We start from the raw sequence: 115,343 nt of genomic DNA on the forward strand, positions 1-115,343 counted from the left end.
ACCATGAGAGGTCCAAAATGAAGATTTTTACTTAAAACAGTTTTATTATTTTTTGCAGTAAAGACTAATTCTAAAGATGCCAGCCATTTTTTGGGTGGCGCTGTCATTGATTGTCTGGAAAGAACGGTATTTTGCATATTCATTTTAAGAGTATAAATCTTTATCCAAAAAGAGTGTAGCCATTAATTTATTTCGGCACATTTTGGCACTATGGCACAAATAAACATTTTATGGCATGGTGAAATTGTCCCTTATAAAGAGTAATACAAACAGGTGTCTTGTAAAAAGAAATAGTTTTTTTGGCTTAAAATTTGACAAAAGCTCTAAAATTGATAAATTAGGCTATTAATTACCACTTTTCTAGTTTTATTTATTGATATTTAAGAGTTTTATATATGTTTAATACAAAAAATCTATTCGTTCTATGCATTGCCACTGTTTTAGCTACCGCTTTAAGCCTCAGTTTAGTTAGCGTTTTACCGCTCTCACAAATCACCTTTCTCTTGTTGAATGGCTTTTTTGCCATCGTCATTATGCTCTTACTACAAAGTATAAAAATGACCGCTATCAGCCAGTTTTTTGCTGCCCGCAAAACCAAGAAAGCCGCAACTCCGAAAGCCCCTAAGCAAAGTACTGATCCAAACCGTGAAAGCGGTACGGTGAAATGGTTTGACAGCAATAAAGGTTATGGCTTCATTACCCGCTCCATGGGCGAGGACATCTTTGTCCATTTCCGCTCCATCAAAGGCAATGGCTATCGTTCTCTTTATGAAGGTCAGGCCGTAGAATTTCTCGTTACCGAAGGTAGCAAAGGCCCTCAGGCGGAAGATATACAAATCGTTAGCTAGTTCCCCTTCTGCTTTTTACAAATTCTTTATAATGGAACGAGTAAAAGGCTCGGGTGGGCACTATTGCCACCCGCAGTATAACTAACGATAGGAAACTGCTATGAAATACTATATATTTGCCGCTTTTTTAATGTTTAACTCCACTCATTTGTTAGCCTCTGACGATAGTGCCGTAGCGCCAGAAAAAAGCACTTGGAATGAAGTCGGTGAAGATGTTAAAAGCACATCGGGCAAGGCTTGGAGTGCCACAAAAGAAACCTCAGGTGAAGTCTGGGAAGCGACCAAAGAAGGCTCTAGCGAAGCTTGGGATGCCACTAAAAAAGGTTCGTCAAAAGCCTGGAAAGCCACCAAAGAGGGTTCGAGTGAAGCTTGGGATGCCACTAAACACGGCTCTAAAGAAGCATGGCATGCAACCAAAGAAGGCTCAAGTGATGCTTGGGATGCCACCAAGAAGTATTCCAATGAAACCTGGGATAAAGCCAAGCATGCTGTTTCTGATTAATATAGAAGGGGTCGGAGCCAAACTTTCAGCGTGGGCATAAAAAACGTGCCTACCCTACATCCTAAGATAAACTGAAATCTTGTTAATCGTTTAGTTTAATCCCCCACCTTATTTTTCAATACTGATAAAAAATAAGCAGCTTGGTTCATAGAATTTGCTAAAAAGTTCAGCTGAATTATATAAAAACACCTCTTTTTATTAATAATTGCACAAAATGTCATTTTATTTGCACAAATAGTCAAGAATATATTCTTAATTGGCTTATACTAAACCCATAAATAAGAAGAAAAAAAATAATAATAACAAAAAAAAGCACACAACTTTAGGGGGCGTAATTTAAGTCGCAATTCACTTGACCTGAGCATTTTGAGATTTTTTCACTATGTGCGATTTGTTTACCCCTAACTATATTCCTTATCTAATATGCCACGAACTTATAATTTTATAAGCAAGGGCATATTATTTCCCTTGTTAACTCCCAACAACTGTTAACTTCCAACAGTACTTCAACCTTTTCTTAGGCGCTAGCTTTTCTTGAATTGTCCCGGTGAAATCCCTGTCCAACGTTTAAAGGCTCTGGAAAAAGAACTCACTTCTGAAAAACCTAATAAGAAAGCAATCTCGCTTAAACATAAATGTTGTTCATTAAGATAATCTCGTGCCAAGGTTGAACGAATTTCATCCAATATACTTTTAAAACGCACATTTTCATCTGCCAGTTTGAGCTGCAATTTACGCTTACTCATATTGAGCAAGCCCGCTATATCTTCTTCAGTAATTTTACCGCAAGAGAGTTGCTCAATAATGACACTTTTGACCTGCGAAACAATATTGTCTGTTTCCAATTGACTCAATGTTTTGATAATCGATTGATCCATCATTTCGGCAAAAATAGGGTTGGCACTGGGCAAGTTTTTTCTAATGTCTTTCAGACCAAATGAAATACTATCCATAGAAGCCGCAAATTCAGGCTCACAATTAAACACATCTCGATATTTTTCTAATTTATCGGGTGCGGGATGGACAAAGGAAACTGACTGTACTTCCAGAGTATTACCAAAATTCATGCGACTCATGCAGAGCAAAGTACTGAGAATAGATTCTGAACGTGCCTGAAAGGCCGGGTTTTGCTTGGAATATCGAATAGACACCTTATAAAGGCTTTCACTCATGTCAATATCCACTTCATAGGCATTGGTGACGATGTGTTGAAAACGACTAAGACGATGAAAGGCACGTTCTAAGGTCGCACTGGCTAACCAGGCATAGCCTAAGGCACCCATTTGTGACGGGTGCCAGGTGTCTCGGCCAGAACTAAGTCCTAAGCAAGGTTCTTTGATAATATTCTGCGCGTGATGCCATAGGGCAATTTCAATATAGGCATGACAGCGCTTAGAGCTGTCCTGAAGATCAGCTTCATACAAGCCAAAATTTTCAAAAATCGGACTCGGATCGACATTAAATTTTTCCATTACATGCCACACCGCGTTTAGGGTGGGCACATAAAAGTGATCAAGCTCTGACAAATTATCGCCTCAAGAAAATATTAACTTGGTCACAGTATAGAGGTATTTTTGTATTTTTTTAAGCAGTTTCTTCACTTAGCCTATCATTTTAGCGCCGCATTTAAGTTCTGTTTTCCATGCAAACTGACACATTTCATATTTATGTCATAATACCTACGGTGTATCTAAAATATTCTGGGCAATTCCGTCACTCTAAGCTCTCAGTAATTCTTTTATGACATATTGTCACATAGCTGTCATATTCATCCTATAAGATGCTCCTAATATTAAATTATAGGTGAAAAAAAATGATAGTTAAAAAATCAGCGCTGTCCCTATTAGCTACAACCGCTATTATGGTCAGTTCAATCAATATGGTTCAAGCTCGTGATCAAATACGCATCGTTGGTTCTTCAACTGTGTATCCTTTTTCCAGTTCAGTTGCAGAAGAATTTGGAGCAACTAGCAAAAATCCTACCCCAGTCGTTGAATCAACAGGTTCTGGCGGCGGTATGAAGTTGTTTTGTAAGGGCAATGGCCTAAACACACCCGACATTACCAATGCTTCACGTCGTATGAAAAGCAAAGAATTTAACATGTGTGAAAAAAATGGCGTGACTGATATTACCGAAGCAGTCATCGGTTTTGATGGCATCGCTATCGCACAAAACAAAAACAATAAAAGCTTAGAACTATCTAAAAAGCACCTGCTATTAGCCGTGGCTGAAGAAGTTCCTTCTAAAGATGGTAAGAGCCTGGTTAAAAACCCCTATAAGCGTTGGAATCAAATTGATTCAAACCTACCTGATAGAGAAATCATTATCTATGGTCCACCAACCAGTTCAGGTACTCGTGATGCTTTTGAAGACATGATCATGAAAGGTCAAACTAAGAAGATGGATGTTTATACTTCTTTGTATAAGAAAGACAAAAAGAAAAACAAAGGCTATAAAAAATACCATAAAGTCAGACAAGATGGCGTTTATGTTCCATCTGGTGAAAATGATAACCTTATTGTGCAAAAGCTCAGCAAAAATCCAGCAGCGATTGGCATCTTTGGCTATAGCTTCCTGATTGAGAACGATGATAAAGTGTCTGCCGCAAAAATCAATGGCATCGTACCCACACCTGAGACAATTTCGAGTGGCAAGTACCCCATTTCACGTTCATTATTCTTCTACACCAAGAACTCACATAGAAAAGACGTACCAGCAATGGATCAATATGTCGCTATGTTCATGAAAGAAGACATGATTGGACCTGAAGGCATCTTAAGTGAAATTGGCTTAATTCCATTACCTGATGATAGCCGCACTAAAATCAGAGCCAGTGTTGCTAAATATACTAAATTAACTTTGGATGATTTAAGCAAAAAATAAACCTTAGATGTTGCTATGGGTTGTTTGGCAAAGTATACCTTCTTAGGTGTACTTTGCCCGTTCTAAATGAGTAAAATTCAGTCATATTTCTATGTTGTTATTTCTACTCTCCGGGGTATCTATTGAAAGCTTTTGAATCAAAAAAAATACATAATGAGATTAAAGAACGCATCATCAAGTTCCTGTTAATCGCAGCTGCCACTGTCTCCATTTTAACGACCTTTGGCGTATTATTTTCTATTCTCTTTGAAGCCATTGAATTTTTTCAAATGAAAAGTTTCTGGTATTTTATCAGTGGCACAGAATGGTCTCCTGGTGTTGCTGATAGTAAATTTGGTGCCTTACCTATTTTTGCCGGCACCTTCATGATCACCTTCATTGCCATGTTTGTTGCCCTACCCATTGGCTTAGGCAGTGCCATCTTTATGAGTGAATATGCCTCCCCTAAACTCCGTGGTCGCTTAAAACCACTCTTGGAAATACTGGCCGGCATACCGACCGTTGTTTATGGTTTTTTTGCCGCCATCACTGTAGCCCCCTTTATTGTTAATTTCTTTGCCCTGCTCGGTATCCACGCCTCATTTAATAGTGCTTTGGCCAGTGGTGTCGTGATGGGCATTATGATCATCCCCATTATTTCATCCTTAAGTGATGACGTTATTCGAGCCGTACCCGACTCACAACGTAAAGCCTCTTTAGCACTGGGTATGACCATGAGCGAAACCATTAAGGCGATTGTGATTCCATCCGCCTTACCCGGTATTATTTCTGCCACTCTCTTAGGCTTGTCTAAGGCGTTGGGCGAAACCATGATCGTGGTGATGGCTGCTGGCCTACGTCCCAACCTATCCTGGAATATGCTCGAAGATATGACCACTGTCACCGTACGTATTGTCGATGCACTGGTCGGTGATCATGAATTTAATTCACCCGACACTTTATCAGCCTTTGCTTTAGGTTTGATCCTGTTTGTCTTTACCTTAGTTTTAAATATTATTTCTGTCGCCCTGATCCGTAAGTTTAAAGAAAAATATAAAATTAATACCTTATAAAAATTAATTGAAAAATAGTCATAATGAATAAAAAAATTGCTACAAAAATCTTAGCAGAGAATCCCTTCCATGATCCCTCGCTAAAAAAACGTCATGCCAGTGCAACACGCTTCAAATGGTTTACCATTGCCTGCGTAGCATTTGCACTCAGTTTTCTGGTATTTTTTCTGGGTGATATGATCATCAAGGGACTACCGGCATTTCAACAAACCTATATGCAAATTGATGTGACTTACAATGAAAAATCACTGTTATCAACTCGTAAGGCCATCGATAAAAAATACCGTCGTATTGTCAGTCGTGCCTGGCTGAGAAACATTCCTCGCTCAGTTGAAGAAAATCCAGAGCTCATGAACACCACACAAAATACTTGGGTTTTGGTCAATCATCAGGTGGATCAATATCTCAAGGGACACCATTACAAAATTAAAGACAAAATCTTAAAAACTGTCGACGAAATGCACGCACAGGGGAAACTTCGACTACAGTTCAATGTCATCTTTTTCACCCATGGCGACTCTAAGATCCCAGAAAATTCTGGCCTCAAATCAGCTATATTTGGAAGCATACTCACTCTCTTAGTCACCATGGCCGTGGCCTTTCCTCTAGGCGTCATGACCGCAGTCTATCTGGAAGAATTTGCCGAAGATAATCGCTGGACACAAATGATTGAAATTAATATCAATAATCTTGCGGCGATTCCTTCTATTTTATTTGGTTTACTGGGCTTGGCCGTGTTCATTAACCTCTTTGGCCTGCCTCGTAGTACACCGATTGTCGGCGGTTTAACCTTAGCCCTCATGACATTGCCCATTATTATTGTTAGTTCCAGAGCGGCATTAAGAAGTGTCCCTGATAGTATTCGCCAAGCAGGTTATGGTCTGGGGCTGACCAAAATACAAGTGGTTCAGGATCATGTGCTACCTTTAGCATTCCCCGGCATTATGACCGGCTCGATTATTGGTTTGGCACAGGCAATGGGTGAAACAGCCCCCCTAATTATTATTGGCATGATTGCCTTTATTCCCGATAGCCCCAGTTCAATTTTAGAAGCTGCCACGGTCATGCCCGCACAAATCTTCACCTGGGCAGGCATGCCTGAACGTGCCTATATTGAACGTACGGCTGCAGGCATTATGGTGCTGCTAACGGTATTGATCACACTCAATACTATGGCAATTTATTTACGCAAAAAATTTGAAGTAAAATGGTAACAATATGGTAACTCACACAGCAGGTAGGGCAGAAATATGAGCAATGAACATTCTGCACCAGAAACACCGGACATAAAAATTAAAGTACGTGATTTGAATTTATATTATGGTGACAATCATGCATTGCATCATATTGATATGGATCTTTATAAAAATAAAATCACTGCCTTAATTGGCCCATCCGGTTGTGGCAAATCAACTTTTTTACGTTGCCTGAATCGCATGAACGAATTGATCAGCTCCGTTCGAGTCGAAGGCAAGGTCATTATTGATGGTAAAAACATCTATGATAAGGATGTTGATGAAGTCTCGGTACGCAAACGTGTCGGCATGGTTTTTCAACAGCCCAATCCATTCCCAAAATCCATTTATGACAATGTTGCTTATGCACCCATTAAGCATGGCTTCGTAAAAAAAGGCAAAGGCTGTCATGAGTTAGTTGAGAAATCATTAGTTCAAGCAGGCTTATGGAATGAAGTCAAAGATAAACTGAACACACCTGGCACATCACTCTCAGGTGGTCAGCAACAACGACTCTGTATAGCTAGAACCATCGCAGTGCAACCGGATGTTATTTTGATGGATGAGCCAACCTCCGCATTAGATCCTATTTCAACAGAAAAGATCGAAGCACTGATGCTAGAACTCAAAGAAAAATATGCCATTGTTATTGTGACTCACAATATGCAACAAGCAGGACGTGTTGCCGATTATACGGCATTTTTTCACTTAGGCGATTTAATAGAATATTCTGACACAGAAACTATTTTTATTAATCCAGGCAAAAAGAAAACCGAAGATTATATTACAGGCAGGTATGGATAATGCTACCCACAGAAAAAGAAAAACTACAAATCATCCTTGATGAAGTCCTAAAATTAGGACAATCAACACTGGATATCAATAAGCTTATTTTGGAAAAATTGGAACACTGTCAGCCCTGTCTGCTCACAGAAATTAATAAAATTTCCAAAAAAGAGCGTTACAAAAAAATTGATTTGATCGACAATCTGATTATTAAAGTATTTGCCTTATACACTCCAGAAGCACGTGACCTGAGAGAGTTGATTGCATTCTTAAAAATTACCAATGAGTTTGATCGCATTGCCAATAGTAGCAATTCATTTATTCATGATTTTCCCATCGCCCTAAGCGATGAACTTGACCGGGATCTTATTCTGGAATATGCCATCCCGCTACAAAAATCATCAGTGATCGCATTGGAATATGCACTGAAACTGTTAGCCCTTGATGATCTTGAATTGGTCGATGATTATTATTCAACCGTGTCACTTGAAGAAAGTAAAAATGATGATCTCTATAAGATCATTGAAAAAACCTTACTCAAAAAAATCAATAGTGACATGCATCTGACTAAGGACTATCAAGATGTGATGGCAGCTCTACGTCGTTTGGAAAAGGTCGCTGATCGCGCCCTGAGCATTGCCAATTTAATGCATTATGCCAAACTTGGTGGCGTTATCAGAAAAACTTAATAATAGTATACCATTAGATACAATATAAGATTAAAAACATAACTCGACCCCAAAACAACAAAAGATAAGACCGTTTAAAAAAGGATATCAAACATGCTAGCACAGTTTTTAGCGAAAGAAGAAAGCATCATTCGCAAAAATATTTTAAAAATGGGTCATAAAACCAACATTGCCATTGAAAAATCAATTCAATGTTATAAAACACTCAGCCTCACACTCGCTGAAGAAGTCATAAAAAACGATGCCGTCATCAATGAATTACAAGCTCAGTAATGTGGCTATACTTAACCGGACACACAACTTAAAATAACTAAAAGATAAAAAGTGTGACCTAAAATGAATGATCAAACAAAAAAACCGAATAAAAGCTATACATCAGAATTTAAAGAATCAGCTGTCAAATTAGCTAATGAGACGGATCAACCCGTTTCTCAGACTGCCAGGGAGCTAGGTGTTAATGTAAATACTCTACATACCTGGATCAGTAAATATTCCAAACCGGTGAAGACGGTAGCCAATAGAAGTGATGAACACATTTATGATGAAGTAAAACGTCTGAAAAAGAATTGGCAAAAGTGATTCAGGAGCGTGATTTATTAAAAGGCCACAGCGTACTTTGCAAGGGAAACTTTGTGAAGTACGCATGGATAACTGATCAGGCTAAAGATTACCCGGTAACGATTCTGTGCCGTTTTATGGATGTTTCCGTAGTTGCTATTATGATTGGGTTAGCTCTCCTAAAACGGATAGAGAGAAAGAAAATGAAGCGCTTACTGAGCAGCTAAAAAACTGTTTGAAGACAGTCGCAAGACTTATGGAACCCGTCGTCTTAAAAGAAAACTGGCTGAAAAAGGCGTTCATATAAGCCGCCGGAGAATTGGTCGATTAATGAAAAAGCCGGTTTGTTTTGTAAAACGAAGAGACGCTTTAAAGCGACGACTAATTCCAAGCATAATAAGCGTATATCTCCAAATTTACTGGAAAGAGAGTTTACTGTCTCTCAACCTGATCGCTACTATGTGGGTGATATTACCTATATTGCCACCAAGGAAGGCTGGTTATATTTAGCGGTTGTCATTGACTTATTCTCTAGGCAAATTGTTGGCTGGTCGATGGATGAGCGAATGAAAGCCAAGCTAGTCAATGATGCTTTACTGATGGCCATATGGAAGCGTAAACCAATGGATGGATTGCTTTGGCATACTGACCGAGGTAGCCAATATGCCTCTGATAGTCATAGAAAAATATTGTCGGATCATAACATAATTCAGTCTATGAGCCGCAAAGGAAATTGCTGGGACAATGCTGTATCAGAGAGCTTCTTTCATAGTTTGAAAACTGAATTGACGCACCATTGTCGATTCAAAACCAGAGTAGAAGCAAAGCAGGCAATATTTGAATATATTGAGGTATTTTATAATCGGGAGCGACTTCATTCGGCTAATGATTATTTGTCACCAGTCGATTATGAAATACAGCAGGAAATAGCTTAAATCGATTGATTGAAGAGGGTAAAGGCGACATAAATGCCGCCCATTACCGTTGACGGCCATCGGCTCCTCAGCCTGTGCCGTGAAGATATTGTAACAGGATCATTACCGTTGTGAAAATACCTTGGGTGAATGGAACGGCTCTATCGTTCCAGAGGGCAAAGCCCTTTCTCTTCATCTGTTTAAAGTTAACATGAGAAACTAAAATGATAGGAAATACAAAATGACAAAAATCACTTGAAACAGCCAAAAAATATTTAGAAAACTGTCCGGAAAAGTGTTGACACATCACAGGTAGAAGCCGACTGCATTCAAGTCATTGCCCGACAACAACCTGTCGCCCACGATCTGCGCGAACTATTATCCGACATGAATATCGCCAAAGAACTTGAGCGTATTGCCGATTATGCAGTGGCCATGCCAAAATTGTTCGCAAGTTGCCACAAAAGAACAAATTATGGAACCGGATATCATTGAAATGGCAAAAAATGCATTGCCATGCTCAATGAAGTATTGATTGATTATGCTGAGCAGGATGCCCAAAAGGCCAATAATGTTGCTCTATTAGATGACGAAATAGATGAACTAGAACACCGCCTCAATGATAAAATGTTTAAGCGTATGCAAAGCAACCCCGAAGATGCGATCACCTATACCTATCAATTGTGGATCATTCATCAATTAGAACGCATGGGTGATCGGGTCACTAATATTGCTGAATGCGTGATCTTTTAGCCACCGGCAAAGTGGTAAATTTTGATTAAATGACAGTCGATTAAATGACTATAGTATTAGCACACAAGCCCTAGGACTTCTTTAGTCTGTACCATCTTTTCAGGTGGGTGCTTTGCTTCACGGCAATACTTATACTGCATACCATCACTGGCAATATAAGGCCAAAAGTATTCGCTTCTAAGCAGGTTAATCGAGCCAGAATCCAATCGACTCGATCATTCGAAAACTCAACCATTTCACTACATTGTTCTAAACGGTATAAATTAGCTTTTTTGATATCACTCACAATCTCTCTTCATCTAACAATACTATATCCCTCACGGGGTTCATAGAACCACAGGTTAAATTCAAAGCCATTATGCTTCTTAACAATTATTATTTCTTGTCATTTTGTGCAAACTTATTGACTCAATGTGCAAATTTTCAAGAAAGAGAGTTTTAACCTTTACGACACGAAGAGCATTAGCACCTGAAGTAAGTTTGTACCTATTTCATATAGCAACAATTGATAGTATTGAACACCACTAAAGGCCATGCTAGTATTGACCTAAAGCTATTTGTATAACCTGTAATGTATGCAGCTGACGGAGAGCAACTGTTATTTCAAGTGTCACGGTATATAGCGTGAAATTATTACTGGATCAAATAAATTAGGGCAGTAAAATGAATACAATAAAAAAAAGATTGGCAGGCACTACCTGAACAAGCACAGCAGGGAGTTTATGATTTTTTCTGCATATAAAACAACGCTATAATTCTAAGTCTGATCAATCTGAAACAATAGCTTACAGAGATAAAAGTAGACTTCCATTGCCAGAAGTGAGACTATTATATATATAATTTAACAAACACATAATGGTCTCAAACAATGAAGCCATCTTATCCCAATCTGATCCGCAAGCTGCTCCAGTCGAAAAAAGTCATGTCGCTGAAGCAAATTCGTCATGAAATTCCAGACAGGCCACGAAGCAGTCTGTTTCGTGATTTAAAAAGTAGAATTACTGACCAGCTACTCACATGCCGGTCAGCATCATGCACTTAAATCAATGGTGAGGTTTAATCCCAATGGTTTGTGGTTTTATGAGAAAATATCTTTTTCAAAATATGGCACGCTTAAAATACACTGATTCAAATAACTTCAAATTCTCCGACAGGGATGACCCATAAAGAATTAAAAACATTATTACACATTCAGGTACAAAATCCTCTCACTCATTTGATTAAGACTCATTTGTTGCAACTGATGTGTCAACACTTTTCCGGACAGTTTTCTAAATATTTTTTGGCTGTTTCAAGTGATTTTGTCATTTTGTATTTCCTATCATTTTAGTTTCTCATGTTAACTTTAACAGATGAAAGAAAGGGCTTTGCCCTCTGGAACGATAGAGCCGTTCCATTCACCCAAGGTATTTTCACAACGGTAATGATCCTGTTACAATATCTTCACGGCACAGGCTGAGAGCCGATGGCCGTCAACGGTAATGGGCGCATTTATGTCGCCTTTTACCCTCTTCAATCAATCGATTTAAGCTATTTCCTGCTGTATTTCATAATCGACTGGTGACAAATAATCATTAGCCGAATGAAGTCGCTCCGATTATAAAATACCTCAATATATTCAAATATTGCCTGCTTTGATTTATCTGGTTTTGAATCGACAATGGTGCGTCAATTCAGTTTCAAACTATGAAAGAAGCTCTCTGATACAGCATTGTCCAGCATTCTTTGCGGCTCATAGACTGAATTATGTTATGATCCGACAATATTTTCTATGACTATCAGAGGCATATTGGCTACCTCGGTCAGTATGCCAAAGCAATCCATCCATTGGTTTACGCTTCCATATGGCCATCAGTAAAGCATCATTGACTAGCTTGGCTTTCATTCGCTCATCCATCGACCAGCCAACAATTTGCCTAGAGAATAAGTCAATGACAACGCTAAATATAACCAGCCTTCCTTGGTGGCAATATAGGTAATATCACCCACATAGTAGCGATCAGGTTGAGAGACAGTAAACTCTCTTTCCAGTAAATTTGGAGATATACGCTTATTATGCTTGGAATTAGTCGTCGCTTTAAAGCGTCTCTTCGTTTTACAAAACAAACCGGCTTTTTCATTAATCGACCATTCTCCGGCGGCTTATATGAACGCCTTTTTCAGCCAGTCTTTTAAGACGACGGGTTCCATAAGTCTTGCGACTGTCTTCAAACAGTTTTTTAGCTGCTCAGTAAGCGCTTCATTTTCTTTATCTCTATCCGTTTTGGAGAGCTAACCCAATCATAATAGCAACTACGGGAACATCCATAAAACGGCACAGAATCGTTACCGGGTAATCTTAGCCTGATCAGTTATCCATGCGTACTTCACAAAGTTTCCCTGCAAAGTACGCTGTGGCCTTTTAATAAATCACGCTCCTGAATCACTTTTGCCAACTTTTTCAGACGTTTTACTTCATCATAAAGTGTTCATCACTTCTATTGGCTACCGTCTTCACCGGTTTGGAATATTCTGATCCAGGTATGTGAGTATTTACATTAACACCTAGCTCCCTGGCAGTCTGAGAAACGGTTGATCCGTCTCATTAGCTAATTTGACAGCTGATTCTTTAAATTCTGATGTATAGCTTTATTCGGTTTTTGTTTGATCATTCATTTTAGGTCACACTTTATCTTTTAGTTATTTTAAGTGTGTGTCGGTTAAGTATACCCATTACAACGTCGATCATAGCGGATCAAGTTTTGTCTATCTGGTCATGATGACTCTGGCACAAGCACAATGGCAAAGATTGAACTCATGACAGCATTGAGTGTGACGTTGCCTCTGAAACCATTATTATCAGTATTTTTGAAATTATTCAAGGGCATGAGCACATCATTGATGAGGAGAATTGAGTTCAATTTAAAACAACGGGGTATCAATGTACAACAAAGTCAACTGGCTTATTGTTAACTTACTATGACATAAAAAACGGATCATGAAATTGTCAAATTGATCCGCTCCAGAATTGATCAATTATCAGACAGTCTAAGGACTTATTATCTCTTTCCTCATAGACCCACATTGTATTTTTATCCTGAAGCCGGTCAATGTGATTGTTGTGCAAACAAATTGCTTATTTATAAAACCAGCCAAAAATAGTCACCACTCTTAATGTGAGTGAGTTTGAGCCATCGAAACTCAAAAAATGTCCATTTTGCCAGACAATTGTTCGTTCAGAAGAGTTGCGTGCATTAACACCTCATGGAGGTCAGTTTGATTTGATGTGATTGAGTTTATCGGTACGGCATTATTTATACATTGTCGCAATGAATCACAAATTCAGTCTGAGTTAGCACTCAAAACGTGATAATTTCTGAGAATGAAATCCGTTTTTGGGTAAGCGATTTATTGTTTATCTCACGTTAGCACATCAAGCCAGTCATGTTGAATTAAAAGTTATCTGGATTTAAAGGGTGGCTATATTTTACATGGATGGCACCTGTGAAGGCGATAGCCCTCATTTGTTCAGCAATTCTCGCTGAGATGAACAATTGAGTTGTAGTGGTGCTTACAAGCAGAAATAAAAAACTTTTCGCAGTAACTTTAGCAAAATTAAAAATCAAATAAAAGCTTGCATTTTGAGAAACAAAGATCAAACTCTTGTTTTCAATTGGTTGAATGACTTCATGTTAAAAAATATTTCCCTTTTATATGCTTGGTACTGTGAATTTTGGCCTCTTTAAGTCAGCAAAAAAACATTTAAGTTTTTCTGCCCTGAAACAGGCCATCTCACTGCACTTTCATGCAATCAAAGATAGCCGAGTACAAGGAAAGTGTGATTACAGTCAACATGATGTGCTTATGAGTGCTTTGCCTGCATGTATTTTCAAGATCCCTCTTTAAGTGAATTTCAGAAACAGATGGAAGAGGAACAGAATCAAAATAATTTACGCACTCTTTTAATGTTGAAAAATTCCTAAAAATAGTCAACTAAGAGACATTTTGGATCTCATACCCTCTAAAACATTTGCACCTGCATTTAAAGATTTATTTGAACGACTCAGACGACATAAGCATCTTGAAGAGTATGCCATATTACCCAACACATTGCTTTGTGTTATTGATGGCACGCAATATTATTCCTCTAAGCAAATCCATTGTGACTGTTGTCTTCATAAAGAACATAGAACGGGTGAAATAACCTACAGTCATGTTGTTTTACAAGGTGCCATTATGCACCCCGATAAAAACAAGTGCTCCCTGTCATGCCTGAAGCAATACAAAATACGGATGGTACAAAAAACAGGATTGTGAAAGTAATGCAGCCAAACGTTTTATAGCCAATCTAAAAAAGCACATCCAAGACAAGGATTTATGATTTGTGGTGATGGTTTGATGTCACATCAACCTATGATAGAAGATATAATTGAAGAAATGATGCATTATTTATTGGTTGCCAAACCTGGTGATCACACATATTTATTTGAATGGCTTGAAGCATTTTCTGAACTCCCATCAATGGACTGGATTGACGAAAAAGGGCACCAACATCATTATCGATGGAAAAATAATGTCCCTTTACATGGCGAAAAAATGCCATTGAAGTTAACTTTTGAATATACCCTCACCAATACCGCAGGGAAAATTATCTACCGAAATAGCTGGGTCACCGACATAAAGATCAGTGAACATAATATTCAAACAATGACCCAGGCGGGTCGATGTCGTTGGAAAATAGAAAACGAATGTTTCAACACATTAAAGAACCAAGGCTATCACATTGAGCATAATTATGGTCATGGGAAGAAGCACCTGAGCTTTAATATGTATCTGTTAACCTTGCTGGCTTTTTATTTCCATCAAATTTTTGAATTAACCGATGGGGCTTATCAAGCTTGTCGTAAAAAGTTTGGCTCTAAAAAATTAACTTGATTACCCACAAAGCTCCGCCATATTTCGATAATTATACTATAATTATACTATAATTAAAGTATAGATTATGTGTGGAGTAGAATGATGTCAAAAATAAAATTCAGTTTCAAGAAGGTTATAGTTTATTTGAGCTTTTTAATGATTATGGCACTGACAAACAGTGCCGACAAGCCTTATTTAAATGGAAATTTCCTGATGGATTTGTTTGCCCAGAGTGTGGCAATAAGACTTATTGCACTCTAGAACATCGCCATCTTTATCAGTGCCACCATTGTCATCATCAGACATCAGCAACCTGTGGGACAATATTTGATAGTACCAAACTGCCTTTATCTAAGTGGTTTTTAGCGATTCATCTTATGACTCAATTGAAGACAGCGGTTTCAGCATTAGAATTAAAGAGACAGCTTAAGGTAAGCTACAATACAGCCTGGAGTATGAAACAAAAGATCATGCAGGTTATGAAAGAACGTGATGACAGTAAACCTTTATCAGGCATCATTCAAATTGATGATGCCTACTGGGGTGGTGAGCACAGAGGCGGCTCCAGAGGTCGTGGTTCAGAAAATAAAACACCGTTCGTTGCAGCCGTTTCTACTAATGAAGATGGACACCCGATTGCAATGAATTTAAATGTGCTTAAAGGGTTTAAATCCAGTGAAATAAAACGATGGGCACAAACTCATTTAACACCTGGAAGTACTGTTTACTCAGATGGGTTAAATTGTTTTCCTGCGGTTAAAGAAGCTGACTGTAAGCATGTTCCAATCGTCACGGGTGGTGGTGCGGCAAGTGTTGATAAAATTGAGTTTATCTGGGTTAACACTATGATAGGTAATATTAAAAACTCTATGAAGGGAAGCTATCATTCCATTAACTCAAAACATTTACCTCGGTATCTTGCTGAATTTTGTTATCGGTTTAATAGACGCTTTAACTTAAAAGACATGATGCCAAGGTTTTTATGCGTGGCGATGAAAACGCCACCTATGAATGGAAAGCTCCTAAAAATGGCGGAGCTTTATGGGTAATCAAGAAAATTAATGTGGGAAAAGTTCAGAGGGGTTATTACCTTTTTTGTGATGGACTCCTGGGAACATTTAATGGATTTTTTATTGTACAGAGACGATTATGAGGAGATGAGACCTGTAAAAATAAGAAAATAAACCTATTTTAGGGAAAATGCGTCGATTAAACGCAGCATCTCCCGTGCCTGCTATTTAGAAAGAAAGAACAAAAAAAATTTTAAAAAGCATCAGGCAAACAAAAAATGCTGTTTTCAGCTTAATTCATAAGAATAAGTTACTTCACCGAGTTTTGCTGTCATTTGTTCAGCTGTATTGATGGTTTGAGCAATATTGTGCTGGGTAACCGGAAGATGCCAACCGAAGACAGTCAATACATTATTCCACTGCTGCAGCATCTCAAGTCCGATTATGGCTCACCCATTGCCTGTGTTCATGATATGGGCAATGCTATTTTGAAATCGGTTAAACAGGTGTTTCCTGGTGTTGCTGACTTTATTTGTCATTTCCATTTTTTACGGGATTTGGGTAAAGACTTATTTGATTTTGAATATCGAACGATCCGCCGTTATACTCGCGCCTATAATATTCAGGCAAAGCTAAAAAAATGTTCAAAACAACTTAAACAGCTCATTGATAATGATCTGACTCTATCTGATAGTCTCAATGGGTATTTAAGTCATCAGACCATTCAATGCATTAACGATGATTTTGATCCCAGACTAACTGCTTATATTTTCATCTCATGGGTTTTAGAATATAACAGCGTAAGCAATGGGCTGGGGTTTCCATTTGATCGACCTCATCTGGAATTTTATCTGCGCTTAAAGGAAGCATATCCCTTATTAAAACAACTCAAACAAAAAGGGATTAAGACTATTCCTGTTGATGTAATGAGTCGGACGCTAACGGATCGAGCACTACAGAAACTGGTTCAACGAATTCAGGAAAAAATAATCATCTTTGATGAGTTGAGAGAGGCAATGAGAATTGCTTGTCCGGATAAAACTCAGGGACTCAATGATAATGGCGATGATGATATAAAAAACATCGAAAAACGAGTGAGTCAATTTCGTCATTCATCCAGAATAGTTAAACTGGCATCAAGTGATACCAGTTATCACAAGATGGTTAAACAAATTGACAAATATTGGAGTAAGTTATTTGCTGATCCTATTGAGATTGAAACACCTTCAGGTAAAATGATGATCCAACCACAAAGAACGAATAATCTGATGGAGCAATCCTTTCGTTTTTTAAAACGTGACCGACGCAAAAAAAGTGGCCAGCATTCTTTAACAAAAACATTGAAAGGAATGTTAGCGGATACGCCATTAGTCAGGAATTTATCCAATCTGGATTATCTCAGGATATTGTTGAAAGGCAAAGAGACGCTTGCAGAGCGATTTGCTGAAACAGATATTCTGCAGGTTCGCAAAGAAGAAAAAGAAAATGAGAGACGTTGGCGGAAATATCCAAAAAGAATGAGTAAATTATTTAAAATTCCTCATTTGCCACAGAAAATATTGAAAGTTGCTTGAAAATGGGACTATTATGGATAAATCCAACCGTCAATTGTTTTCATAGTCTTGTATATGTGAATATTCAGTTTGATCAAACATTTTAATACTGGGCATTTCAACATATGCTTTTTCTAGCAGGGTACAGTGGTGACTTTGAAATGTATTGAAAGTTTTATAAGAAAATGTCAAAAAAACGAAATTATGATTTTTTAGAGGCTAACAACTTTGGGTAATGAATTTTGTCGTTTTAAAGGAACTACACCCAAATCATTTAAAAAAGTCAAAAAAGTTCTTGACAGGATTTTAGAGGCAAAAAAATAAAATTTCTAAGTCTGGTTAAAATTGATCATTAAAGATCTCAAACAGATCAAATAAGTATTCGCAACGAAGTCAGAAAAATAAAAGCTGATTTTGAACTGCTGTGCTCAAAAGGAAAGCTCACCTCAGAAATTAAATTTTTAATGAATAGCATGTTTATGATCATGGAGCTCATGCTGTCCATCTTTCTGGAGAAACAAACCAGAAAAAACAATAATAATTCCAGTATTCCTTCATCCCAAACCGATAAGGATGATTCATCACTAAAGCATAACACTGGAAATAACGAAAGTAATAGTAAAGGCAAAAAAGAAAATGACCGTCCATTTAGTGGTTTGTGATGAGTATTGGCAAGAAGTGAATTCATTCGGAGAAATTGAGCAAAAGCATTCACGCCATGCCTGGCTTTCCAGTCGTGAGCTTAAAATGCATAATGTTCATGAACGCTGTAACCTGGGTGCTCGATACCGTTGGGGAATTGAGGCTAATTTTTTAGTCGAAAAACATCAGGGCTATCATTATGAGCATTGCTTCAGCCTGAATTTGAATGCCTTGAAGGGATATCATTTACTCATGCGCTTAGCTCATCTGTTTAATGTCCTGGCTTTGTTTACGGTGGCTTTAGTAAAAATGGTGAAACTGTTGGGAAAGCAAGGCCTGTTGCAATTGGTTCGTGCCACTTTATCAGCGCCCTGGTTTGCTGAAGGTGATATTAAAGCCCTGATTGCCCAGCCATTTCGACTTCGACTCATTTAACTTTAACTGGTTTTAATGCACAAATAAAATACACGGAGGTTGTAGGTATTCTCACACGCGGGAGAAAATAAAGACATGATTTACGTAGATGTTTAGGCTAATAGGCTGGAAGTTTAGTGCTTGTTCTTTAATAAATTGAGGAAAAAGTGTTTAAAAAAATAATTTGACTAGAAATTTACCGCTTTGAGTATTTCATGCTTCAGCACTGCTAATACACTACTTTGTTGGACGTACATTTATTTGTACTGTAGAATGTACATTAAATGACGGAGGTATATATGACTACTCATAGAATATTAGCTGAAGAGTTTGTTTCAGTCTCAGAAATGCGTAAGCATCCAGCAGATTATTTTACAGATCACCCCATTGCTGTAATGAATAAAAATCAAACTGCTGGTTATATGGTAGGAAAGGAATTGTTCGAGTCTATGGTTGATCTCATCAAGCAATTGCAGCCGCAGGAAACATTTACAGCCAAATTCCAACCATCTATCACTCAGCTAAAAGCGGCTACTAAAGGTTCTTCTGAGTTTCTGGCAACCGCAAAAGAAGAGGAATTAGGGGACTTTATTGAGTGAAAATCAGAGTCTTACACCATAAGTCGCTAGAATCACTCTTTTCCGAGCTGGAACTTGATTTAACGGCTCTGAAAGATGATTTTAAGGAATACAAAGAATCTGGAAATCCACCTAGTGTAACTTTGGGCGTGACGTACTTTATAATCATCCCAACACGTTACCCATTGTGCGTCAGGAAAAAATCTCACATATTCACCTGAAAGAGCCTGATGAACCATGGCATTTTCGTGTGCTTCAGTTTAACAGAACAAGTGACACTCATTTAGTTTATTGTCGAGGCTTTTATAATGAAAACTGTTATTTACTCATGGCATTACTATCTCCAGATGCACACAATCAAGCGCTAAACCGCACCATTATGTTTAACCTTGGCAAAATGGCTGAACAATTTAGAAACAAATATTAAAACACACTAATATTATTTTACTGGGTGGCGTTGGCTTAGGAAAAACGCATCTGGCCACCGCCTTAGGTCATCATGCCTGTCTCAATGGAAAACGGGTCTTGTTTACAAATACGGTGGATGCCATTAATTCACTCATTGTGGCACAGAAATCGGGTCGTTTGAAACTGGAAATGCGCAAATACATTAAACCTGAAATCCTCATTTTAGACGAACTGGGCTACTTACCCATTGATAAGAATGGAGCCGATATGCTGTTTCAAATCATCTCTGGTCGTTATGAAGTGGGCTCAACGGTGATCACCACCAATCGTGCCTTTAAGGACTGGCCAGAGATCTTTAACAATGACAGCACATTGACCTCAGCATTGCTGGATAGATTACTGCATCATGCTCAGACAGTGGTTATTGAAGGAAAAAGCTATCGTATGAAAGATCAGATTGAAAGTTAAAGGAAAGTCATTCAAATCCCAGATCATGACTTGATCTGGGAATCATTGAGGTGATCTGGCCGAAACAATTTCAAATGGCCAACTCTTTACAAATTCACAAGACCGCTGTCACTATGTTGAATCATTCTTATCTTTTCTTGACAAGAATGACAAGCTGGGGAAATCCCTGATTAATGTTCCAAAGGCATTTCAATTTCAGTTAATAAAAAGCGAATTTTTTAGAGGATTGGGGGGGTGTGCCCGGCCGGCGCTATAGCCTCGGTGAGTTTCATCGGGGCTTTTCGCTTTCTGATGTTGGAAAAACCTTCATACCCCGTCCTGTATACCCAACACCCACATGATCGCGACCAGTATCACAATATCTGTTGTCTATAAAAAACCAGAGATTTTTTATTCTCCCTTTAGTGTTTTCATCGACATTTCTTCTAGAAGAGACTTATTCTTTATTGGGAAATCTTTATAGTATTCGACCCGCTTCATTTCAGAATTTAGCTTTTCACCCTCTTTAAGTTCTTCAGTGATGATTTTATTAACCAGAGCTAATTCATAATTAGGGTCAAGTGCTAGTGCTTTATCAAAATACTGGATAGCCAAGGCTTTTTGTCCCATTTGAGAGTAACAAATTCCAATATTACCATGACAGGCAACATGGCCTGGTTCTTTTTTAATTAAGCTGGAAAATAAATCAATGGCTTCAGGATATGATTTTGCAGACATGAGATTAAATGCCTCATCAAAATCATGCAGGTTTTGGCAGTATTGCTCTAGGCTGGTATTTTCTCCTTTTTTTAACATCACTCTGGCATCATTAATTAACTTTTCAGCCTGCGTGTAACACTCCGTATCATAACAGGTCAGCTCATGCATTTTATCAATAGTTTCTACCATTTTATGTAATAGAGCACCTTTAAAATAAGCTATAGCTAAATTTAAATAAGATGGGGCAAACTTAGGATCATGCACAATGGATTTTTCTAAAGCAATAATGCCCTGCTTAGGATGACCCGATGTGACATAAAGCAGCCCATAGGCATAATAAACATACCCAACATCAGGGTGTGTCGATAAGATTTGATTTAATAGTTTTTCAGCTTCATGGTAATTTTTTTCTTGAATTAAATGTATTGCAAAAGCGATCCGTTCATCCAATTGATTTTGCTGTTTTTTTAAAAACTCTTTTTTCTTTATCTCTAATTCCCGCTTTTTTCTTTTAGCGGCTTTCAGTTGCAATTTTTTCTGTTTTTGTTGTTGGTTTTTTGCCATTGTGACCTATCTTGTATTCACACTTTCAGCGTGGGCACAAAAAGCGTGTCCACCCTACATTTATCTGCAAGTGATATATTGTAGAACAGAACAATACCGTTAATTATTATCCAGAACTCAGCTTAAGTACATATTATTAAATACTAAGACATTTTACAGCATGGGGTGCAATATGCACAATAATCATTGGCAAGAGAAAAAGTGTCTATGAGACCAGAATAACTGTATATGGTGCCCAGGAGAGGACTTGAACCTCCACGCCCCGAAGAGCACTAGCACCTGAAGCTAGCGTGTCTACCAATTTCACCACCTGGGCAATAGGTTGGCATGGCTGTGAGTAGCCACGGTTGGATTGGAACGGAAATTATACTGCGTTTTTATTTAAAATGCTTGTTTTTTCTCTCTTGAAATAATCTTTCATTCTCCTTTTCATTGATATAAGTCCTGATTTTTTTCATTTCAATGCTATAATTTATAACACACCAATATAACATAGCTCAATTTTCATTGGATACAGTGATGGCTTACTCTCAAGTCACCTGCTTTTACTTCATATCCGGCTTTTAAACTATGGTTTTCTCTAGTGAATAATTATAAGTGGCATTTAGCCATTATTACTTTTGTATTACTCAGTATTACATCAGTTTTCATCTTTTATGATGAGGATAAAAATTTCCTTACAGAACAGACTAGCTCTCAAATTGATGAGCTTTTACGCCTTAGTTTAAATGAGGACAACCCCTTTGAAGAAGATGCATCTTTCGATGCTCAGGCTGCAGAACAACTCCGCAAACACAAAATTATCACGCTGATTAAAACCCTTGAGACTCAGGCAGAAAAAGTAAGCCTGATGGCAGAATCACATTTGGACACTCGAAAGACTCTATTTTTAATGCTGATTTTATTAATATTTGTTTATTTAAGTTACGTACTTTTAAAAGTGCTGAATACTTCAAAACGCATTGAAGCCTCTAATATTCGCATTAAATCCGAAATTACAAAAATTCAGACCACCTTTTCTTCTATAGGTGATGCAGTGATCACCACTGATCGCAATGGCTTAATCGATTATATGAACCCATCGGCTAAGGAATTGACCAATTATTATCTCAAAGAAAAATGCAACACCCCTATTAATATCGTTTTTAAGATATTTAATGAGAATAATTATCTATTGCCTGATCCGAATGCTCAGGCCATTAAAGAAGAGCGGCTCATTAAAGGTAAGCAGAATATATTCTTGCAGCGTCGTGGTGGTAGCAGATTGCCCATCATCTATACTATTGCCCCTATTCATGACTCCGACAATACCACGATAGGCACGATTATTGTTTTTCATGATACCAGTGAAACACACAAGCTGACCAAGGCCTTATCGTGGCAGGCAACTCATGATGCGCTCACCAAACTGCCTAATCGCACTTTGCTTAAAGATAAGCTTGAATCTTCACTTGAAAAAGCCAGAGAAAATCAAACCTTACTGACGTTATTTTTTATAGATCTTGATGATTTTAAACCGGTAAATGATGAATATGGCCATGCTCAGGGTGATAAAGTGCTACAAATTATTTCCCAGCGTTTATTAACCGTGATCCGCAATGAGGATATGGTGGCACGACTCGGTGGTGATGAATTTGTCATCACCTTGCTTTCATTCAATGAGCCCAGTGAAATCACTAAGGCGCTTGAGCGTGTGATGTCAACAATTTCCCAGCCTATTCCTGTCGGTAGTGCCAATGTTATTCTCAGTGCCAGCATTGGCGTTAGCATTTTTCCCGATGATAACTCTGATGCAGACACTCTTTTACGTCATGCTGATCAGTCCATGTATATTGCCAAACAGAAAGGTCGTAATCAATATCATTTCTTTGATGTCGAATCCAATCAGGTTTCTACACAAAAAGAAAGCCAACGCCAACGACTTGAGCAAGCGTTAGATAATGATGAATTTTTTCTTGTCTATCAGCCCAAGGTTAATATGCGTACCGGTCATATTTATGGCTTTGAAGCACTGATTCGTTGGCAACATCCCGAAGAAGGTGTCATTTTACCCGTCAATTTCATTCCTCTCTGCGAAGAAAGTGATTTGATTGTGCGTATCGGTGACTGGGTATTTACCCAATCCCTCAATCAACTAAGCTTATGGTTAAAATCTGGATTTGATTTTCGTCTGGCGATCAATATAGCCCCTCGACAATTTGAACAAACTAATTTTATTCAAAAATTGGATGATTTACTCGCTCTATACCCTGACATTTCAGCGAGTCTGATTGAGCTTGAAGTGCTTGAATCCGCTGCTCTGCAAGATACTGGACGAGTCAGTGAAATTATTAAAGCGTGTCATCAACGCGATATTAGTATTGCATTAGATGATTTTGGCTCTGGTTATGCATCACTGTCCTACTTAAAGCAACTACCGGCTAACCAACTTAAAATTGATAAGTCCTTTGTACTGGATATGCTCACCGATGAAGGCGATCTGGCCATTGTTGAAGGCATTATCAGTCTGGCAGGCATTTTTAAGCGTCAGGTGATTGCCGAAGGTGTGGAAACACGTGAGCATGGGGTCATGTTATTACGCCTTGGCTGTGATATGGCTCAGGGGTATGGTATATCCAGGCCCATGACTCATGACAAGGTACTGGACTGGTCAAAAAACTGGAGCCCCGATCCTAATTGGTTATTATGGTCTGAAACCAGTTGGGATATTTCAGACTTTCCACTCTTAATTGCTCATAGTGATCACTTTACAGGTATCAATGAGGTAATTAAGTCAATTTATGCTTATCATGAGAAAGAGGATGAATTATTTGATTTAGTCGGTCATCATCACTGTCGCTTGGGTAAATGGTATTACGATATAGGCAAAGAAAAGTATCAGCATCTGAATTGCTTTCAAACCCTGGGAAAGCCACATAAAGAAGCGCATGAACTTGCCAAGCATTTATTGCAGTTGTGCCATAATGGCAAGCAAAATAAGGCCATTGAACAAATACCACAATTAATTACACTGCGTGATAAGGTGATTGATAAGCTGAATGATTTACAACAAGAAATTTTGGAGCAACATGATAAAAAAACGGGTGACTCAGACTATATGAGCTAGGGTGGGCATGGTTTTATCTGCCCACCCTACATTTAAGTCCTTATACTAAGGCTCTGGCCTTCATGTAAGCCTGTTCACTGACACGACTCCATTGTGCGACATTATTTTTAAATTCAGAAAATGAAGTATATATTTTCTTTGATAGCGCATCATGCTCACCGACTTTTGCTACTACGTCATTTGATAGCGCATGTAATTTCTTCACCACATCATCCGGATATTGGCGCATTTCCACTTTATGCTTAGTAATAAGTGTCTGTAAGGCCTGATTGTTTTTTGCCGTATAATCTGCCAGCATATCCTGATTGGCCACACGACAAGCGGCACGAACAATCACTTGCAAATCTTTAGGTAGCTTATTAAAAGCATCCTTATTGATCATCGCTTCCATGGTTGAACCGGGCTCATGCCAACCGGGGTGATAGTAAAATTTGGCTACTTTATACAAACCAAAGGCCATATCATTATACGGACCTACCCATTCTGTAGCATCAATCGCACCTGATTGCATGGAGGTATAAATTTCACCGCCGGGCAAGGTTACGGGTGTGCCTCCGGCTTGCTTCAGCACTTCACCACCCAGTCCGGGAATGCGCATTTTTAAGCCTTTTAGATCACTAAGGCTATTGATCTCTTTATTAAACCAACCACCCATTTGCACGCCGGTATTACCTGCAGCGTTAGGGATGAGATTGAATTTATCATAGAGTTCTTCCCATAACGCCATGCCGCCGCCATGATAGAGCCAGCCATTCATTTCCTGTGCGGTTAAACCAAAGGGAACGGAGGTAAAAAATTGCGTAGCAGGATGTTTGCCTTTCCAATAATAAGCGCCACTATGTCCCATTTCTGCTGTGCCACGGGAAACGGCATCAAACACTTCTAATGCCGGGACAATTTCATTGGCACCATAAACTTTTACCTTCATCCGGCCACCACTCATTTCATTGATGGTTTTAGCAAGAAAGTTTGCCCCTGTGCCAAGGCCGGGGAAGTTTTTTGGCCATGAGGTGACCATTTTCCACTTGATGGTTTTAGCCGCTGTGGCTGTCTGAATACCGCCCACCATGCCTGCAGTGGCAACAGAACCTGCACCCACGCCTTTTATAAAGTCACGTCTTTTCATTATTTGTCCTTGTTTGTCCTGTTTTTTTTCAATCGTTATACCCGTACTACTTATCACAAATCAAGTTTGGCCACATTTAACATCAACCAACGAGTACCATGGGTATCGAAACTCACTTGAACTCTGGCACGAGCTCCTGAGCCTTCAACGTCTACCACCATCCCTTCACCAAACTTTTTATGGCTCACGCTTTGGCCAATATAAACGCCATCTTCTTCGTCACTGGAAAATTTACTGGCATTATGATTAAACCTGCCAGCACCATAAGCACCTTGACGATTTTCCACCACTGCTCTCACTTGAGAAACAAGGGAAGCTGGAATTTCTGTTAAAAACTGTGAGGGACGAGCCAATTCACTGCGCCCATAAATGGTACGGCTTTCCGCATGACTCAGGTGTAATTGCTGGCGTGCACGGGTGATACCAACATAACAAAGGCGTCGTTCTTCTTCAAGCCTGCCACCGACATAATCTTGCAGGGCATTTTTATGCGGGAACAAGCCCTGCTCCAAGCCACTAAGGAACACCAGCTCAAATTCTAAGCCCTTGGCACTATGCAATGACATGAGTTGCACACAGTCCTGCCATTCATCAGCCTGACCTTCACCCGCTTCCAGTGCTGCATGGGCTAAAAATTCAGCCATAGGGCTTAAATTGTTCGTATCATCCTCTTCCTGCACTTCATCTCTTGCTTCCAACATGGCATCCAATAGGGGATCACCTTGTTCATCAAAGCGTTTGGCCGCGTTGACCAATTCATCTAAGTTTTCTACCCGCGCCTGAGAGCGTTCGGAGTTTTCTTTGCCATGATGTTCTTTGAGCATGGACGCTTCAACAATATGAGTCACTTGCTCAGTCAGGTTCAGACTATCCTGAGTGGCCTCACCGGCATCGATTTGAAGTTCTTCTATCAAGTCGATGAATTTCTGTACTGAAGTTGCAGCACGGGCAGTGAGGCCTTGGTTAGCAGCGAGTTCCACAGCCGTTTGCCAGAGATTTTGTTGCTTTTCTTTGGCAACCTGACGAATATTATCTACGGTGCGCTGGCCAATGCCCCGGGTCGGGGTGTTGATGATACGTTCGAATGCTGCATCATCCTCACGATTGGCGATCAGGCGCATATAGGCTAGGGCATCTTTAATTTCGGCGCGATCATAGAAGCGCAAACCACCATACACTCGATAGGGTACACCGCGTTTGACCAGTTCATATTCATGGGGCTGGGACTGCGCATTGGAGCGGTACAAAATCGCGATATCACTGCGTTTGCCGCCATTTTCTATCCATTTTTCAATTTGTCCACAAACATAAGCCGCTTCGTCAATTTCATTGAAGGCACGATAAATTTGTAATAATTCACCTTCACTGTCTTCGGTCCAAAGCTGCTTGCCCATACGATCACTATTGTTCGCAATCACAGCATTCGCTGCATCGAGGATATTGCCCGTCGAGCGGTAATTTTGTTCCAGACGCACGGTTTCGGTGCTACCGGATTTAAAGTCTTCACTGAACTCACGGATGTGTTCTATTTTGGCACCACGCCAGCCATAGATGGATTGATCATCATCACCCACTACCATGGTGGTCATTTGGGTTTCCGGAAGGTTATTACCACTGAGCACTTTTAACCAGGCATATTGAATGGTATTGGTGTCTTGAAACTCATCGACTAAGAGGTGGCTGAAACGTTGTTGATAATGTTTCAAGACATGGGGTTTATACAACCAAAGCTCATGGGCGCGGAGTAACAGTTCGGCAAAGTCCACCATGCCGGTGCGCTGACATAGCGCTTCATATTGTTGATAGACATCCAGCATGAATTCACGATTATGCAGTTCACGTTGATTGACTTGAGCTGCTCTGCGACCATCGTCCTTGCACTCATTGACAAACCATTGCGTTTCACGAGGTGGGTGTTTTTTATCATCAATACCCATCTCTTTCATGATACGTTTGATCAGACGCAGTTGATCATCACTATCAATGATCTGAAAGTTTTCTAATAAGTTAGCATCTTGCCAATGGGAGCGTAAGAGCCGATGCGCCAGACCATGAAATGTCCCTACCCACATATTTCTAACAGGTGTTTTTAGCAGGTTTTCGATACGAAAACGCATTTCACCCGCGGCCTTGTTAGTAAAGGTCACCGCCATAATACTATAGGGTGAGACATTTTCAACCTGCACTAACCAGGCAATGCGATGCACTAATACACGCGTTTTGCCACTGCCTGCCCCTGCCAAAACCAGGGTGTTTTGTGCTTCCGAACAAACTGCCGCGCGTTGGGCTTTGTTCAAAGGATCAATTATTTGGGAAATATCCATAACTTAGAAATACACGCCTTATCTTAAGGTTTAGGTTCAACGTTCATCATGATTATAGGGAGGTGTTTATTAATGTGCAATATTCAATGTGGATTTATTCGGGCATTGCATCCTGGCTAACAAGCACTTCAAGTGATTGTTTGGCTAGAATTTGGGCTATTGGCAGGGAAGTTTCGTTATTTTCCAAGCCTTCTTTTTCCAACCTTTCTATTTCCAACCACTGCCTCACTGCCTCTTTTTTACCACTGCCCGTCACGAGGATAAGCACTTGCTCACTCAATGCAATGGTTTTCAGGCTCAGGCTGACACGTTCTGAGGGCGGTTTTGGGGAGTTATAAACGGCATGGGTGAGTGCATTTTTGTCGTGCTGATGACCGGGGAATAAGCTAGCCGTATGACCATCTTCACCCATGCCTAATAAGACCATATCAAAGGGTAAAAAGTCTTTAATGGTTTCAGCATAATCACTTGCACCGTCTTTAGCGCCAAGTTCTGCTTTGATTGGGTGGTAATTTTCTCGAGGAAAATCAGGTGTATTTTCCAGCCAGTTTTGTTCGATCATTAGACTATTACGTTCTGGATCATTGTCGGGCAGACAACGTTCATCACCAATAAATAATTGCCATTTTGACCAGTCTAAATCATGCTCTGCAAGCAATTGATATACTTGTTTGGGTGATGTGCCTCCGGCGAGGACTAGCTTAAATACATCACGTTGAGCGATTGCTTTTTGTGCGCTGTGGATAATTTTATCCGTAGCTGTTTGCGCAACGGTTTCGTGATTGTCGAATACTTGCCAATGGGTTTTATGAGTCATAGTTTATTAGAGTTTTTGAGAGTTGATATCAGTTTATAAGGTTTCATGAGCGTTTTGATAAGCGAACATCGCTGGGCCATAGAGTGCAGTTTTGTCATTCATAATCACTTTAACAGGCATCGCTTTCATGAGGTGACTCATGCGACCTTTGTTACAAAAAGCTTGCATAAAGCGCCCTGATTGTAAGGCGCTTATAATTTTTGGAGCAATACCACCGCCCAGATAAACACCACCCTGAGCCATGATTTTGAGTGCCTGATTGCCTGCTTCAACGCCATAAAGCGTCACCAGCCAAGTCAATGCCTGTTGGCAGAGTTTATCTTTATTGCTCATGGCGGCATTTGAGATAGCCGCAGCAGCATCTACTTGCATTGCCTCAACGAGCCACTCAGGTGGACTAGCATTTGCTTCTGCACACAAAAATTCATATAAATTTACCAGTCCCATGCCGGAAACAATGCGTTCCCAACTGACATGGCCTTGATATTTCTTGCTGAGATAGCCTTGTAGACGAAATTCTAAATCATTGCTCGGACTAAAATCAGTATGGCCACCTTCAGTGGCAAAAGGCAGATGGTGTTCACCGTTCCAGAACATTCCCGCTTCACCCAAGCCCGTACCGGCGGCTATAATGGCGCAATTTCCACTCGCATCTGTCTGCCCTGCGTTGAGCGTGACAAAATCATTGGCCTTTAAGGAGGCAATTCCCCAGGCATTGGCTTCCAAATCATTTAATAAATGCACTGCTGACCAGGAAAATGTTGCCTGCAATTGCTTTGCCGAGACAATCCAGGGCAAATTGGTCACTTCACAACACTGCTTGATCACTGGACCGGCAACACCAAAACAGGTGTTATGAATATTTTCAGTTTCGGGATATTGTGCCAGAAAATGTGTCACAATATCCTCTAGCGAGGCGTAATCACAACTCACATAGCTTAATTCAAAGACTGAATGGATCGGAGAATTCGTGGCGGACACTTCAAAAATACCTAAGTTGGTTTTAGTGCCACCAATATCACCTGCCAGAACTTTCATCACGCCTGTATCTTCCTATCACTTTATTTTTAACTGCTGTCCACCCGCAAAACCGTAGGGTGGGCATGGCTTTATCTGCCCACGCTGGCTCAATACCGGATCACTTTCAGCGTGGGCACAAAAAGCGTGCCCACCCTACGGTCTGCATAACCCCCCATTCAATTTTTATTTTCTATTAAATCTCTAGCTTGCTCGGCACTTAATATTTTCCAGGGCAATGGTACGAGACCAGCCACCTGTTGTTGATAACGTTGGTAGACCTCGCCATGATAAGTACATAACTTTTTCTCTTCCAGCCATGAGCCTATAATAAAATAGGCTGTCACCAAAACATTAACCAATAATTGTACGGTGGAAAAGTCCCGGCTCCAGATGATCACCAAAGCAAAAAAATACCAGGGATGACGCACATAGCGATGTAAGGGAGATATCTGGAAACATTCCTGATCATGAACACTGGTATTACATTCTTTGAGCTGGCGCGTGCCCCAGAATTCCGACAAATCATAGAATTTGAGTGAATAGAAAAATCCCAGTATCGACAAGACAATCAAAGCACGACTGAGATACCATGCGATTCCCTGCCATTGCCATAATGGTTCACCTGGATAAACAAACATCACCAGTAACAAAGGCAGTAACAAGAGCATCGCTAGGGCATTAAAAGCTAAACGATAATAGGGCATCAGCTCAGGCCAGCGTTTTGCAAACCATTGTTTAAACGTTAAAGATGCCGCCAATGAGTGCAATACAAAATAGGCGACAAATGCCCCTATTACCAGCCAAAAACCTGTTTGTATCAGCAATTGCTTTCCTTAGAATTCAGTATTAGTTTAATTTTAGCTCAAAAGGATAGCGCTGTATTTGCTGCCCTTCTGAGACAACTAATACAGCTTTCACCGGTACGCCATGATAACTGACAACAATATTACCGCTTTTCTTATAGCGTTGACCAGCATTTATCTGCATTTGCCCTCGATAAATATCAGCCGTTGAAATACGTTGATTATTGGCATCTAATAAATAAATTTGCAATAAACGATCTTGATTAGAGCTGACTTCAAATTCAATCATGGCATTAGAAATACGAACAATCTTGGTACGTACGCCTTCATCTTCCCATTGTGCGCCAATATTCATATCGGTAAAACTGATACTATGCATTGATAAGGGCAAGTGTACAATCACTTCACCACGGATAGTTTTCAGTGGCACTTCTACATTCTTATAATCAAGATTAAAGGCCAGTTGACCATCCATATACGGCTTATCTTTATCCACGATAAACTGCCCATTCATGTAGAAACCTTTCGCTTTAAGGGGATAGAAATAAAAGTGCTTGCTCTGTGGTGCTTGCAATACTATTTCCAAGGCCGATAAATTATGCCGCAACTCATCAATGATTGGGGTTTTAATCAATAATACTCCCGTTGTCCCCCAATGCTGACTGGTTTTGACATTATGCAGCGCCAGATTAAAGGGGCCATCATGCCATTGTGCTTGTTTATCGTCTATCGCTAATGCTTTTTCTTTACTGACTTTTTGTTGCCAGCTCTTCAAGGTCGTCAGAGTGGGTCTTTCTTGCTCATATTGCCATTGATTGTCAGAAGGATACGGAGGAAACTTTTTTATCTCAAATGGATATTTAAGCGGGCTGAATTCGGTGGCATAAATTACTTCAATGAAAGCAATTTCACCTTGATATGTTTGAGAGACTGAATAGCCTGACATCAATAAATTACTCATCGATGAGCGACTCATGCGATGCAATACTTGCTTGTTCTTATTTAAAGCACGTACCGAGAGCACTCGTTTTTCATTGCCCAACACGGTATAAGACAGGGTATCGGATGCCGAAGGCTTGAATAAAATCTGACTATCTTGCACCATTACGTTTTTATTTTGGCGCGTTTTTTGAAATTCTATCCGCTGCGTCTGAGTGGCTAGATTGAGTTCAATTTCACCTCGAATGGATTTGACTTGAGAAAATGACACATCCGGCTTAAGTTTTACCTTATGTCTAACTTCCAGCTCATTATAATGTACCTGTTTATTGCCGACAAAGGCTGTTTTTGCTGTCCCAAAGAGAGAAAAATAAGTCTCGTTTTTAGCATCTGTTTCAGCAATTTTTGAATTGCTGTCATTGCAATGATTTTTTAATAAAACATTATTACCCTGCTGATCAGTTACTGCCAAAATTTTTATTTTTGCCTGCTGCTGCCCCAAGTTATCAATATTCTGTGCTTTGCCACGCAAATGAAAAATGATTTGCTCAGCATCACCCGATGACTCGAGCAATAATTCATCAACCGCGATAGCAAAAGGCCCATCTATCCATGCTGGAGTAAAAAACATATCCAGTGAATCATCAAAGGCTTTTAATTGTGAGGCCTGATAAGTTGCTTGAAATTTTACTGGAGTCAGTTCAATTTCTTCGGTTGTTTTATTCTTGCTTGCCGTATTGGTGCTGCTTAAATCATTAGAATTCAGGTCAAAGGTCGTGCTGAGAAATTTGGCAACTAATTCATTCATGCTCAACTGCATTGAGGTTTTTAAAGCATTGTCTAATTTGAGCTGCATTGATACCCAGCCATGCTTATCTTCTGGCAAACTGCTTTGCAGATGAATCTTGTTTAATAAATTTTGTAAATTCGTTAATCCAGCACTCATTGCCTGCATTTCATTTAGCTTAGTTTCCATTGCCAGGGATAATTTTTTCAGTTCATCCCCTTGTTTTGAGTGTATGGTCACGTCAAGCAAGCCCGCCGGTGGTAGCAATTGCATTGCAAGTCCCGCAAAGACACTTTCTACCTCTGTGTTTTTCTTGCTTGCCCCTTTCGTCATTAGCAGAGCAGTTTGCATTACTTTTGGCATTGCTTTTGGCATTACTTTTGACATAGTCGAATGACGAATAGAGGCTAAATTAATCGCTGGTTTAAACACAGCCAAACTCACCAACTTATCTTGTCGATAGGTTTTCCAACTGCTTAAATCAAGCACCGTTTTTGCAGTACTGGTTTTAGCCAGTAATTGTTGTAACTCGTCCAAATGCCCTGCTGAACTAATTAAAATTCGCTCTGGGGTGATGGATAATTCAAGAAAAGCAGCTGATTGACATGATTGGGCATCGAAGGTAGCGATTTTCAAATGAGTGAAATCTTTGTCCGGTACGTTTTTATCTAGCACGGCTTTCACCTGATAATTTTCTTGCAAGCTCTTTGTTGTTTCTGCCACTGAGAAATTGCCTAAAATGATCGTCTGGGAAACCCATTGACCCTTCTCAATATAGCCTGCACTCACCACCTGCGAAACAGATTGTTCAACATTCAAGCCTGCTTGCTTGATTTGTTGTGACCAGTGGCTTTGGCTCATTGCCTGACTGCTATTATCAGCTAGAAATAAATTTTTTCGTGCCACTGACCGCTCAACATTTATGTGAGCTAAATAAAGCAGTGGCTTTGCTGCCAATGCTTCTTCGATGGCCAGCACTTCATCTGGCACTTCAATATGGTATTGCGTCCAAAAGCTCCACATCAGGCTCAGAAATATACCCCACAACAGTATAGCAACGAGCAGTCGCTTACTTCGTTTTAGTTTTTTGATGATTTTTCTAGGCTTGAACTGCTTTTTTGCACTGCGGTGCTGATGGGTAATTTTTTTGGTCACATCTTTAAGTATGATCACTTCAAGTCCTGCCTGAGAAAATAAGTGCTGTAGTTTTTGTGCATGACTTTCATCATATGCTCGGCGAATAATCACCACTTTTCCAGAAAAGAATTTTTTTTCAATTTTTTCCGGCGCAAGTTTAGTCAATTGAACAATATTTTCAATGACCTGCTGTTTCTCAAAACCGGGTAATAAGTGGCCTTTAAAGACCACTTTAAATTCACCACGATCGCTAGATCGTTTTTTTCTCTTGCTGAGCTTATCCGTTGTCATGACTTTTGCTAACGTAATTAATTGAGATATCAATTATAGGTCTATTTTTTAGAATAAATTTGCACTACTTAGCGTTTTATACAAAAAGGTTGACAATGTAGAGCTATGTTAGACAATGTTAGAGTTAGACAATGCTATTTTTTCGGCCCTAATAATTCAATTTCATAGCCATCTGGATCTTTCACAAAGGCAATAATGGTCGTACCTGCATTCATCGGCCCGGCATCACGGATGATTTCCCCACCCTGCGCTCGAATTTCTTCTGTCGCCCTATAGACATCATCGACTTCAATGGCCAAATGACCAAAGCCATTGCCCATATCGTAGGACTCAGTATCCCAATTATGGGTGAGTTCAATGGCAGTATTTGATTTTTCATCACCATAACCCAAAAATGCCAGGGAAAAGCGTCCCTCGGGATACTCTTTCTGGCGCAAAAGCGTCATGCCTAAAATATTGCTATAAAAATCAATGGAACGCTGTAAATTGCCCACTCGAATCATCGTATGGAGTAATCGCATATTGGTCAGTCCTCTATTAGTTTTATCATTTAACTGTTCAGGGTAACTCCCGTATCCGATTAAATAGCTTGTCTTTTCAGGGACGCTCTAGCACATCCCTGTGACGCTTTATGAAAACAGCCTGTTTTCAAAACCCTGTAAAGACAAGCTATTCAACCGGATACTCTATTGGTAGGCTCAACACTCTGAATAGTTACATTATTTATTCACTAGCTTAGCCGATATTGATTGGCCTTTTCAACAAGCCGTGCAAATGATTATTCATTGACAAATAAGGTGAATAAAGTAATTATTCCCCGCTCAATTGGAATTTTATACAGTCTGGGGAATCATTTGACTAACAAGCATGACGGCAAAGGCAGTTCTGAACTCGACTTTAGTCATTGGGGTGGCCATCGTTATTTCCCTATCAGCCAGTTTTATAAACAACGCTTCGGAGAGAAAGTGTATAAGGTCTCGGTGAGCATTGCGGAAACCTGTCCGAATCGCCAGCCCAATACTCGGATGCCCTTATGTATTTTTTGTGATGAATGGGGTTCTGCAGCCTATCATCTGGAACGTGACAAGCCTCTGCAAGAGCAAATTATTATTAACCGCGAGAAAATTGCCAAACGCTATCGAGCCAAAAAGTTTTTGGTCTATTTTCAGTCCTATACCAATACGTTTGATCGAGTTTCTGAATTAGAGCAACGCTTTGAAGTTGCTCTAAGCGAAGAGAATATTGCGGGGATCGTGCTAGGCACTCGTCCTGATTGTCTGCCTGCCCGTATATTACCGCTATTACAAAAAACCCATGAAAGTCACTACGTCATGGTGGAACTAGGCCTGCAAAGCTTTTTTGACCATCATCTCACTTTTTTGCAACGTGGCCATGATGTTCAGCGGGGCTATGATGCCATTGCTAAATTACATGAGCATACCGGTGTCGATATTGGCATTCACCTGATTTTTGGTCTACCCGATGAAACGGATGAGGAAATCATTCAAACGGCACAAATTCTCAATAACTTGCCCATCTCTAATGTCAAATTGCACAATTTACACGTATTGAGCAAAACACCTCTAGCGGAGCAATATGAGCGCGGTGAGTTTCAGCCCATAGAATTAGATGAATATATCAATAAGGTGACACTTTTTTTACAACATCTATCACCGGATATCGCCGTGCAACGCTTAGCAGCTGTCGCCAGTCGCTGGGATGAGTTCATTGCCCCGCAATGGACCAAAGAGAAAATGCGCCCCACGCAAGCCATTGAAGATCAGTTGAAAATTCAGTCTATTTATCAAGGCAAGCTCAGTTAAGTGTTCACCTGCCCTTATCAGCTTGAATAATTACCAAATTATAATTGCAGTTAACATAAATTAAGCTAGACTTAATTTATTAACATTTACTTGCGACCAAAGTAAAATAATCCGTGCATAGCTCTCACTTTTAATGTTTACATAAAAATAACATCGCAAAAATAAAAAATAAAATGCAAAATAGCAAAGATTGTATGAATTTGTTAGGCAACGACTACCGACAACAAAGAACGAACGGAAACATCTGCACTCATTTAATGTTAATAAGCTATCAATATTAGTTTTTAAGCAGAAGGTTAATTCGTTTATGTGGTTTATGTCACACCGTCATTTTTTTTACACTCTCTTTCTTAGCGCACTGCTTTGCTCACTATTGTTCTCTCCTCTTTATGCCGAGAATCATAGCGAAAAAGTATTTTCTATCACTTCTGGTCGTGGTACTCCCTTTGTTACTGATCAGCATGATGGTTTTTTTGATCGCATTACCCAACAAATGTTTCAACGCATCGGTCTCAAAGCCAGCGTCAGTCTACTTCCTTCACAGCGCTCCTTACTCAACGCCAACAATGGCATTGATGATGGCAATATGGCAAGAATTAAGGGTATTGAAAAAAAATATACCAATTTAGTCATGGTGCCAGAAACTGTCATCAATTTTGACTTTGTTGCCTATAGTAAAGACCAGCAAATAAAGATCAGCACATGGAAAGACCTAGCGCCCTACAATATTGCCTTTATTAGGGGTTGGAAACTATTTGAAAAAAATGCTATCGATTATAAATCATTAGTCCGTGCCAGTGACTCATCCCAACTATTTAACTTGCTGAAAAATAACCGTATTGATGTCGCGCTCTATGATGCCTGGTGGTTTGAAAATAAAGCAAAAAACATCTATAGTGTTAAACCACCACTTGCCCGCTTTGAGCTCTACTTTTATTTAAACAAAAAACATCAAGCTCTAGTACCTAAACTGACTAAAGCACTGCAAGCAATGAAAAACGATGGCAGCTATCAAAAGATTTACGAACAAACCCTAAAGACACCTATTAATGAGTCTGTTGACCTGAATTCTGGAAAATAAATACCACATTACCTTAATGAAAAGTAATATAGCAAAAAAACTCATACTTTATACCATTTTATTTAGCTCTGCTATTACGCTGATAATAACAGCCGTACAGCTATACACTGAATTTCAATATGATGTGATGAGCATCAATGAAAAACTACAGCAAATAGAAAGCAGTTATGATGAAAGCATAACCCGCTCTGTGTGGAATTTAGACAAGGATCAATTGCAGGTAATTTTGGATGGCATCACTGAATTGCCTGACATTATTTATGCCAAAGTCAATACCGGAGATGACACCGAGATCGTTAGCAGTCGCCATGCATCCTCAGAAATCATCAAGTCCAAACTGGATTTGAATTATTTTTATAATAATAAAAACATTACTATTGGCTCTTTTACCGTTATCGCTTCCCTTGATGATGTTTATCATCGTCTGCTCAATCGCCTCTGGGTGATTTTATTTTCCAATGCTTTAAAAACATCCTTAGTGGCGGTATTTATTTTTTATCTGTTTTCCCATCTGGTCACCCGCCACTTGGGCAAAATTTCCCGCTTCTCTGAGCAACACAATGCACTGTCTGAGCAAAAAACCTTAACACTGGATAGAAATACCAGCCAACATGATGAGCTCGACACCGTTGTTGAAGCGATTAACGACATGCATTATCGCTTACACGAAAAAATTTCAGAAATAAATCGGCAAAAACAATACCTATCTCGCACCTTGAATAGTATTGGTGATGCCGTTATCACTACTGACAATAAAGGCCTGGTCACACGTTTAAATCCGGTAGCTGAGAAACTGACCGGCTGGTCTAATACAGACGCCCTGAATAAGCCCTTAAAGGCCATTTTTCCCATTATTGATGCCACCACGCGTGAAACGATCCCTAATCCCGTCGATACCGTATTAAATCGGGGTGAAACCGTTTATTTAAGCAACCATACCACCCTCATTGCTCAAAATGGTCAGGAGTATCAGATTGCCGATTCCGCCGCCCCCATCCGTGATGGTGATACTATTTTAGGCATGGTATTGGTATTCAACGACGTCACTGAAGAATATAAAATGCGTGAGGCGCTGCATGAGAGTGAACAGCGTTTACGTCAATTAGCAGAAAACCTCAATGAAGTATTCTGGCTGGGCTCACCCGACTGGAATGAAATCATTTATATCAGCCCTGCCTATGAAAAACTCTGGGGAATGAGTGCCGACAAACTGTATCAAAATCCACGCGTCTGGCTGGAGTCAATCCACCCTGACGATCAGGCTCAGATATTAGCTGAAATCCCCCAACAATCCGACAATATTCCTGCTTGCATTGAGTTTAGTGAGTATCGTATTATCAAACCCGATAACAGTATTTTATGGATTAAAGCAAGAGCCTATCCCGTTTATGACAGCGATGGCAAGGCGGTTCGTATTGCCGGTATTGCCGAGGATATTACCGCCAAAAAAGCAGCGGACGAAACGCTGCGCCGCACGCAAAAAATGAATGCCTTGGGCAAACTCACTGGTGGTATCGCACATGACTATAATAATATGCTCGGCGTGGTCTTGGGCTATGCTGATTTACTCAACGACATGCTCGAAGATCAGCCCAAATTGCAGGCTTATGTCAGTAAAATCACCCATGCGGGTCAACGCGGTGCGAAACTAACCAAAAAACTCCTCTCGTTCTCAAAAAGCAAGTCCACTGATATCAAAAAACTGGATATCAATACCCTCCTTAGAGATGAGCAGCACATGCTGGAAAAAACCCTGACCGCACGTATCAAATTAAGCCTTATACTCGAACAAAACTTGTGGCCTGTTTGTCTGGATGAAAGTGAATTAGAAGATGCTATTCTTAATATGGCCATCAATGCAATGCATGCCATTGATAAAAATGGCCAACTTGAAATAACAACCCTCAATGTACCTGCCAGCAGTATTGAAAAGCAAGGTTTGCTCTTAGCGATTGGCGATTATGTTCAAGTTAGCATCAGTGACAGTGGCTGTGGTATGAGTGAGAGCGTTAAAGAACAAATTTTTGACCCCTTCTACTCCACCAAGGGTGAACAAGGCACGGGACTGGGTCTAAGCCAGGTCTATGGTTTTGTCAGCCGCAGTGGTGGCACCATTGAAGTGCATTCAAAGTTAGAACTTGGCTCACAATTTAATTTATATTTCCCCCGCTATACCGGTGAAGACACAGCGCGTAATGCAGCAGAAAAATCCACCATCACAAGGCTTAAAAATGAGGTCATTATTCTGGTAGTCGATGATGAGCCTGATTTACTCAATTTGGCCTGTGAAATTCTCTCTAAGCATGGCTATCAGATCTATCGGGCAGAGCATGCAAAACAGGCTTTGAGCATCATGGCCACCACTCATATTGACATTTTATTTTCCGATATCATTATGCCTGATATGGATGGTTATACATTAGCTGCCGAGGTGAGTAAACGCTATCCTAATATAAAAATTCAACTCTCTAGTGGCTATTCTGGTGAAAAAAATACCGAACAGGTTGATAATCAACTTTCTCAACAGGTGCTACAAAAACCTTATACGGCACAAACACTGCTTAAGCGTATTCAGGACTTGCTAAATTAACATCTGCTGACTAGTATTAAATAAATAATATTAGGTATCGACATGAAAATAAGCACAACATTCTACATAGCGGGTTTTTGTGCTATTTTTTCCTTCTTAGCACCCTTGTATGCAAGCGAACACAATGGCGCACAAACACCTACCATCATGCTGAATGACACCAATAAAGAACCTTTTACTAACAACAATAAGGACGGTTTTTTTGACCTGATTTTAGCTGAAATTTTTCAGGCTGTCGGCTATCAACTCAAAACCGTGCATCTGCCCCCCGAACGTGGATTACTTAGTGCTAATGACGGCATAGTTGACGGTGAAGTAAATCGTATTATTAATCTGGAAAGCACTTATCCTAACCTAATACGTGTCCCTGAAAAAATACGTGATTCTGATTTTTGTGCCTTATCGCTCAACCCAACAATCATTAATACCCCTGAAGTACTCAACAAAAAAGTCGTTGGCCACATTAAGGGCTGGAAAATTTACGATAAAATGATGCGTGATTCAAAACAAGTGATTACTGTCAGCAGCCCTCAACAACTACTGAGACTATTAAAGTTACAGCGCATTGATGTGGCCTTATATACCTGCGTCGAAGGCCTTGCCTTAGCCAAACAACTTAATATCCAGCAGCTGAAAATACTCAAGCCGTCCTTTATACAAGTGGGGATGTATATTTATCTTAATAAACGCCACGTAGATTTAGTGCCAAAACTAAGCCAAGCATTGCACGCTATAAAAAAAAATGGTCGCTATGGTCAGCTCTATCAAGAAAAAATACGACCCTATTATGTTAACGAATAAATGAGACTATTATTCAACAACCATAAAATGAGCATCACCAGTTAAATGAAAAAAGTTATTCCTGCCCCCCTCACCAAGCGTTCGTCACTGGCGAAGCGACTCATTATTTACATGATATTGTTCAGTGCATCCATTACTTTACTGACCACTGCGGTGCAACTTTATGATGAGTATCAACGTGATATCAGCAGTATTGAAGCGCAATTCGAACAAGTTGAAAAAGTTCATCTGCGTTCTATCACCCAATCACTCTGGGCAACCAATGAACAAGAACTGCGCATTCAAATGGAAGGGCTAGTCAAACGCCCCAACGTGATTTATGCCTCGGTAAAAAACAAAGAACAAGTCATCGCTGAATCCGGCAATATTAATTCAGAAAATATTATCAAACGTCAATTCCCGATGAAACACCTATTTTTAGATGTTCAGCATAACATTGGCACTTTAACCATCGTATCAACCTTAGACAATATCTATGCAGAACTGATCCGAGAAGCCATTACTATTTTCATCAGTAATGCCCTGCGTACTTTATTGGTAGTTATCTTTGTGTATTTTATTTTTCATCATTTAATCAGCCGACATATCAGCCGTATTTCTCAACACTTTCAGCAACTTGCCTTAAATCAAAACTCCTTACTCGCCCTGGATAGAAAGCCACCTCAAAGCCCCGACGAACTTGATTTGCTCGTTGACTCAGTCAATAAAATGCAAGCCAGACTCAATACCACTTTGCAGGCTTTTACTGAAAGCAAAAAGAAATATCGCACCCTAACCACGGTGGCTCCAGTGGGGATTTTTTATACTGACACTCAGGGCAATTGTTTATTTGTTAATAAAAAGTGGTCAGAAATATCAGGTATGTCAGCCAAAGAAGCCAAGGGCCAGGGTTGGATCAAAGGCTTACATCCGGATGATAAGCAACGCATATTTTCCAGTTGGGATGCGTTTTCAAAAAATAATGCCAATTTTAAATTAGAATATCGATTCAAACATGGAGATAGCGTTCGCTGGGTTTTAGGTCAGGCCACTGCAGAAAAATCAAACGATGGAAAAATTTTGGGTTATGTCGGAACGATTACAGACATCACCGAAAAAGTTACTATGGAAGAAAGCCTGAGGCGTAGCCAAAAAATGGATGCCTTAGGCAAACTAACGGGTGGTATTGCACATGATTACAATAATATGCTGGGTGTTGTTTTAGGCTATACCGACCTACTCTATGATTCATTATCAGAGCATCCCAGATTACAAAATTATGTTGAAAAAATTAAACATGCCGGACAGCGCGGTGCTAAACTCACCAAAAAATTATTATTATTTTCCAGAAGACAATCTGCCGATGTTGAAACCATTAACATCAATGACTTGCTTCAGGAAGAAAAGCATATGCTGGAAAAAACCCTGACCTCGCGTATTCAATTACACTTTGAGCTTGAAGAAAATTTGTGGGGAGTACACTTAGATGTCAGCGAGCTAGAAGATGCCATTTTAAACATGTGCATTAATGCCATGCATGCTATCAATAAAAATGGTCAGCTGATCATTCGCACAAAAAATCGACAATTTAACGCTCAGGATGCCATAGAATTTGCTTTGCCCGTCGGAGATTATGTGCAACTCAATATTGAAGATACCGGCTGTGGTATGGATAAGCATTGCATGGAACAAATCTTTGATCCCTTTTATTCCACTAAGGGCGATAAAGGCACTGGCTTGGGCCTCAGCCAGGTTTATGGATTTATGAAACGCTGTAGTGGGGACATTAAAGTAAACTCTCAAATCCATCAGGGGACTCAATTCAGTTTGTTTTTCCCCCGTCATCATGGCCAGGATAATCAACATAAAGATATCACCACACCAGTAGTTGATTGGTCAGGCAATGAAAACATTCTGCTCGTTGATGATGAACCCGCTTTACTTGATTTGAATTGTGAAATTTTAAGCAAACAGGGTTATCATCCTTTTAGTGCGGAGAATGCCAGCCAGGCACTTGAAATTCTTAAAACTGAAGCAATCGTTGTGATGGTTTCAGATGTTGTTATGCCTAAAGTGGATGGCTATGAATTAGCCAATATCGCCCATGAGCATTATCCCGATTTAAAGATACAACTCGTCAGTGGTTACTCCAGTGACAAGTATGCGCTGGAAGGAAACAGTTCAGAGTTTAATAAGCAATTATCGCAGGAATTATTACAGAAACCTTATAGTGCTGATGCATTGTTGGAAAAAATACGCACTTTATTGGATGGCTAAGTTAGTATATTAAGCAAGAGCCATGATGCTTTGAAACATCATGGCCCTATACAAGCTTAGAAGTTATAACCGACTTTAAACGTCGTTAATAAGTTATCTAAATCTTCTTTCTTATCACTGCCCTTATAAAACTTTTCACTTTCTGTCCACTGGTAGCGTGAACCGAAGCTAGCATAGAGTTTTTCTTTTCTATATTCAAAGGCAAAACCAAACTGTCCTGCCAATAAATTAGGATCTCTGCCATTTTTCTTATCGGTCCAGATATAACCCAAGCCTGGTCCCATGCCCACTCTCATTTCATCAGAAAGGCTCCAGAAATAATGCGGATTGATTTCCAAAGTCGTCATTTCCAGACCATTATTGTCATAAAAATTCAAATCAATTTGTTGCAGAATGACATTTTTACCCGGTATGGTGAACACCGGGCAATTGAAGGCCAATTGAAAACCATAGGTTGCGCCACCGCCAGCCACACTGCTGGAAATATCCATATAGCCCGTAGTGACTGCGAAAGCAGCATTAGCTTCCCAAGTGTCATCAAGGAAAGCCGGTAGTAAAACCAGTTCGTCAGTTTCTGCTATAGCAACAGAAGAAAGCATCAATGCGCCCAAGCAGGCACAGAGCTTCTTTTTGTAATTATTTTTCATTAGGGTGATGTTCCTTTAATTAGCAATGTAAACGATCTTGTAACTATTCAGCCCGTAAACAATAAATTTTACACAGGTCTGTAGTGACTTATTTTTATTTAAGCATTATCTAATTTTCCCACACACATAACAACACACCAAAGGTTCAGGAATTTTTAAAAAGTATTAGACTAAAGTCTAATAATACTGCTTAGTGTCCATCAATTTGGATAACAATACGTAGGCCTCCTAATGCTGATGAATGTTCAAGCTTAATCGACCCAGCATAGAGTTTGACAATATCATTGACGATGGATAAGCCTAGGCCATGACCATCTACTGATTCATCAAGACGTGTACCTCGTTGCATTAAAGACGCTAATTGTGAATCATCAATTGGCTTACCATCATCTTCTACAATAATATTGATACTTTCAGCTTCAGTATGTCCATCTGAAGCGAGTTCACTGCTAAGCTGATCATTTTGAATATGACTGAGAATTTTAATATGAATCTCACTCTTGGCCCACTTACCGGCATTATCCAATAAGTTACCCAATAGCTCTAGCATATCTTCCCGGTCGCCAAAGGTCGTTATTTGATCATCAATATGATAATTGATCTTCAGCTCACGATAGGCATAAATTTGTTTGATCACGGCAATCAGTTCGGGAATTTCTGCCTTGGGATTAAAGCGCTGCGTGGAACTGCCCTTGCCCGCCATTCGTGCACGTTTAAGTTCACGATTAATTAATTGATTAATACGTTCTAATTGTTTTTTTGCGGCAGCCTGTTTATCGAGTACTGTTTTATCAAGCTCTGGGTGCTTAGAATCAGTCTCTTCTGATAGACGATCAAAATATTGAATCAATAAATTCAGTGGTGATTTAAGCGCATGAGATAAATTACCTAAGGCATTACGTGAACGTTGCAGGCGCTTTTCTAATAAGTTTAATAAGTGATTCACTTCTTGAACCAAGGGTAATACTTCAGAAGGTACATTGTCTGACAGAGTTAATAATTCGCCTTCTTCAAGACTTTTGATATCCGAACAAACGGATTCCAGACGTTTGAATGAGAGCCGTAAAATAATGCTTTGCAATAAGAGCAATAGCATTAAACCCAATAGCGACAGAATAAAAAAATAGCTTTTAAAACGTGTTTTTTGTTCATTAATAACCGTTAAGTCTTCGGCTAAGGCGATCACCAGATCTTTACCTTTTTTGTTAAAGCCCATATTAATTTGTAATAACTTTTGTTTGTCAGGGCCATCAGTCACTATTAAAATGCGTTCACCCGTGTTAACTTTAGGTATTCTGAGCGTTTGATCCCATAATGAACGAGACAAAATTGAGGGTGTATTTTTCATGCTGATAACAAAATAATGCCCAGAAAATGGTTGTTGATAAACCGGCGGCATTCTATTTTTCTGCAACGTTAAAGCCTCAGGCATAACGTCAATAGCAGCTAACAAGCTTTCAACATCATGTTCTAAACGTGAGCCCACAAACTCATGCACCATGTCATTCATGGATTTTTGACCCAAAAACCATAGTACGCTGAACAAGAGTAATAGACTCAGTGACAAGCCTATATGCAAGCGGTATTCAAGTGACTTCACGATAAGCTATCCATGAAAATATAGCCCTGACCTCTGCGTGTCACTATACGCTCTTTGCCCAGTTTGTCTCTCAGTCGTCTGATATAGACTTCAATGAGATTACTGTCCTTATCAAAGTCCTGTTCATAAACATGTTCAATTAAACGGGTTTTTGATAATACCTTGCCCGCATTAAGCATAAAATAACGCAACAACCTGAATTCAGTACCGGTTAATAACTCAACCTTGCCATCAATAATGAGTTGCTGGGTTTCCTCATCTAATTTCAAGCCCTGACACTCTAAAGCTTGGCCTGCTTTATCATGGGTGCGACGCAATAAGGCCTGAATACGCATCACCAGTTCTTCCACATGAAATGGCTTGCCTAAATAATCATCCGCTCCCGCTTTAAAACCATCAATACGCTCATGCCATGAATCTCGGGCGGTTAGAATAATGACTGGCAGGGTATTACCTTTTGTGCGCCAGTTGGTCAATACTTCCAGTCCTGAACGCTGTGGTAAGCCCAGATCTAAAATGACCAAATCATAGGACTCTTCATCCCCCATAAACTCAGCATCAACACCATTGTGCACCACATCAACAGCAAAGCCTTTGCTTATGAGTGCCTTATGCAATGTGTCGGTTAATTCAATATCATCTTCAACTAATAATAGTCGCATTGTTTAATGTTCTTCATCTGTGTCTATCACTTGTGATGTTAAAGCATCCACTTCAATCTCAACCACAACACCCTTCTCATTGATGTATTCTATTTCATAAATATAGCGATGGATATTATCATCTGAGCTTTTATCGTGAGTTTCACTTTTTAACTCAATTTCTAAAATACGACTAATATCATGACTCGCCAATTCTGCCAGAATTTTTTCCAATGACATTATTTTTCCGGCATCTTTAAGTGCTTTTAGTGTTTCAATTTCCTCATCACCATAGACTTGAGAGTGATCGGCGACACTATTTTGTGCAATAAACAGGCTGAAAATGACCACAATAACATTTAATTTTTTAATAAACATGATAAAAACACTCGAAATAGTCTGAAAATTGAAATAAGACTATCTGACTGAGATGAACTGAAGCTGAACACGGGGAATTAAGTTGAATATCACGGGTATAGCTATTGGGAGCAGAGGCAGGATGGCCTTGTTTCTAGCATGGCTGGTGCTATAGAAAATGATGATAGGTTTTTTATGTTTAACGATGCGACAATTTGTAGGTTGGTGCTAAGCGTAGCACCAACCTACGAAAAAGGCCTAAACAATATTTCTGCGATGAATCTTATTTATTCAATTGGGGATCTTTAAGAAATTCTGTTGCACCCCAATTTGCTTGTAGCACCAGACCGGTATCCACTAATTGATACAATGATACACCCGGCACTAATGAAGCAGACTCACTGGCATTAACACCACGACCCGCTACTTTCACCATCGCATCACCCGAAGCACTCACTTGCAGGCCAATGGTAGTAAATTGATTAAATACTGTTTCATTGTCAAAAATAACCACGCCATGAACAGATTTATAGCCCACACCAGGACCCGTTCCTGCTCTGATCGCATTCATATAAATAGGGGTTTTGGTTTTATTATCAAAAACAACACCCAGTCCTTTACCAGCAACATACATGATTAAATTCACTGACTGACCTTCAAAAACGCCATAACCATAGGCATTCTTAATTTCTTCTTTTGTATCTGGATGTTCCTTATATAAACGCTCTAAGGTTTCATCAGCCATTTTCAACAGCTCTTGACGTGTTTTCTCAAGATCTTCCGATGTCACCGTATCATAGCTATCGCGTTGCTCTGTAAGAAACTCTTCATTGGCAAACACCGTGCCTTGCATTGCGCTCAAAAGAAAAAAACAGCCGATCAGTTTTATCGTCATATTGCTCATGCAAATTCCTTATTCTCATTAAAAAAACAATTGTAGCATGACAAATAGTGAAATAATTGTTATTTTAGCTCAATATTTTAACTATTTGGTCTGAGGATCTAAATGAAGCTAGAACTTTTACCTGGAGCATGGACGCTTGAAGCATTCCGTCGTGGTGGGGTCGATATTGAAGAGCTCACTCGCTTATTACCCGATGATGTCCGGGAAATTCTTTATCATATCAACCGTATTAGCCCTGAACGAGTCGATATTCTACTGACAATGTGTGCCAAACTCAGTGGCAATAAAAATTTTGGCCTCACCATGAATGAGCGGATTGATGTCACTATGTACGGCTTATTTGGTTATTTACTACTCAATAGTAGTACTGTGCAGGATTTGTTTAATACCATTGAACATTATTATCCCATTTTGTATGCCGGTGGTGCCTCATTCAAGATAGTCAATTACAATAAGCAAGTACATATCAGCTTTATCACCAAGACTGATGCACAGGCATCGCATCGACACCTTACCGAATGGAGCCTGGGGTTTATACCATATTATCTACAAATAGCATTAGGTGAAATCGGGATACCACAAAGTGCTCATTTTACCCATAAAGAAGTCGTTGACAAAGAAAAACTCAGCAGTGTTTTTGGGCCAAAAATAAGCTTTGATCAAGACAGCAATCAATTATTTTATCCACGCAGTATACTCAAGCAACATCTGAGCAATGTCGATGCAGGCTTATTAAAAATACTCCGGGTTCAGGCCGACAAAGCCCTGAGAATATATATCAAAGATGATTCTTTGGCCGCTAAAATACGTCTATTATTGCTTGAAAATCTAGGCATTGGTGATGCCACAGCAGCCGGCATAGCCCATGAACTCAACTTAACCCTCAGCACTTTTAAGCGCAAACTTGGACAGGAGAAAATTGATTTTAAACAAATCAAGGCCAGTGTTAGAAATGATCTAGCAATAGAAATGCTCAGCCAAACAAGGGTTAGCATTAATGATATTGCCAGAAAAACAGGTTTTTCAGATCAGAGTTCGTTTACTCGGTTTTTTATCCGCTGCAATCACACCACACCGAAAAAATTCCGTCAGCAACACTAAAACGGCGCCTTTAAAGCGCGCCGTAAGAATCAGGGCTGATCAACCACGATATACACAATCTTATTAGACTGAAATGCAGGCCTATAATAAACCCCGCCACAAGAATGATAAGTAGCGCCAGTCGAGGTCAGCGTTTGACAACCACTAGGTAAAACTGCCACCGTTGTACCTATCGCAACTGCCGCTGCTGCAGGTGCAACAACAACTGGAGCAGGAGCAACGACCACAGGCGCTGCCACTACTGGCGCAGCAACGACCACAGGAGTAGCGACAACCGCTGCCGTTGCTACCGCAGTACGTCGTCGAGTACGACGTCTAACACCTGCAACACTCACTGGTGTCAATGGCCGACCGACAACCGCTTCGGCATCCTGGATGACTTTAAAATTGAACTGTGTTGCTTCATCAAAATCAGCGCTAAAAAATAACACCCCGATTGCCAGAAAGAAAAATGTTCTGGTTATGCTTCTCATAACTTTTTTGCTAGTAATGTTCATTGTTATTTTCCTTGCGCTTTATTGGCCAGTGCCGCGTAATAATAAGTCAATTTTCTCAGCCTTTTCAGGGACAATAAATTGGAATGTTTTGTCCGCTAAATCTGGCTTGGTATTCCAGTTCATGGTCAGAGAAAATTGTGGACTACCGGTTATCCAGCGAGAGCTAACAACATAACGCTTGGGCAAGGGTTTATCGCCCGTTTGAATCCATATCTGCCAATCAACTTCGGCATTGCGAAAAGCCAGATGATGACACTCAACACCATCAATCATACTTTTTCCCACATAAAAACCTGAAATCAGCCCCTTAGAAAGCCTTGTATAACTGTCTTTATAGAGCAAATCAGCACCGGGTGCCGTCAGGTCAAATTGGTTTATCGCCTGATCCAGTGCCGCAGTCAGATTATCAGCTGCTGCAACGCTGGCATAGTAGTTATGCGCCTTGCTATAAAGGGTAAATTGCTTGCCATCATAATAAAATTTTTGTTCTACTGCATCGCCCATACGGGTACTGAATAATTTATTAGGACGACTCACCGAGGTTTCATTATCATGATCCAACATGATTTTTTGACCTGAATCGAGCATGGATTCAATCGTTGAATGACTGCTAACGGTAAATTGCTGTAAACCAGCAATATAAGTACTCATATTTTTTAATAGGCTGTCGGCCTGTGCTTCGACTTCTTCTGCTGATTGCACCACAGAAGTGGTCAATAAACTGGCACAAAAAGATAAACTGACAACACCAGCATAGTGGCTTAGTTTTGTTCGCAGAGACATATAAATTCCTTGTTTATAGGCATTAGCACTAGGCCAATACTTACATCGGTTCAACTTACATTATAATTAACACACTGTTTTAAAAACGACGATCACGTCTGTCATCAACACGTTCTTCAGCACGTTCCATAGTGTCCTGACGCTTGTCCTGTCTATTATCGGAACGACAATCAGCACCATGACCGGTACAATCGCGGCGTTCTTCGCGGAATTCCTGTTTGTCATGTACGCGATCAGAAGTATTATCACGACGATCAACTCTTCTATCAACCCGATCCACGATGCCGACTGCGACTTTTACTTCATTGGCAGCATAATTTGTTTCATCCAGTAAACGATGCATAACTTCATTGTCATAAGCTAAAACGCTTTGACTCAATGTTGTAGCAACGCCGAGTAATAATGCACCGGTTAAAATTTTGTTCATCTGTATTCCTTATTTAGATCATTTTTCGTTAGTAGACAGAGTACTGTCTTTAATAAAGCCCGGAGGACCTTTTTTCCATGTATAGCCTTTTACAGCCATGTTATAACCATGCTGATAAAGCTTTGTCATATAAACCGGGTCAAAACCTTCGGTGGGTTTATCTGTAAAGTCAGAGGGTATATAGGCGAGGTTGAACTCATTGCCATCACGCTCACAGAGAGCATAAATCTGGTACAAATCACCGACACCCTGAGTTCTTATCAATGAGTCGATAGAACGCGAAGCAATAGGCATCAAGCTGGGTATAATGCCATTGTAGTCTGGATCAAGAAATGAATTTCTAATGATATACACCTCTGGCTTACCCTGCACTTTAAGTTTTCGGGTAATTTGCTGCCAATCAACGGCTGCAGGATAAACAAAAACTTGCGAGCCCGTGCCGCCATCGACGTGCATTTCATCATATTGTCTGCCATTCACTTCCACTGGGATCATAACCGGAGGAAAAGCAACCGGGATGGCAGCTGAGGCGCGTAACACTTCATGAATTAAATCAACTTTACCGGGGTAATCACTGCTGGCAATCGCTCCGATATTCCATATCACTGAGCGTGAGGCATCCAGATTAACCGTGCCTACAAATAAGCGTCGCCCGCGTAGATGCTCTTTGGCTATAGCTGCGATAACATCTTCACTGACATAGCGTTGAATGAGTTTTTTCAACGGTGCTGTATCAGCCAGGGAATCACTGAGCATGCCTGAAATTAAATTTCGATCAATCGCAATATCACTGGTTTTTGTTGTTGTATAGACTTTTTTTAGTTCATCATCGTAATCAGCCCCCAAGAATGCAAAAGGTGCTGTTAAAGCACCCGTACTCACTCCCGTCACCATGGTAAATTCAGGTCGTGTGCCTGTTGCCGCCCACCCTGCCAGTAATCCAGCACCAAAAGCGCCATTAGAACCACCACCAGAAATTGCCAGATAATTATGCGGCCTATTATAGACACCTGAAAAGAGCTTGTTCATATCCTCTTCAGTCATGGTATCAAATCGTTTTATAGAAAATTTAGGCCATTCATCTGCCCAGAAACGAGCATTGGGGATACCGGGAATGCTGGCCTTTGACATCAATTCAACTGGCAAAGGATTGCGCTGTGCGGTCGTCGAACATCCTGCGACAATGAGCAAAATAAGGCTCATAAAAAGTAATTGGAGTTTTTTATTCATTTGCTTCTCTAGGTGCGTCTCTGATGAGCTTCTATTTATTATGAAATGAGCGTGGATAGAAATATAGCATGAAAGGTTTAGGAAATATTGTTATTTTAGTTCATCCATTTATCTTTTTAATCCAAAATGAACGTTGCTTTGTTAATTTTGCCCGCTGAAGCATTAAATTCAGCTATTACAATAAGCCCAATATCTGTTGTTGAGAAAAATTCGCCTGACTTTGTAAGGCCGTTGCGGCATCACGCAATAACAAATCTCGATTGCGCTCACTGACTGTGCGAGCATAATCCGTATCAAGAATACGACTTTTTGCTGCTGACAGATTCTCATCCTTGTTCAATAAGTTACGGCCTATACTTTCAAAACGATTGATTGTTGCACCAAACTCGGCCCGTGACGTGTTGACATCGGTCAAAGATGAATCGAGTGAGGCCAGGGCATTTGCAGCCCCATTTTGAGTTGATAAATCCGCAGTAAAAAAGCCATTATCGGTAAAGCTGCTGTCTAAATTAACGGTACTGATGGTCACCTGATCGCCGGCATTGGCATCAACCTGAAAGCTCAGGTCAGCATTGGTATTGAGTAATTTCTGGCCATTAAATTCTGCCGAATTTGTAAGCCGTTTTACCTCATCCTGTACCATGGAAAATTCTGCTTGAAGCGCCGCTCGATCGGAATCATTGAGTATGCCATTACCACTTTGCACCGCGAGTTCTCGACCACGTTGTATTAAATCGCTGATTTGTGAGCTGGCACCATCGGCTGTTTGCGCCAAAGAAATGCCATCATTGACGTTGCGAAAGCCCTGATTAGTGCCTAAAATTTGTGCTGCAAAACGCTCAACAATCGCGAGGCCAGCGGCATTGTCCTTGGCACTATTAATTTGTTTACCGGAAGCGAGTCGAGCAAAAGAAGTGGCCAAATTATTATCATGCTTGCCAATCTGATTGCCAATAAATTTTGAATTGTTGATGCCAATAGCCATGCTAACCTCCACAAAAAATAGAATCCATACGTTATTATCGGCCATAAAAAGCAAAAAAACACTATTTTTGCCTATTTTTTAAGCAAACTTTGATGAAATAGGCATTTTTTATCACAAAAGCCCTGCTGTTTCCCGCGATTCAACTAACTGGTGTCCATCCATTTATTCTAAAATTATTTGTTAATTTTGACCGTAGGGTGGGCACGCTTTTTATGCCCACCCTACGGTTCTTTATATAAAAAAACCTATTTACGGATGGGCACTAACTACCTCATTCAACTAACAAGCTATGTTCAACTTACAACAATGGTTTTAATATTAACAAATTCATGAATACCGAACTCACCAATTTCACGACCATAGCCAGATTTTTTAATGCCGCCAAAGGGTAGGCGGGGATCACTTTTGACAAAACCATTCACCACACAGGTTCCGGTATCAATAACATCTCGGGCTAAACGACGGCCTTTTTCTACATCACGGGTAAAGATAGCACCACCTAAACCAAATTCTGTGTCATTGGCAATGGCAATGGCATCGGCTTCATCTTTGGCGCTGATAATCGTTGAGACGGGGCCAAACAGCTCTTCGCTATAAGCTAACATGCCTTTTTTGACCCCGGTTAATACTGTAGCGGGATACCAGGCACCGGGTTTATCGGGAATTTCACCGCCCAATTTCAATTGCGCACCCTGCTCCACACTGCGCATCACTTGTTGGTGTAATTCATCACGCAATTTAGGTTTGGCCATAGGGCCGAAATTAGTGCTGACATCCAAGGGATCGCCCAATTGATACGTTTGCATCAATTGAATCACCTTAGCTTCAAATTCTTCACGTATCGACTCAACCACAATAAAACGCTTTGCCGCCACACAAACCTGACCACCATTAAGCATTCTGGATGCAGCACAACTGGCAACCGCCAAATCAATGTCGGCATCTTCTAAAATAATATAGGGATCACTACCGCCCAATTCTAAAACGCTTTTTTTCAGATTGCGCCCCGCTTCAGATGCCACTTGCACTCCAGCACGTTCACTGCCCGTTAAAGTGACAGCACGTATTTTAGGATGGGCAATAATATCGGCTGAAGTGCGCGAACCCGTCAATAAGCTGCTAAAAACATTGTCCGGAAAACCGGCTTCTTTAAATACATCTTCAATTGCCACCGCACAGCCAAACACGTTGGAGGCGTGTTTGAGCACAATAGTATTACCCGCCATGATCGTTGGCGCAGCACCACGAATCACTTGCCAGAAGGGAAAATTCCACGGCATGATCATATAAATCACCCCCAGGGGCTTAAACGTCACAAAGCTTTCTGTGTTTTCTGTTTCAATCACCCGATCAGCCAGATATTCAGCACTATGTTGTGCATAATGCTCACATACCCAGGCACATTTTTCGATTTCAGCCTCACCCTGACTGACCGGCTTGCCCATTTCATTGGCCATAATGCGCGCATATTCACTTTTTCGCTCGCGGAGTATCGTGGCCATATTGGTAAAATAAACAGCCCGGGAAGCATAATCTTGGCTTTGCCATTGTACAAAAGCCTCATGATTGGCATCAATCACCGGATTTATTTTGTCCATGTCCCAGTCGGGAAATTCTTCAACGATGCTTTCATTGGCGGGATTAATTGATTTTATGGTGCGATTCATTGTCTTTCCATGCTCAGTTTTAGTGACTATTTTTTTAAAACCCTATACTATTTATAGCAACCTATAGTTTATTTATCCAGGATTACTTTATGTCCCTTACTCGTACCCAGCAACAATTTACCTTTTATGTTTTTTTTAGTCTGTTTCTCGGCATTTTTATCAGTGGTTGTTCGTCTGTGAGTTCTTTGGTCGGTGGCCGCCATAAACATGATTATGCACAGAATTTTGAAGCCATGCAGCGCTATAATTTTAAACCGCAAGTGGAGGCACTTAAAACAGATAATAAGTTTCTTTTTATTCAAGCATCCGGGGCGACACTGGCCATTGAAAATCGCATGGCAACTAAAAAGCTACGCAAAGAACGTAATATGGCTCCTGATTTTTGGGTGAATTATTATTTTACCGGTGAGCAGGGAATGAATGTCGGTGAGCTCAATCGTTTATTTAACTATAACCTTGGACTGGCCTGGGATGATAAGTATGGTACCGGCAAGGGCATTGCTAATAGCAACTATAGTTTTTCTAAGCGTACCTTGATTGTGGATATTGTTTCCAAAGACAATAACCGTTTAATTTGGCGCGGCTCAGCACCCACAGGCATTACCCCTGAGGATAGCGAAAGAAGTAGACGTAGGGCCTTAGAAAAAGCGGTCAAAGTCATTCTTTCTCCCTTTCCACCCAAAAATAACTTTGAATCTTTGAAGACCCCGGTTTTTGATGAGTAGAGGTACTTGCAAAAGAACTCCATCGCTCATGCATTAATGCTTAAGCGGTGAAGTACCTTCGATTCTGTTCACCCATTCATTGCTTGACATCTTTTTTGACATCAGAGTGCTTTGATTCAAATCTTGCAGCACGCATTTAAGCCAGTCCAAGGCATCAGGCTGGTTTTTAAATGATTGACTGTATTTAATACAATCTTCAATATAAGCCTGCCAAACATCGGTTAAATTAAACTGTAAGTAGTTTGATTCAATCACCGCAATTGCTATATCAGCATTTAATTGCGTCAATTTACAGTCCAATTCAGCCAGCTTTCGCACTTCAGTGGCCGTCACATCATATTCAAGACACCATGATTTATCAATAATATGATACTGTTGCGTGACCGACTGATGAGAACGATAAATTTCATCATGAATATTAATCATCTCCTGCCCCGTCACCCGATTTGATAAGCGTATTAATACCCCTCTTTTGCCATCAATATAATCCACTTCTATTGTCATTTGATTTGTCCCTAGCTAAACCTAAAGAAATGTTCGTTTACATCACTAGGAACTATTATCCCGATACGAGTAATTATTGCTTGTCATTTCTCGCCAATCGTTTGACATTTGGTGCCAAAATAACATAAATTTAGACTTCATTCATTAAACGAGTTTTGCTATGCACCTATCTTACTTTGCCCCGGCTCTTGAAGTGTTGTGGAAGCTTTTAAAAGCAAACCATGTTGATCCAGCTAAATTGTTCTCTCAATATGGCTTAAAATACCGGGATCTGCTTGATCCAGAAATCAGAGTATCATTAAAGCTTATTCCTCAGCTTTGGGATGATGCCTATGAACTCATCGACTCTCACAGCTTTGGGCTAGACGCGTATAAATACTGGCATCCCAGTTATATGGGGGCTTTGGGCTATGCCTGGTTGAGCAGTGAAACATTAAGAGAAGCTTTTAAGCGGATGCAACGCTTTATCAGCATCATCAGCGATAGCGGTGAAATTATAATTGAAGAAAATGCATCACATTTCAAAGTCAGCTTTAATTATCAACAACTGGGTTATAATCCCGCTCGCTCAGATAATGCAATGTCGATAGTCTTGCACATGTGCAGAATAAATTATCAGGACAGCTTGCACCCGAGCCTCGTCACTTTTAGCCACCCTGAGCCGGATGATATCGGTGACTATTATGCTTATTTTCAATCTAAACTTAGCTTTTCAGAAGTTTATGACAGTCTAACTTTTCCGCTTGAAGTCATTGATAGCCGACTGCCTGGGGCAAATAAACAACTCGCCCAATTGAATGATCAGGTCATGCGCCAATACCTTAAATCACTTGAAAGCAAAGTAAAAAAATCTCCTGCCAATAAGAAATTATTGAATGATGCCCTCATTGATAAAATCAACACCATTATTGTAAAAAAAATGCCCTCGGGTTTGGTAACAGGGCAGATTGTGGCCAAGGATATAGGCATGAGCTATCGCAGTTTACAAAGAAAGCTTGCCGAGTCGAATACAACATTTAAGGATCTATTTGAGCAAAGTCGCCATGAGTTGGCAGAAGAATACATATTGGATGATCATTTAAGTATGACTGAAATTACTTTTATGCTGGGCTTTTCTGAATTAAGTTCGTTTTCCCGCGCTTATAGACGCTGGACGGGCGTTAGTCCGCGCAGCGCTGAAATACACTATTAAAGCAATAAGAGAAAAGCTCAGGGTGAAAATTTAGCGTTTAAACGTAAACATTGACAGGTAATGTTGTAGGTCTGTCATTAGTAGGCGCATTTCCAGAACCTGCGCTTAGATTTTCATATAAGGCAACACCCAAGGCTCTTTTTTGCACTGTTTGTAAGCCATTATTCACTGCTGCTGCATCAAAGGTATAAACATTACTATTATCACTACTATAAGTATCGCTGTATATACTACTGGAGTCACTACTGGAATCACTGCCCGTTGTATAAGAAGGCGCATTTTCTGATGCTTTCGTATAAGTCTCAACGGCTTGCTTTTGTAGGCTTTGTGAATAGAGTGCCACGCCGGTTTCCCGGGCTGAATCTCTTATCTGTTGGTTAGAGGCTTGCAATTGCTCAACATCAACAGGCTTTCCTGTCTGTTTAGCATCTACCACCTGAGTCACGGTATTACGACGGGTAGCACCTTGTACTAGATTAAGGTAATCAGAACTTGTTCCGCTTATAGCATTCATTTCTTAGCACTCCCGTTTCTTGATAGCGTTTTAACTTAACCACTTGTATGCCTTGTACTATATCGTAAACAACAATTAATTACTTGTCTTTATGTGCCAAAATATTGACTGAACGCGCCATTTTATCAATAACACTACAAAACCGGTGACATTAAATAAAATAATCGGCTCACCAGTTTAAACCAAAGCGGGCGTTGTGAAAAATTCTCTATACTATCAAGATAGCAGTGTTTGAAGTCATATTCCAACATTTCAGCCACTTGTTGCGCAAATTTTCTATCTGCAATATAGGCTACTATTTCAAAATTCAAATGGATCGAGCGATTATCCAAATTAACTGTGCCCACTCCGGCCAATTCATTGTCCACTAAGATCACTTTTTGGTGGGTAAAGCCCTTGGTATAACGGAATATTTTAATGTCATAGCCCTGTAACTCACGATAATAGGCAAAGGAAGTGAGATAGATAAAATAATGATCGTATTTTTCCGGCAATATGATGCGCACATCGACGCCCCTCAGTGCAGCATTTTTTAGGGCATTAATTACCTCGGGATCGGGTACAAAATAAGGGGTTGTCAACCATAATCGTTCATTGGCCTGATTGATCAAAGCACATAAAAACACTTGATTACCCATAAAGCTCCGCCATTTTTAGGAGCTTTCCATTCATAGGTGGCGTTTTCATCGCCACGCATAAAAACCTTGGCATCATGTCTTTTTAAGTTAAAGCGTCTATTAAACCGATAACAAAATTCAGCAAGATACCGAGGTAAATGTTTTGAGTTAATGGAATGATAGCTTCCCTTCATAGAGTTTTTAATATTACCTATCATAGTGTTAACCCAGATAAACTCAATTTTATCAACACTTGCCGCACCACCACCCGTGACGATTGGAACATGCTTACAGTCAGCTTCTTTAACCGCAGGAAAACAATTTAACCCATCTGAGTAAACAGTACTTCCAGGTGTTAAATGAGTTTGTGCCCATCGTTTTATTTCACTGGATTTAAACCCTTTAAGCACATTTAAATTCATTGCAATCGGGTGTCCATCTTCATTAGTAGAAACGGCTGCAACGAACGGTGTTTTATTTTCTGAACCACGACCTCTGGAGCCGCCTCTGTGCTCACCACCCCAGTAGGCATCATCAATTTGAATGATGCCTGATAAAGGTTTACTGTCATCACGTTCTTTCATAACCTGCATGATCTTTTGTTTCATACTCCAGGCTGTATTGTAGCTTACCTTAAGCTGTCTCTTTAATTCTAATGCTGAAACCGCTGTCTTCAATTGAGTCATAAGATGAATCGCTAAAACCACTTAGATAAAGGCAGTTTGGTACTATCAAATATTGTCCCACAGGTTGCTGATGTCTGATGATGACAATGGTGGCACTGATAAAGATGGCGATGTTCTAGAGTGCAATAAGTCTTATTGCCACACTCTGGGCAAACAAATCCATCAGGAAATTTCCATTTAAATAAGGCTTGTCGGCACTGTTTGTCAGTGCCATAATCATTAAAAAGCTCAAATAAACTATAACCTTCTTGAAACTGAATTTTATTTTTTGACATCATTCTACTCCACACATAATCTATACTTTAATTATAGTATAATTATAGTATAATTATAGTATAATTATCGAAATATGGCGGAGCTTTGTGGGTAATCAAGTAAAAACAAGGAACACACGGGCAGACTATCCGCGGGACCAGTGTCAAGTACCATAATATTTTGTTCGCCGGGACACTTATCGGGAGCTTCTATTGTCCAATTTAATTCTGGCACAGTGCCTACGCTCCAGTACCAGTCTTTTACAAACACCCCTTGTGTTGCCTGAACTGAAGGCCCTTCAAGCATGACATGGGTGTCTCGCCAATAGCCCATCGCTAGATCTTCACCCAAGTATTCCAGCCCCAGATTCAAGCCCCCAACAAAGGCTTTTAGACCATCGACGATAAGAATTTTACGGTGATTTCGAAAATTAATATGTAAGTACTTACCAACCCCTTCACGTTGATTAAATGAGGAAACATGTGCCCCTGCGTCTCGCAATTCTTGTAGATATCGCCTCGAAAGGCTATACGAGCCTAGGTTGTCATATAAAAAATAAACCCGCACTCCCTGCTGCATTTTTTCGGTCAATAAGCGGCGAAAAGCTTCCCCGACATGATCATTTTTAATGATATAAAATTGTAATAAAACATAGTCCTGAGCCTCTGTAATGGACTTGAACATCGCTTTGTAGGTACTTTCACCATTGATCAGCAATTGTGCTCTATTATGCGATGTAAATGGTAGATGGTGTAAATTAGCCACTGTTCGCGTCACACTTTGCAAGTTTTCAATATCATGAGCATGATATTGCTCAAAGGCGATTCTAGCCGTTTCAATATCGTCTAAACTTGCCTGTCGAAAGCTATCCTTATAACCATGAAAGCGTTTATTGCCAAACACCCAATACAAGGGCAATATCAATATAGGGATTATAATTAAACTAATCGCCCAAGCGATGGCTGCCTGTGATGTACGGGTATTCAGTACTGCATGAAAAGCATAGTAAATAGCCACTATTTCTAGCAAAAAGTACAATATGCCAAATAAATAAAGCGATTCTGTTAGTAAACCTATGTCTGGCATTATCAACTTGTTCCTTTTGTTTCGTTGCTATTTCAATGTTCTTCAGGGCTTGCTTTCTTGCTATAATTGCTACGGTTCAACATAAGAAAGGGGTTTTTTCATTGACTGCCAAGCAAAATTCTCAGCAAATAACCGGTCTCATTTTAGCCGGTGGCCGTTCCAGCCGAATGGATGGCAATGATAAGGGGCTACTCAAGCTTGGCAATAGCACCATGATTGAGCATGTTCTTAAACGTCTTGAAACACAAGTATCAACGCTTTTAATCAGTGCCAATCGCCACCTTGAACGCTATCAGCAATTTAATTATCCGGTGCTGGTAGACGATTATGATGATTATCGTGGTCCTTTGGCTGGCATGGCAAGAGGCCTGGCTCATAGCAAGAGTGATTACTTACTTACTGTACCCTGCGATGGCCCCTTATTACCCTTGGATTTAGCACAAAGAATGTCGCAGTTTGCCTATCAACAACAAGCACCGGCGGTATTGGCCTTTGATGGTCAATACCGCCAGCCCACTTATAATCTGATCCATAAGGACTTACTAGCCGCACTGAGTCTATCACTGGAAAACAATGAACATAAATTGGGTAAATGGTTAATGGACAATGGCGCTATTACTGTGGATTTTTCCGATCAAGCGGCTGCCTTCCTCAACGTCAATACACCGGATGATTTAGAGTTGCTCAGTCAACAACTCCTTTTAGACTCGATAAGTTAATTGACTGCGATGTCGGAGTAAAATGTCATTTGACTCCCCCCTTATCCAAACAATTAATCCTCATCCAATACTTTCAACGCATTGCTGGCAATCATGTTAACTTTCTTATCCTTGCTGATAGCCAGAATTTGCTCAAAGGCTTCAATTGACTGCCCAATCAAGTCATCCATATAGGCCACCACAGCTACTGCTTCCTGCATTCCTTCTACCAATTGTTTAATTTCAACCGGCAAGCTCGGATCATTGAGTAATTCATCCGTGGCTTTTTCAAGATCAGTGTCACCCAGGCTGAGGCCATCTTCAGCCATTGCCTCTAATGCCATGCCTTCAGAAGATAAATCATAGCTAGCATCATAAAGCGGACTAGTGCTTTGTATCCGTTGCAATTCTTTATCTAAACCACCTTTGGCATTAAACACTTCATTCTCAAAAAAATCCTCAAGTATTTCATTGATGTCATCAATATCAAAATACTCTGGAGAAATTTCACCACCCAACCATTCCAATAAATCTTCCCGGTCTTCACTATTCTCAGTGTCAGCCAATTGTTCGAGAAGGTTTTGATAACCCCAGGGACCACCGCAATTTTCGGGTGGGCAGGCACGTTTACCCTTGATACAAACCACTGGCAATTGATTTTTTTGGTGCGGTAGAATTTTTTCTAAAATAATTTTGTGTTCCCAGCCATCACCAAAATCATATTCATAACGCATCCAGTCTTTTTCATTTTTCAGCACTTCATTGAGCAAGACCAAGGATTCGTCCATATTGTGATCATCACTCAGCCCCGATAACTCTATCTCTCCATAAATACCGTCATCTCTATCAATAAATTGATGCATGTGCTCATCATCCCAGCCCATACTAATTTGAATCGAATCGTGCAAAGCCGCCAGTGAAATGCGACTATCAACAATCAAACGTCGCCAAATAGGGGGTTTAATATGAGTCATCATCACTTTAATCTGATAATTTTGACGCAGATGTACTATATTGTTCTCTGATCCCATTCCATTTGTTCTCAATCATTAAAAACACCATTTTAACACTGAATAAGCCTCATCAAAAAGTCTATTCTATATCAAGACAATTATTTTACATTTCGGGTAGAATAATGGCTTCTTTTTACTCAATTGGCATTTAAGAACTCATTATGATTGTGACCGATATTTTTGACAAAGGCGGCATTATTGTCTGGATTTTAGCTGGCTATTCCTTCATTGCTCTCACTATCTTGTTTGAACGCAGCCTGCGTTTTTTATTAATGGGACGACCGGGGAACAATACCGAAGCCAATTTATTAACAGCCCTGCGAAACAAGCAACCTGAAACCATAATTAATGCTTTGAGCGGTCCAGAAGGACGCTTATTGCAAGGTATTTTACAGGCATCCAAGGAAGGTATTGAAGATTTAAACCGGGTCGCTACACGACTGGGCAGCCTGGAGCTCAATCAAATGGAAAAAGGCTTCCGTACCCTGTCTTTTCTAGGCAATACTGCACCATTATTAGGTCTCTTAGGCACCATCATCGGTATGATAAAGGCCTTTATGGTGATCGAACAAGCCGGTGGACAGGTCGATGCTCAAGCGCTTGCCGGTGGTATCTGGGAAGCCATGCTAACCACGGGCGTTGGGCTGGCAGTTGCCATTCCGGTATTACTGCTATTGCACGTTCTGGAATCAATGGCCGATAAGCGCGCCCATAGTATGCGTTATTATGCATCACTCGTATTGGAATATTTACCCCATTGCTCGGGCAACGAGGATACAGCGACTGCAACACATCACCGTCAGGGCGTAACTCATGCAGTTTGAAGGACGGCGACGTACCAGCCATATTCCTAATCTGACCCCTTTAATTGATATTGTGTTTCTGTTATTAGTATTTTTTATGCTGACCTCACACTTCGTGCGTGATGAAGTGCTTAATATTGACCTGCCCGAAGCAGAAAGTGGTGATGCACTGGATAAGCCACAGCAAATTGAGGTACTTATTACTGAAGCCGGTGAATACTCTATCAATAGTCAAATTGTCAGTCTGGAAGCTTTAGAAGCCATATTAATTGATGAAATTAAAGCTCAAAAAGAAAAAGTGGTACGTATCAGAGGTGATAAGCATGTAGATCTCGGTATTGCCATTGGTGCCTTTGATGCCGCCCGCCAGGCCGGTGCATCGGGTATTGACATTGTCACCGTTGAACAGTCGATTAGTCCCCCTGCCAGTATTAAGCCCTAAATGATGCACGCTGATTCATCCAATAGCCATTGGCTATCTTCCAATCATACTATTTGGTTTTTTGCCATTGCACTTTCCCTCAGCGCTCATGCGCTATTATTACTGCAAAGTAAGACGCTTTATCAGGCTGCCCCTGCGATGGTTATTCAAGAAACAATCACTCAGGTACGCTTTGCCAATAGTTCACCACCACCTGTAACCGTTATTGAAACTAAGCCCAAAGAAGTCCCTGTGGAAGCAGTCATTATTCCCCCCAAAACACCTGAACCTGAAGTAAAAATTAGCAAACCTGAACCGAAAATAGTTAAAAAAACACCACGGGTAAAAAAGAAAGCTAAAACCAAGAAAGTGAGTCCAAAGAAGCGCGTTGTAAAGCAGCCTAAAGTAAAAGTAACGCCGCAGAAAAAATCTACAACTAAAAAAACATCCAACAAGCCACCGGCTTCAACCTTAAATAATAAGCCTAAGATCAATCAGGCAGTGAAGGCTTCACCACTGGTATCACAATCCGATCAACGCTTGCTGGAACAAACACGAAAAAACTACCATGCATTACTCATGCGTCATATTGAAGTGCAAAAACATTATCCTCGTATTGCTCGAAAGCGTAAAATTGAAGGTAAAATAATTGTCAGCTTTACTTTATTGGCCAATGGCAAGATTAAAAATTTACTTATCAATGGTCAGCGCAGCATTCTTAATAAGGCCTCTAAAAACGCCGTCATGAGCGCCCTGCCTATGCCTAAACCACCCCATGATTTAACGATGCCCATGGAAATTAAGTTTGCTATGAATTATTTTTTGAAATAGTCAACTTAAGCTGTCATTTATCAATAACTGAGCTTTCTTTTCTAGCAACTTTTGACTAAAGTTAATGGATATGAACTTTTTTCATGACTTAATGAGAGGTACACATGGCTAAGCAAGACAAAAAGAGTAAGAGTACTAAAAAAATAGCAAACTCACTATATGAAAAAGAACTGCTCAAATTGCAAAACGAATTAGTTAAGTTACAAGCTTGGGTAATTAAGGAAGGGCTTAAAGTGGTCGTTGTTTTTGAAGGCCGGGATGCTGCCGGAAAGGGTGGTGTCATCAAGCGTATGACCCAGCATTTAAGTCCTCGCATCTGCCGTGTGGCAGCCCTGCCCTCACCCACAGAAAGAGAAAAAAGCCAGTGGTATTTTCAACGCTATGTTTCACACTTACCAGCGAAAGGTGAAATAGTGCTCTTTGATCGCAGTTGGTACAATCGTGCCGGGGTTGAAAAGGTCATGGGCTTTTGTACCGATGATGAGTATCGTGAATTTCTCCGTTCCTGTCCGGAATTTGAACGTATGTTAGTACGCTCAGGTATTATTTTGATCAAATACTGGTTTTCAGTCTCTGATGATGAACAGGACAAACGTTTTCACAGCCGTTTGGTCGAACCCTTAAAGCGCTGGAAACTCAGCCCGATGGATCTGGAGTCACGCTCTCGCTGGGCAGAATATTCACGCGCCAAGGATGATATGTTTGCCCATACCGATATCAAGCAAGCGCCTTGGTACGTAGTCAACTCTGACATAAAAAAACATGCGCGCTTAAACTGTATCGCGCATTTTCTCAGCCTGATCCCCTATGAGGATATCACCCCTGAACGCATTAAACTGCCCAAACTTGAGCGTTCGATAGGTTATATCAGACCACCGATCACCGATCAAACATTTGTGCCTGAGCTTTACCCGAAACTTTAGCTCTATCCAAAAATTAATTTTTCCAAAAAAAAGCACCGAACAGTTACCTGTTCAGTGCTTTTTTTAGGTAAAAACTTTAATTCAAAGAATTAAGCTTTTAGCACTCTCCAGTCATCATGGCCAGAAGTACCTGATACTTCATGAGTCCAGGTGATTTTACGATAAGTAAAAGCCACTGTTTCTAAGTGAGTGAAATGTGCTTGACCAGGATCCTGACAATTAGGCATAGTGGCCTGAATGTCTACGATAATGGCATCTTCAAGTTCAATTGAAAAATAATGCTCTTGAGTACCGGTAGCAGATGTTCTGTACCAGTCAATTTTACACTTGCTCATACGCTCACCACTTGTCAGTGCTGCATATAATAAAGGTGAAGACTTATCAAAAACTTTAGTAATTTCTACTGGACCATGAACACGTTGACCTGAAGGCTGACCGCTTTGTGGGTCACGTGGTAGTGTCACGTTGTGATCAAATGCTTCAACCAGAATTTGATCTTCATGACCTTCCTGATAAACATTACCGACAGACTCTTCAGTGAAAGTACCTGCAGTGATTAAACCTTGAAGTTCACCTTCGATTGTCATATACGCGGGAGTTGGCATAGTTTATATCCTTATAATAATATTGGTGCCTATAATAGGCTCTTAAAAATAACTCTCCTTAGTTAAAGCAAGCATGATGCCAACTTTTTTATTACCTTTATTATCAATCGTTTAACATTTTTAACCTGTCTCATCTTTTTTAATATTGTTTTTTTAAGCTTGTTTTGAGCAAGAACTTGCTCAATAAAAAAGAGGCTTTGGTAAATTATTGCTCTATGGCTGATTGTTTTTTAATCATAATAAAAACGATACCAATAGCGTCCCACAATTTCATGCATGGCCAGAAAATTTTTCCACAGGGAGTAACTATGGGGGAAAAAAGTACCAAATTCATAGTCACTTGTTTGCGAATAAAAACTCATGGGGGCGGGAATAACACGATTATTTTGCTTGCTAAACACTTCTAGCGCACGCTTCATGTGAAAGGCATTGGTCACTAGATAATAACGCTGATAATGTTGTTGCTGCATAATCGCATTGCTGTATTGGGCATTCTCAAAGGTATTTTGACTGCGATTTTCTACCCAGATTGTGACTGTAATTTCATATTCATTGCGCAAAACTTTTTTCATCAATTCGGCTTCAGTCACCCCCTCTTCATCAATACCCCCTGTGACAATCATGGGCAGGCCGGTCTTTTTTTGTAACCAAGCGGCATAGCGTAAGCGCCCATTAGTAAAGTAAGCGATATCCGGCCCATGATATTCATTAGCATGAGCAGTGATACCACCGGCTAATAATATAATCACATCAGCCTGTGAATTTTTTATTTGTGTTTCGCTCAGAGCAGGACTATTTTCTAATTGTGCAAATAAGATATCAGTGGTAAAAGGGATACTTAATAAATAAATGACCACTATTTGTAACATTAAGACCCACTTCATTACTCTAAGACTTTTAACTAAGAAAATACTCAGCAGTAAAAAAGTAATAAATAATCCCGGTGGCACTAAAAATATTGAAAAAATTTGCCTTAGAATTTCACTCACTCCATTTTCCTTTTATCTTTTTAGCTGTTCAATGTATTGTAGCGTAGCGATAGAGTATCCTGTATGATTATCGAATCTAAATTCATAGCCTACATTGCATTTTAAACAGGATTCACTTTGGCCGTTAAACATAATAACACTTTCGAGCTTTATCTCTGCGAAAAACCCTCTCAGGGGCGTGATATAGCCAAGGCATTAGGCGCAAATCAGAGAAATGACGGCTATTTACAGGGCAATGGCTTATTAGTCACTTGGTGTATTGGCCATTTGTTGGAAATGATACCCCCTGATGGCTATGATAGCCGCTATAAACGCTGGTCAATCAATGATCTCCCCATTCTGCCCCAGCAATGGCAATTAGCGGCTAAAAAATCCACCCGGAAGCAGTTAAACGTCATTAAAAAGCTCTTAAAACAATGTCATAGCGTGGTTATCGCAACCGATGCGGATAGAGAGGGTGAAACCATTGCCCGTGAAGTATTGGATTTTCATCATTTTCAAGGCAGTACACGGCGCCTCTGGTTGTCCGCATTGGATCCCATCAGTATTCAACGCGCTTTAAAAACTATTCGCAATAGCGAAGAGACCTTACCACTCTATCATTCTGGACTTGCCCGAGGCCGTGCTGACTGGCTCATTGGCATGAATCTTACCCGTGCTTATACCCTTTTGGGCAATGATCGCCAAGTGCGCTCAGTCGGTCGGGTGCAAACACCGACCTTAGCCTTAATTGTGCAACGTGATCGCGCCATTGCCCACTTTAAGCCCGAAGCTTATTATGAAGTGCTGGCCTTTTTTGAAACTCAGCCCGGCAATAGGCAAAGTTTGTTAGAGACAAAATGGCAAATACCCAGAACCAATAAAGCCCAGGATAAACAACATTGTTTTGATCAACAACAGGCTCAGGCTGTGGTCGATCGTTGCCAGCAACAATTTGGTCAGGTGATGACTGCCAGCACCCAAAGAAAAAAACAGCCTGCCCCTTTGTTATACAACTTATCAGCCTTGCAACAGGAAGCCTCACGACGTTGGGGCTATGGTGCTCAGGAAGTCCTCAATATTGCCCAGGCCTTGTATGAAACATACAAGCTCACCTCTTATCCCAGAAGTGATAGTGAATACCTGCCTATGAGCCAATTCAACGATGTCGGGGTGATTTTATCGGCCCTGGGTCACAATGATCCCAGCCTGCTTGACTTGCTCAAGCAGGCTAATCAAAAACAACGTTCACGGGTCTGGAATGATAAAAAAATCACCGCTCACCATGCGATTATTCCCACTCAGAACAACAAGGGCTATCAGCGTTTAAATGCTAAAGAACGCAATGTTTATGATTTGATTCGACGGCGCTATATTGCCCAGTTTTTTCCGGACTATGAATATGATCAGAGTATTATTATGGTGGCCATTGCTGAGGACAAATTTAAGGCCAGTGGCCGAATCCCCCGTGTTCAAGGTTGGAAATTGGTACTCACACAAACAACCAATCGGACTAATAATGATGAAAAAGAACTCCCTGCCGTTGAAAAAGGTCAGGCCTTATTATGTGATCACCTCAACATAGAAAATAAATTAACCAAGCCACCCAAGCATTTTACTGAGGGCACTTTAATCAAAGCGATGGAGACTATTGGTTCTGAAGTCACGGATAAAGTGATGAAAAAAATTCTCCGTGAAACTGCTGGGCTAGGTACACAGGCAACTCGAGCTAATATTATTCAAACCTTATTTCAGCGCAAGTTTATTCGTAGCGAAAAGAAATTACTCAAGGCCACTGAATTAGGTTTTTCTTTGTGTGATGCTGTCCCTGAAACCATTAAAGACCCGCTACTTACCGCACAATGGGAGCAACAATTGGATGACATTGCCCATAATAAGGGTCAAACTATCGATGGATTTTTACAGCAGCAAAAAAATCTATTAAATAGTATCATTCAACAAATAAAACAGCCTGTCCCTGCTAAAAAAACAAGTAATAGTCACTATAAAGCAGGCGATGCTTGCCCTGAGTGTCAACAGCCATTAGAAATTCGTCAGGCGGTTAAGGGAAAAAAGATAGGTCAGGATTATATTGGCTGTAGTCACTTCCCAGAGTGCCGTTTTTATTCATGGTTATAAAATATGAGGCAGGTCAAACTTATTGTTACACTTCGGCGGTAGGATGTGGTGAGTGCAACGAACCGCATCAAAGGTTTCTAGCTTTAAGGCCATTGATGCGGTTCGTTCCTCACCACATCCTACCAGTGTAAAGATAAATTAATTTATTTGAGCTGCCCCTAAAATTTAAACACTTAAAATCACATAGTAATTAATCAATAAGGATTATTATCAATGACATTGGAAAACATTCTGGCGCTGTTAATCACCCTCACGGCATTATTCAGTTACCTCAATGCCCGTTGGTTAAAATTACCCAATACCATTGGTATCATGCTCAGCGCGTTGGCATTTTCCCTAGCCTTGATCGCATTGGCCAAACTAGGCTTTGTCGATATAGGCCATTACGCAAAATTGCTTATCTCGCAAATTGATTTTAATGAAACCCTGATGCATGGCATGTTAAGTTTTTTGTTATTTGCCGGTGCCTTACATGTCAATTTGGATGATTTAGCCAAACAAAAATATGTGATAGGCATTATGGCCACCCTGGGAGTCGTTATCTCCACGTTTTTAATTGGCACTCTCACCTGGTTTATTTTTGACTGGATGCAATTACCGGTCAGTTATCTCTATTGTCTGGTTTTTGGTGCATTAATTTCACCGACTGACCCCATTGCAGTGCTGGGCATTCTTAAAACTGCTGGCGCAAGCAAGAGTCTAGAAACCAAGATCACGGGGGAGTCCTTATTTAATGATGGCGTTGGTGTGGTGGTTTTTATTGTCTTATTAGGCCTTGCCACGGGCACAGAAGAGGTCAGTAGTTCATCCATTGCCTTATTATTTGTTGCAGAAACCGTTGGCGGCATTCTCTATGGCCTGCTCATTGGCTATATTGCCTATACAATGATTAAATCCTTGGATAATTATACCGTTGAGATCCTAATCACTCTGGCGCTGGTCATGGGCGGCTATGCCTTTGCTAGTCTCATTCACGTTTCCGGCCCCATTGCCATTGTAGTGGCTGGATTATTAATGGGCAATCATGGTCGTCGTTTGGCCATGTCAGATAAAACCCGTGAGCATATTGATACTTTTTGGGAGTTATTAGATGAAATCTTAAATGCGATTTTATTTGTCTTGATTGGCCTGGAAGTCTTGATTCTTAGTTTTGAGCAGAGTTATTTATTTGCGGCATTAATTTTAATTCCCTTTGTCTTATTATCACGCTTTATTGCGGTCGGCTTACCCGTGAAGCTATTGCATAATTTTCGGGAATTTTCTCCTCATGCCATTAAGATTATGACCTGGGGTGGTTTACGTGGGGGAATTTCGGTTGCTTTGGCATTATCACTACCAACAGGTTTTGAACGGGAGGTGATTCTAAGTATTACTTATGTAATTGTTATTTTTTCTATTGTTGTGCAGGGACTTACGATTGGACGACTGATTAGGCGTTCGAAAGGTAATTTTTAGGGGTTAAATCAGAAGGAGTCCAAGCACCGCCTGCCTCCTTCTTACCCACATCACATTTCTCACTGGGAGTGGAAAAGAAAAATCAAGAGTCAAAGCCTCTATGGTACAGTCAACACTCGTACCATATTCGTACCACCGGCTTCCTGACCTGGCCCCGCAGTTACCACAATAATATCCTGAGAGCGAATATAACCCAGACGTTTGCCTTCTTCTAAAGCAAATTCCAGTTTTTCATCATTGCTCGCCCCTTCTTTATAGAGGATGGAATGCACACCCCAGTTCATTGAGGAGCGAAGTACCACTGATTCTGAACCCGTTACTGCTAGAATCAGTGACTCTGGACGGTATTTAGAAATCTGCCGTGAGGTAAAGCCGGATTCGGTTAAACTAATGATGGCTGAGGCTTTGAGATGATTGGCCATAGTGATAGCGGCCTGACTCACCGCCTCTGTCACTATATTGCTACTATGTGGCTTAATTTTCTGTAAATAACCAAATTCTTTCAGTGAGGCTTCGGCGCGTATCGCCAGCGAGGCCATCATTCTAACTGACTCGACAGGGTATTTGCCCATCGCTGTTTCACCCGAGAGCATAATCGCCGAACTACCATCCAAGATAGCATTGGCGACATCACTGGCTTCAGCCCGTGTCGGCTTTGGATTGGTTTCCATAGAGGCCAACATTTCTGTGGCGGTGATCACTGGCTTGCCACTGGTGACTGTGGACTGAATAATGCGTTTTTGCATTGCAGGGACATCAGCCAAGGGTAGTTCAACACCTAAATCGCCACGAGCCACCATCGTACCATCAGCAACGGCAACAATGGCCTTGAGGTTTTCGATACCGGCTCGATTCTCAATCTTGGCGATAATGGGGATATCAACGCCCTTATCTCGCAAAATCGCCCGCATTTTTATGACATCTTCAGCATCTTGCACAAAAGAAGCGGCCACATATTCGACATTGTTTTCTGCCGCAAAGCTCAGTTCCCGGTAAATTTCTTCTTGGTTTTCGGGACTCACCGCACTCATTTCGAGCTGTGTATCAGGCAGGTTGACGCTTTTATTTTCGCGTAATAAGCCGCCATGAATGACCCGACAATGTACTTCACCACCATGGGTTTGAATTATTTCTTCAACTTCTAATTCAATCGCACCATCATTAAGAAAAATCAGTGTACCGACACTGACTTCATTGTGCAGATTGCTATAGTTGACTGAAACACCCTGTGCCGAGCCTTCTCTAGTATAGGAATACAGTATAAAGGTTTCTCCAGCAAGCAATTCAGCTCTCGCATCAGCTAATTTACCCGTGCGAATTTCAATGCCCTTGGTATCAGCCATAATAGCAATAGGACAGCCCATCTCTTTGGCAACCTGACGGATTAGATCGAGACGATTTTGTTGCACTTCATCAACGCCAAAGGACATATTTAAACGCGCGACATTCATGCCAGCTTCTATCATTTGTTTGATAATTTCTGGTGAATCGCTGGCGGGGCCAATAGTGGCAATAATTTTTGTCTTACGTGGAACGGCTTTGTTTGTCATAGTTGTTTGTTTCATCTATATAGGAGGAGAAAAATCTGCATATCAATAATATACCAAGCATTTTACCTCATTTTGCCTGTTTTATATTCATGTATACAAAAAAACCCCGACTAAATAGCTTAATCGGGGTTTAAATCTAAATAAATCCGTTGCAGTGCAGCAAAGATCATCAGAGTGCGACGGATATAAGGCTTTACAGATTATTTTACATATCACCAAAGCATACGTTGTCTCAGTATTGCGGTCATTTTTTCCACCTCAAGTGGCCTATGGAAGACATAGCCCTGCATTTTTTCACAGTGCTCAGCCAATAAAAAAGCCTGCTGCTCTGCGGTTTCAACACCCTCAGCAATAACCTCTAAGCTCAAACTTTTCGCCAGAGAGATAATCAGCCTGACAATGGCTTCATCTTCCTCATCACCGGGCAAATCCCGCACAAAAGACTGATCGATTTTAAGTTCATCTAAGGGCAAGCGTTTAAGGTAAGACAAGGATGAATAACCGGTACCAAAATCATCAATCGAGATAGAAAATTTAAGTGCCTTAAGTTCCTTAAGTGTCTTAATCGCCAGCTCCGGATCGGTCATAATATAACTTTCTGTCACTTCAAAACGAATGTCTTGCGGTTGATACTGATAGGACTCCAAAGTAGCGACTATTTTTTGAATAAAATCAGCGTCCTGAATCTGTTTTACAGACAAATTAATTGAAATATGTGCATAGCTATAACCGGCTGCTCGCCATTGAAGATGTTGTTTAATCACCCTGTCAATCACCTGCCAGCCAATCTCTATAATCATGCCGGTTTCTTCGGCAATAGGAATGAATTCAGCGGGAGAAATTAAGCCCTTTGTCGGATGATGCCAACGCAGTAAGGCTTCCATGCCAACAATTTCTTTGCTTTGAGCATTGAATTGCGGTTGATAATAAACCTCAAACTCATTATTTTTAATAGCACTACGGAGATTTTTTTCCAAGGCGATACGGGCGATAGCCTGATCGGTCATTTGCTGCGTATAAAATTGATAATTATTACGTCCCTGTTCTTTGGCATGATACATTGCCGAATCAGAGTTTCTTAGTAAAATATCAGTTTCCTTGCCATCATCGGGATAAAGACTGATGCCGATACTGGCTGTCACATAAAGTTCATTTTCACCATACATGATTTTTTGGGCTAATACTTCAACCAGATCTTGTGCAATTTTCATCACCGAGGATAGGTGATGAATATTGGCTAAGATCAAGGTAAATTCATCGCCACCCAAGCGAGCAACCGTATCAACATTACGAATGGCATCCTTTAATCGTTGCGCCACTTCAATCAATACCTTATCACCTACATTGTGCCCTAAGGTATCATTAATTTCTTTGAAGCGATCTAGATCAATAAAAAGAATAGCAATTTTAGTTTGCTCTCTTTTCGCCAATTTAATTGCCTGATCCACCCGGTCAACAAACAACACACGATTGGGTAAGCCTGTTAGCGCATCATTTTCCGCCTGATAGGAAAGCAGTTCTTTTTGTTCCTTAAGTTGTTCATGAACCAAAATATGATCGGTAATATCATGCCCCAGCTCAATGATTGCCTCTACTTCACCCGCCTCATTAAAGAGTGGGCTCGCAGTAATTTCTATAAATAAAGTTTTTCCTTCATCCGATAGGTAATTATGTACTACTTTACTTTGCTTGCCAGTACTAAACACATCATTATGAGGACACTTATTAGCTTTTGAACGACAATTTTTTTCATGATGACGAGCAGTGTCATAGCACTTAATTTTTTCATCGTCTAATAAGGTGTAACCAGAATTATTTTGAGCCACTTTGTTCATCAATGTCACATTGTATTGCTTATCAATGACTGTGACCGCATTGGATACGCCGTCTAAAATACTTTGTAAAAAAGCCCCTTGTTCGATTAGTTCTCTATTTTTTAGAGAGACTTTTTCTTCCAAATGGACGTTAATTTCTTTAATTTTTTTTGTTAAATGCTGATTCGATAAATAGCGTAATACAACAATCAATAAGACAATTAAAAAAACAAAAATAGTGAGTAATTGATTGCGAGCATTATAAATATCATCGACATAAACCTTGTCCAAGGGCATAAACAAAATAAAATGCCCCATGGGTTTATGGTTTATATCAGGTATGTCAAAATAAGTAATTAACAGGTTGTTTGCGACATCAATAATATAATTATTCTCTGGTTGAATGTATGTTTCAACTTGATTTGTCTTTATGATGTTTAAATATTTTTCTTTAACATTACTATTGGTTACATAATAGTTTTGGATAAAAGTCCCTGTCGATGCCTTTGTTAATTGTGGCTTATAATGTTTATCCACTAAAAAAACCGCATCAATACCTTCTTTTTCTAACTTATCCGCAATTGAATTAAACTTGGCAATCACCTCAAAAATACCAATAAAGCCTTCTTCATCGTAGATAGGCACCATTGCTTTAAAGGTCAAATCAAATTTGCCCGTGCTGATCGATGTTAATATTTCTGGAGATTTCAAGACCGAAGCAATATCCAGTCTGTTGTTGGCAATTTTATCGCCCCTTTTATCTGTCCAACTACGATAAAAACTATCACCGTCTTTGGTAATAATTTGAAACCATAAATTTTCTTGATTACCCATAAAGCTCCGCCATTTTTAGGAGCTTTCCATTCATAGGTGGCGTTTTCATCGCCACGCATAAAAACCTTGGCATCATGTCTTTTAAGTTAAAGCGTCTATTAAACCGATAACAAAATTCAGCAAGATACCGAGGTAAATGTTTTGAGTTAATGGAATGATAGCTTCCCTTCATAGAGTTTTTAATATTACCTATCATAGTGTTAACCCAGATAAACTCAATTTTATCAACACTTGCCGCACCACCACCCGTGACGATTGGAACATGCTTACAGTCAGCTTCTTTAACCGCAGGAAAACAATTTAACCCATCTGAGTAAACAGTACTTCCAGGTGTTAAATGAGTTTGTGCCCATCGTTTTATTTCACTGGATTTAAACCCTTTAAGCACATTTAAATTCATTGCAATCGGGTGTCCATCTTCATTAGTAGAAACGGCTGCAACGAACGGTGTTTTATTTTCTGAACCACGACCTCTGGAGCCGCCTCTGTGCTCACCACCCCAGTAGGCATCATCAATTTGAATGATGCCTGATAAAGGTTTACTGTCATCACGTTCTTTCATAACCTGCATGATCTTTTGTTTCATACTCCAGGCTGTATTGTAGCTTACCTTAAGCTGTCTCTTTAATTCTAATGCTGAAACCGCTGTCTTCAATTGAGTCATAAGATGAATCGCTAAAAACCACTTAGATAAAGGCAGTTTGGTACTATCAAATATTGTCCCACAGGTTGCTGATGTCTGATGATGACAATGGTGGCACTGATAAAGATGGCGATGTTCTAGAGTGCAATAAGTCTTATTGCCACACTCTGGGCAAACAAATCCATCAGGAAATTTCCATTTAAATAAGGCTTGTCGGCACTGTTTGTCAGTGCCATAATCATTAAAAAGCTCAAATAAACTATAACCTTCTTGAAACTGAATTTTATTTTTTGACATCATTCTACTCCACACATAATCTATACTTTAATTATAGTATAATTATAGTATAATTATAGTATAATTATAGTATCAAGTAAATTTTTTAATGAGGTGTGCACTGAAAAGCGTTTTGTGAAGTGCGTAAAGTCGAGCATATTAGGATCGTGCCAATTCAATGATTCACGAATTTTTAAATCCCTGCTCATTGACAAAGCGATTAATAAAATCGCCTCTTTTTTTTCATCGATCAATAATTCTGTCTGCTCATAAATCTCATGGGAGGTTGAAGCATAGCGCTTTTGCAGTGAGGTATCAATACGGCTATAATAAAAAGCCATAGAAAAAATACTGATACATAGCAAAGCAATCAGTAATAACTGCCGGACATTGAGGCTTGATTTTAGTTTTATTGAATTAGTCAAATATTATTCACTTTTACAGCGGCATAAAAGCCTTATATATTAATGATTTATAACAAATCTATCCTTGATTGTTAAATAAAAAATCCACATCGTGATTTAATCATAAAATTGGGTTGTATTTCCTCCCTTATTCCATATACTTTAGTAATCATATACGCTTTTAGCAACTATTATGTGCAAGTAAATGCAAACTCATTCACAGTGTTGTTTTATTGCCTTCAGGATCAGTATTTGTTGATTTTTTTACGTCAATTTTTTATCCATTCTTTACTGACCATTAGCATGGTGAGTATCATCCTGATCCCTTTAAAATTACCGGCCGACAACACCAAGACGCACAATTCTCAAGCCCAGGAATATTTATTAAAAGCCGCTTTTTTATATAACTTCGCCCGCCTGATTGATTGGCCTGAAAACACCTTCAAGCACAACTCAGACCCTTTTCGCTTATGTTTAATAGGCAATGATCCATTTGGAGCAGCACTAGAATCTCTTCACAATAAAAAAGTGCGTGGACATCCACTGACCATACAACGCCATCTACGTCTCAATAACATCGATCAGTGCCAAATGCTTTTTATCAGTCGACAAGAAGAAGAACAAATTCCCACTATTTTAAAGACAATTAATCATGCCCCCACTCTCACCATCAGTGAAGTGCCTTTGTTTGCAGAAAAAAGTGGTCACATTCGTTTTTTCTTAAATAATAATAAACTCAGCCTCGAGGTGAATCTTAATGCGATAAATCAGTCTGGGCTCAAAATCAGTTCCCGCATATTATCACTGGCAAAAATTGTCTCTTCTGAGGAGACAACACAATGATACGCCTCACAAAGTTTTTAAAAAACCTCTCCATTAAAAATAAACTGATTATTACTATTATGGGTATTAGTAGTTTCATGCTTCTCTCAGCATTGAGTATTTTTATCACCAGTGAATTAATCACCTTGAAAAAAAATATGCATGATGATCTCTCTACACTTGCGGATTTAGTAGGCAAAAACACTTATGCAGCGATCATGTTCTACGATCAAAAAGCAGCCAATGAAAACTTAATGGCGCTTAACGCTAAGTCACATATTGTGAGCGCACATTTATTCACTGAAGAGGGTGAAATTTTTGCACAATACCATCGCAATCATCTTATAAACAATACTGAAAACATCTCCAAACATAAAATTCCGACAGCCATTATCAAGCTCTTAAAAAACAAGGCTGAGGGTGACTACATCACTAATAACCATATTTACATACTTAAAAAAGTTATCTTCAATGTCGATAAGACTCTGCTCGGATTTATCCATATTGAATCTGACCGGGATGTTTATTGGGGTCAAATCAAACAATATATTTATACCACGCTGATGATATTAGTAATTGCCTTATTCGCCACCTTAGTGTTCGCCTATCAGGCACAAAAAATATTTACCGCCCCCTTGTTACAACTGCTTAAATCTATGCAGCATGTCACTCTAGCGCATAAATATACAGCCACGATAAAAAATAATTACGATGATGAATTCGGCGAATTGATCGACGGTTATAATAGTATGCTCGCCCAACTAGAACAGCACAATCAGCTCAATACACATTATCAAATCAATCTCGAAAATCGGGTTGAAGAACGTACTCTGCAATTACGCAAAGCACGCGACGAAGCACTTTCTGCCAGCCGTTTGAAGAGTATTTTTCTGGCCAATATGTCACACGAAATCAGAACGCCGATGAATGCTATTTTAGGCTATACACAATTATTACAACAAAGTAACTTAGATGATGAGCAATTACGAAAACTGACCATTATCGATAAAAGTGGTAATCATTTATTATTATTAATCAATGATATTCTGGAATTATCCAAAATTGAAGCCGGTTCTCTGGAATTGACTAATAGTGACTTTGATCTACATGACTTAATTCTCAATGTAGAGAACATGTTTCAAATACGCTGTGATCAAAAAAACATTCATTGGCGGATGGAGTTTTTTTCACAGGAACCCATTCTAGTGAATGGTGATCAAGGCAAGCTGAGACAAATACTGATCAACCTTTTAAGCAATGCCTGTAAATTTACCGAGCAGGGTGAAGTACTGCTCAAGGTTAATGTGATTGCAGACAATCATTATCAATTCCTGGTCAAAGACACTGGCTCTGGCATTGAAGAAAAAGCTCTGGCACGTGTTTTTGATGCTTTTCATCAGGAAAAGCTTGGCTTACAAAAAGGCGGAACAGGTCTGGGATTAAATATCAGTCAACGCTATGTTGAATTAATGGGTGGTCAATTGCGTGTTGAATCCAGTCTGGGAGAAGGCGCTTGCTTCTACTTTGACATCAAACTAATACCTGCCAGTGAGCATTTTGTTCAACATGAAAACGAAGCAATCACACATTATATGATGCCTTCTAATAAATGCTTTAAAGCATTAATTGTGGAAGACAATAAAGAAAACACTGAATTACTTTTTAATATCTTATCACAATTGGGTTTCGACATAGCCTGTGCAGAAAATGGTCAACAGGGGCTCAACGCCATTGAAAACGACTTTCCGGATATTATTTTTATGGATATTCGTATGCCGGTGATGGATGGCATTGAAGCTATAGAAATTATTCGTCAGCAATATAGCTCTGCACAACTCAAATGTGTCGCAGTGACAGCATCGACCTTACAACATTCTTCTGAACATTTTTTACAGGCTGGATTTGATTTATTTATTTCTAAACCCTTTCGCTTTGATGAAATATGTTATGCCGTTAAGCACATGCTAGGTGTTGACTTGCAAATAAAATCTAACAGCACCAACAACACAGACAAGCAAGCATCCAACGAAGCATTAGATGCTTCTATTCCCGCTCAATTACAACTGGATCCCATACTAATCAAAGCATTAGTACAAGCAACTGAATACAGTCAACTTTCTGAATTAAAAAATCTATTAAAGCAATTGCAACAATACGGTGACGATGGTAAACACGTTGCCAAATATCTAAACAGACTCATCAATAGTGCTGATTTAGATGGTATTTTTCAATATGTCGAGGCTTTAGCTAATGAGCAATAAGATCCTTATCGTTGATGATACGGCAGAAAACATCACTTTATTAACAGAAATTCTACAATTAAAAGCGTACCAGATTTCTGCCGCTAAAGAGGGTGAGCGTGCCATTAAAATTGCCTGTCACATCCAACCTGATCTTATTTTGCTGGACATCATGATGCCTGGTATTGATGGCTTTGAAACCTGTAGACGCTTAAAAAATAATCCTTTGACTAAAGATATTCCGGTTATTTTCATTTCAGCTAAAACCGATGTTGATGATTTAGTGATGGGTTTTTCTGTGGGTGGCAAAGATTACATCAACAAACCTTTTCATGAGCAGGAAATTTACGCTCGTGTGGCCAATCAACTGCAAATACAAGCACTGAACAATCAACTTGCCTGTTCAGAAAAAGACCTGCGTAAATTACTTGAGGAACATCAGCAACAGTCAAAACAATTACAGCAAATTGTGGCACTGGTTATTGATGGCATCTTGGAGCTTGATTGCTATGGCAATATACAAACTGCCAACCCTGCCATTGCAAAATTGTTTGGTGTCAACGCTCAAGCCATTCATTCTTTAAACATTACCCAATTTTTTGCAGAACCATTTAAAACGCAGTACAACATTCTGTTTGAACATCATGCCAATCGCCCAGAACAAGTATTTACTCAGCAAACCAGTATAGAAATTATTGCCCGACAAACATCAGGACGTGAATTTCCAATTGAATTTTCATTAATGAAAATTCCCGCCAATGAGAATCGCTATCTTGCTGTCATCCATGATATTACCGCACATAAAAACAAAGAAGAAAAACTACGCCATCTTTCCTATATTGACTCTCTAACGAATCTATCTAATCGCAGACGTTTTGATGAGGAATATGAAAAAGCCTGGTTGCAAGGACAACGTAACAAAAGTCGGATTGCATTTATTATGATCGATATTGATTTTTTTAAACAATTTAATGACACCTATGGTCATCAGGAAGGAGATGTCTGCCTGCAAAAAATTGCTCAGGCACTAAAAAATGAAATTAAACGTCCCGGCGATATTGTCGCCCGAATTGGCGGAGAAGAGTTTGCTGTCATTTTGCCCGAAACATCAAGAGAAGGCGTTACTCAGGTCGCTGACCAACTAAGAAGTATCATTCAAGCGTTAAAGATACCTCATAAAACGTCCAAGCATCATATTGTCACCGTCAGTCTGGGCGTCGCCATTACCACTATTGGTGAAGAATGTTATTCTTCCAGTATGCTTTATCAAATGGCTGATAAAGCACTTTATCAAGCGAAACAAAATGGTAGAAATCAGTACTCATTTTTCTAGCAATTTAGAATTTATACAGTACTTCCGCATAAAAATTACGTTCTGCTAAAGGCAAGTCCTTAGGCACTGAAGCCCCGGTATGTTCGCGGGCATCTTCATCAAATAAATTGCGTACCGATGCAGTGAGTTCCCATTGGCTAAAACCGGTATAGCGTAAGGTGGTATCCGCCACCGTATAATCCGCCAGATTGCTACGCATATCTCCCATTGCACGCTCCCTATCCGCTATCCAATTTGCCTGAACATTCCAGTTCCAATGGGGGTGAAAGCGCCAGTCGGAACGAAGATAGGCATCCTGTCCTGGTTCTGATATCTGCCGAAACTTATTATCATCTGGATCGCGATAAGTGTAATTCCCCGAAAAGCTCAGATTTTTACTTGCCTGCCAACGCGCTTCCATTTCTATACCCATAATCTTATTTCTACCGGTATTTTGATATTGCCTGCGACTCTGGCCAACATCTTGAGCACTGATAAAATCAGTAATAACAAATTTAAATAAATTAACGCCTAATTCCAGCGCATGACTGACCTGATAAGACAAAGCCAATTCCAGAGTCTCTGACTCCTCCGGATCTAAACTTGAATTAGCCAAGGTGCGAGAGGTATCTGCATACAACTCTTGAAAAGAAGGGGCGCGAAATCCTTGGCCATACATGAGTTTAGTCGTCAGTTTCTCAGAGGTTTGCCAAATCAAAGCGACACGGGGATTCATGGTATCGCCAAAGTCAGAGTAATCATCATAGCGTGCTCCCATGGTCAACTCCCAATCCTCAGCGAAAGACCAGACATCCTGAATATAAACATGCTTGATTCTACGGGTTCGTTCTGGCGCAAAAGCATAAGGGGTATCTGAAATGTCAACTAAAGGGCCACCCGGTGGTAATGGCAGGCCATCAGATCCTGTACCAAAATTAACCTGTTGTTCAACATGGTATAAGTCCTGCCAATTATAACCCGCGCCAATACGTACTTGATGAGCATTAAAACCGGAATATAAGCCACTGGCTTCAAAGCTGGCCTGACGTTCTGAAGATTCCATTTGATTCAACTTGCCATTCGGGTAGCTTACGCTCGGTGGTGCTTCCTGAAAGCCATTACCTGAAGCATATTCTAAATCCTGATAATGTAGCTTGGCATCAAGCCCCCAGTTATCGCTGAAATTATCATTTTTATAGATCAAGTCCATATCAAAGCGCTCATCTTCAGCGCTCGTTATCGGATCTAAAAAACCTGCACCAGACATACCCGTTTCAAGATTATCGTGGCGCATATAGTTTGCCAGCAATTGCCAGTTTTTATTGGCCATGGAAAAGCGTAAATCTTTATTATCCCAGCCATATTGTGCTGTGCCTCGTGTACCCGCTTTATCTTGCTCAATAGTTGGATCATGTCCATCGGTGGTGGAAAACTCTGCGGTCATACCGAGGTCGAAACCATTCCATTCACCACCGGTTTGCATAAACGCTGAGCGAGTATCAAAACTGCCTGCACGAATACCTACTTGTGTATCGGTGATTTTTCCAGCCGTTTTAGTAATAATATTGATCACCCCGGCACTGGCATCAGCACCATATAGCGCAGAACCAGGGCCACGAATAACTTCAATGCGTTCAATAGCACTGACCGGAATGCCTTTCCAAAAAATACCAAAGGCCCACATGAGATCGCGGGTATCATTGCCATTGACCATCAGCAGGGTTTGAAAGCTGCCAGTACCACGCATGTGTACCAGCGGCCTAAAACCAAAGTTATTGCTATTGATATGGACACCAGGAACAGTTTCTAACACTTCGGTAATATTGCTTGCACCGGTTTTTCTTATTTCGTCAGCGGTGATAACGGTAACAGTTGCAGGGGCTTTAGCCAGTGATTGTTCAGTGCCGGAAGCAATGATAACTTTAACCTGAGTTAATTCTTCCCAGCTTAGAGCCAGTAGATCCTCATCGCTCATATTGGAATTGGAATTCGTATTGGAGTTGGCATAGGAATAGTTGAGCGGGGAAAAGACGCTGAGTAATAAACAGCAACTCCCGAAAAGCTTGACACTTTTTTTATTATTTTGATTGTTGATAATAGCTCACCCACATAAATCACTTCTAAAATCGTTTATAGAAATAATCAGTTAATACCACCGCTGACAAAAGCCTACTATTATCAGGGTTAATAGTAGCTTAGTATTTTTTCCATAAATTATTTTAAGAGTAGCAGAAGCGCTCTTAAATAACAGCATTTGAACCTATTATAACGATAAAACCTTTAGATTTCCTTAAGAGTTTAAAGGGTTCAATAAATCCATTAACTCTTGTTGGGAAAATTGCGGTCCTTTTTTTGCTATATTTTTTACTATAGTACCCTTATCGCCTGGTTTTTTCCCCTGAGCCTTTTCATCTTGATAGAGTCCGTCAGCCAATTTTTGCTTGGCATTTTGCATGGCTAGAATTTTTTCTTCCACGGTTTCTTCGGTCAGTAGTTTATACACAAATACCGGTTTATCCTGGCCTATTCGATAGGCTCTATCCGTTGCCTGGCGTTCCACTGCCGGATTCCACCAGGGATCATAATGAATTACCGTATCTGCTGCCGTCAGGTTCAAGCCAACACCACCTGCCTTGAGGCTGATTAAGAACACTTCCGCATCACCTTCCTGAAAATCCATGATCACATCATCACGATTACGGGTTTGTCCCGTCAATAGACTATAGCTGATATCGTGTTTTTTGAGTTCTTCTTCAATAAAGCCAAGCATTTTAACGAATTGCGAAAAGATAATGATTTTACGCCCTTCTTCAACCATTTCCGGCACCATTTCCATGAGCATATCCAGCTTGGCTGATTGCTGCACATCCTTGGCACTGCTCAGGGATAATAGCCGTGGATCACAACAGGTTTGACGAAGTTTTAATAAGGCATCAAGGATCATTATCTGACTGCGTGCCAGACCTTTTTTACTGATTTCTTCTCGTACTTTTTCATCCATGGCCAAACGCACGGTTTCATATAAATCCCGTTGCTTGCCGGTCAGAGGAATAGTACGGATCATCTCGGTTTTTTCTGGCAACTCGGTCGCGACCATTTCTTTGGTACGACGTAACATAAAGGGCTTAATGCGCTGATGCAATTGTTGTTGGCGATCAGCATCACCCTGCTTTTCTATCGGGGAGCGGAACAAGCGATTAAAGCGCTCCTGGGTGCCCAAAAATCCCGGCATCAAAAAGTGAAATAATGACCAGAGTTCACCCAGATGATTTTCCATCGGTGTACCCGTCATACAGAGGCGATGCTTGGCCTTGAGTTTAAAAATCACCTGCGATGTTTTAGAGCGGGCATTTTTAATATTTTGTGATTCATCTAAAATCACAAAGTTATATTTTTGTTCACTATGAAACTCTTTGTCTCGTAGCATCAAAGCATAAGTGGTCAGGATCACATCGCAATTTTCTATTTCTGAAAATAATGCCTTGCGTGATGGCCCATGTAGCAATAACACGTTTAACTCTGGCGTAAAACGTTTGGCTTCACGCTTCCAATTACCCATGAGACTTGTCGGTGCAATCACTAGGGATGGGAGTTCAGCTTTGTCATTGCCCTCTCTTTGCTTTTCATGCAGTAAATGCACCAAGGCTTGCACAGTTTTACCCAAGCCCATGTCATCAGCCAATATGCCGTTAAACTGGTATTCACGCATAAATTGTAACCAGTTTAATCCCTGTTGCTGATAGTCTCTGAGTTCTGTTTGCAAGCCTTCAGGCGGTTCAACATGCTCTATGCCCTTAAAGTTTTGAATTTTTTTACTCAAGGCCTGTAATTGTTCCGCCCCTTTCCATTTAAGCGCTGGATCATTGAGTAAGGCGCGTAATTGTAGCCCCTGATGCTTGCTGAACAATAAGTTACCGGAGTCATTTAAGGCATGGGTATCATACAACTCCACCAAGGTGTCAAAAATGCCCATAATTCGGGCTGAGGGCAGTTTCACCCAACGCGGATTATGTTCATCTGCGGCATTTTCTGTGACCGGCAAAATAATAAATTCGCGTAATAAAATCCGCTCACGCATTTGTGCCGGATCACTTTCCAGGGACAAAAGCTCCACCAAAGAGGGCAGTAAATTAATGGTTTGACCGTTTAATTCAATCCCCAAACTGATTTCAAACCATTCCTGATTATCCTGTTCTTCCAGTTCGCCATACCACTCATCCGCTTCTTCAATTTGCATATTGAAGCTTTCATCAAAGTGAAACTGCCAGCCTTGCGCCTGTAGTTCTGGTACGACATCATATTGAAAATCGTGCCAATGCCAGAGGCTTGCCGTAGCCGAATCAGCCATAATGGTTTGTTGCAATTGATTGAATTGTGTCAGTCCTAATGAAGCCGCTGAGACAAAGTGACTTTGTTGCAACTGAGTCAAACATTGCAGCTCAAATGCAGCATCACGATTGATCTGATATTGCTGACCCTCTTTAAGAAAACGATAGCTTGAGCTGGTTTTTTCTGGCTGTATCACATGACCGTCATAATTAAAACGTAAATTGAGCAGGTGGACACGCCGCCCCTCCAGCTCAATTGAATGCATAATAACATCGGCTATGGGCTTGCTATCAATAAATATTGTTTCATCACTGAGGCTCACCGGCATGGGTACATCATATTCCGGCCAGGCCTGAAGTAACTGCTCACTTACCTTTTTAGCCATCTCTTCCGGCACTGGCGGTGCATTAAGAATTTGTTCGATTTGTTGGTCGCTTAACTCACTATGTTGCGCCTGACCAATTTGATTGTGTTCACTATCCAGATAGAAGAAGTGTTTTAAATGAAACAACTCTACAGCCTTGGGAGTCACTTCTGCACTGATCTGGTATTGTTGTTGCTCGAGCATCTGAGTTTCTTGCCAGGACAATTTAAAGTCACGCACCGCACCGAATTGCAATGGCTGGTTTAATTCCTGAGTTTTCCAGAAACAACGTTGGGTGGATAATAATTTTTCCAGTGTTAATTCACCAATATCACCCTTGATGGCATAGACATTTTGCCGATAAAACAAGCCTCGCCCGGTCATGCTATAAAGTAATCCGGCTATTTCTACATCCAGTTCATTATGTTCAAAATTAATATGTAAGGAATAGCCATCAACCATGTCTTCCAAGCTTTGCGGACGACTTTTTCCATAACCGCCTTTTTTTAAGCGTCGCGCCACAATGGTGATGATTTCCATATCCTTGCCATCTTCGCTGGGATTTAATAGGTAAAGCAGGACATTGTTATAACCCGGATTAGCATCAGGGGCTGATTCGATAACATGGCTTGCATCCTGTTTTTGCGTCAGAGAAGTCAGCCATTGCTCAACCTGCTGTTCTGCCTGGTAGCTATCCATGCCTTCTAACTCACCGCGTTCATTAATTGACTCAGCATTGCTCTGAGCAAATTTAAACACCGTAGCCACCGCGTGCTTGCAGCGAAAACCGACAGGACAATCACATTCACCAATCACACTGGTATGATTTTGACCTATTTTTAGGGTCACAACGATATGATAGGCAAAGTCCATACTGCCAAACACATCGGCATGGATGGCAATATCCTGCCCTGTCAACGATTCTACCGAAGTGATCTCAACTCGATCACTTTCAAAATACTCGATACCACGATCCAACGTAGCCTGACTAAAGGAATTTTCTATTATTGCTTCCGAAATACCAACCTGAGCCAGTATTGCGATGTACTCTTCATTCATAAACAATCAACGCTTAATTATTATTTCGTATCGGGAAATTATTCTGATGTGCCCTGGGGTGCCAACTCTTTTCGCTCAGAGCCGGAATGTGCTTCCACTTGAGGTAGCTGCTTGCCGCCAAAAATATTATCAAAGCGCCAATTCATGAATTCGGGTGTCTGTATATAGGTTTTATTGACAATAAATTCCAGCACGTTTTTCAGACGATAGACATGAGCCACGGATTCAATTCGGATGATTTCATTGCCTCTTTCATCAAATGCAATCAGGGTTGGTGCATAGAATAAATTCAGTTGTTCTGCCCACTGTCGTGCTGTAATGCGCTGTCCATTGGGGGTAATGATAGGGGTATCGGAGTGCATATCCAGTTGTACGATTTCAAAATGCGACAGCAATTTTCGGGTTTCTTCAAACTCCAAAGGATCTGAATGTAGCACATCGCAGGCATGACAGTCCTGCTGTTCAAAAAACACCAGCAAGGGCTCTTGCGCTTTAAAGTGACTACGATCCAGTGCATACGGAGGCATCATAAAAAAGTCTTCATTGTTAAGCGCTGAGACTTCAAAGCGTGGTGGTGGGTTAGCCCTAAACATATAGTCACGCAATGACTCTTCTTTGTAATAGCCCTGCTCAACATATTCCATGGCAGCCCGAAATTTATACGGTGGATAAAAGCCTCTTAGCATGAGCGCTTTTTCACCTTTTTCATTGTAGAAAATCAGCGTCGGGGTAAAGTTGGCTCGTTCACGTAAGGCATATTCACGCTCAGTCATCACCTGCCCATCCGGTGTGGTTACTTCATTACTACCCCAAATATTGACCGCAATTACATCAAAGTTTTTTCGGGTATACATTTCTATGTCTTTACGGCCAAAATCTTGTTCCATTAGTGCCTGACAATAGGCACAGTGTTTCTGACCGAAATAAACAATAATACCCTTTTTACCGTTTTCTACGGCTTCAGTGATATCTTCGGGTAACACCATAAAGCTTTTTTTAAACCATTCCGGTGTTGCGACTTCGGGAATGACGGGTCTGTCATCAAAACCATTTTCCCATTCTTCATCCCAGTCATCAGCCGCCGTACCTGCGGCATAGAGAGCATGAGAAAACATAATTGCCAATAAAATAATTACAATTTTTTTCATTAATTTATCTGTCTTCATTGAACATAATTCATCACCAACGCTTAAACCATTAAGCAATCGTCCATTATAAAGCAATTTGTCCTCTAAGTGGCGCAATGATGAAAGAATTTTATCTCTTTATTAGGCGTTATTGCTATGCTTCGTGCCTCAATCACAGCCTACGGGCAAACTCAGAGATGGAGGGAAACACTATTCGAGGAAGTTAATGACTGGTATTAAACAGGGAGGGTGTAATTTCACTAATTTTTTTAGGTTTATTAGATGCTATTTTTTTAGCAGGGATTTCAACTAATCTTGGAGCATTCTATAGCAACTGGGCGTTTTCAAAATCAATACCATGTTTGGCATAGTTTTGTTTGCTTTTATTTTCATCGTACTCAAATAACAACATAGTATAAAATATATACCTATTTTAAACTTATTACAATGACTCTTGACTGCCAAGGAGAATAATCAACATACCGGATAAGGCCACTGCCACGCCAATAATATCCCATCGAGTGGGTTGTACGCCGTCAATCCACCACAGCCACATAATGGCAGTTGTTACATAAACACCACCATAGGCGGCATAGACTCGACCGGATTCGGTCGGGTGTAGACTCAATAGCCAGACAAACAGCATCAAACTGAGCCCAGCGGGGATCAGTAGCCAAATAGAACCGTTTTCCCGAAGCCAGAGATAGGGTAAATAACAGCCTATTATTTCTGCCAGTGCGGTTAGAAAAAACAGTAAAGTCGTTTGTAAAATAAGCATTGAGTTCTCGCTATCCATATTTAAATTCTTTAGCTTAAAAAATAACTGTAAATGCATCTCAACACAAGGCTTATTAATAATTCATTTTTTTCTTGACTTGGAGCTAACTCCAGATTGTAAACTCGATGCCATTATTGAGAGATTACTTGGATAAAAGCACATGAACGTCACCCATCACCTACAAAAAGTTCTAAAAAAAGAGCAACAAAAAGAACAAACTATCACCTGGCTTACCTTATTTACCACCACGGGCACATTGGTTTGTTGTGCTTTACCCATTATTTTTGTCACTTTGGGGCTTGGGGCAACTGTTGCCGCCATGACTTCAGCTTTTCCAATTTTAGTCACCATGAGCAAATATAAAATCTGGGTATTTGCTTTTTCTGGCTTCATGTTATTACTTTCCGGTTGGTCGATGTATCGTCCCGGACGACAATGCCCAACGGATAAAGCACTAGGCCAAGCCTGTAGTCGCGCTTATTTATGGAACAAGCGCATCTACTGGAGTTCTGTGTTCATCTGGTCTATTGGTGCTTTTGCTGCCTTTCTTGCCTTACCCTTACGTATCTGGCTGGGGGTATAACGATGTTAGCACTTGCCCGTATTGCCACTGAATACAGTAAAATAATCTTATTATTACTCTTGCTCATCACTTTGGGTTTTGCCTCACAATTACGACACCTGCAAATTGATGATGATATTTTAAATATGATCCCTACGGATCATCCAGCGCGCTTATTACAGGAAAATATCGAACAGCAATTTGGCCTACGTGATCTGGTTATTCTGGCAGTTGAAAATCCTCAGGGAGCATTTAATGTTGAATCACTCGCCCGAATTAAGTCACTTAGTGATTATTTACAATCCCTGCCCGAAATTATTGCCGAAGATGTCACGAGTCTAGCGACAACCGATAATATCGTTGCTCATAATGATGACTTATTAATTCGTCCGCCATTAAGCAAGCTCCCTCATAATGATACTCAAGCCAAAGCCGTTTTTCAGGAAATTAAAGACAATCCATTATTTCTTAATCGTCTGGTTTCTGCTGATGCGAAGGTCATTGCAATTTTTGCCCCCCTAGCAAAAAATACCACCCGCCGCTCAGTCTATGAACAAGTCAGTCAGCATCTTGCGCAATTAGCACCAGCCAAAAATGGCGACCAAATTCTGGTCTCCGGTAATGTGATGATTGAAGGTGCTCTGGGCTTTTCCATGCGCAGTGATTTACGCCGATTAGGGCCGGTGATTATAGTGGTTTTATTATTATTACTGAGCATCTATTTTAAACATTTCAAACTCGCCTTATTACCCATTCTGACGGGCATTATTTCTGTCATTTGGACTATGGGCTTGCTATCAATTCTGCAAATACCGGTTTATTTACCAACCACATTAATTCCTGTGATGCTATTGGTGATTGGTATTACCGATGAGGTGCATTTAATTGCGGTCTATAAAAATCTGGGACTGAATGAAGACCGCCATAAGAGTATTTTCAACGCCTTGAAAAAAATCATTCGTCCTATTGGCCTGACCTCTATGACCACGGGAGTCGGCTTTGTGGCATTAAGTTTCAGCCCTATTTTACCCTTAAAACATTTTGGCTTATTCACCGCCTTTGGCATTATGGTTGCCTATTTTCTTACCTTTAGCCTAACGCCTGCATTTTTAGCACTCATGCACCGCCCTAAAGCCTGGGCTCACTCCAATGCACTGCAGAAAAAATCCCTCATTATCTGGTTATGGTTGTCACAATTGTCTGCCAAAAACATTAGTATCAGTTTGATCTTTATCAGTTTCACGATTGCTTGGGGCGCATCAGGTATTCGTGTTGACGAAAATTGGGTTAATCGCTTTAAGTCCGGGACAATTTTATATGAATCCGATGCCCGACTTAATCAATCACTGGGTGGAACCAGCATGCTTTATGGCTATATTGTCAGCGACCAGGGTACGCTTAAAAAACCTTTCGTATTGCAAGGTATTGAGCAATTACAACAGGCTATCAGTCAGTTAGATAACATAGGCGTAACTTCTCAATAAGTCTGTGCAAAACTTGAAATAAAAACAAAAAAAGTCTTGACAGCATTTTAGAGGACAAAAATTGCATTTTCACTGCCCCATGTAATTTATCCCTATAAATGATCCTGTCGATCTGTCTCAGATCGAAATAGAATATTTTTGAATATTATCTTAACTGAGAGGGAGTTTGATCAACACAGGGCAAACTAAAGAGCCTTAAAAAGCCATGATACAATTGTTTTATTGAAAACAACCTGTATTGATTATAGTGAAAAAATTACCTCCAATTCCAGAGATACCTGAAGAAGAAAAAGACACCGGTAGTCCGATTACTCCTTGCTTTCATGGAGCAACAACAGGAAATCATTCAAAACCAACAGGTTGAAATCGATGCCCTTAAAACAGAAGTTGCTAAGCTTAAAAAGCTACCTCCAAAGCCTAAAATAAGAGCCAGTAAATTGCCAAAGGATGATGACAATGATAATCCGACAGGTCATTCAGGAAGCAAGAAAAACAACTCAGGAAATGGGACTAGTAAAAGTCGTAAACGAAAGAAGAAATTGGCTATTCATAAAACCACCGTTATCAAACCAGATAACCTGCCAGAACATTCACGTTTTTTAGGGTATCAGGATTATTTTGTTCAGGAGCTGCTGATTAAGCCTTTCAATACTCGTTATCGATTGGCTCGCTATAAAACACCCGATGGTGATACCTGTATAGGAAAATTGAGCTTTGATACACATATAGGACATTTTGGCCATACATTACAGAGTTATATCGTTTATCAATATTATCACCAGAGAGTGACTCAGCCATTGATAATACAACAATTAACAGAATTAGGTTTTGATATTTCAACGGGTCAGATCAATGAGATTTTAATCCATGACAAAGACCATTTTCATACTGAAAAAATACATTGCTAACTGCCGGTATCAACAATAGTACTTATATCCATGTTGATGATACGGGTAGTCGTCATGATGGAAAGAATGGTTATTGTACTCACGTTGGCAATGAAACCTTTGCCTGGTTTTCAAGTACTCGATATAAGAGCCGGATTAATTTTCTACAATTGTTACGAGGTGCTGCTGTTGATTATACGCTCAACGATGCAGCACTTGATTATATGAGAGCAGAAAAATTACCTCACAAGCCATTGAGCGTTATTGAACAAAGTCATCAGACTTGCTTTGATAATGAAGAAGCCTGGAAATACTATCTGCAGAACAATAGTATCATAACACAACGGCATGTTCGCATTGCCACAGAAGGCGCTTTACTGGGGGCATTAATTAACAGTGGCTTTCCAAGTGATTTGGTGATTGTGAGTGATGATGCAGGACAATTTGATATTTTGTTGCACGCATTATGTTGGATACATGCAGACAGAGTGTTTCAGCGGATACTACCACTCAATGAGCGACATGATAAAGAACTGAACTGGGTACATACTCAGATTTGGGAACTATTTTATGATCTCAAACAATATAAACTTGAGCCAGATGATCCGTTGAAGTCAGCGATTGCTGAACATTTTGATGAATTGTGCCGGACTAAAACAAGCTTTGAAACGTTGAATCAGGCACTGAAACGATTGGCAAGAAATAAAACAGAATTACTGCTGGTATTGGAACGGCCTGATATTCCTCTTCATAATAATTTGAGTGAAAATGATATTCGAGAATATGTTATTAAGCGTAAAATTAGTGGTAGTACACGCTCAAAGGATGGGCAACTTTGCAGAGATACCTTTGTCAGTTTAAAGAAAACTTGTTTGAAACAAGGAATTTCATTCTGGGATTTTATTAATGACCGGATCAGCAAGAGAAATTTGATCCCATATCTGCCTGAGTTGCTGAAAGGTAAAGTTTGTGCTGTTTAAATGCACAGACTTATTGAGAAGTTACACATAGGCAAGGTAACGTCCATTATTGATTTACTCAAGCGCAGCAATCGGGTATTAAACAATGATGATCCGCTAATGGAAATTTTGCCGGCATCAGAACAAGCCATCGCACAACAATTGTTACTACTTGAATCCAGTGGTGATCCTAATGATTTAGAAGTATGGATTGATAACCAACAGCAGCAAGCATTATTGTGGATACAAATTAAAGATCCCTATGCCTCCACAACCCGACAAATTTTACCTCAGCTAGAACAATTAGTTAAACAGTATATTCCTGAACTCAAGGTCTATTTTGGTGGCCCGGCACAAGTGAATGTCGCCATGGCTGATATGGTCGTCAGTAGTCAATTAAGTAGTTTAGGCCTCTCTTTTGTTGCTATTTTTCTAGTGCTAATGCTTATTTATCGCTCCCTCAGCTGGACATTTCTGGCAATGTTACCCTTAACCATCGCCCTTTTGAGTATCTTTGCCATACTGGCTATTACTGATCGCTACATTGATATACCGCTGGCAGTTCTGGCATCTATCAGTCTTGGCTTAGCAATTGATTATGCTATTTATGTGTTAGATCGTTATCGTCAGGCTCGCCTCGATGGTCAAGCACAAGCGGTACAACACAGTCTGTCTCAAAGTGGTTCTATTGTGCTTTTAAACAGCATCATTCTTGCCATTGGTTTCAGTATTCTAGTACTCTCACAGTTTGCCCCACTGACGGCCATTGGCTTATTAACCGCTGGAGTGCTACTTATCAGTGCTAGCATTTCATTGCTATTGCCGATTTTGGCATCGCATCTATCTCTTAAATAGCCCTTAAACAACCCTTTAAAAAGTGAACAATAAACTTATGCCCTATTCTCTGAGTTTTTACGGTTTTATATTGATCGGCCTACTTTCTGTCAAGGGGCATGAATTGCAGGCAATGGAACAAACATCTTCGCCCGATGCTTTGACCCTGATGCTAGCAGAAAAATTGCGTGATACGGGAAATAATGAACGCGCCGATATTAGCATGATACTCATTGATGCTAAAGGAGCACAACGAGAAAGAAAACTCATTCGCCTACGTGTGAGCGATGGTCGTGAACAAAAGATTCGACTGCAATTCCAATTTCCACCGGATCTACGTGATACAGCTTTATTGTTACATGATCATTCCGACCGTGATGATGATCGCTGGCTTTACCTACCCACCTTACGCAAAGCAAAACGTATCTCCGGCGCTCAGAAATACCGTCATTTTCTGGGTACTGATTTTACCTATGATGAACTCGGTGGCCGTGAACCTGAGGAAGATAAACATCAACTACTGGGTGAAGAAATACTGGATAACAAAGTGGTTTATAAAATAAAAAGTATACCCATAGAACAAGAAAATCCTTATCAGTATCGTCTTACCTGGTTAGAAAAAACAACATCCATTATTTTAAAAGAAGAATATTTTGATCGTCATGGTCGTTTAAAAAAACGTATGCTCGTTAATAATATTCAAAGCCTACAAGGTATTCCAACCATACTGGAACGAGAAATGCAGGACATACAACAGCAACATCGTACTGTTTTGAAATTTTCTCAAGTAAAATATAATACTGATATTAGCTCACGTTTTTTTCATTCACGCCAGCTTGATCGCCCCATTAAATAATGTGCTATCGTTTTAGCCATAGCTTTTATCATAGCTTAGTCTTAGTCTGCATTCTTTTAAACAGCAACCAAGTCCTCGCTGATAAACCACGCTGGCACTATACCTTATCAAATGATAGCGCTATTGCACTTGATGATGGCAAGACGCAAAAATTTCGCACCGTGTTTGCGCCTGAAGTGGCTTGGGATATTGTTGATGACTGGCGTTTTCGTACTCAGGCACGACTATTAAGTGATCCACAATTTGATGGTTGGAGTCATGAGTCATCGCTGCGCGAATTCACTCTGGACTGGGCAAATGATGATAGCCGTGTACGGCTAGGTTTACAGCAAGTCGTCTGGGGACAAGCATCTGGATTTCTCTCTAGCTTTGATGTCTTTCACCCACAGGATCAACGTGAATGGCTATTACCCGCCTTTGATTTTTTGCGTAGGCCTCTGTGGATGGCACAAGCACAGCAGTTTTTTGGCGATTGGATGCTTGAGGCGCTTTGGTCACCAGAGGACAAAGTCAATCGTAGTGCCAATCAGGGTGATATTTTTTATCTCGGAAGTAAACCAGCACCTATAGGCCAAGATATTATCGCCTACAAAAAAAAGCGTGATCATCAACGTTTGGCTCTACGTTTATCCACCAGTTTTGATAGCTTAGATCTCGCATTTATATATATGTCCGTACCGCAAAATAAAGCCATTATTAGTTATGAACCCGTCAGCCCCGGACAGTTAAAACAGGTCAAGCGCTATCAGCGCTATGACATATTGGGCTTGTCTCTTTCGCAACAATTAAATAATGCCATATTGCGCAGTGAGTTAAGCTATTATTCCAATATTGAAGTGCAAACAAGTAGTCTTTCAGGTGTCACTCAAAGTGATAAATTGAATTTTATCTTAGGTATGGATATGACTCTGCTCACGAATATGGATATTACTATTGAGGCTGGGCAGTATACCTTTTTGAATTATCAGGGCAACTTTATCGAACGCAAACACACCACTCGCGCTATGTTTCAGATCAGTAAAACGTTTCGCCACGATACTTTGATTCCTCGTCTGAGTATGGTCAGTGATTTACGCCAAGGCAATCTTTTATTTCGCCCCGCACTGCAATGGCGCGTGACCGATCAATTCATTGTCACTACAGGGCTGGACATTATCAGTGGTAATGGTCAACCGTTTCAAGCCTTAGGTGATACTGATCGAGGTTTTATTCAGCTTGAATTTCGGCAATAACTTATGAATTAGCAAAAATTTAAAATAAAGCTTGATCTGGAGTTGACTCCAGATAGTAATATGTAACTATGTTAAAGAAATAGCTCAGATAAATAATATTGGAGAATTAATCATGAAATCATTACTCATTAGCCTCAGCTTGCTTTTCTTCTTGGTGCTTTCGAGCCTTGCATCAGGCAAACAGGTCGTAAACATTGATATTAACGGCATGAGCTGTAAATTTTGTGCTTATAGTGTGCAAAAAAGTCTCAACACATTGCCTGGCGTTGAAAAGGCTGACGTGAATATCGATACGAATAAAGCCCAAGTGGTAATGGTTGATGGTCATGAAGCCGATATTGAATTGATCAAAAAGAAAATTATTGAATCCGGCTTTAGCCCTGCTAAAGTCACCCTAAGTAATAAAGATAACTAAACAAAGAGAAAAACGATGAATATTGAAATTTTCTCCTCTCCCGGTTGTGGTAAATGCGGCCATGCCAAAGTGGTATTAAGTGAACTAGCAAACGAAATTGGTGGTGATAAAATCAATTGGCGTGAGGTTAATATTCTCGAAGAGATTGATTATGCCGTTGAACTTGGCGTAATGACAACACCGTCAATTGCCATTGATGGTGAATTAATTTTCTTGATTACCCACAAAGCTCCGCCATATTTCGATAACTATACTATAATTATACTATAATTAAAGTATAGATTATGTGTGGAGTAGAATGATGTCAAAAAATAAAATTCAGTTTCAAGAAGGTTATAGTTTATTTGAGCTTTTTAATGATTATGGCACTGACAAACAGTGCCGACAAGCCTTATATTTAAATGGAAATTTCCTGATGGATTTGTTTGCCCAGAGTGTGGCAATAAGACTTATTGCACTCTAGAACATCGCCATCTTTATCAGTGCCACCATTGTCATCATCAGACATCAGCAACCTGTGGGACAATATTTGATAGTACCAAACTGCCTTTATCTAAGTGGTTTTTAGCGATTCATCTTATGACTCAATTGAAGACAGCGGTTTCAGCATTAGAATTAAAGAGACAGCTTAAGGTAAGCTACAATACAGCCTGGAGTATGAAACAAAAGATCATGCAGGTTATGAAAGAACGTGATGACAGTAAACCTTTATCAGGCATCATTCAAATTGATGATGCCTACTGGGGTGGTGAGCACAGAGGCGGCTCCAGAGGTCGTGGTTCAGAAAATAAAACACCGTTCGTTGCAGCCGTTTCTACTAATGAAGATGGACACCCGATTGCAATGAATTTAAATGTGCTTAAAGGGTTTAAATCCAGTGAAATAAAACGATGGGCACAAACTCATTTAACACCTGGAAGTACTGTTTACTCAGATGGGTTAAATTGTTTTCCTGCGGTTAAAGAAGCTGACTGTAAGCATGTTCCAATCGTCACGGGTGGTGGTGCGGCAAGTGTTGATAAAATTGAGTTTATCTGGGTTAACACTATGATAGGTAATATTAAAAACTCTATGAAGGGAAGCTATCATTCCATTAACTCAAAACATTTACCTCGGTATCTTGCTGAATTTTGTTATCGGTTTAATAGACGCTTTAACTTAAAAGACATGATGCCAAGGTTTTTATGCGTGGCGATGAAAACGCCACCTATGAATGGAAAGCTCCTAAAAATGGCGGAGCTTTATGGGTAATCAAGTTAATTTTTGCCGGCCTGCCCTCGGCGAAAAAACTACGTATCGAACTCGAACAACGACTTCAGGCTGAGAAAGCGGAGTAACTTATGATTACCTTATTATTATTAAGTGCAACACTATTAGGCTTACTGGCTTTTTTTGAACCTTGCACCATTGCCACCCATACTTTGTTTTCTGTGCGCGTTAACCAAGCCAATGATCGCCAGGCCTACTATGATTTATTTCTTGTTTGGCTCAGCCGCACACTCTTATTAATAGGTTTACTCACACTTGCTGTGATCTTAATCGAGCCCCCTCAATGGGGAATTTATACCCCCAGCATCATTTTATCTATCATGGCGATGGTCTATGTCATTTCACGTTTCACCTATATTCCCGTGCCCCATTTGGAGTTTTTCAAATTACTGCCCGGCGCTCAAAATTTACCCTTTTCGTTACAATTAGGCCTGACTCTACCCGCCTGTACTCTGCCCTTAGTCGTGGTCACCATGGGCATGGCTGTCACGGTTAATTCCATTGGCTTTGCTATCCTGTCTGGCTTTTTGTTTGCTACTTTATTTACCCTGCCCTTGTTCATTACCGCCTATAAAGGTGTCCATGACGAGACTAAACAATTACTCAATCAGGCCGCTAAAAGCAGCCCCTATCTAACGGCATTATTGTTACTTGGAACCGCCTTATATTTGTTAATGCCAAGCATGAACATCACTGCTGAAGCACTCAAGCAAACCTTGCAAACAGCCAGTTGGGCAGGTATCGGCCTGTCATTTATGGCGGGACTTGTCTTCAGTTTTAATCCCGTTTCTTTCGCCTCTGTGCCCGTTATGCTTGCTTATGTTACCAAGGCGCATGAACCTAAACGTGCGGTATTGATGGGAGGGGCATTTGTCTTTGGTATGCTAACGACTCATGTAGTGCTTGGTGTTGCAGCTGCGTTGGGTGGTGAATGGGTGCAAAGTATCATGGGTAGGCAATGGGGTTTATTATTAGGCCCTGTATTAATTATTATGGGATTGATGTGGTCTGGACTCATTAATATTCGCCTACCCTGGTTTGGTGTTAAGGGAAGAAAAGTCACGGGAATTTGGGGTGCTTTTTTATTGGCGATTCCATTTTCTGTTGCCGTTTGCCCCTTCTGTACACCCGCCTTATTGGTTACTCTAACCGCCAGTGCTGCAATAGGCTCAGTCAGCTTTGGCTTTGTTTTATTGTTGGCCTTTGCTCTGGGGCGCAGTATCCCCATTATTTTAGGCGCATGGAGTATGGGCTGGCTGGAATCCCTGCAAGTGTTGTCCCGACATCAAAAAATATTTGAAATCAGTGCCGGTGTTGTGTTAATTCTGGCTGGCTTCTATATGCTAAATGAGTATTTTTTACTGATTGAATATTAAGGTAAAAAAAATTACCCTTCAGCGCATTTGTAGGGTGGGTATGGCTTTATCTGCCCACCCTACTTTCAAATTTCCTGTTGACTGCGATTGTTTATCATGAGATTAGTTTGTCCTTTGCCAGGAATTTCAGGACGTGCTAAAAAAGGTTCTTTTCTTAAATCACGTAAACTTTTTGGCTTATTTGGATCTCCGATCCAAATAGGGTGCTTAGTAAAGTCGGCATTAACAATACTACGTGTCGCATCAAAGTCTTTAAAATCAATGCCTGCCAAGTCGGTCCAGGTATATATAAAATCAGATGAACTATAAAATCGATGGACTACTTTCTCAACATCTAGCTTAGAATGATGCTTTTTCTTCCATGAATCACTCTGCCAGACAAAAAATGGAATGGTATACATGGGTCCTGTCGGAGCAGCTTCATTACGCCCGGTAAAAAGCCGCTTTGAATTATCATAGACTTCTTCACCATGATCGGATAAATAAGCTAAAAAGCCATTATTGCCACTCTCTTTCAAAGTATTAATTAGGCCTGATAAAACTAAATCATTAAAGTGAATGGCATTATCATAAGCGTTATATTCTTCTACCTGACTTTCATTAAGCCACTTTGGCAAATCTTTATTACTTTGAAACACTGTTGAGTCTTCGGGATAACGATAACTATATTTTCTATGTGTTCCCAACAAATGAATCACTATAAATTTTTTTCTCTGGTCGTTTTTGTTGCTAAATTTAGGGTTTTCTAAAATCGCTTTAAAGGGTCTTAAAACCACATCATCATAGTGTGCCGAATTTTGATTTCTATCATTGTTTAAATAAATTTGCTCATCGGCCTGTTTAGAAAATGTTGTCAGCATGGTATTACGCTTGGTTTGTGTTTGCTGATTGGTTATCCAATAGGTTCTATAGCCCGCCTGTTTCATTAGGTTCATCAGTGTTGGCCGACTTAAATAGACATCTGGATTTTTTTCATCTGCAAAACTAAGCACCTGCTCTAAAGTTTCTATGGTATAGGGCCGAGGTGAAAAAACTTGATCAAATATAATTAAGTCATCTTTCATGGCATCAAGCTGCGGTGTTGTTGGGCGATGATAACCATATAAACTCATCCGCTGTCGATTAGTTGACTCACCTATCACTAACACCAGTGTATTCGATGTTTCATTGTTATTATCATGCAAGCCTTGCAGGGGTGGTAGTTTCTTATTGGCCAGCAAATTTTGTTCGATATCATGAAGTTGTTCTTTATATTTTATATAACCCGCAATCAAATGCCAGGGAGCTGCGGGTTCCATACGATTCATCTGTGCATGTAAAGCCTGTTTTAAAGTGCTATGCTTGACCAAGAGTCGATCATAAGTGGGCCATGCCACGATAGCGAGTATAGAGATGGTTAATGCCATTCGCATTGTTGCCTCAGAGTGAAGTGGTTTTATTTTTGTCCATAAAAAAACCGCCAATGCAGTATAAATAAAAAACCCTAAGACAATCCACCAACTAAAATACGATTCGAGGTATTCACTGCCTTCACTGATATTCGATTCAAATAAGATAAATAGCACACTTTGGGAAAAGTTTTGCCCATAAACGGCATAATAACCAATCAAAACTAATGATGTAGACCAGAGAATGATGCCAAAAATAGCAGACAAACTTTTCGTCTGCCGAGGAAAGAGTATTAATGGAATGAGCCATAAAAAGCTCATGTAGACGGTTTGGCGAAAGCCGTTAAAGCCTGACTGATGACTGAGATATAAAAATAGTTGATAAAACCCAGAAAAATAAAAGAAAAACAGATAGGCGAACCAAAAATGAGACCATGAAAAAGTAAACTGTTGGAATGATTTTTCTGTTGACAGCATAATAAACTCTTTTATCGTTGAGATAGCTGTCTAGACTAACAATTGAAGATTAAGATAGGCTTAAAATTGCTTTATGCAGAGGAAAGACCCTGTGAATTTACTTTAAATACGTTTACTTTTTCTCGTTCTCCAGAGCTTTGTCTGTAATAGTTTTACACAAGACTAACACTTTCATAATAATCTGCTTAAGCTCGTCATCCGCAGATTTTGAAAAATGTTCATTCTTTTTAGCATCTGTAAAAACTTCATCTAAAAAAGCAATATCATAAGCATCAAGTTTCTCACCATCATTTACTTTATTTTTTATATCCATTAACCTTGGTAAACGGTGTTTTTCAAATCGTTCTAATAATACTTCCAGAATAAGTTTGTCTTTCATTTTGTTTGGCATGTTCATCTCCTTTTAGCCATGTACTTCCAAATATCATAGCTATATTTTTTATTCAAACACATCTTTATACTGATCTCTGACAGAAAAGAATCTATCAACATTAGCAATAAATAAGCTCACCAGTTCTGGATCAAAATGCTTACCACTTTGTGATTTAATAAAATCAATAATTTTTTTATCCGGCCATGATTTTTTATAACAGCGATCCGATGCCAAAGCATCAAACACATCAACCACCGCAGTAATGCGACCAAAGATATGAATATCTTTGCCTTTTAAGCCTCTGGGATAACCACTGCCATCCCATTTTTCATGGTGTTCATGGGCAACGATTGCTGCCGCTTTAACTAAAGGTTTATTAGAAAACTTTAGCATATCATAGCCCTGAGTGGTATGTGTGTCCATCACCGCACGTTCTTCATCGGTTAGCTTGCCTGGCTTATTTAAAATGCTATCAGGTATCGCAATTTTGCCAATATCATGCATGGGCGAAACTTCTTTAAGCATTTCTGCTTCACTATTTTTTAGCCCATATTCCAAGGCCAATATACGCGAGAATTCGGCTACCCGTTTGACATGGTTGCCGGTTTCTTTAGAGCGGCTTTCGCCAATAGCGCCCATCGTTAGCACAACTTCACTTTGAGTTTCTTCTATTTCATGGTTGAGATTTTTTATTTCCGCGATACCTGCTTCAACCCTTTCTTCTAAATTTTCATTCAGATCCTTAAGTTGGTTTTGCGCAATCAAACGCGCATCAATCATTTCATTGGCCATATCAGCCATTTTTTTAAACTCGGTATAGGTGAATTTTTTTCCGTCTAAATGTTTATAGGAGGTTTTGGCCTGCTTAAAAAACAATAGAAACTTATCAAAGGACTGTGCTAATGAGCGAAAAATTAAAAGAATACTTAATAATAAAATACACCCAGTAATGACTATTATTATGGTACTGGTACGCTTACTTTGAACCAAACTTTCATCAAAATGCGGCGTAAGTTCTTGCTTCATGCGCGTTAAACTTTCCTCAATCATATCGGCAGCAAAATTTAATTCGGTATAGCGGGTCAATCGCTGCTCGGGTAATGCCATTGCCGTATTGTTGATATAACTATAGAAGCGGCGCTCATAATCCTTGATAAGCGGTTGCAAAATGGGTAAATCATCATTGTTGGCTTTGACCCGTTTGGCCAAAGAAATAAGACGTTGCAGGGTTTGTTGAAAGCTGGCTAAATATTTTTTATGCTGCGCTAAATAATGAGAATTTTGTTCTACGAAATATTTCTTTTCTGCATGACGTAATTGCAGAATATCCACGTTCATACTTAGAATTTCATTATTAGCCGTATTATAAAGTTCGATTTGTTTCAAATAAAACACTTGATTCAAATACAGTACCAACATACTTGCCAAGCTAATAATCAATACCAAAAACAGTCTCAACTTAACAGAATTCATTAAAAACCCTATCAATTTTGTCTTCAATTTGAATAAATAATGCCTGATGCTCAAAAGCGCTTAAAAACATGATGGCCGGGCTTACCAATCCGTGCTGTATTTTATCCATTTACTTATATCCTTGTTAGTGGCATTTGATACAACGCCACTATTGATAATAATGGATACAAGTTCAAAGATAAAGTGAATTTTTTCAACTATCTGCGTTTAGACCACCGTAGGGTGGGCATATAAAAAAATCTATTTACGGATGGGCACTCATTAACTTCAATTCAACAATCTTTGCAAATAAACTGGCTACCCTGCTCATAAATTTTGTCTATTGCAGACTTATAATTCTCTGCCACAATAATGCTTTCTGCCTTAGTCACTAACTTGTCATTCGCGGTTCTAATGGCAATGCGATTCGCGCTTTTACCCGTGAAAGGAAATGTCAGCTTGTACTTCTCATCAATATAGGAGAGATAATTATAATTGCCGGCAACAAAAAACTTTCTATGATCAGTCAATAAGCTCTGCCCGAAGGAATAGCTTTCCGGTGCTGAGAGCACACCAATTAAGGGTAAAATAGTGGCTGGGATATCCAGATGAGAAGTTAAATAATTGATTGATCTAGCTGGCTCACCTGGAATAGCCATGACCATTGGCACTCGAATTTGTTCTTCTGGAAAAACAGCATTATGGCCATGCCCCCAATGACCTTTTTCCATAAACTCTTCACCATGATCGCCGGTAATGATGACAATGGTATTGTTATCCAATTGCATCGCCTTAAGTGCTTCCAATAACCGCCCCACTTGGCTGTCTACATAATGCGAGGCATTAATATAACGGTTTTTTATCAAGCCAATATTATTGCGTAAATTTAATTTCGCATAATTCATTTCTTCAATATACTCTTTTCGAATAGCCGATGACTCAGGAAATTGATAGGGCGCGTGAGTTGCTTCAAAGAACATAAAACTAAAAAATGGCTTATTCACATCACGATTTTTAATCGCACTAATAATATCAGTAATATTCTGCTCATCTCGTCGCCATGTATCCGGATCTTCATTTAAGGCCTGCATATCTTCTTTTGGCACATTAACAAAAATCGTGTTATTTAACTCAGGATAAGTAAAACTTTGGCTGGTATTGATTTGCAATTGATAACCTTGTGCCATTAAAGCATCAAGAATAGGACTACTGATCCGTTGCTCTTCAAAGGTATACCAATACGGTGCATAGAGACCATAAAACATAGAAAAAAGCCCCATTCGGGTACGATTACCACCGCTATAATGTCTGTTGAAGCGTAGATTTTGTTCTGAATACGCCCATGTTTTAGGCATAATTTCCGGTGTTAGCATATCCCAACGCAGTGATTCAGCCACTAACCAGACAATATTAGGCTTATTTGTTTTTATAGAAGAGCCGGTTTTATAGGAGTCTGCTTTATACACCAGAGGGGTCGATGGATACTTAACTTTTCCATGAGACATTTTTCTAACTGATGAAGCCGGCTTAAAACCTGAACGCTTAAGAAATGAATTAAACGTCGTATTGAGATTTAAAGGAAAAGTGCTTGATGCGCTAACAATTTCAAATTCGCCTAAGGAAGCAAGCACACCATGTGACACCTCTTCTAGTGCAAAAAATAATAAAAACAACCAGAGCACACTACGTGCTTTAATTTTTATCTCAAAAAAACGTTTTTCCTTCACTATAATTTGTTGATGCAGAATATAAAAAAATCCCAGCATTGCACTGATAAAAAACACCACTTGAATCGTCATCGTTTGTATCGTCGCATTGGTCACACCCAACGATTCAATGCCACCCGGTGTCATGATTAAATTAATGACAAAACTGTCAATATGATAGCCATATAAGTTATATAAATAATAATCTGAATATAAAAATAATAGCGTCAGAATGCTGATCAACAAAATAGTGGCAAAAATAAATTTCAGTATCTTTTCATTGGAAGCATAACGGTGATATAAAAACAGCAATGTTTTTGCTATGAAAAAAGTCGGTAAGAGATAATAAAATGAATAGCTCAGCCAGACATACAAAGTAAAAAAATTGGTTGATACACTCGTACTGTCAATTTCAGCCATAAATTGAGCTGTCAATACTAATATAAGTAAATAAACAGCGATAAGAAAAACATTAATGAAGTAATTGTTATTATTTTTATTGGTCATTATTATCTAATTTGAATTTTGTTAAAGAACACATGGCATAGCATAAACTGCAATACTTAACACAAGCTTAAATTGTTGGTTCTTTTGCTAAAAAATAACGATAAAAGAATAAATTGATCATCCAACAAATAAATACTGTCGTTACATCATGGGATATAAAATGTGCTCCTCTCAATTGCTGAGAAAAACCAAAGATCAGCCCTGCACTAGCAACAACAAGCAATACTTTCCATGCCTGTTTAGGGAAATAATGATAAGCAAAAAAATACAATGAAAAAAAGGCATAAGCAGCACTGGCATGACCTGAAGGAAAACATTTGCCCCCGTTATCTGCTACAAACAAGCGATTCAGCCAGTCATAATAGGCAATATCACCACCCAATCCTGATATTGACCACGGACAATCTATTTGGGTGAGTGATTTTAACAACGTGATACTCAGCGTTGCCACTATGGTACTGATAACCAGATACTCGAGACCTTTATGATAGGCTTGAGCAAGCCTTATAGGACATCGTTTAAAGAATGATATTATATAAAGGAATGTTAACAATAGATAACCAGCAATAGCCAAGTATTTACCATAGTGATGAATGATGACCTCAGTATAAAAATTATCCTTTAAAAGCCAAGCGCCATTTTGCATATCATAAAAATATAATGATAGGCTATAATCCCATTGCAGTTGATAAATCATAAAGATTGCAACAATGTAAATTATAAGCGGCAAAAACAAGTGGCTCATAAAGAACGTATTTTTAACAGTGTTTTTAACAGTCATGCACACCTATAGCTGCAGACTTCCTATTACATACGTTAATGCTTGAGGCCTTGATTTTTTCATTATTCACAGACCAAGCATTCATTCTGTTTTTCAATAAATACGCTGCGGTTTGATAGTAGGCAATCGTTTTTTCCAACAAGGAAAAATTCTGTTCTGCTAATGCTTTATTACTTGGCTCAAGTAAGCTTGTTGTATATTGTACGGTTTGTTTTTTTGGCTTTAAAATACTCAGTATATCCTGTTGATAGAGACCTAAGTATTGATAATTACCAATCAATGCCAATGAGTTTTCTCTTCTTTCAGACAACATATCCTGACCAAAGAACCATGATTCATAATCCATGTTTAAGATGGCAAGAATTGTCGGTGCCACATCAATCTGTCCACCACGTTTTGCTATCATTTGAGCCTCTAAATGCTTAGGACTGTATATCCAAAGAGGAATTTGATATTTCTTAATGGGTAAATTTTCTCTACCAGCACTGCCGGCATTGTGATCCGCTAAAATAACAAACACCGTATCTTCAAACCAAGCCGATAAATAAAGGTGTTGATAAATGCGATAAATTAAGCTATTATTCTTGTAAAATCAACATTTAAGGGGATATCTAAATGGATAAAATATCTTCTGATATAAAACAACCAAGAATTCCAGTTGAAATTAACGATATTCAGGTTAATTTTTGCAAAAATCCATTGTGCCAAAATTATGGTGTTCCTGCCAGCACAGAAAGCCAAGTTAAACTCCATAAATCACAAAAAGACTGCTACAAATTATCAAGTGGTAGTCGAAAGCCAGTTACTAAACTGATTTGCAAGTCTTGTAATGAGTTATTCCCAGTTAAGAGCAATCAAGGAATTTGGGATGAATTACAGCGAATTGAAGAATATTTAAAAGAAACTCCAGAGGTGTCATGCCCTGATAATTCATGTAAAAATAATCTCATTAGTATTAAGTTAGGAAAAGAATTTTACCAGTCTTTTGGGAAAACAAAATCAGGTTCTAGTCGTTATCGATGCAAGTCTTGTAAGAAAACATTTTCAGTTAAACAATCTACAACTGGTCAAAAACAGCCTCATAAAAACAATCTTATTTTCAAACTTCTAATGAATAAATCCCCTTTAAGGCGAATCTGTGAAGTTGCTGATGTTGGTATGGCGACTGTTTATGCAAAAATTGATTTTCTGCATAAACAGTGCATGACCTTTGTATCAGAAAGAGAACAGAGGTTAATTAAAAGCAATATAAAGCGACTTTATGTTATCGTGGATAGACAGGAATATATTGTTAATTGGACAAGACGAGAAGATAAACGAAATATTAAACTTTCAGCAATCGGTAGTGCTGACAATGAAACGGGCTACGTATTTCAAATGAATTTAAACTATGATCCTTGTATTAGCCCTATTGAAATAGAAGAAAATGCTTTATCTGTTAATGATTATAATGCCCAATACGCCTATCGAAAACATGCAAGATTCTGGTTGAATGGTGATTATAAAGAGAGTGTGAAAAATTCAAGATCCAAAAAGACAAATGGATCATCTTTAAGTGCCGATATATCAGCAACATACAAGGATGCAATTTCTCGTGATGATATAGAAGAATCAGAAGCTCTCTATCAAGTACAAAAATTGCCTCAAAATGGAATGCAGATCCATTCTGAATATACGATGTATGGACATTTCTTTTTTATACATAAATTGTTCAGTGGTGTTGAAAAAATCAGATTCTTTTTAGATCAAGATTCTGGAATGAGAGCAACCTGCTTAACAGCTTTCCATAACGAAATAAAAAATAGAAGCTGTGATGCTTTTTATGTTCGAATAACAAAGGATTTAACTGTTGATGAAAAGCGGAGAACTTTAAATGATTCCAGGAACTATTTTTCAGATCAGCAAAAAGAACACCCTGATTTATCAAAAAATAAAATAAAATTAAAAATAATAAAAGATCGATTAGAAAACATGCAGGAAATTGGAAACTGGAAAGATAAATGGCTTTTACACCCTTTTCCTAATATGTCTGAACCAGAAAAAGCGATTTGTTATCTTACTGATTATGGTGACTATAATGTGGTTATACTTAACCGGACACACAACTTAAAATAACTAAAAGATAAAAAGTGTGACCTAAAATGAATGATCAAACAAAAAAAACCGAATAAAAGCTATACATCAGAATTTAAAGAATCAGCTGTCAAATTAGCTAATGAGACGGATCAACCTGTTTCTCAGACTGCCAGGGAGCTAGGTGTTAATGTAAATACTCTACATACCTGGATCAGTAAATATTCCAAACCGGTGAAGACGGTAGCCAATAGAAGTGATGAACACATTTATGATGAAGTAAAACGTCTGAAAAAAGAATTGGCAAAAGTGATTCAGGAGCGTGATTTATTAAAAAGGCCACAGCGTACTTTGCAAGGGAAACTTTGTGAAGTACGCATGGATAACTGATCAGGCTAAAGATTACCCGGTAACGATTCTGTGCCGTTTTATGGATGTTTCCCGTAGTTGCTATTATGATTGGGTTAGCTCTCCTAAAACGGATAGAGAGAAAGAAAATGAAGCGCTTACTGAGCAGCTAAAAAACTGTTTGAAGACAGTCGCAAGACTTATGGAACCCGTCGTCTTAAAAGAAAACTGGCTGAAAAAGGCGTTCATATAAGCCGCCGGAGAATTGGTCGATTAATGAAAAAAGCCGGTTTGTTTTGTAAAACGAAGAGACGCTTTAAAGCGACGACTAATTCCAAGCATAATAAGCGTATATCTCCAAATTTACTGGAAAGAGAGTTTACTGTCTCTCAACCTGATCGCTACTATGTGGGTGATATTACCTATATTGCCACCAAGGAAGGCTGGTTATATTTAGCGGTTGTCATTGACTTATTCTCTAGGCAAATTGTTGGCTGGTCGATGGATGAGCGAATGAAAGCCAAGCTAGTCAATGATGCTTTACTGATGGCCATATGGAAGCGTAAACCAATGGATGGATTGCTTTGGCATACTGACCGAGGTAGCCAATATGCCTCTGATAGTCATAGAAAAATATTGTCGGATCATAACATAATTCAGTCTATGAGCCGCAAAGGAAATTGCTGGGACAATGCTGTATCAGAGAGCTTCTTTCATAGTTTGAAAACTGAATTGACGCACCATTGTCGATTCAAAACCAGAGTAGAAGCAAAGCAGGCAATATTTGAATATATTGAGGTATTTTATAATCGGGAGCGACTTCATTCGGCTAATGATTATTTGTCACCAGTCGATTATGAAATACAGCAGGAAATAGCTTAAATCGATTGATTGAAGAGGGGTAAAGGCGACATAAATGCCGCCCATTACCGTTGACGGCCATCGGCTCCTCAGCCTGTGCCGTGAAGATATTGTAACAGGATCATTACCGTTGTGAAAATACCTTGGGTGAATGGAACGGCTCTATCGTTCCAGAGGGCAAAGCCCTTTCTCTTCATCTGTTTAAAGTTAACATGAGAAACTAAAATGATAGGAAATACAAAATGACAAAAATCACTTGAAACAGCCAAAAAAATATTTAGAAAACTGTCCGGAAAAGTGTTGACACATCACTATGATGAAGACCATCAGGCATGGTTATATAACAAAGCCTCCATGCATGGGATTGATAATTTTTTTATGCAGGTTAGACGTAGATTATCATTATTAGAGCGAGTTATTTCATCTGCCAGCAGTTCTGGCAGAAGGTGGTATGGGTATTCTGCTTACAACCCAAAGAACATTGTTAAGTTACTCGATATATTCCGAGTTTATTATAATTATTGTATTGCAGGAAAAGACAAAAAACACCCGCTATGCGTTTAGGTCTGGCAAAAGGCATTGTTAGTCCAGAAGACATCATTTATTTTTCACCTAATTAACTATGAGCCATTATGAATAAAACAATTTTCAAACAACTTAAGAAAGACAAAGGTAACTGGCTCAATGAAACAGAAGTACGCCAGGGATGGATAAAGATTATTGGTGATGCTTTAAATATTCCTTTTCAAATGGAGAGGCAAAGAGTTGATGCCAGTTATAACAGAGTTATTATTGAATTTAAGGATAAGGGCTTATTTAATGGCAGTATTTCCAGTTCTGCATTTAAAAATGCGGTGTTTGATCGCTTAAAAAAATATATCCCGACTCGTGCTAAACTCGAATCCCTCGACAATGAGGATTATATTGAATAGTTACCGATGCAGAGCATATTGCATTTGCACGGTACAGCCGAGGAAAAATAGTTCATGATGCATTATTACCATTAAGTGAATCCAGTGTATCTTTGATAGTTAAGGCTCTGACTGATTGTAAATGGGTTCCTGTTACATCAGAAAATCTAATCACTGATTTTGGTCATAGTTCTGATGCTGGCTGTAATATGTTACAGGCTTTATCTGACGCATTATCAGAGCGACTGGAAAAGAAAAATAATAATAAAATAAAAATGATCTTTGAAGAGTGGAAAGCTCTTTATGGACAAACATCAAATCTTTCCATCAGCCAAGTGAATGGGATTCTTGATAATATTGATTTCAAGTCAATTTCTCTGAACAAAAAAAGTCTGAAGAATTGAAGATCCCTGTTGCACTTTTTGTCATACATACTTACAACTCTCTTTTGATAAAAATTCTTGGTGCAGAAGTTGTTGCCGAACATGCACTAACCACTTATAAAGGATTTATCAGAGAAACAGTCAGCCTTGATGGTCAATTATTAATTGACCGAATGGAATATGAAATTGAACAGGGTAATTTCTTTTCTGGTGCTGGAATAAATGGGTTTGGAGAAGAAGTTATTTTCAGTTGGTATCTTGATGTTGCAAGATTGAAACAACATCAAGCCAAAATAATTGATGGATTAAAAGGTATTTTGCTTTCATTCTCCATGTATAGAGCGGATAAATTAACTTCCGCACGTTCAAAAGATGTTCTTAAGTCGTTTTATCAAGATCTCGTGCCAAATGAGCTACGAAAAGTCTGGGTGAAGTTTATACACCAGAATGGTTGGTTGAAGTCACTCTGGATAGAATCAATGTAAAAAATTTTTTAACTCAACGATTTCTTGATCCAACATGTGGTTCAGCTTCTTTCTTACTGGCTTTAATCAGGAAAATAAAAATACAAGCAACAGATGATGGGTGGGGTGATTTAGAAGTGTTAAAACACATCATAAACAATGTCTGGGGCTTTGATTTAAATCCTTTAGCAGTCCAGACTGCCCGAGTGAATATATTAATCGCTATTTCTGATTTATTAGACAATAACAAAGGAACAGATATAGAAATACCGATTCTTTTAGCGGATGCAGTGTATTCCCCAGCTCGAAATCCTAAAAAAGATGAATTAATGTGGCTATACTTAACCGGACACACAACTTAAAATAACTAAAAGATAAAAAGTGTGACCTAAAATGAATGATCAAACAAAAAACCGAATAAAAGCTATACATCAGAATTTAAAGAATCAGCTGTCAAATTAGCTAATGAGACGGATCAACCCGTTTCTCAGACTGCCAGGGAGCTAGGTGTTAATGTAAATACTCTACATACCTGGATCAGTAAATATTCCAAACCGGTGAAGACGGTAGCCAATAGAAGTGATGAACACATTTATGATGAAGTAAAACGTCTGAAAAAAGAATTGGCAAAAGTGATTCAGGAGCGTGATTTATTAAAAAGGCCACAGCGTACTTTGCAAGGGAAACTTTGTGAAGTACGCATGGATAACTGATCAGGCTAAAGATTACCCGGTAACGATTCTGTGCCGTTTTATGGATGTTTCCCGTAGTTGCTATTATGATTGGGTTAGCTCTCCTAAAACGGATAGAGAGAAAGAAAATGAAGCGCTTACTGAGCAGCTAAAAAACTGTTTGAAGACAGTCGCAAGACTTATGGAACCCGTCGTCTTAAAAAGAAAACTGGCTGAAAAAGGCGTTCATATAAGCCGCCGGAGAATTGGTCGATTAATGAAAAAAGCCGGTTTGTTTTGTAAAACGAAGAGACGCTTTAAAGCGACGACTAATTCCAAGCATAATAAGCGTATATCTCCAAATTTACTGGAAAGAGAGTTTACTGTCTCTCAACCTGATCGCTACTATGTGGGTGATATTACCTATATTGCCACCAAGGAAGGCTGGTTATATTTAGCGGTTGTCATTGACTTATTCTCTAGGCAAATTGTTGGCTGGTCGATGGATGAGCGAATGAAAGCCAAGCTAGTCAATGATGCTTTACTGATGGCCATATGGAAGCGTAAACCAATGGATGGATTGCTTTGGCATACTGACCGAGGTAGCCAATATGCCTCTGATAGTCATAGAAAAATATTGTCGGATCATAACATAATTCAGTCTATGAGCCGCAAAGGAAATTGCTGGGACAATGCTGTATCAGAGAGCTTCTTTCATAGTTTGAAAACTGAATTGACGCACCATTGTCGATTCAAAACCAGAGTAGAAGCAAAGCAGGCAACATTTGAATATATTGAGGTATTTTATAATCGGGAGCGACTTCATTCGGCTAATGATTATTTGTCACCAGTCGATTATGAAATACAGCAGGAAATAGCTTAAATCGATTGATTGAAGAGGGGTAAAAGGCGACATAAATGCCGCCCATTACCGTTGACGGCCATCGGCTCCTCAGCCTGTGCCGTGAAGATATTGTAACAGGATCATTACCGTTGTGAAAATACCTTGGGTGAATGGAACGGCTCTATCGTTCCAGAGGGCAAAGCCCTTTCTCTTCATCTGTTTAAAGTTAACATGAGAAACTAAAATGATAGGAAATACAAAATGACAAAAATCACTTGAAACAGCCAAAAAAATATTTAGAAAACTGTCCGGAAAAGTGTTGACACATCAGACAGTGATGGCTATGAAGAACCCGACTACCCCTACTCATGGGTTCCTGATAAATTTTAAGCAATTAAGGCACAAACAGAATGAATTTAAAATATAAATCGAGTGGTTTAATTTTCCTTGCTTTCATCTTTGTTAGCTGGGCAGTTACTTCCGTAGCGGGTATGCCAGCCGCAAGTGCCTCAATAAAACACGCGACAATTGATTGGCTACAAGTAGGCATGGGGCTTTTTGGTGGTTTGGCACTTTTCCTTGCTGGACTGGACATGCTATCAGAAGGCCTAAAAAAAGCATCCGGTGAAACCCTGAAAATACTCTTATCTAAGTTAACGACCAATCGTTTTATGGGTGCTCTCACAGGTGCCTTTGTTACCGGGGTTTTAAATTCATCATCTGTGACTACTGTACTTGTTGTCAGTTTTATTACTGCAGGCGTTATGACTTTAAGCCAATCTGTCGGCATCATCATGGGAGCCAATATTGGCAGCACCGTTACCGCACAGTTATTAGCCTTTAATCTGGCAGCTTATGCTTTGCTACCCATTGCCATTGGTTTTTTTATGACTTTTACCGCCAAGCGTGAAAAAGTAAAATACTATGGCATGATGCTTATGGGTTTAGGTTTAGTCTTTTTCGGCATGGGGCTCATGAGTGATGCCATGAAACCTCTAAGAACCTTTGAACCCTTCATTGAATTTTTAGAGTCAATGAAAAACCCCATTATTGGTGTTTTAGCCGGTGCGATTTTTACCGGACTGGTGCAGTCATCAGCGGCAACTGTTGGTATTGCAATAGCAATGGCCAGTGAGGGTCTATTAAGCCTACCTGCAGGAATTGCACTGGCTCTGGGGGCAAATATTGGTACCTGTGTCACCGCGATGCTATCTGCATTGGGCAAGCCCGTTGAAGCAGTTCGTGCAGCCGTAGTACATGTTTTATTTAATGTCCTGGGTGTTTTATTATGGATTATGTTTATTCCACAATTAGCAGAATTTGCGATAGCGATGTCACCCGTTACTCAGCAAGTTGCCGGAGAAGCAACTAATTCTGATATTCCACGACAAATTGCTAATGCTAACACCCTGTTTAATGTGATCAATACTATTATTTTTATTGGTTTTACCGGTTGGTTCGCCAAATTAGCTACCCGTCTAGCCCCCACCCCCACGAGGAAAAAGGGTGTGATCATTGAACCCAAATATCTCAATACTGACTCCATTGAAACACCCTCCCTGTCTCTTGGGATGGTGCGCATGGAATTAGGTCACCTGGGTGGATTAATTAATACCATGATACAATCAATTCAACCTGCAATTATTGGCAAAAATCAAAAGCAAATTGATAAAATTATTTCAATGGATAATAAAGTTAAAATTTTGGTTGATGCCATTTTTCAATACATGAGCTTATTAAGAAAAGAGCCCTTAACAGAAAAAGAAAGCATTGATTTTCAAACCATGATGACTGCAACAACGCTGATGGATCAAATTTCTGATGTCATTAGCAATGATCTTTGTGAAACCGCACTCTATTATATTGAAAGTGGGCAAGTGCCAAGTAAAATTACCAGAGAATTACTGAAAAACTACTATCAGGATGTCTGTCATTCAGTACAGGATGCAATCAAAGCAATCAGTAACAATGATCAACTGATTGCTGAAAAAGTAATTCTTAGAAAATCAGAGATAAAAGCTTATTATAATAATCTTTTATCCAGAAAATCCAGTCACCTCGGCAGCGAAGAACCTAACTATCTGGAAAAAGCACGCCAAGAAATGTCCTTAATGGATAAGCTTTTCCGAGTCTATTCACACGCTAGTGGAATTGCTAATGTAGTGTTGCCACAAGCTTTGAAATAAACATAAATTAATCACAATAAAGACTACCGGTGGCCCCTAATTGAGTAATTACAAGGGCTATAGTAGCCCCCGAAAACTGGGCAATGGGTTAAGATATAAGAGCCAACCTAATGGGAAACCTAAAAATAAGAATCTTTATATCCTAGATATTTCCGCTTTGTGCTTCTGACAATTAAATAAGGAAATACTAATTATACAGCTAAGAGACGGGATGGTAACTGACTACCTGAATGCCCATTATGAATTGGTAAACAGCCTCTTCTTTAAAATGAATTAATTTCCCGCTATATGCTATATCCCACATCAATTTATTAAAGATTTAAAATGTCTGTTTACTGGGTATGATACTTTATCACTCTCCCACAATTATAATAATTTTTACACTACAAATTATTCAACAGTCACGCTTTTTGCCAAGTTACGAGGCTGATCAACATCAGTACCTTTAATTATGGCGACATGATAGGAAAGTAGTTGTAGCGGGATGGTAAAAACCATGGGGGCAATAAGTGAGCCAATTTCGCCGACTTTGATCACTTTGATGGCTTCTTCTTCCTCAAGCTCAGCATGGGTGTCGGCAAAGACATAGAGTTTGCCGCCACGGGTTTTGACTTCTTGCAGATTTGATTTGAGTTTGCCAATAAGCTCATTATTGGGGGCAACGGCGACAACGGGCATGTCGGCATCGACTAAGGCCAAGGGGCCATGTTTGAGTTCACCGGCAGGATAGGCTTCTGCGTGGATATAAGAAATTTCTTTCAGTTTTAATGCACCTTCCATGGCAATGGGGTATTGTGTGGCTCTACCAAGGAATAAGGTGTGATGCTTGTCGGAGAAATCTTTTGATAGTTCTTCAATTTCTTTGTCCAGTTTCAGTGCGCTTTCAATTTTACCGGGTAATTTTCGTAATGCACTGACGGCTTCTTTTTCTAAACGAGTATTGCCTTTTTCTTTGGCGACACAAATAACCAGCAAGAGTAGCGCGACTAATTGTGTTGTAAATGCCTTGGTGGATGCAACGCCAATTTCTGGCCCTGCATGGGTCATAAAGGCAAGACTTGACTCTCTTACCAAGGAGCTTTCTGGGACGTTACAAATCACTAATGAATGTTTAGCACCTTGTTTTTTTGCTTCTCTCAATGCCGCTAAGGTGTCAGCGGTTTCACCCGACTGTGAAATGGTGACTATCAATGTTTTGTCATTATAGACTGCTTTTCTATAACGAAATTCACTGGCCACTTCGATCATGCAGGGGATGCCAACGATGCCTTCAAACCAGTATTTTGCGACTAGGCCTGAGTGATAACTGGTACCACAGGCGATGATATAGACTGATTCGATTTCTTTGAATATTTTTTCTGCTTCAAAGCCAAAGGCATTGGTGAACACGTGTTCGTTATCAATACGACCTTCTAGGGTATCTGCCACTGCTTTGGGTTGTTCAAAGATTTCCTTCAGCATATAGTGGCGGTATTCACCCCGCTCAACTGCATCCGCGCTGATTTCACTTTTACGCATGGGACGTTCAACTTCGGTACCACTTGCATCATAAATGACAATTGAATCACGGGTAATGTCTGCAACATCACCTTCTTCAAGAAAGATGAATTGCTGTGTGACGGGTAGTAAGGCTGACACATCTGAGGCAATGAAATTCTCACCAATGCCGATGCCAATCACCAAGGGACTGCCACTGCGCGCGGCAATGAGACGCTCTTCTTTATTATCGATAACACCCAAAGCATAGGCACCGTCCAATTCCTTGATGGTGTCTAATACTGCATGGAGTAAGTCCTTACCCTGAGATTTATATTTTCCGATGAGGTGGACAATGCTTTCACTGTCTGTTTGTGAATAAAAAGTAACACCTTCTGCTTGCAGCTTTGCTTTGATACTTTCATAATTTTCGATAATGCCATTATGAACCAGAGCAACATTATCTTCACACATGTGTGGATGGGCATTATGTTTAGCGGGTTCACCATGTGTTGCCCAGCGTGTGTGGGCAACACCGATGCCACCTTTGAGAGGAATTTTTTCTAATTCATTGGCAAGTTCTGACACCTTGCCCATGGCTCTTTGACGGTTGATGGTTTTATTTTGATCTTGAATTGCCAAGCCTGCTGAATCATAGCCTCGGTATTCCAATCTTCTTAAACCTTCTATTAAAATGGCTTCTACATTACGCTCTGCAATAGCACCTACAATTCCACACATAGTTTTTCCTTTACGCCTTATTCTTTGATGGTCGTTTCCAGCCTTCGATCTTTTTTTGCGGTGCTCTGCTGAAGGTTAGCTTGTTTTCTTCGGCATCTTTATTCAAAGTCGAGCCTGCACCAATGGTAGCACCTTCGCCTATTTCGATTGGCGCAACCAGTGCTGTGTTTGAACCAATAAAAGCATTGTCACCAATTTTGGTGATATGTTTGTATGCGCCATCATAATTACAGGTGATGGTGCCTGCACCCACATTGACGTTTTTACCCATGTGGGTATCGCCGATATAGCTCAGGTGATTTACTTTTGAGCCTTGGGCGATTATGGATTTTTTAATCTCTACGAAGTTGCCTACTTTGGCATTCTCACCCAGTTCGGTATCAGGGCGTAAGCGAGCATAAGGACCTATATTACAGCCATTTCCCACTATGGATTTTTCTAATATACAGTTTTCTAAAATTTCTACATTATCACCAATGATCATATCCTTGATAATGCTATTGGCCCCTATTTTGACATTGTGACCAATTTTACATTGGCCTTCTATGATGACATTGATATCAATAATAACATCCATACCCAGTTCAACTTCACCGCGTAGATCAAATCTTGCGGGATCTTTGAGTGTCACGCCTTGGGTCATTAAACAAATAGCCTGGCGTTTTTGATATTCTCTTTCTAGGTCGGCTAATTGCAGCTTATTATTAATGCCTTCGATTTCTTTATGGTCTCTGACGATGTAGCTATTCACTGTTTCGCCTTCTTTAACTGCTAGTTCAATCAGGTCAGTGAGATAGTATTCGCCCTGGGCATTATTATTACCTATCTGACTGAGCCAGGTTTTTAGTTTTTCACCATTCACTACCATGACGCCGCTATTCACTTCGGTGATTGTTTTAATTTCTTCACTGGCATCTTTTTCTTCGACAATTTTTTCTATTTTATTGTCTGTTCTTACAATACGACCATAACCGCTTGGATTGTCTAAGTTGGCTGTGAGTAAGGCTAAATTTTGCTCAGCCTTGGCTATCAGTAATTTTTCTAGGGTTTCTTTGCTTAATAAGGGTACATCGCCGTAGAGAATCAAGACATTTGCTTCATCATTGATCGCGCCCACAGCCTGTTGTACGGCATGGCCTGTGCCTAATTGCTCTGTCTGCTCACACCAGAGTAGTGATTCATTGCTGAGTGTTTGCTTTACTTGCTCGCCACCATGACCATAAACCAGACTGATGGAGGATGCATCAAGTGCTTTGGCACTGTCTATGACATGTTGCACTAGGGCTTTTCCGGCGAGTTCATGTAATACCTTGGGGGTATTGGAATACATTCGGGTGCCTTTTCCGGCGGCGAGAATGATGACTTGAAGTGGAATCTGTGGCGTATTATGAGTTAAAGGTTCTGACATTGTTTCCTATTCACTTAAATTGACTGACTTTTGTTACAAACTATGGATTACTGACTACGGGAGAGAATTATGCATAATTCTCTATTATTGTATTTATTTATGATATTTTAAAGCTGATTTTTCCTACTATTGCATATTTCGTCACATTACTTCGTATTTCCCCCTTCCAATGTGGGTTTACCCTTGATTTTTGACTCAATAAACACTATATTAACAAATGGTAATATATTAAATAGGTG

100 protein-coding genes, 1 tRNA gene and 8 pseudogenes (1 of these 109 cut by a window edge) are annotated in these 115,343 nt (G+C 39.8%); 61 read left to right on the forward strand and 48 right to left on the reverse strand.

From position 1 onward, the window contains the following. Positions 1 to 137, reverse strand: partial view of an urease accessory protein UreD gene (locus tag JEU79_RS02730; RefSeq protein WP_214660475.1) — the 5' portion only. Its footprint begins 742 nt before the window's first position; the window shows 137 of its 879 coding nt (coding positions 1-137); it begins with the start codon at positions 135 to 137; the stop codon falls past the left edge of the window. A gap of 258 nt (positions 138 to 395) precedes the next feature. Here JEU79_RS02730 and JEU79_RS27275 point away from each other — a divergent pair, with 258 nt between their 5' ends. After that, positions 396 to 848, forward strand: a complete 453-nt coding sequence (locus JEU79_RS27275) for a cold-shock protein (RefSeq protein ID WP_281400820.1) — start codon at positions 396 to 398, stop codon at positions 846 to 848. A 100-nt stretch (positions 849 to 948) separates the two neighbouring features. Then, positions 949 to 1,350 (forward strand): hypothetical protein, encoded by a 402-nt coding sequence (locus JEU79_RS02740; protein WP_198262860.1) that lies wholly within the window; start codon positions 949 to 951, stop codon positions 1,348 to 1,350. Positions 1,351 to 1,874: 524 nt separating this feature from the next. Here the strand turns inward: JEU79_RS02740 and JEU79_RS02745 are convergent. Then, positions 1,875 to 2,822, reverse strand: a complete 948-nt coding sequence (locus JEU79_RS02745) for an AraC family transcriptional regulator (RefSeq protein WP_198262861.1) — start codon at positions 2,820 to 2,822, stop codon at positions 1,875 to 1,877. 341 nt (positions 2,823 to 3,163) lie between these two features. Between JEU79_RS02745 and JEU79_RS02750 the strand changes: the two genes are divergently transcribed. From JEU79_RS02750 to JEU79_RS02790, 9 genes and pseudogenes are all read left to right on the forward strand, one after another. Beyond that, a complete protein-coding gene (locus JEU79_RS02750; protein ID WP_198262862.1) occupies positions 3,164 to 4,234 on the forward strand; it encodes a PstS family phosphate ABC transporter substrate-binding protein in 1,071 nt (356 codons plus the stop codon). Between the two features lie 122 nt (positions 4,235 to 4,356). Then, on the forward strand, positions 4,357 to 5,286 hold the full coding sequence (pstC, locus tag JEU79_RS02755) for a phosphate ABC transporter permease subunit PstC (protein WP_198262863.1): 930 nt from the start codon (positions 4,357 to 4,359) through the stop codon (positions 5,284 to 5,286). Positions 5,287 to 5,309: 23 nt separating this feature from the next. Further along, entirely contained in the window at positions 5,310 to 6,500 is a 1,191-nt protein-coding gene (gene pstA, locus JEU79_RS02760) for a phosphate ABC transporter permease PstA (protein WP_198262864.1), read from the forward strand. Between the two features lie 36 nt (positions 6,501 to 6,536). After that, complete coding sequence (gene pstB / locus JEU79_RS02765) at positions 6,537 to 7,325, forward strand: phosphate ABC transporter ATP-binding protein PstB (RefSeq protein ID WP_198262865.1); 789 nt, start codon at positions 6,537 to 6,539, stop codon at positions 7,323 to 7,325. Further along, positions 7,325 to 7,996 carry a phosphate signaling complex PhoU family protein gene (locus tag JEU79_RS02770; RefSeq protein ID WP_198262866.1) on the forward strand — a complete coding sequence of 224 codons (672 nt, stop codon included), beginning with the start codon at positions 7,325 to 7,327 and terminating at the stop codon, positions 7,994 to 7,996. The genes pstB and JEU79_RS02770 overlap by 1 nt, the downstream gene beginning before the upstream one ends. 93 nt (positions 7,997 to 8,089) lie before the next feature. After that, on the forward strand, positions 8,090 to 8,269 hold the full coding sequence (locus tag JEU79_RS02775; RefSeq protein WP_198262867.1) for a PhoU domain-containing protein: 180 nt from the start codon (positions 8,090 to 8,092) through the stop codon (positions 8,267 to 8,269). A gap of 63 nt (positions 8,270 to 8,332) precedes the next feature. Further along, positions 8,333 to 9,489, forward strand: a pseudogene (locus tag JEU79_RS02780) (IS3 family transposase). A gap of 297 nt (positions 9,490 to 9,786) precedes the next feature. After that, positions 9,787 to 9,963: pseudogene (locus JEU79_RS28280) on the forward strand (PhoU domain-containing protein); the annotation flags it as partial. 15 nt (positions 9,964 to 9,978) lie between these two features. Continuing rightward, positions 9,979 to 10,221 (forward strand): PhoU domain-containing protein, encoded by a 243-nt coding sequence (locus tag JEU79_RS02790; RefSeq protein WP_281401032.1) that lies wholly within the window; start codon positions 9,979 to 9,981, stop codon positions 10,219 to 10,221. 1,525 nt (positions 10,222 to 11,746) lie between these two features. Here JEU79_RS02790 and JEU79_RS28285 read toward each other — a convergent pair. Next, positions 11,747 to 12,849 (reverse strand): annotated as a pseudogene (locus JEU79_RS28285) (IS3 family transposase); the annotation flags it as partial. A 150-nt stretch (positions 12,850 to 12,999) separates the two neighbouring features. Here JEU79_RS28285 and JEU79_RS25730 point away from each other — a divergent pair. The 10 genes and pseudogenes from JEU79_RS25730 to JEU79_RS02850 all read left to right on the forward strand — a co-directional run. Beyond that, entirely contained in the window at positions 13,000 to 13,173 is a 174-nt protein-coding gene (locus tag JEU79_RS25730; RefSeq protein WP_214660476.1) for a hypothetical protein, read from the forward strand. Positions 13,174 to 14,205: 1,032 nt separating this feature from the next. Further along, positions 14,206 to 14,517: a hypothetical protein gene (locus tag JEU79_RS02810; RefSeq protein WP_198262871.1), complete on the forward strand. Its 312-nt coding sequence runs from the start codon at positions 14,206 to 14,208 to the stop codon at positions 14,515 to 14,517. A gap of 60 nt (positions 14,518 to 14,577) precedes the next feature. Beyond that, positions 14,578 to 15,135 (forward strand): hypothetical protein, encoded by a 558-nt coding sequence (locus JEU79_RS02815; RefSeq protein WP_198262872.1) that lies wholly within the window; start codon positions 14,578 to 14,580, stop codon positions 15,133 to 15,135. Between the two features lie 98 nt (positions 15,136 to 15,233). Continuing rightward, complete coding sequence (locus JEU79_RS02820) at positions 15,234 to 16,166, forward strand: IS1595 family transposase (protein WP_198265832.1); 933 nt, start codon at positions 15,234 to 15,236, stop codon at positions 16,164 to 16,166. 347 nt (positions 16,167 to 16,513) lie between these two features. Next, a complete protein-coding gene (locus JEU79_RS02825) occupies positions 16,514 to 17,701 on the forward strand; it encodes a transposase (protein WP_198262873.1) in 1,188 nt (395 codons plus the stop codon). 443 nt (positions 17,702 to 18,144) lie between these two features. Further along, a complete protein-coding gene (locus JEU79_RS02830) occupies positions 18,145 to 18,342 on the forward strand; it encodes a hypothetical protein (protein ID WP_198262874.1) in 198 nt (65 codons plus the stop codon). Next, on the forward strand, positions 18,317 to 18,757 hold the full coding sequence (locus JEU79_RS02835) for a hypothetical protein (RefSeq protein ID WP_198262875.1): 441 nt from the start codon (positions 18,317 to 18,319) through the stop codon (positions 18,755 to 18,757). The genes JEU79_RS02830 and JEU79_RS02835 overlap by 26 nt, the downstream gene beginning before the upstream one ends. Positions 18,758 to 19,035: 278 nt before the next feature. After that, complete coding sequence (gene yafN, locus JEU79_RS02840; protein ID WP_198262876.1) at positions 19,036 to 19,335, forward strand: type I toxin-antitoxin system antitoxin YafN; 300 nt, start codon at positions 19,036 to 19,038, stop codon at positions 19,333 to 19,335. A gap of 166 nt (positions 19,336 to 19,501) precedes the next feature. Then, positions 19,502 to 19,741, forward strand: a complete 240-nt coding sequence (locus JEU79_RS25940; protein WP_246539952.1) for a type II toxin-antitoxin system YafO family toxin — start codon at positions 19,502 to 19,504, stop codon at positions 19,739 to 19,741. Between the two features lie 8 nt (positions 19,742 to 19,749). Next, positions 19,750 to 20,190, forward strand: a pseudogene (locus JEU79_RS02850) (ATP-binding protein); the annotation flags it as partial. A gap of 390 nt (positions 20,191 to 20,580) precedes the next feature. On the opposite strand, the gene JEU79_RS02855 reads toward JEU79_RS02850, so the two are convergent. Continuing rightward, a complete protein-coding gene (locus tag JEU79_RS02855) occupies positions 20,581 to 21,453 on the reverse strand; it encodes a tetratricopeptide repeat protein (RefSeq protein ID WP_198262877.1) in 873 nt (290 codons plus the stop codon). Between the two features lie 229 nt (positions 21,454 to 21,682). After that, positions 21,683 to 21,769, reverse strand: a tRNA-Leu gene (locus tag JEU79_RS02860). A 267-nt stretch (positions 21,770 to 22,036) separates the two neighbouring features. Here JEU79_RS02860 and JEU79_RS02865 point away from each other — a divergent pair. Continuing rightward, entirely contained in the window at positions 22,037 to 24,559 is a 2,523-nt protein-coding gene (locus tag JEU79_RS02865) for an EAL domain-containing protein (protein WP_198262878.1), read from the forward strand. A gap of 40 nt (positions 24,560 to 24,599) precedes the next feature. Here JEU79_RS02865 and JEU79_RS02870 read toward each other — a convergent pair whose 3' ends face one another. From JEU79_RS02870 to gloA, 7 genes are all read right to left on the reverse strand, one after another. Further along, complete coding sequence (locus JEU79_RS02870; RefSeq protein WP_198262879.1) at positions 24,600 to 25,685, reverse strand: TRAP transporter substrate-binding protein; 1,086 nt, start codon at positions 25,683 to 25,685, stop codon at positions 24,600 to 24,602. Between the two features lie 53 nt (positions 25,686 to 25,738). Further along, complete coding sequence (gene uvrD, locus JEU79_RS02875) at positions 25,739 to 28,009, reverse strand: DNA helicase II (RefSeq protein WP_198262880.1); 2,271 nt, start codon at positions 28,007 to 28,009, stop codon at positions 25,739 to 25,741. Positions 28,010 to 28,103: 94 nt separating this feature from the next. Beyond that, on the reverse strand, positions 28,104 to 28,826 hold the full coding sequence (gene pgl / locus JEU79_RS02880) for a 6-phosphogluconolactonase (protein WP_198262881.1): 723 nt from the start codon (positions 28,824 to 28,826) through the stop codon (positions 28,104 to 28,106). A 33-nt stretch (positions 28,827 to 28,859) separates the two neighbouring features. Continuing rightward, positions 28,860 to 29,864 (reverse strand): glucokinase, encoded by a 1,005-nt coding sequence (locus JEU79_RS02885; RefSeq protein WP_198262882.1) that lies wholly within the window; start codon positions 29,862 to 29,864, stop codon positions 28,860 to 28,862. A gap of 158 nt (positions 29,865 to 30,022) precedes the next feature. Next, positions 30,023 to 30,670 (reverse strand): methyltransferase family protein, encoded by a 648-nt coding sequence (locus JEU79_RS02890; protein WP_246539954.1) that lies wholly within the window; start codon positions 30,668 to 30,670, stop codon positions 30,023 to 30,025. Positions 30,671 to 30,692: 22 nt separating this feature from the next. Further along, a complete protein-coding gene (locus tag JEU79_RS02895; protein WP_198262883.1) occupies positions 30,693 to 33,803 on the reverse strand; it encodes a hypothetical protein in 3,111 nt (1,036 codons plus the stop codon). A 134-nt stretch (positions 33,804 to 33,937) separates the two neighbouring features. Next, positions 33,938 to 34,324: a lactoylglutathione lyase gene (gene gloA / locus JEU79_RS02900; protein WP_198262884.1), complete on the reverse strand. Its 387-nt coding sequence runs from the start codon at positions 34,322 to 34,324 to the stop codon at positions 33,938 to 33,940. Positions 34,325 to 34,600: 276 nt separating this feature from the next. Here gloA and mnmL point away from each other — a divergent pair, with 276 nt between their 5' ends. The 5 genes from mnmL to JEU79_RS02925 all read left to right on the forward strand — a co-directional run bounded on the left by mnmL (position 34,601) and on the right by JEU79_RS02925 (position 42,354). Then, entirely contained in the window at positions 34,601 to 35,626 is a 1,026-nt protein-coding gene (gene mnmL / locus JEU79_RS02905; RefSeq protein ID WP_246539955.1) for a tRNA modification radical SAM protein MnmL/YtqA, read from the forward strand. Positions 35,627 to 35,933: 307 nt separating this feature from the next. Continuing rightward, the gene (locus JEU79_RS02910; RefSeq protein WP_198262885.1) at positions 35,934 to 36,707 is read left to right on the forward strand and encodes a substrate-binding periplasmic protein; all 774 of its coding nucleotides are present in this window, start codon (positions 35,934 to 35,936) and stop codon (positions 36,705 to 36,707) included. 16 nt (positions 36,708 to 36,723) lie between these two features. Further along, the gene (locus JEU79_RS02915) at positions 36,724 to 39,297 is read left to right on the forward strand and encodes a PAS domain S-box protein (protein WP_198262886.1); all 2,574 of its coding nucleotides are present in this window, start codon (positions 36,724 to 36,726) and stop codon (positions 39,295 to 39,297) included. Between the two features lie 42 nt (positions 39,298 to 39,339). Continuing rightward, the gene (locus JEU79_RS02920; protein WP_198262887.1) at positions 39,340 to 40,098 is read left to right on the forward strand and encodes a substrate-binding periplasmic protein; all 759 of its coding nucleotides are present in this window, start codon (positions 39,340 to 39,342) and stop codon (positions 40,096 to 40,098) included. 45 nt (positions 40,099 to 40,143) lie between these two features. Further along, positions 40,144 to 42,354: a PAS domain S-box protein gene (locus JEU79_RS02925; RefSeq protein ID WP_198262888.1), complete on the forward strand. Its 2,211-nt coding sequence runs from the start codon at positions 40,144 to 40,146 to the stop codon at positions 42,352 to 42,354. A gap of 56 nt (positions 42,355 to 42,410) precedes the next feature. On the opposite strand, the gene JEU79_RS02930 is transcribed toward JEU79_RS02925, so the two are convergent. The 5 genes from JEU79_RS02930 to JEU79_RS02950 form a co-directional block, all read right to left on the reverse strand. Further along, entirely contained in the window at positions 42,411 to 43,001 is a 591-nt protein-coding gene (locus JEU79_RS02930) for a hypothetical protein (RefSeq protein ID WP_198262889.1), read from the reverse strand. 190 nt (positions 43,002 to 43,191) lie between these two features. Next, positions 43,192 to 44,601 carry a sensor histidine kinase gene (locus JEU79_RS02935; protein WP_198262890.1) on the reverse strand — a complete coding sequence of 470 codons (1,410 nt, stop codon included), beginning with the start codon at positions 44,599 to 44,601 and terminating at the stop codon, positions 43,192 to 43,194. Continuing rightward, on the reverse strand, positions 44,598 to 45,263 hold the full coding sequence (locus tag JEU79_RS02940; protein ID WP_198262891.1) for a response regulator transcription factor: 666 nt from the start codon (positions 45,261 to 45,263) through the stop codon (positions 44,598 to 44,600). Before JEU79_RS02940 ends, JEU79_RS02935 begins: the two co-directional genes overlap by 4 nt. A gap of 3 nt (positions 45,264 to 45,266) precedes the next feature. Continuing rightward, positions 45,267 to 45,620 carry a PepSY domain-containing protein gene (locus JEU79_RS02945; protein ID WP_198262892.1) on the reverse strand — a complete coding sequence of 118 codons (354 nt, stop codon included), beginning with the start codon at positions 45,618 to 45,620 and terminating at the stop codon, positions 45,267 to 45,269. 262 nt (positions 45,621 to 45,882) lie between these two features. After that, positions 45,883 to 46,503, reverse strand: coding sequence for a lipid-binding SYLF domain-containing protein (locus JEU79_RS02950; protein ID WP_198262893.1), 621 nt, complete (start codon positions 46,501 to 46,503; stop codon positions 45,883 to 45,885). A gap of 102 nt (positions 46,504 to 46,605) precedes the next feature. Between JEU79_RS02950 and JEU79_RS02955 the strand changes: the two genes are divergently transcribed. Continuing rightward, complete coding sequence (locus tag JEU79_RS02955; RefSeq protein WP_198262894.1) at positions 46,606 to 47,604, forward strand: AraC family transcriptional regulator; 999 nt, start codon at positions 46,606 to 46,608, stop codon at positions 47,602 to 47,604. Between the two features lie 29 nt (positions 47,605 to 47,633). Here JEU79_RS02955 and JEU79_RS02960 read toward each other — a convergent pair whose 3' ends face one another. The 6 genes from JEU79_RS02960 to JEU79_RS02985 form a co-directional block, all read right to left on the reverse strand. Continuing rightward, positions 47,634 to 48,077, reverse strand: a complete 444-nt coding sequence (locus JEU79_RS02960) for a hypothetical protein (RefSeq protein ID WP_214660477.1) — start codon at positions 48,075 to 48,077, stop codon at positions 47,634 to 47,636. Positions 48,078 to 48,119: 42 nt separating this feature from the next. Beyond that, complete coding sequence (locus JEU79_RS02965; protein WP_198262896.1) at positions 48,120 to 48,884, reverse strand: DUF2092 domain-containing protein; 765 nt, start codon at positions 48,882 to 48,884, stop codon at positions 48,120 to 48,122. A gap of 79 nt (positions 48,885 to 48,963) precedes the next feature. Continuing rightward, positions 48,964 to 49,311, reverse strand: a complete 348-nt coding sequence (locus JEU79_RS02970; protein ID WP_198262897.1) for a hypothetical protein — start codon at positions 49,309 to 49,311, stop codon at positions 48,964 to 48,966. 18 nt (positions 49,312 to 49,329) lie between these two features. Next, complete coding sequence (locus tag JEU79_RS02975) at positions 49,330 to 50,541, reverse strand: patatin-like phospholipase family protein (RefSeq protein WP_198262898.1); 1,212 nt, start codon at positions 50,539 to 50,541, stop codon at positions 49,330 to 49,332. 175 nt (positions 50,542 to 50,716) lie between these two features. Beyond that, positions 50,717 to 51,526, reverse strand: coding sequence for a flagellin N-terminal helical domain-containing protein (locus JEU79_RS02980; protein WP_198262899.1), 810 nt, complete (start codon positions 51,524 to 51,526; stop codon positions 50,717 to 50,719). Between the two features lie 293 nt (positions 51,527 to 51,819). After that, on the reverse strand, positions 51,820 to 53,193 hold the full coding sequence (locus JEU79_RS02985) for an NAD-dependent succinate-semialdehyde dehydrogenase (protein ID WP_198262900.1): 1,374 nt from the start codon (positions 53,191 to 53,193) through the stop codon (positions 51,820 to 51,822). 89 nt (positions 53,194 to 53,282) lie between these two features. Between JEU79_RS02985 and JEU79_RS02990 the strand changes: the two genes are divergently transcribed. Beyond that, a complete protein-coding gene (locus JEU79_RS02990; protein ID WP_198262901.1) occupies positions 53,283 to 53,918 on the forward strand; it encodes a DUF4136 domain-containing protein in 636 nt (211 codons plus the stop codon). 33 nt (positions 53,919 to 53,951) lie between these two features. Here the strand turns inward: JEU79_RS02990 and JEU79_RS02995 are convergent, their stop codons facing one another. After that, on the reverse strand, positions 53,952 to 54,422 hold the full coding sequence (locus JEU79_RS02995; RefSeq protein ID WP_198262902.1) for a hypothetical protein: 471 nt from the start codon (positions 54,420 to 54,422) through the stop codon (positions 53,952 to 53,954). 193 nt (positions 54,423 to 54,615) lie between these two features. On the opposite strand from JEU79_RS02995, the gene JEU79_RS03000 reads away from it, so the two are divergent. After that, positions 54,616 to 55,614: an AraC family transcriptional regulator gene (locus JEU79_RS03000; protein WP_214660478.1), complete on the forward strand. Its 999-nt coding sequence runs from the start codon at positions 54,616 to 54,618 to the stop codon at positions 55,612 to 55,614. A 37-nt stretch (positions 55,615 to 55,651) separates the two neighbouring features. Here JEU79_RS03000 and JEU79_RS03005 read toward each other — a convergent pair whose 3' ends face one another. The 4 genes and pseudogenes from JEU79_RS03005 to JEU79_RS03020 all read right to left on the reverse strand — a co-directional run bounded on the left by JEU79_RS03005 (position 55,652) and on the right by JEU79_RS03020 (position 58,715). Next, entirely contained in the window at positions 55,652 to 56,128 is a 477-nt protein-coding gene (locus tag JEU79_RS03005; RefSeq protein ID WP_198262904.1) for a hypothetical protein, read from the reverse strand. A gap of 134 nt (positions 56,129 to 56,262) precedes the next feature. Further along, positions 56,263 to 56,766, reverse strand: coding sequence for a phospholipase D-like domain-containing protein (locus JEU79_RS03010; RefSeq protein ID WP_198262905.1), 504 nt, complete (start codon positions 56,764 to 56,766; stop codon positions 56,263 to 56,265). Then, a pseudogene (locus JEU79_RS03015) lies at positions 56,759 to 57,706 on the reverse strand (IS1595 family transposase). Before JEU79_RS03015 ends, JEU79_RS03010 begins: the two are co-directional and overlap by 8 nt. A 64-nt stretch (positions 57,707 to 57,770) precedes the next feature. After that, positions 57,771 to 58,715, reverse strand: coding sequence for a phospholipase D-like domain-containing protein (locus JEU79_RS03020; RefSeq protein ID WP_198262906.1), 945 nt, complete (start codon positions 58,713 to 58,715; stop codon positions 57,771 to 57,773). 158 nt (positions 58,716 to 58,873) lie between these two features. Here JEU79_RS03020 and mobA point away from each other — a divergent pair, with 158 nt between their 5' ends. Continuing rightward, on the forward strand, positions 58,874 to 59,491 hold the full coding sequence (gene mobA / locus JEU79_RS03025; protein ID WP_198262907.1) for a molybdenum cofactor guanylyltransferase MobA: 618 nt from the start codon (positions 58,874 to 58,876) through the stop codon (positions 59,489 to 59,491). Positions 59,492 to 59,544: 53 nt separating this feature from the next. On the opposite strand, the gene JEU79_RS03030 is transcribed toward mobA, so the two are convergent. Next, positions 59,545 to 60,501, reverse strand: coding sequence for a plasmid pRiA4b ORF-3 family protein (locus JEU79_RS03030; RefSeq protein WP_281401034.1), 957 nt, complete (start codon positions 60,499 to 60,501; stop codon positions 59,545 to 59,547). 149 nt (positions 60,502 to 60,650) lie between these two features. On the opposite strand from JEU79_RS03030, the gene JEU79_RS03035 reads away from it, so the two are divergent. The 4 genes from JEU79_RS03035 to ppk2 all read left to right on the forward strand — a co-directional run bounded on the left by JEU79_RS03035 (position 60,651) and on the right by ppk2 (position 63,461). After that, on the forward strand, positions 60,651 to 61,307 hold the full coding sequence (locus tag JEU79_RS03035; protein WP_198262909.1) for a MotA/TolQ/ExbB proton channel family protein: 657 nt from the start codon (positions 60,651 to 60,653) through the stop codon (positions 61,305 to 61,307). Beyond that, entirely contained in the window at positions 61,297 to 61,728 is a 432-nt protein-coding gene (locus JEU79_RS03040; RefSeq protein WP_198262910.1) for an ExbD/TolR family protein, read from the forward strand. Before JEU79_RS03035 ends, JEU79_RS03040 begins: the two co-directional genes overlap by 11 nt. Further along, complete coding sequence (locus tag JEU79_RS03045) at positions 61,729 to 62,538, forward strand: energy transducer TonB (protein WP_214660479.1); 810 nt, start codon at positions 61,729 to 61,731, stop codon at positions 62,536 to 62,538. 104 nt (positions 62,539 to 62,642) lie between these two features. Continuing rightward, positions 62,643 to 63,461: a polyphosphate kinase 2 gene (gene ppk2, locus JEU79_RS03050; RefSeq protein WP_198262912.1), complete on the forward strand. Its 819-nt coding sequence runs from the start codon at positions 62,643 to 62,645 to the stop codon at positions 63,459 to 63,461. A gap of 89 nt (positions 63,462 to 63,550) precedes the next feature. Here ppk2 and JEU79_RS03055 read toward each other — a convergent pair whose 3' ends face one another. Together JEU79_RS03055 and JEU79_RS03060 are read right to left on the reverse strand one after the other, a co-directional pair. Then, complete coding sequence (locus tag JEU79_RS03055; RefSeq protein WP_198262913.1) at positions 63,551 to 64,066, reverse strand: Hcp family type VI secretion system effector; 516 nt, start codon at positions 64,064 to 64,066, stop codon at positions 63,551 to 63,553. A 230-nt stretch (positions 64,067 to 64,296) separates the two neighbouring features. Next, positions 64,297 to 65,055: a YdcF family protein gene (locus JEU79_RS03060; protein WP_198262914.1), complete on the reverse strand. Its 759-nt coding sequence runs from the start codon at positions 65,053 to 65,055 to the stop codon at positions 64,297 to 64,299. A gap of 117 nt (positions 65,056 to 65,172) precedes the next feature. On the opposite strand from JEU79_RS03060, the gene JEU79_RS03065 reads away from it, so the two are divergent. Both JEU79_RS03065 and JEU79_RS03070 read left to right on the forward strand, forming a co-directional pair. Continuing rightward, the gene (locus JEU79_RS03065) at positions 65,173 to 67,173 is read left to right on the forward strand and encodes a DNA topoisomerase III (RefSeq protein WP_198262915.1); all 2,001 of its coding nucleotides are present in this window, start codon (positions 65,173 to 65,175) and stop codon (positions 67,171 to 67,173) included. A 213-nt stretch (positions 67,174 to 67,386) separates the two neighbouring features. Continuing rightward, positions 67,387 to 68,628 carry a cation:proton antiporter gene (locus JEU79_RS03070; protein WP_198262916.1) on the forward strand — a complete coding sequence of 414 codons (1,242 nt, stop codon included), beginning with the start codon at positions 67,387 to 67,389 and terminating at the stop codon, positions 68,626 to 68,628. A gap of 98 nt (positions 68,629 to 68,726) precedes the next feature. On the opposite strand, the gene pyk is transcribed toward JEU79_RS03070, so the two are convergent. From pyk to JEU79_RS03090, 4 genes are all read right to left on the reverse strand, one after another. Continuing rightward, the gene (gene pyk / locus JEU79_RS03075) at positions 68,727 to 70,193 is read right to left on the reverse strand and encodes a pyruvate kinase (RefSeq protein ID WP_214660480.1); all 1,467 of its coding nucleotides are present in this window, start codon (positions 70,191 to 70,193) and stop codon (positions 68,727 to 68,729) included. Between the two features lie 197 nt (positions 70,194 to 70,390). Further along, entirely contained in the window at positions 70,391 to 72,826 is a 2,436-nt protein-coding gene (locus JEU79_RS03080; RefSeq protein WP_198262918.1) for an EAL domain-containing protein, read from the reverse strand. Further along, positions 72,819 to 73,766: an IS1595 family transposase gene (locus JEU79_RS03085; RefSeq protein ID WP_198262526.1), complete on the reverse strand. Its 948-nt coding sequence runs from the start codon at positions 73,764 to 73,766 to the stop codon at positions 72,819 to 72,821. Before JEU79_RS03085 ends, JEU79_RS03080 begins: the two co-directional genes overlap by 8 nt. A 53-nt stretch (positions 73,767 to 73,819) precedes the next feature. Continuing rightward, positions 73,820 to 74,086 (reverse strand): hypothetical protein, encoded by a 267-nt coding sequence (locus JEU79_RS03090; protein ID WP_198262919.1) that lies wholly within the window; start codon positions 74,084 to 74,086, stop codon positions 73,820 to 73,822. Between the two features lie 192 nt (positions 74,087 to 74,278). Between JEU79_RS03090 and JEU79_RS03095 the strand changes: the two genes are divergently transcribed. The 3 genes from JEU79_RS03095 to JEU79_RS03105 are packed head-to-tail and all read left to right on the forward strand — an operon-like array spanning position 74,279 to position 78,544. Further along, positions 74,279 to 74,992 carry a TOL_0243 family YfiR-like periplasmic protein gene (locus JEU79_RS03095; protein ID WP_198262920.1) on the forward strand — a complete coding sequence of 238 codons (714 nt, stop codon included), beginning with the start codon at positions 74,279 to 74,281 and terminating at the stop codon, positions 74,990 to 74,992. Further along, positions 74,989 to 77,232: an ATP-binding protein gene (locus tag JEU79_RS03100; protein ID WP_198262921.1), complete on the forward strand. Its 2,244-nt coding sequence runs from the start codon at positions 74,989 to 74,991 to the stop codon at positions 77,230 to 77,232. Before JEU79_RS03095 ends, JEU79_RS03100 begins: the two co-directional genes overlap by 4 nt. Further along, positions 77,222 to 78,544 (forward strand): diguanylate cyclase domain-containing protein, encoded by a 1,323-nt coding sequence (locus JEU79_RS03105; protein WP_198262922.1) that lies wholly within the window; start codon positions 77,222 to 77,224, stop codon positions 78,542 to 78,544. The genes JEU79_RS03100 and JEU79_RS03105 overlap by 11 nt, the downstream gene beginning before the upstream one ends. A 4-nt stretch (positions 78,545 to 78,548) precedes the next feature. On the opposite strand, the gene JEU79_RS03110 is transcribed toward JEU79_RS03105, so the two are convergent. From JEU79_RS03110 to JEU79_RS03125, 4 genes are all read right to left on the reverse strand, one after another. Next, the gene (locus tag JEU79_RS03110) at positions 78,549 to 80,498 is read right to left on the reverse strand and encodes a TonB-dependent receptor plug domain-containing protein (protein WP_198262923.1); all 1,950 of its coding nucleotides are present in this window, start codon (positions 80,496 to 80,498) and stop codon (positions 78,549 to 78,551) included. A gap of 315 nt (positions 80,499 to 80,813) precedes the next feature. Continuing rightward, positions 80,814 to 84,275: a DEAD/DEAH box helicase gene (locus JEU79_RS03115; protein WP_198262924.1), complete on the reverse strand. Its 3,462-nt coding sequence runs from the start codon at positions 84,273 to 84,275 to the stop codon at positions 80,814 to 80,816. A gap of 38 nt (positions 84,276 to 84,313) precedes the next feature. Then, on the reverse strand, positions 84,314 to 85,441 hold the full coding sequence (locus JEU79_RS03120) for a thioredoxin family protein (RefSeq protein WP_214660481.1): 1,128 nt from the start codon (positions 85,439 to 85,441) through the stop codon (positions 84,314 to 84,316). A 403-nt stretch (positions 85,442 to 85,844) separates the two neighbouring features. Next, on the reverse strand, positions 85,845 to 86,180 hold the full coding sequence (locus tag JEU79_RS03125; RefSeq protein ID WP_198262926.1) for a YnfA family protein: 336 nt from the start codon (positions 86,178 to 86,180) through the stop codon (positions 85,845 to 85,847). Positions 86,181 to 86,340: 160 nt separating this feature from the next. Here JEU79_RS03125 and JEU79_RS03130 point away from each other — a divergent pair, with 160 nt between their 5' ends. From JEU79_RS03130 to JEU79_RS27910, 11 genes and pseudogenes are all read left to right on the forward strand, one after another. Beyond that, entirely contained in the window at positions 86,341 to 86,763 is a 423-nt protein-coding gene (locus JEU79_RS03130; protein WP_198262927.1) for a hypothetical protein, read from the forward strand. A 2-nt stretch (positions 86,764 to 86,765) separates the two neighbouring features. Then, complete coding sequence (locus JEU79_RS03135) at positions 86,766 to 88,226, forward strand: efflux RND transporter permease subunit (RefSeq protein WP_198262928.1); 1,461 nt, start codon at positions 86,766 to 86,768, stop codon at positions 88,224 to 88,226. Between the two features lie 323 nt (positions 88,227 to 88,549). After that, a complete protein-coding gene (locus JEU79_RS25950; RefSeq protein WP_246539956.1) occupies positions 88,550 to 89,134 on the forward strand; it encodes a hypothetical protein in 585 nt (194 codons plus the stop codon). Next, positions 89,128 to 90,093: an IS66 family transposase gene (locus JEU79_RS03140; protein ID WP_198262524.1), complete on the forward strand. Its 966-nt coding sequence runs from the start codon at positions 89,128 to 89,130 to the stop codon at positions 90,091 to 90,093. Before JEU79_RS25950 ends, JEU79_RS03140 begins: the two co-directional genes overlap by 7 nt. Further along, positions 90,094 to 90,927: an MMPL family transporter gene (locus JEU79_RS03145; RefSeq protein ID WP_198262929.1), complete on the forward strand. Its 834-nt coding sequence runs from the start codon at positions 90,094 to 90,096 to the stop codon at positions 90,925 to 90,927. It begins immediately after the preceding gene. Between the two features lie 112 nt (positions 90,928 to 91,039). After that, positions 91,040 to 91,762 carry an outer membrane lipoprotein-sorting protein gene (locus JEU79_RS03150; protein ID WP_198262930.1) on the forward strand — a complete coding sequence of 241 codons (723 nt, stop codon included), beginning with the start codon at positions 91,040 to 91,042 and terminating at the stop codon, positions 91,760 to 91,762. Continuing rightward, complete coding sequence (locus JEU79_RS03155; protein ID WP_198262931.1) at positions 91,762 to 92,994, forward strand: DUF1302 family protein; 1,233 nt, start codon at positions 91,762 to 91,764, stop codon at positions 92,992 to 92,994. The genes JEU79_RS03150 and JEU79_RS03155 overlap by 1 nt, the downstream gene beginning before the upstream one ends. 112 nt (positions 92,995 to 93,106) lie before the next feature. Next, positions 93,107 to 93,409: a heavy-metal-associated domain-containing protein gene (locus JEU79_RS03160; RefSeq protein WP_198262932.1), complete on the forward strand. Its 303-nt coding sequence runs from the start codon at positions 93,107 to 93,109 to the stop codon at positions 93,407 to 93,409. A 15-nt stretch (positions 93,410 to 93,424) separates the two neighbouring features. Further along, positions 93,425 to 93,679 carry a glutaredoxin family protein gene (locus JEU79_RS03165; RefSeq protein WP_198262933.1) on the forward strand — a complete coding sequence of 85 codons (255 nt, stop codon included), beginning with the start codon at positions 93,425 to 93,427 and terminating at the stop codon, positions 93,677 to 93,679. A 31-nt stretch (positions 93,680 to 93,710) separates the two neighbouring features. Beyond that, positions 93,711 to 94,660, forward strand: a pseudogene (locus JEU79_RS03170) (IS1595 family transposase). Positions 94,661 to 94,749: 89 nt separating this feature from the next. After that, positions 94,750 to 96,054, forward strand: coding sequence for a cytochrome c biogenesis CcdA family protein (locus tag JEU79_RS27910; RefSeq protein WP_343074930.1), 1,305 nt, complete (start codon positions 94,750 to 94,752; stop codon positions 96,052 to 96,054). A gap of 65 nt (positions 96,055 to 96,119) precedes the next feature. On the opposite strand, the gene cptA is transcribed toward JEU79_RS27910, so the two are convergent. The 7 genes from cptA to JEU79_RS03205 form a co-directional block, all read right to left on the reverse strand. Then, positions 96,120 to 97,919, reverse strand: a complete 1,800-nt coding sequence (gene cptA, locus JEU79_RS03180; protein ID WP_198262934.1) for a phosphoethanolamine transferase CptA — start codon at positions 97,917 to 97,919, stop codon at positions 96,120 to 96,122. A 112-nt stretch (positions 97,920 to 98,031) separates the two neighbouring features. Beyond that, positions 98,032 to 98,310: a hypothetical protein gene (locus tag JEU79_RS03185; RefSeq protein ID WP_198262935.1), complete on the reverse strand. Its 279-nt coding sequence runs from the start codon at positions 98,308 to 98,310 to the stop codon at positions 98,032 to 98,034. Between the two features lie 48 nt (positions 98,311 to 98,358). Continuing rightward, positions 98,359 to 99,711: an HD-GYP domain-containing protein gene (locus tag JEU79_RS03190; protein ID WP_246539958.1), complete on the reverse strand. Its 1,353-nt coding sequence runs from the start codon at positions 99,709 to 99,711 to the stop codon at positions 98,359 to 98,361. 40 nt (positions 99,712 to 99,751) lie between these two features. Further along, positions 99,752 to 99,874 (reverse strand): hypothetical protein, encoded by a 123-nt coding sequence (locus JEU79_RS27280; RefSeq protein WP_281400821.1) that lies wholly within the window; start codon positions 99,872 to 99,874, stop codon positions 99,752 to 99,754. A 163-nt stretch (positions 99,875 to 100,037) separates the two neighbouring features. Continuing rightward, positions 100,038 to 101,957 carry a sulfatase-like hydrolase/transferase gene (locus JEU79_RS03195; RefSeq protein WP_198262936.1) on the reverse strand — a complete coding sequence of 640 codons (1,920 nt, stop codon included), beginning with the start codon at positions 101,955 to 101,957 and terminating at the stop codon, positions 100,038 to 100,040. A 67-nt stretch (positions 101,958 to 102,024) separates the two neighbouring features. Beyond that, entirely contained in the window at positions 102,025 to 102,738 is a 714-nt protein-coding gene (locus tag JEU79_RS03200) for a phosphatase PAP2 family protein (RefSeq protein WP_198262937.1), read from the reverse strand. Then, entirely contained in the window at positions 102,728 to 103,309 is a 582-nt protein-coding gene (locus tag JEU79_RS03205) for a sulfatase-like hydrolase/transferase (RefSeq protein WP_198265838.1), read from the reverse strand. Before JEU79_RS03205 ends, JEU79_RS03200 begins: the two co-directional genes overlap by 11 nt. 44 nt (positions 103,310 to 103,353) lie before the next feature. Between JEU79_RS03205 and JEU79_RS03210 the strand changes: the two genes are divergently transcribed. The 10 genes and pseudogenes from JEU79_RS03210 (at position 103,354) to JEU79_RS03250 (ending at position 111,479) form a co-directional block, all read left to right on the forward strand. After that, positions 103,354 to 104,853 (forward strand): IS1 family transposase, encoded by a 1,500-nt coding sequence (locus tag JEU79_RS03210; protein WP_198262938.1) that lies wholly within the window; start codon positions 103,354 to 103,356, stop codon positions 104,851 to 104,853. A 30-nt stretch (positions 104,854 to 104,883) separates the two neighbouring features. Further along, positions 104,884 to 106,041, forward strand: a pseudogene (locus tag JEU79_RS03215) (IS3 family transposase). Between the two features lie 276 nt (positions 106,042 to 106,317). Beyond that, complete coding sequence (locus tag JEU79_RS03220; RefSeq protein ID WP_246539962.1) at positions 106,318 to 106,584, forward strand: hypothetical protein; 267 nt, start codon at positions 106,318 to 106,320, stop codon at positions 106,582 to 106,584. Positions 106,585 to 106,652: 68 nt separating this feature from the next. After that, a complete protein-coding gene (locus JEU79_RS03225) occupies positions 106,653 to 106,952 on the forward strand; it encodes a hypothetical protein (protein WP_198262939.1) in 300 nt (99 codons plus the stop codon). Between the two features lie 92 nt (positions 106,953 to 107,044). Beyond that, entirely contained in the window at positions 107,045 to 107,335 is a 291-nt protein-coding gene (locus JEU79_RS03230) for a hypothetical protein (protein ID WP_198262940.1), read from the forward strand. A 44-nt stretch (positions 107,336 to 107,379) separates the two neighbouring features. After that, complete coding sequence (locus JEU79_RS03235) at positions 107,380 to 107,799, forward strand: cupredoxin domain-containing protein (RefSeq protein ID WP_198262481.1); 420 nt, start codon at positions 107,380 to 107,382, stop codon at positions 107,797 to 107,799. Further along, entirely contained in the window at positions 107,766 to 108,140 is a 375-nt protein-coding gene (locus tag JEU79_RS03240; RefSeq protein ID WP_198262941.1) for a DNA methyltransferase family protein, read from the forward strand. Before JEU79_RS03235 ends, JEU79_RS03240 begins: the two co-directional genes overlap by 34 nt. A 114-nt stretch (positions 108,141 to 108,254) precedes the next feature. After that, positions 108,255 to 108,491, forward strand: a pseudogene (locus tag JEU79_RS25955) (transposase); the annotation flags it as partial. After that, entirely contained in the window at positions 108,469 to 109,332 is an 864-nt protein-coding gene (locus JEU79_RS03245) for an IS3 family transposase (protein ID WP_246539963.1), read from the forward strand. The pseudogene JEU79_RS25955 and the gene JEU79_RS03245, both read left to right, overlap by 23 nt. Before the next feature lie 371 nt (positions 109,333 to 109,703). Then, positions 109,704 to 111,479 (forward strand): Na/Pi cotransporter family protein, encoded by a 1,776-nt coding sequence (locus tag JEU79_RS03250; RefSeq protein WP_246539964.1) that lies wholly within the window; start codon positions 109,704 to 109,706, stop codon positions 111,477 to 111,479. A gap of 390 nt (positions 111,480 to 111,869) precedes the next feature. On the opposite strand, the gene glmS is transcribed toward JEU79_RS03250, so the two are convergent. Together glmS and glmU are read right to left on the reverse strand one after the other, a co-directional pair. Then, a complete protein-coding gene (gene glmS, locus JEU79_RS03255) occupies positions 111,870 to 113,696 on the reverse strand; it encodes a glutamine--fructose-6-phosphate transaminase (isomerizing) (protein ID WP_198262942.1) in 1,827 nt (608 codons plus the stop codon). Positions 113,697 to 113,706: 10 nt separating this feature from the next. Then, positions 113,707 to 115,104 carry a bifunctional UDP-N-acetylglucosamine diphosphorylase/glucosamine-1-phosphate N-acetyltransferase GlmU gene (gene glmU, locus JEU79_RS03260; RefSeq protein WP_198262943.1) on the reverse strand — a complete coding sequence of 466 codons (1,398 nt, stop codon included), beginning with the start codon at positions 115,102 to 115,104 and terminating at the stop codon, positions 113,707 to 113,709. Positions 115,105 to 115,343: the final 239 nt, after the last annotated feature.

This window comes from sulfur-oxidizing endosymbiont of Gigantopelta aegis (assembly GCF_016097415.1).
GTDB lineage: Bacteria > Pseudomonadota > Gammaproteobacteria > GRL18 > GRL18 > GRL18.

What these genes read in the sequence shown, in the direction of transcription:
- JEU79_RS03250 (WP_246539964.1), top strand. Translation starts at nt 109,704, where the DNA reads ATGAATTTAAAATATAAATCGAGTGGTTTAATTTTCCTTGCTTTCATC.
- JEU79_RS03195 (WP_198262936.1), bottom strand. Translation starts at nt 101,957, where the DNA reads ATGACCAATAAAAATAATAACAATTACTTCATTAATGTTTTTCTTATC.
- JEU79_RS03190 (WP_246539958.1), bottom strand. Translation starts at nt 99,711, where the DNA reads ATGTTGGTACTGTATTTGAATCAAGTGTTTTATTTGAAACAAATCGAA.
- JEU79_RS02895 (WP_198262883.1), bottom strand. Translation starts at nt 33,803, where the DNA reads ATGACAACGGATAAGCTCAGCAAGAGAAAAAAACGATCTAGCGATCGT.
- JEU79_RS03130 (WP_198262927.1), top strand. Translation starts at nt 86,341, where the DNA reads ATGAACGTCACCCATCACCTACAAAAAGTTCTAAAAAAAGAGCAACAA.
- JEU79_RS03070 (WP_198262916.1), top strand. Translation starts at nt 67,387, where the DNA reads ATGACATTGGAAAACATTCTGGCGCTGTTAATCACCCTCACGGCATTA.
- JEU79_RS03120 (WP_214660481.1), bottom strand. Translation starts at nt 85,441, where the DNA reads ATGAAGACAGATAAATTAATGAAAAAAATTGTAATTATTTTATTGGCA.
- JEU79_RS02910 (WP_198262885.1), top strand. Translation starts at nt 35,934, where the DNA reads ATGTGGTTTATGTCACACCGTCATTTTTTTTACACTCTCTTTCTTAGC.
- JEU79_RS03200 (WP_198262937.1), bottom strand. Translation starts at nt 102,738, where the DNA reads ATGACTGTTAAAAACACTGTTAAAAATACGTTCTTTATGAGCCACTTG.
- JEU79_RS03160 (WP_198262932.1), top strand. Translation starts at nt 93,107, where the DNA reads ATGAAATCATTACTCATTAGCCTCAGCTTGCTTTTCTTCTTGGTGCTT.
- JEU79_RS03210 (WP_198262938.1), top strand. Translation starts at nt 103,354, where the DNA reads ATGGATAAAATATCTTCTGATATAAAACAACCAAGAATTCCAGTTGAA.
- JEU79_RS02990 (WP_198262901.1), top strand. Translation starts at nt 53,283, where the DNA reads ATGTCCCTTACTCGTACCCAGCAACAATTTACCTTTTATGTTTTTTTT.
- uvrD (WP_198262880.1), bottom strand. Translation starts at nt 28,009, where the DNA reads ATGGATATTTCCCAAATAATTGATCCTTTGAACAAAGCCCAACGCGCG.
- pstA (WP_198262864.1), top strand. Translation starts at nt 5,310, where the DNA reads ATGAATAAAAAAATTGCTACAAAAATCTTAGCAGAGAATCCCTTCCAT.
- glmS (WP_198262942.1), bottom strand. Translation starts at nt 113,696, where the DNA reads ATGTGTGGAATTGTAGGTGCTATTGCAGAGCGTAATGTAGAAGCCATT.
- JEU79_RS02970 (WP_198262897.1), bottom strand. Translation starts at nt 49,311, where the DNA reads ATGAACAAAATTTTAACCGGTGCATTATTACTCGGCGTTGCTACAACA.
- JEU79_RS02965 (WP_198262896.1), bottom strand. Translation starts at nt 48,884, where the DNA reads ATGTCTCTGCGAACAAAACTAAGCCACTATGCTGGTGTTGTCAGTTTA.
- JEU79_RS03165 (WP_198262933.1), top strand. Translation starts at nt 93,425, where the DNA reads ATGAATATTGAAATTTTCTCCTCTCCCGGTTGTGGTAAATGCGGCCAT.
- pgl (WP_198262881.1), bottom strand. Translation starts at nt 28,826, where the DNA reads ATGACTCATAAAACCCATTGGCAAGTATTCGACAATCACGAAACCGTT.
- JEU79_RS02920 (WP_198262887.1), top strand. Translation starts at nt 39,340, where the DNA reads ATGAAAATAAGCACAACATTCTACATAGCGGGTTTTTGTGCTATTTTT.
- JEU79_RS03010 (WP_198262905.1), bottom strand. Translation starts at nt 56,766, where the DNA reads ATGGGTAATCAAGTGTTTTTATGTGCTTTGATCAATCAGGCCAATGAA.
- JEU79_RS02925 (WP_198262888.1), top strand. Translation starts at nt 40,144, where the DNA reads ATGAAAAAAGTTATTCCTGCCCCCCTCACCAAGCGTTCGTCACTGGCG.
- JEU79_RS03055 (WP_198262913.1), bottom strand. Translation starts at nt 64,066, where the DNA reads ATGCCAACTCCCGCGTATATGACAATCGAAGGTGAACTTCAAGGTTTA.
- JEU79_RS03125 (WP_198262926.1), bottom strand. Translation starts at nt 86,180, where the DNA reads ATGCTTATTTTACAAACGACTTTACTGTTTTTTCTAACCGCACTGGCA.
- JEU79_RS02815 (WP_198262872.1), top strand. Translation starts at nt 14,578, where the DNA reads ATGATTTGTGGTGATGGTTTGATGTCACATCAACCTATGATAGAAGAT.
- JEU79_RS03145 (WP_198262929.1), top strand. Translation starts at nt 90,094, where the DNA reads ATGCACAGACTTATTGAGAAGTTACACATAGGCAAGGTAACGTCCATT.
- pyk (WP_214660480.1), bottom strand. Translation starts at nt 70,193, where the DNA reads ATGAAACAAACAACTATGACAAACAAAGCCGTTCCACGTAAGACAAAA.
- JEU79_RS03080 (WP_198262918.1), bottom strand. Translation starts at nt 72,826, where the DNA reads ATGGGTAATCAAGAAAATTTATGGTTTCAAATTATTACCAAAGACGGT.
- JEU79_RS03105 (WP_198262922.1), top strand. Translation starts at nt 77,222, where the DNA reads ATGAGCAATAAGATCCTTATCGTTGATGATACGGCAGAAAACATCACT.
- JEU79_RS25730 (WP_214660476.1), top strand. Translation starts at nt 13,000, where the DNA reads ATGGCAAAGATTGAACTCATGACAGCATTGAGTGTGACGTTGCCTCTG.
- JEU79_RS02740 (WP_198262860.1), top strand. Translation starts at nt 949, where the DNA reads ATGAAATACTATATATTTGCCGCTTTTTTAATGTTTAACTCCACTCAT.
- pstB (WP_198262865.1), top strand. Translation starts at nt 6,537, where the DNA reads ATGAGCAATGAACATTCTGCACCAGAAACACCGGACATAAAAATTAAA.
- JEU79_RS03155 (WP_198262931.1), top strand. Translation starts at nt 91,762, where the DNA reads ATGTGCTATCGTTTTAGCCATAGCTTTTATCATAGCTTAGTCTTAGTC.
- JEU79_RS02775 (WP_198262867.1), top strand. Translation starts at nt 8,090, where the DNA reads ATGCTAGCACAGTTTTTAGCGAAAGAAGAAAGCATCATTCGCAAAAAT.
- JEU79_RS03225 (WP_198262939.1), top strand. Translation starts at nt 106,653, where the DNA reads ATGAATAAAACAATTTTCAAACAACTTAAGAAAGACAAAGGTAACTGG.
- JEU79_RS02825 (WP_198262873.1), top strand. Translation starts at nt 16,514, where the DNA reads ATGCCAACCGAAGACAGTCAATACATTATTCCACTGCTGCAGCATCTC.
- yafN (WP_198262876.1), top strand. Translation starts at nt 19,036, where the DNA reads ATGACTACTCATAGAATATTAGCTGAAGAGTTTGTTTCAGTCTCAGAA.
- JEU79_RS03085 (WP_198262526.1), bottom strand. Translation starts at nt 73,766, where the DNA reads ATGTCAAAAAATAAAATTCAGTTTCAAGAAGGTTATAGTTTATTTGAG.
- JEU79_RS27910 (WP_343074930.1), top strand. Translation starts at nt 94,750, where the DNA reads ATGATTACCTTATTATTATTAAGTGCAACACTATTAGGCTTACTGGCT.
- JEU79_RS03100 (WP_198262921.1), top strand. Translation starts at nt 74,989, where the DNA reads ATGATACGCCTCACAAAGTTTTTAAAAAACCTCTCCATTAAAAATAAA.
- JEU79_RS03005 (WP_198262904.1), bottom strand. Translation starts at nt 56,128, where the DNA reads ATGAATGCTATAAGCGGAACAAGTTCTGATTACCTTAATCTAGTACAA.
- JEU79_RS03090 (WP_198262919.1), bottom strand. Translation starts at nt 74,086, where the DNA reads ATGGCTTTTTATTATAGCCGTATTGATACCTCACTGCAAAAGCGCTAT.
- JEU79_RS27275 (WP_281400820.1), top strand. Translation starts at nt 396, where the DNA reads ATGTTTAATACAAAAAATCTATTCGTTCTATGCATTGCCACTGTTTTA.
- JEU79_RS02940 (WP_198262891.1), bottom strand. Translation starts at nt 45,263, where the DNA reads ATGCGACTATTATTAGTTGAAGATGATATTGAATTAACCGACACATTG.
- JEU79_RS02985 (WP_198262900.1), bottom strand. Translation starts at nt 53,193, where the DNA reads ATGAATCGCACCATAAAATCAATTAATCCCGCCAATGAAAGCATCGTT.
- JEU79_RS25950 (WP_246539956.1), top strand. Translation starts at nt 88,550, where the DNA reads ATGGAGCAACAACAGGAAATCATTCAAAACCAACAGGTTGAAATCGAT.
- JEU79_RS02885 (WP_198262882.1), bottom strand. Translation starts at nt 29,864, where the DNA reads ATGAAAGTTCTGGCAGGTGATATTGGTGGCACTAAAACCAACTTAGGT.
- cptA (WP_198262934.1), bottom strand. Translation starts at nt 97,919, where the DNA reads ATGCTGTCAACAGAAAAATCATTCCAACAGTTTACTTTTTCATGGTCT.
- JEU79_RS02995 (WP_198262902.1), bottom strand. Translation starts at nt 54,422, where the DNA reads ATGACAATAGAAGTGGATTATATTGATGGCAAAAGAGGGGTATTAATA.
- JEU79_RS03110 (WP_198262923.1), bottom strand. Translation starts at nt 80,498, where the DNA reads ATGAGCGATGAGGATCTACTGGCTCTAAGCTGGGAAGAATTAACTCAG.
- JEU79_RS02870 (WP_198262879.1), bottom strand. Translation starts at nt 25,685, where the DNA reads ATGAAAAGACGTGACTTTATAAAAGGCGTGGGTGCAGGTTCTGTTGCC.
- glmU (WP_198262943.1), bottom strand. Translation starts at nt 115,104, where the DNA reads ATGTCAGAACCTTTAACTCATAATACGCCACAGATTCCACTTCAAGTC.
- JEU79_RS03115 (WP_198262924.1), bottom strand. Translation starts at nt 84,275, where the DNA reads ATGAATGAAGAGTACATCGCAATACTGGCTCAGGTTGGTATTTCGGAA.
- JEU79_RS02770 (WP_198262866.1), top strand. Translation starts at nt 7,325, where the DNA reads ATGCTACCCACAGAAAAAGAAAAACTACAAATCATCCTTGATGAAGTC.
- JEU79_RS03150 (WP_198262930.1), top strand. Translation starts at nt 91,040, where the DNA reads ATGGAACAAACATCTTCGCCCGATGCTTTGACCCTGATGCTAGCAGAA.
- JEU79_RS02855 (WP_198262877.1), bottom strand. Translation starts at nt 21,453, where the DNA reads ATGGCAAAAAACCAACAACAAAAACAGAAAAAATTGCAACTGAAAGCC.
- JEU79_RS02915 (WP_198262886.1), top strand. Translation starts at nt 36,724, where the DNA reads ATGAAAAGTAATATAGCAAAAAAACTCATACTTTATACCATTTTATTT.
- JEU79_RS02955 (WP_198262894.1), top strand. Translation starts at nt 46,606, where the DNA reads ATGAAGCTAGAACTTTTACCTGGAGCATGGACGCTTGAAGCATTCCGT.
- JEU79_RS27280 (WP_281400821.1), bottom strand. Translation starts at nt 99,874, where the DNA reads ATGGATAAAATACAGCACGGATTGGTAAGCCCGGCCATCATGTTTTTA.
- ppk2 (WP_198262912.1), top strand. Translation starts at nt 62,643, where the DNA reads ATGGCTAAGCAAGACAAAAAGAGTAAGAGTACTAAAAAAATAGCAAAC.
- JEU79_RS02835 (WP_198262875.1), top strand. Translation starts at nt 18,317, where the DNA reads ATGACCGTCCATTTAGTGGTTTGTGATGAGTATTGGCAAGAAGTGAAT.
- gloA (WP_198262884.1), bottom strand. Translation starts at nt 34,324, where the DNA reads ATGCGATTACTCCATACGATGATTCGAGTGGGCAATTTACAGCGTTCC.
- JEU79_RS03135 (WP_198262928.1), top strand. Translation starts at nt 86,766, where the DNA reads ATGTTAGCACTTGCCCGTATTGCCACTGAATACAGTAAAATAATCTTA.
- JEU79_RS02830 (WP_198262874.1), top strand. Translation starts at nt 18,145, where the DNA reads ATGAATAGCATGTTTATGATCATGGAGCTCATGCTGTCCATCTTTCTG.
- JEU79_RS02980 (WP_198262899.1), bottom strand. Translation starts at nt 51,526, where the DNA reads ATGGCTATTGGCATCAACAATTCAAAATTTATTGGCAATCAGATTGGC.
- JEU79_RS02745 (WP_198262861.1), bottom strand. Translation starts at nt 2,822, where the DNA reads ATGGAAAAATTTAATGTCGATCCGAGTCCGATTTTTGAAAATTTTGGC.
- JEU79_RS03045 (WP_214660479.1), top strand. Translation starts at nt 61,729, where the DNA reads ATGATGCACGCTGATTCATCCAATAGCCATTGGCTATCTTCCAATCAT.
- JEU79_RS02930 (WP_198262889.1), bottom strand. Translation starts at nt 43,001, where the DNA reads ATGAAAAATAATTACAAAAAGAAGCTCTGTGCCTGCTTGGGCGCATTG.
- JEU79_RS02950 (WP_198262893.1), bottom strand. Translation starts at nt 46,503, where the DNA reads ATGAGCAATATGACGATAAAACTGATCGGCTGTTTTTTTCTTTTGAGC.
- JEU79_RS02750 (WP_198262862.1), top strand. Translation starts at nt 3,164, where the DNA reads ATGATAGTTAAAAAATCAGCGCTGTCCCTATTAGCTACAACCGCTATT.
- JEU79_RS03185 (WP_198262935.1), bottom strand. Translation starts at nt 98,310, where the DNA reads ATGCCAAACAAAATGAAAGACAAACTTATTCTGGAAGTATTATTAGAA.
- JEU79_RS03040 (WP_198262910.1), top strand. Translation starts at nt 61,297, where the DNA reads ATGCAGTTTGAAGGACGGCGACGTACCAGCCATATTCCTAATCTGACC.
- JEU79_RS02960 (WP_214660477.1), bottom strand. Translation starts at nt 48,077, where the DNA reads ATGAGAAGCATAACCAGAACATTTTTCTTTCTGGCAATCGGGGTGTTA.
- JEU79_RS02975 (WP_198262898.1), bottom strand. Translation starts at nt 50,541, where the DNA reads ATGAATAAAAAACTCCAATTACTTTTTATGAGCCTTATTTTGCTCATT.
- JEU79_RS03030 (WP_281401034.1), bottom strand. Translation starts at nt 60,501, where the DNA reads ATGGGATCAGAGAACAATATAGTACATCTGCGTCAAAATTATCAGATT.
- JEU79_RS02945 (WP_198262892.1), bottom strand. Translation starts at nt 45,620, where the DNA reads ATGTTTATTAAAAAATTAAATGTTATTGTGGTCATTTTCAGCCTGTTT.